Below are 115343 nucleotides of genomic sequence, written 5' to 3' on the forward strand. Positions count from 1 at the left end.
TATAAGAGACAGATATTCATTCCATCTGTAGTCCGGATAGCCGCCACCCCCTTGGGATAACGTCGATCTCAACACCTCGTTCATTTAAACGCTCTGGCGACGCCCGTAGACTTCGCTCCTATGAATACATCAGGTGATCGACTCCGCATCCTCCTTCGGGAGTGCCATCTCACAGCGACTGACTTTGCCGCCAACCGCAAAATCACGCCGCAACACGTCAATAACTGGTTCAAGCGCGGCGTGCCCATGGCACGAATTGACGAGGTGGCTGAGCTGCTGACCGTCAACGCTCGCTGGTTGCGCACCGGCGACGGCCCCAAACACCCCAACGACCGCGCCAATGAGACCACCAGCGCTGATACCCGCGTCATGATTCATCAGGCAAGAAACGTGTCGCGTGGAGATGTGGAAATCCAGATCTTCATGGAGATCGAATCCACCCATGGCATCGGCAAAACCGTGCTCGCCGAAGCCCCCGGCCAGAAAATCCGCCTGCCCCTGCAAGTCCTGCAGAACATGGGCATCGACCCTAAAAACTGCATGTGCGTTGCCATGGTCGGCAACAGCATGGCCGACAAAATCCAGGACGGCTCGATCCTCGGCGTCGACCGCGAACTGACCCAGGTCATCGACGGCGAAATCTACGCCCTCGAACACGGCGGCATCCTGCGCGTGCGCTACCTCTACCGCCTCCCCAATGGGGGCCTGCGCCTGCGCAGCCACAACGACGCCGAATACCCGGACGAGCTGTTCAGTGCAGAAGACATAGACCGGGAGAAAATACACATCCTGGGCTGGATATTCTGGTGGTCGACACTCAATAGCCGACGCAATGCCATGCTGCTGTTGTGAGAGGGCTCGGCGCTGGAAGGTATTCGGGCTGGGCATCGCCAGGGAATTTCAGTATTCTGTGCGCCATCCAGAGCACCTGGCGCTTTTAAGCGGTGGGGTGTTTGAACGGGGCATGTGATCCGTTTGCCCTGTTGTCTATTCGCGCTTCTTCAGGAGCGCATCTGTTGAAGGCGATTGCGGTTTATCAAAAATAGACCGGAACCGCCTACGAGAAGCCGGCCACAAGCCGGCTTTTTAATGTCTACTGCTTTCTTCCTGCGGCCGGACAGTGGATATCATTTGCTTTAGAAGCTTCCAGCCAGATCAGCCGCTGGCAGTACTTTGTTGGTTGTCCGATGGCCCCAACCGCCTCCGCCGCGCCACCAATGCCCGGCGCAGGGAAACATCCGCGTACTCCATAAACAGCGTTGCCAATCGATTCAGCGCTGCCTCTTCCTCTTCACCGCCCACGATTGAATCAAAGCCGAGCGCACGCTTGTTCTGTTCGGGCAGTTCTTCCCAGCTGGTCATGAGATAGGCGTACATGGCGCTGACGACTTGCCGTTGGGTCAGGGCGCCAGGTAATGACGTAGATGGGCCAACACCCTGCCAAGGCTTTAGCGCACGGCATCGCGGGCACAGATTTCGCGTGAGCGACGGGCCGAAGTAACGGTGCTTAAGACTCAGCAACCGCGCTTTTCTGACTTTCATACGGCCTCCTTGAACGTGTACGTGCATCCTTGAGACAAGTATCTTAATCGAAAAACCTATTTTGGGATAATCCCAAATCAGGTTTATTTAGGTAGCCGAACTATTCAGACGGCGCGCCTACGTGAAAACCATCCATAACGTTCGCTACCAGGCGTTGCTTGATCTTTTGCTGGAAGCCCGCAATGCAGCCGGTATGACGCAAAAAGAATTAGCCGTCAGACTCGGGCGACCGCAGTCATTTGTCTCGAAGACAGAGAATGCCGAGCGCAGGCTCGATGTCATTGAGTTCATGGATGTCTGTCGAGGGATCGGGACTGACCCATATGCGCTGCTCAGGAAACTGGATGACCGGTTCTGTAACGCCTGACGTGTTTTCTGTAACGGCCCCGATCAATCTTCAAACCCGATACGACTCCGCATGCCCTACTTTCCTCAGCGTGCGCCAGTACGAACGAATGCGCTTGGCAAGCGCCGGCGAGGTGCTGAACAGTACGATGGTCGCAAAGGACACCCACCAGCCGGGACGCAGGCAGGTCAGCAGGTATTGATTGAGCCAGATGCGCGCTATTCTCAGTCTGTAGCGCCTTGTATCGAGACGCTGCAACTGCTCTATATCAGAGGCTTTGTAGAGCGTCTTCAAGACGTGGCGGCTTGTCAAAAAGCGCTCGGGAAAATCGACACCAGCTTCATGATGGTTCAGCACCCTGAAGTTGCACCTCAAGACGTTATCCCACAGTTTCAGATTGCTCAGCCCCACCTGGCAGGGCCGTGCGAGCCGGGCGTCAATGCCGCTCCTGCGCATGACGCCAAGCATAAGTGCCTGCTCTGCCACCATGCGAGCGGACGTATAGCCGATGAAGTTTCCAAACGGGTTGCGAGACGGCCTTTTGTTGAAAAGCGCGTCCCTTTCGAACAACGGTTGATCCCACATGGCGAGCATGGCTTCGCGGGTGCCGAATTGAACAAGGTCCGATATGTGGAACAACATCGGTAACCGCTCAGGATCACGAATATAAAGTGTAGTGGTAGTGATGGGCGTGTCGAACAGCTGTGTTTCGCCTGGCTCGGTATCATCAGATCGACCTATGACAGCCAGTGCAGCGCTGGTCAGGTTGTGATCGGCGCGCATTTTCAGGACATAGGGCCTTGAAGCGCTCTGAATACCGCATAACGTTGATCGCAGCATGCGATTGATGTTGATCTGATTACCGGCGTCGTCGACAAAGGTGCCCGGATCATCCGACAGGATGAGCTGATCCGCCTCAACCGCAGATATATCTTCATGACGCCAGGTCGAAACGATGATTTCGGCATGTGGCAGGTGCGTTCGGATCGATGTGATGCAGGCGAAGATATTCCGTTTGGAACTCAGGTTGCGGCACAGAGGGCCCTGAATAACCACGCTGATTTTTCTGGAATCAACGACCACAAGATGAGGCATGTTGTTAACCTTGTAATGAGAAGCGCCTGCTACTGACGGCCAGTGGCAGATCAGTCAGTGGGATCTCGCAACACGCCGAAAGACGCGCAGAACAACATGCCTTACTCGACGTAATACGCCGGCCAGCAATGGAATACTCGTCAGCACCCTCTCAAGACGAATAACCATGAACAGCCTGCCGATCTGAACAGAACGGGCTGAGGCTGTTGTGCTTGCCGGCAAATTGTTGAACGACGCATTGAAGGCTCGCGAATAAATACCCAGATACATGGCGGGCACCCTGATCACCAGGTTTCGCTTTCGAAGCCTGACGCTCAAATAGTTGTAGCGAGCAATTTTCCGGATGAAGTCCATACAGGTGGTCGAGTCATGCTGGCCAAAATCAATCAGTACCCAGTCGCTTTCGACTTTATCCATGTGCTGGGCAATTCTGTGCGCCGCAATACCGCTCAGACCATTGTCGTGAAGAAAATCATCCAGGCTGAACAGAGCGTGTTCAGTCGATGACTCGCTGACGGGTAGTTCGTTCAGGTTGTAGCGGTCATCAATCACGAGTATGGGAACGGTCTTTCTGGGCTCGTGGCGAATGCGCGCCAGCTGACAGATCAACTGATGGCAGGCGGTGCCGGGGCTCGAATGAGAAACGACGAATACCTTCACTTCGCCCCCTTGCTGCAGGACATGAAGGGAGTCGAATTGTAGATGGCCCTTACCGCAGCCCACAGGCTTTCAAAATAGAAACTTTTCCCGTTATTCCGATAGGCGCGAACAGCTGAAATCAAAATGCCAGGGAGCGACAGAAGGTTGTGGTGAAAGTAATCATCCTGCTGGCGAAAAAACCAGGTCTGCGTACCGCGTTGACGCAACATATTGCGCACTTCGCAGCTCTCGGTGATCAGTGTGCGTTTGGCCAGCACAGGCTCTGTGAGGAAGCGATTGACCAAAAACTCCTTACGCATACACGGTAGCTGGTCAAGCAGCACAAGCCTCTCGAAGTCGCCGATAAACTCTCTGACCGTCTCACTGTCGTTTTTGAACGCGGACTGCTGCACCACGGTATCGATCAGTTCGACCCAGGCTCGAACAGACAGGTGATGAAGACCGGTTGGAATAACCACCGCAGACGGGTTGGCCAGGTATTTGTCAGCGAATTGCCGCAATCTGGCCAGTGCAGTATCGGCAGACAGATTCAAAAGAGGTTTCTTTTCCAGCAGAGACACATAACAAGCCCCGGATATCTCAAGACATCCGTTAACTGATTCGACGGGAGCCTTGCCGCCCAGTAGTGCCCGGGAAGTCACTGACTGAGTGATACCGAATGGGTTGATGCGGTTTGGAATGCCCGCCCTGGAAGCTCGTAGTGCATGCTCTATGTCTTCGTATTCGACCCAGTGGAGAGACTCGTCCAGAGGACAGGCATTCCACACGTCCCTGCGGCAAATATAGAGGCTGCCTGTCGGGTAACTGGCGTCGTTGTTGTAGCGCATCGGGCTGGCGTAACAGAATCCGGTCAGGTCTACGTCCGGGAATACTGACGGCGCAATGGACAGAGCCTTACCGTTGGTGCGATGCAGCCCTTGAAGTCCCTGAGCAACCTCTGCCATGGCCATGCCGTAATCGGAATAGCGGCGCGGGTGCATACTGATTCGATTATCGAAGAACATGCTTTGCAATGTCATCAACGGATAGCGCGGGCCAAAGCGGCGGACAACTTCCCCGAAGTGTTTTGGCAAAAAGACACGGTCATGCAGGATCACCAGATTGCTGTGTCTGGCCTCCAGAGCGAGGCGATTTTTCTTTTTGCCTATCTGCACGGGCGGAGCAGTAATGTCCTCCCCCACGATACGGACCTTGTCGAAATAGGCGAAGTTACTTCCCGGGGTACCGCACAGCAGTATTTCCTTGTGCGGGATGTCAATTTCCAGAATGCGCTTCACGGCGGCATTGAGAACGGTAGCGTCGCCTGGACCGACGGGAATGCCGAAGGTCCAGCTATCGAGATCGTCGTTCAACTCCGCCGTCAGCCTGGATACTTTCGTGTAAGTGACGGAGTTGGCCGAACGCGCAATGACCTTGAGCGATCCCGTAAAATATTCACGATCCAGATAGCAATCGATAGGCGTGTCTTCGATAACCGTGATTTTTTCGCCAACATTCAGAAAGTGGGCACCGTCCCATAGCAACAGAGGGGCCAGCGGTGAATCGCTCTGGACGCCATAAAAACAGTAGCCACCCGCCCCATACATGCACAATGGACGCTGTGCGGCATGCAGTTTCCTGATCACCCGTTCAGGCTTGCGGAACGGATGCGCTCGGAATGAGATGAGGCTGGAACACTCATGGGACAACATTAGCCCCAACGGGAGGCTGCGCAGACTGCTCGTCGATAGGTAACCAAGAGAAGGATGGTGCTGGAGAAGGGTGGTTTTCATCAGACGACGTACTTGTCGGCAAGCGCGCCCGGCACCTTCACCACAACAGTGGTCGCATCGGTAAGCGCTTCGAACGCCGTGATATCGCCCGGCTCCAGAATGATGATGTCACCTGCATTCCAGATCTGATCCCGCATGTTGACGGATCCGGAGATGAGTACGGTTATCTCGGTGGCAACCTTGTGGTAATGGGCAACTTCCCTATCGCCCGCCTTGTAAGTCTTGACCCCGACCTCACAGGAACCGGTCTTGAACGCAGCAGGTTCGAAGTCACCCACGAACCAGCCTTTGACCATATCTTCCAGCCGTGCCGTTTTCATCGAACGTCTCCTGCTTCGAAAGCGTGAAGCTGGCTATTGGTTTTCAGCGGTCGGTACTGGCCCGGTTCGATCCGGTAGGCACCAATTTTTTTCTGTAACAGCACCAGTTCATTGAGGGCCGGCGCTATGTAGAAGTTGTCATTGACCCTGGCATCCTTGCGAATCATCTCTTTCGCCGCGGCTACGAACAGCGAGCCGGATCTGAACCAGTACACGCCGGCAATCGCATGGGGGCTGATCGGGTTTTTCTCGGCAGCTTCAATGACGCGTCGGTCGCTATCCAGACGCACGAATGAATAACGAGGGTGCAGTGAGCTGAAGATAACGACTCCGGCATCTTCATCGTTTTCCCGAAACGAACGCACCACCTCCCGCAACTCTATATCCACAAAATCACTGACACTGAGAATCAACAGCTCATCATCGTTATCGATTTGTCCGCTCGCCAGTAGCGCTGTGCAGGCGGCGCCCCGGGTGATGTTGTGAACAGGCAGAACGCTTGCCGAAGGGTGCATCTGCTGGAGCATGTTACGGAGATGCAACCGGGTGACATCGTTGCTCGAGAATGTGCAGATCATCCTGCGCGGCTCAAGCGCGGCACAGTTGTCTATCAGCGTATGAATCAGAGGCTTGCCGTTGCACTCGCGCAGGTATTCCGGGTACTCGCCATCGTCGGGCGACGTCTCCCCTTTCTTGCCTGCCAGGAGAATGATGTTCAATGCGCTCACAGGCCAGCCACCTTGTCGAAGTTGATCGATTGGACCTTGCCAAGGATGTTATGGAGGTTTACCTCACAGGTTTCAGCCACGACCAGAACATGGGCCCCGGAGTCTCTGGCAGCCTTGATGCCATTCTCGTTATCTTCGACGATCAGGCATTCTTCGGGCTCAAGACCCAGTTGCATGATGGCCTTGGTGTAAATATCGGGGGCTGGCTTGGCATGCCTGACATCTTCGTTGGAGAGCTGCAGATCGAGGTATTGCCCCAGGTCTGCCCTATTCATCATGACCTCCACGGTGTTGCGAATGGAGTTGGATGCAACCGCCAGCTTGTAACCCAGTGCTTTCAGCGATGACAACGCGTACTGATGCACAAACGTCGGTTTGCACTGGGCGTAGACAATCTCCATGGTGTACTGCTGCTTCATCTGATTTATGAACGCGTGCAACGCCACCGGCAGGTCGCGCTCGATACTCAGCATGTCAAGCTTGCGCGAGGTGGGCAGGCCGTCGTAGGCAGTGAGGTGTTCATGACGACTGATGTTGTAACCGAACAGGCTGAGGGCTTTGTTCAGTGCATCGTAATGCCATTCCTTGGCTTCGATGAGGACGCCGTCCATATCGAAAATCACTGGCTTGATCATGATTGCCTCACTTGAAGAAAGTGGCTGCGTCTTCGGGAATATCAGTGCACAGCGTCAAACTGTCCTGCAGCCTGAAGTCGAGCAATTGCTGCCAAAGTCTGCGGTGGTCACGCCCGTGCAACTCGGGTGACACCACACAAACCTGCTTGCCCTGCGACAGAAGATCGCCAATGACCTGATTGGAGAACCACTCCCCCTCGAAACCGTCAACCCAGATGCCTGCTGCCTGTTCAATCCAGGCTGGCGACGGTTCAACTTCACTGAGACGGGTGTAAGTGATGACGTTCGCGTGGAGGTAACTGCGCATGTCCGGTACGGCCATGTCGAAGGCAAACCAGTTGGTATGGCCGTATCGGGCGAAGGTTCTAACAAGCGCCTGGGCCATGCCATCGGCCTTGATGTTGACGGCCAGCGGCAGGTTGCGACCCGCCATGATGTCGAGCAGACCATCAAGCGTCAGCTCACCGCCAACCGGCATGTCGTGAGAAATAACCAGTTGACCTGCCACATCACGAACGTCGGTTTCCGTGCCGAAACCGAGGTCGAATGAACGATGAAATGCCTGGGGTAAATTGCGCTCGGGCTTTTGCAGCCAATAGCCGCGGTGGCTGATGATCTGCATCTCAGGCCTCTCTTCCCAAGGCTGCCTGCCTGCTGAGCGGCAACGACAGGAACCGGTCAAGGTCCGCCGGTATACCCAGCCCGTACATGCCGTGACCCTCTGCACCGATACTGTAATGAATGACCTTCGCACCCTGCCCGATGAGTTCGTTGTAAGCCGGTGCAATATAGAACTCGCCATTGACGCGAAGATCTTTCATGACCATCGCCTCGATGGACGAGATCAACCGGCCTGCGCTGCGAAAGTTGTAGATGCCGACAGTCGCTTCATCGGAGATAACCTGCTTTTCCACCACTTGATTGATAACGCCTTCTGCACTGAAGCCCACAAATGACCACTTTGGATCGCTGGCTTTCATCGTCATGATCAAGCCTTCTGCGTCATGCTCGTTCATTGCCTGCAGGTAGGCGTTGATGTCCGCGTCGACATACTGATCACTGTTGGCAATCATCACTTGCTGGTTATCGTCGAGCAGATGCCGTGCGGCATACACGGAGCACGCAGCACCACCTGTCAGCCCATCAAGCTCGACAATGTCGCAGCCAGGCGCCCAGGTGGAGAGTTTTTCCCTGAGGTCATAGTGGGCGACCTGTTGCGCCTGGCAGATAAAGATAAACCTGTGCGGGCAATGCGGCGTCAGGTTGTCGATCACGATCTTGATCATCGGCACCCCATGCACGGGGATCAACGGCTTTGGGTCGGTGTAACCCGCCACTGCAAAACGGCTCCCGGCCCCGGCCATCGGAACGATAATTTGCAGCATGGAAATACCTTTATGAGTGGGTGATTGCAAAGTGGGCAGGACGCTTGACGTTACAGTGCAATGAATCAGTAATAACCGTGCTCAGTCATCCGGCCGTGCTCAAGCATCAGATAACGCTGGCAAAACTCCTTGCCCTCTTCTACTGCGTGAGTAACAAGAATCAAGGCCATGCCGTCATCCTGCATCGTGCGGATTCGTTCGTGGCACTTGTGTTTGAACGCCTCGTCTCCTACGGCAAGTACCTCGTCCGCCAGCAAGACCTGTGGTTCAACGTGAACCGCTACTGAAAACCCCAACCTCATGTACATACCCGATGAGTAGTTCTTCACCGGTATGTCGATGAAATCCCCCAGGTCGGAAAAGTCGACGATGTCGTTGAAGCGCGAACGCACTTCCTTGTTACTCAGCCCGAACAGGCTGGCATTGAGATAGATGTTTTCCTCCCCCGTCAGCTCAGGGTGGAAACCCACCCCGATTTCGATCAGAGGAGCCACACGCCCTACGGTGGTGAGGCGTCCGCTGGTGGGAACAAGAATGCGCGAAACCAGCTGCAACAGCGTGCTTTTGCCTGAGCCGTTATGCCCCACCAGTGCGAGCGAATCGCCTTTGTGCAAGCTGAACGATACGTCGCTGACCGCCGTGAATGTTTCTGCACGCTCACGGTATTGAGCGTCAAACAACCCCAGAAACTTCTTCTTCAAGCCGCCCCTGTTGTGGCGAAGAACAAACTGCTTGGTAAGGTTTTCGGCCTTGATGACAACACGGCTCATAAATACTCCACCACGTTGTCCACTTTCCTGAACAGGGCGAGCCCGGCAAACAGCGAGGCAGCCCCCATTGACACGCAAAGCAGCAGATCACGGGTGTCTGGAACGACACCGGCATGCAGGATGCTGCTGAAGCTATTGAAATACAGCGCGATAGGGTTATAGGCCGCTATGCTGGCGACACCTTCGGGCAGCGAAGAGGTGACCCACACTATTGGCGTCAACCAGAACAGTAAAGGCAGAAACACGTCGATGAAATGTTTGGCATCCCTTACCGTCACCTGGATGACACTGAGTGCCAGACCGACACCCATGATCAATGCCATGAACGCGATCAGGACAATTGGATAAAACAACAACGCGCGTGAAAATACGCCGCCGAGCATGGCAAATAACGCGGCATACACAAGCATGCAGCCTGCCCAGAAAACAATAATCGCAAGTGCTCCGGAAATGGGCAGCAACAGACGGGGAAAGCGCAACTTCCGAATAAGGTTCCCGTTATTGATGAGCCACTCGCCACTTTGTGAAACGATTTGCGCAAGAAGCATCCAGTGGACGATGCCTGTCACCAGATGAAGCGCAAAGCGGTCCTGACTGCTGGGAAGAATGTAGGTGAAAACCGTGTAATAGGTAAGCGTTACAACCAGGGGATTTCCCAATGACCATACGAAGCCCAGCGTCGCCCCCATGTAACGGATTTTTATTTCCTTGGAGACCAGATTGATGATCAGGTCACGCCACTTCATAACGCCTGGACTGCAAGACGACGGCATACGATATCCAGCTATTAACAGGTAAACCAGAGAGAACGACTTTGACAATCAAGTTTATAAATGGATAACCTTGAGGCCCGCGCTGTGGGCACATGTTCTCTTCTTTTACCGACCTACAGCTATAGGACGACGCCTTAGTTGATGTGGGAATATTCCACAAGCTACCAGCGGCAACCTGATTCCTCTTCGCTGCCCCGCTATGCCTGCTCAGAATCGCAAGGCACTTCCATCTGCTCACGTTGATCTATAACGTCAAGGGTCATTCGCAATGCGATCGACCCGGCGATCAATCTTGAACAAGCGAGGCTCCTCATGACCCAGACCACTTACACTCCACCGAAGGTATGGCAGCAGGACACACAGGCGGGTGGTACGTTCGCCAGCATCAACCGGCCCGTCGCCGGTCCCACGCATGACAAGGTGCTGCCCGTCGGCAAGCACCCGCTGCAGCTTTACTCACTGGCCACCCCCAACGGGGTGAAAGTCACGATCATGCTGGAAGAGCTGCTGGCGCTGGGGCACAGCGGGGCGGAATACGATGCCTGGCTGATCCGCATTTCCGAGGGCGAGCAGTTCTCCAGCGGTTTTGTCGATATCAATCCCAATTCCAAGATCCCCGCGCTGCTGGACCGAAGCCACGAGACACCTGTCCGGGTATTCGAGTCTGGTTCGATCCTGCTGTACCTGGCGGAGAAGTTTTCCAGTTTCCTGCCCGCCGACCTGGCAGGCCGCACTGAAACGCTGAACTGGTTGTTCTGGCAGATGGGTGCTGCGCCTTATCTGGGCGGCGGGTTCGGGCACTTCTATGCCTATGCGCCGGAGAAACTCGAATAACCCCATCAACCGGTTCGCGATGGAGGCCAAGCGTCAACTCGATGTGCTGGACCGTCGCCTTGCAGAACACCGCTATCTGGCCGGCGACACCTACACGATTGCCGATATTGCCGTGTGGTCATGGTATGGCGCACTGGTGCGCAACAAGGTGTATTCGGCAGCCGAATTTCTCTCGGTACACGAATACCCGAACCTGATTCGCTGGACAGAAGAAATCGCCGCACGCCCTGCCGTTATCAAAGGCCAGAAGGTTAATCGCACCTGGGGCGAAGAGTCGGATCAGGTTCCGGAACGGCATGATGCGTCCGACCTGGATAAATAAGGCGCAAGTCAAGACCTGCGCAAACAGAAACCTGATGCTACAAAACCATAGAAGATTCTGGATCGGACAGGCCTGATCCGGACGTAAAGTAGCCGTCCTCAGCCACTGCCCAAGGACGCACTCTTATGAGCCGGACAACTGCCCTTCCAGCCTTTCGCTCGCAACCGACCGCCGGATTGCAACGCCGTGGAGTACTTTCGGCATGAGTACTCCCAGCGCGCCGCATACGTCTGTAACTGATCGCTTCGACGAAGTGCTCGCAATGATCAAGGGCGCTCGACAGCAAGCCGCCCAGGCGGTCAATACGCAGCTGATCGAGCTTTACTGGCAAGTAGGCGCTTACATCAGCCGCAAGATTGAAAACGCCGAGTGGGGTGACGCGGTGGTCAACCAGCTTGCTGAACACCTGGCCACAACCCAGCCAGGGCTACGCGGGTTTACGCGCAGCAACCTGTTTCGCATGCGTCAGTTCTATGAGATTTATCGCGCCGAAGAGAAAGTCGCACCACTGGCGCGACAATTATCCTGGTCCCATAACCTGATCATTTTCAGCCAGAGCAAACGGCCCGAAGAGCGCGAGTTCTACTTGAAAATGGCGACTCAGGAAAGGTGGTCAAAACGCGAGCTGGAACGCCAATTCAAAAACGCCCTGTTCGAACGCGTTGTCACCCAGCCCGCCAAAGCCTCGGCGATGCTCAAGGAAACCCGACCGGACGCACTGGATGTGTTCCGTGATGCTTACATGGTGGAATTTCTGGAGCTGCCGTAGGGGCACGCAGAAGCGGATCTGCATGGCGGCTTGCTGCAACGTCTGAAGGATTTTCTGATCGAACTGGGTCGCGACTTCTGCTTTGTCGGCTCAGAGTACGCGCTGCAGGTCGGCGGACAGGATTTTGCGCTGGATCTGCTGTTTTTCCATCTTGGCCTCAACTGCCTTGTTGCCATTGAACTCAAGGTCGGCCGCTTTCAGCCGGAATACCTCGGCAAACTGGACTTCTATCTGGAAGCCCTGGACCGGAATGTACGCAAGCCCCATGAGAACCCCGCCATCGGCGTTTTATTCTGCGCCAGCAAAAACGATGAAGTGGTCGAGTACGCCCTGAACCGCTCGCTTTCACCCGCATTGATTGCCGAATACCAGACCCGACTGCCGGACAGGCAGTTATTGCAAGCGAAACTGCATGAGTTCTACGCGAGCGCCGCCCTGAACGAACAGTGATACCTGTCAGACGCACAGATGCATTACGCTTGCAGGCACCTGAACGGCAGCCTGAATACCCTTCACTTCCCGGAGCCTCCAATGCCGCAAGACAAAGACCCTCGCGCCCACACTGCCCTGTCGCAACGCGGCCGGAGCGCCAGCAGCGGGCCGGGGCTTGCGGTCAATCCGCCGATCGTGCGTCTCAGCACGGTGCTGTTCGACAGCCTTGAGAGCTTGCGACAAGCGGAAATTCGTACCGCAGGACCAGAGCGCTCGCTGACCTACGGCGCGAATGGCAACCCGACGGCGTTTGCCTTGCAGGACCTGATATCGGAGCTTGAAGCCGCGCACGGCACCTGCCTCTACCCGACCGGGCTGGCGGCAGTGGCGCAGATGTTCCAATCGTTTCTGCGCCCGGGCGATCATGTGCTGATAACCGAGTCGGTCTACGGTCCCGTTCGGCGTCTGGCAAGAACGATGCTTTCGGCCTTCGATATCCAGTTTGATTTCTATGCGGCCGACGGCAGCAATGTGCAATCGCTGATCAAGGCCAATACACGGATGATCTATGCCGAAGTCCCGGGCTCACTGACGTTCGACATGTGTGACCTGCCAGCTCTGTCACGGATATGCAGGGCCAGAAATCTGCTACTGGCTGTGGATAACTCATGGGGCTCGGGGGTGCTGTACAAGCCGTTGGAACTGGGCGCGGACATTTCGCTGATGGCCCTGACCAAATACGTGGCCGGGCATTCCGACGTCATGATGGGCAGCGTCAGCACCACTGAGGCGCACTGGAAAACCCTCAGTAGCATGAACACCGCGGTGGGTAATACCGTCAGCCCCGACGATGCTTACCTGGTGCTGCGCGGTGCCCGCAGCCTGGCAGCGCGCATGGCCATGCATGAGCGCCACGCAATGCAGGTCGCGCGATGGTTGCAGGACCAGCCTCAGGTAGCCCGTGTGCTGTATCCCGCATTACCGGACGATCCCGGGCACGCTATCTGGAAGCGCGATTTCCACGGCTGCAACGGTTTGCTCAGCTTCGAGTTCAAAACGCTTGACCGGCAGGTGTCGGACCGTTTTACAGGCGCCTTGAAACTGTTCGGGATCGGTTACTCCTGGGGCGGTTTCGAAAGCCTGATCACTGAGGTCGAGCAGTATGGTCCTGACAAGGGCGTTGGCCCGATGCTGCGGCTGCAGATTGGCCTGGAAAGCCCGAAAGATCTGATCGCTGACCTGCAGAACGGGTTTGCGGCAGGCTGACCGCGACGGTCGCTCACAGAGCGTGGGTCTGTCGCCGTAATTTGCCCAGACGCCCTCGCTCTGCTAGTGTCGCGCGGTTTAACCTCTACCGGAAATGCCCCCATGGCCCGCAAGAAAGCTGCACTGGATTTCGAACAGTCACTCGCTGATCTGCAAGCGCTGGTAGAGCGGCTGGAGAACGGCGAGTTGTCTCTGGAAGACTCCCTGACCGCCTTCGAGCAAGGCGTGCGCCTGACCCGCGACTGCCAGAGCGCCCTCACCCAGGCCGAACAGAAGGTCCAGGTACTGCTGGAGCGCGATGGCGAACTGAGCGAAGAGCCGTTCGACGATGCGGAACTTCCCGAATGATCGCGAGCTATCAAGCGCAAAGCCAGACCCGCGTCAACGCAGCACTCGAAGAACTGTTTCAGGCACCGGGTCCTGAACTGAACCGCCTTTACGAGGCCATGCGCTACAGCGTGATGAATGGCGGCAAGCGTGTGCGCCCTTTGCTGGCGTACGCGGCATGCGAAGCGCTCGGCGGCGTGGCCGAGGATGCCAACGGTGCCGCTTGCGCCGTTGAACTGATCCATGCCTATTCGCTGGTACACGACGATTTGCCGGCAATGGACGATGACGATTTGCGTCGCGGCCAGCCGACCACGCACAAGGCTTTTGATGAAGCCTGTGCCATCCTCGCAGGCGACGGCCTGCAAAGCCTTGCATTCACCGCGCTGCTCGCGCCACACCTGACGTCACGCGATGCCGAAACGCGTCTGCAGATGGTCGGCACCCTTGCGGCCGCTGCCGGACCGGCAGGAATGGTCGGCGGGCAGGCCATCGACCTGGGCTCAGTGGGGCTGAAGCTCGATCAGGCCGCGCTGGAGTATATGCACCGGCACAAGACCGGCGCGTTGATCGAAGCCAGCGTCCGGCTTGGCGCGCTGGCCAGCGGTCAGGCCGATCAGGTACGCCTCGACGCCCTGCAAGTCTATGCCCGCGCGATCGGTCTGGCCTTTCAGGTTCAGGACGACATTCTCGATGTCGAAAGCGATACTGCAACGCTCGGCAAGCGCCAGGGTGCCGACATCGCTCGTGACAAGCCGACCTACCCGGCGCTGCTGGGCCTGGAAACCGCCAAGAGCTACGCACTGGAGCTGCGCGATCAGGCGCTGCATGCACTGAGCCCTTTCGATGCCGCCGCTGAGCCATTGCGCGAGCTGGCACGCTACATCGTCGAACGCCGTCACTGATCATCGTCAGGCAGAACCCGAAACCGGCTGAATCAACCACTGTTCATCGGGTCTCAGTCATTAAGCGTGTCAGTCGACGGGTCATCCGCCGACTCACTTCATGGGCAGCGTGCGATGCATAAGGTAAACTGCCGCCTCTTTTACTTATAACGATTCGCCTGATGCCCACGACGTTCAAAGAGATTCCCCGCGAGCGCCCGGTCACGCCGCTGCTTGACCGAGCCGATACCCCGCACGGCCTGCGCCGTCTGGGCGAAGCCGAGCTGGAAACCCTGGCCGATGAACTGCGCCTGGAGCTGCTGTATTCCGTTGGCCAGACCGGAGGGCATTTTGGTGCCGGCCTCGGGGTCATCGAGCTGACCATCGCGCTGCATTACGTTTTCGACACCCCGGACGACCGTCTGGTGTGGGACGTGGGTCATCAAGCCTATCCGCACAAGATCCTCACTGGCCGTCGCGCGCGCATGTCCACCCTGCGCCAGAAGGACGGAGTCGCTGCCTTTCCGCGGCGCAGCGAGAGCGAGTACGACACCTTTGGCGTAGGCCACTCCAGCACCTCGATCAGCGCCGCGCTGGGCATGGCGATTGCTTCGCGCCTGCAAGGCAGCGAGCGCAAGTCCATTGCCGTGATCGGCGACGGCGCACTGACTGCCGGCATGGCCTTCGAAGCGCTGAACCATGCGCCGGAAGTGGCGGCCAACATGCTGGTGATTCTCAACGACAACGACATGTCGATCTCGCGCAATGTCGGCGGGCTGTCGAATTATCTGGCCAAGATTCTTTCCAGCCGCACCTACAGCAGCATGCGCGAAGGCAGCAAAAAAGTGCTGTCGCGCTTGCCGGGCGCATGGGAGATCGCACGCCGAACCGAAGAATATGCCAAAGGCATGCTGGTCCCCGGCACGCTCTTCGAAGAGCTGGGCTGGAACTACATCGGCCCTATCGACGGCCACGATCTGCCGACCCTGATCGCCACATTGCGCAACATGCGTGATCTGAAGGGCCCGCAGTTTCTGCACGTCGTGACCAAGAAAGGTAAAGGTTTTGCGCCAGCCGAAGTCGATCCGATCGGTTATCACGCGATTACCAAGCTTGAGCCGCTGAATGCGCCTGTCGCCCAGAAGAAGATCAGCGCGCCGAAGTATTCCGGGGTGTTCGGTCAGTGGATCTGCGACATGGCCGAGGCTGACTCACGACTGGTGGGCATTACGCCGGCGATGAAGGAAGGCTCGGACCTTGTGGCGTTCAGCGAGCGTTTCCCGCAGCGTTACTTTGATGTTGCCATTGCCGAACAACACGCCGTCACACTCGCAGCCGGCATGGCGTGCGAAGGCAGCAAGCCCGTCGTGGCGATCTACTCGACCTTCCTGCAGCGCGGTTACGATCAACTGGTGCATGACGTTGCGGTACAGAACCTCGATGTACTGTTTGCCATTGACCGCGCCGGGCTTGTGGGTGAAGACGGCCCGACTCACGCGGGCAGCTTCGACCTGTCCTACCTGCGCTGCATCCCCGGCATGCTGGTCATGACGCCGAGCGACGAAAACGAACTGCGCAAGCTGCTCAGCACCGGCTACCTGCACACCGGACCTGCGGCAGTGCGCTACCCGCGCGGCACCGGCCCGAACGCAGTGATCGAGGCCAATCTTGACCCGGTGGAAATCGGCAAGGGCGTTGTGCGTCGGCAAGGTCAGGGCGTTGCGATACTGGTATTTGGCGTACAGCTGAGCGAGGCGCTGGTGGTGGCCGAGAAGCTGGATGCGACGGTAATCGACATGCGTTTCGTCAAGCCTCTGGACGAGGCTCTGGTAAGCGAGTTGCTGGTCACGTTGGAAGAAAACGCAGTGATGGGCGGTGCGGGTGCTGCAGTCAGCGAATTCCTGGCACGCGCCAATATCCTCAAGTCGGTATTGCACCTGGGCCTGCCGGATGTCTACGTCGAGCATGCCAAGCCTGCGCAGATGCTGGCCGAGTGCGGGCTGAATGCCGCAGGGATTGAAGCGGCGATCAATGAGCGGCTGGCGTTGATTGGCTGAATGATCCAGGTTCCTCACGCGCCAGGCGTGAGGAACGATCACCCCGACCCCGCGAGCAGCAATCCTGATAACATGCTGCGCACTTCGACACTGCCGCGATGCCAGCCGATGCCCCATGTGACCCGCTCCGCCTCCACGCCTGAATTGACCTCGGTGTTCGCTGCCTTGCAGCAGCATTTCATGCAGGTCGTCGTTCCTCTCTGGCAGGGCCCCGGCTGGAACACACAATTGGCATTGCCTTACGAAGCGCTCGACGCAAACGATCAGCCGCTGCCGCCGCAACGCTACCGCGCGATGGCCTGTGCGCGTCAGCTGTTTCTGTTTTCCAGCCTCATCGAGAGTGCCGAAGTACCGAATGCGCGGACTCGGGCCAGCGAGTTGTTTCGCTCGTTACAACAGCATTTCCACGATGCCGAGCATGGCGGTTGGTTCTACAGCATCGATCCGCAGGGCAGACCTCTGGATCGCCGCAAGGACCTTTACACCCACGCTTTCATTATTTTTGCCTGCGCACATTACTGGGCGAAGGTACAGGACCCGCTGGGAGAATCCGTGCTCAATGCGGCGCTCAACGTTGTGGCAGAGCGCTTTGCCGATGATGACGGGCTGTATGAAGCGCAACTCGATGAAGACTGGTCGACGCTGGGCACTGGCCCGCTCCAGAACCCCTTGATGCATCTGGCGGAGGCCTTTCTGGCTACGCTGTCAGTGCGTGCCGACCCTGCAACGCAGTCAGCGCTGGACGCACTGCTTATCCACATGCAGCGCCGTTTTGTCGACACTGCCACGGGGGTAATGCTCGAGAAACCGTTGGGCACTGTGGATAACTGGTACGAGCCAGGTCATCAGTTCGAGTGGTTCTTCCTGCTGCAATCGCCGCCGGAGCTGCACGGGCGCGAGCTGCACGACTCAATGACCCGCGCATTTACCCACGCTCAGACGCAGGGTGTCGATCCTCAGAGTGGGGCGGTAACTGCGGCGCTGACGCTTGATGGCACAGTGCGCGACGCTACCCAGCGCATCTGGGCTCAGGCGGAATATCTGCGGGCCATGGCCTTGCGGCCGGAATGCGAGACGGGTTTGACGGAGCAACTGTCAGCCTTTGCGCAGCGCTTCCTGCATGCCACGGGCTGGAACGAATGCGTGGAGCCCGATGGCACTGTCAGCCGCAGCGACATGCCTTCGACTACGCCTTACCACCTGGCAACCTGTTACACAGGACTGGCCGATTTTGTCGAAAATCGCTTCGTCAGCGCATTCCCGCCGCCTGCACCTGCAGACAGCTGATCGGGCCGCACTCGCGCGGCCGATCAACCACTCAATCAACCGCGGTTACGATCAATCGCAAACCCGGCCCAGGTCTGGCTGACAGGCATCAGTTCCAGACTGTTGATGTTGACGTGCGCCGGGGTGTTCATGATCCAGAAGATCGTGTCGGCAATGTCCTGAGGCTGGATCGGCTCGGCACCCGCGTAAGTAGCGTCGTACTTGGCCTGATCGCCCCCGAACCGCACCAGCGAGAACTCGCTTTCGCACAGCCCCGGTTCCAGGTTGGTGACACGCACGCCAGTGCCGATCAGGTCGTTGCGCAGGTTCAGCGAAAACTGCCCGACAAACGCCTTGGTGCCGCCGTAGACGTTGCCACCCGGATAAGGATAGTTACCGGCCACCGAACCCAGATTGACGATGCTTGCACCGCGACCATGGGCAATCAGGCGTGGCAGTAGCAGGCGCGTGGTGTAGACCAGGCCTTTGACGTTGGTGTCGATCATGGTGTCCCAGTCATCCAGATCGCACTTGGGTGCAGGATCGATGCCCAGCGCCAGACCGGCGTTGTTGATCAGTCCGCGAATGGTGGCAAACTCTTCAGGCAAATCTGCAATGGCGCTCTCCATCGCCTTGCGGTCACGCACGTCCAGCACCAGCGTATGCACCTTGGCCTGCTTCGACAGTTCGGCGCTCAAGGCATCCAGTCGGTCCTTGCGACGACCGGTCAATACCAGCGACCAGCCTGCTTCGGCAAAACGGCGGGCACAGGCCTCACCAAAACCGGAAGTAGCGCCCGTGATGAATACAGTGGAAGTCATTTCGTTCTCCTGACATGGCGCAAAAACAGCCGCGCCTGTTAATAAGTTCTGGCGAGGGCAGCAGAATGCCCGTCAGCGGGACTTCGATGCAACAAGCCCGTGTCTTTGTACAAAAAACAACCAACCTGAGCCAGGCCATACAGCACGGGCCTCGCAGGCAGTTTTGCCCACCTTATCCACAGTCAGGCACACAGTCTCTGGGGGCAAGTCATTACGCTGCAGGTCCCGTGGTTCGAGGCCTCCAGCGGGTCTGGAGAAGTTTTTCGCTTGACTTTGCCCAGCGCCACTATGAAGCCATGTAGCGTCAGAAAACCGTGATGACCTGTAGCCCACACGTAGTAACGTCTGGATCACTATTTCCAAGGCTTGTTAACAGACTTATCCACAGCCTTTGCAACTCAAATACCTGTATGAACGACCAGCCTGAATGCTGTTGACAAATACCCCTGAGAGTTGGTCAAAAACCTTTGTACAAAATTTAACCACACCGCTACAGACCTTATGCATAAAGGGCTACAGACAAATACTCCCAAGTTATTAACAGCCGGTTCCACAGTAAACCTGAACAAGTCAAAACGGTGACAAAACAACCGTTTGCAGCGGTTTTATGTCGCATGCAGAGGGTTCGTCAAAATTGTTTTCCACAATTGCAAAAAGCGACGCCCCGGATGCAAGAGCATTCGGGGCGCACGTTAACAACGGCAGGGTTTTGACGAAATCAGTGCCCGCCCAGGTAAGCGTTCCTGACCTCTTCATTTACAAGCAATTCCTTGCCTGTGCCAGACAGTCGGATCTCGCCATTGACCATCACATAGGCGCGATCAGACAGCTTCAGCGCATGGTTGGCGTTCTGCTCGACCAGAAAGATTGTCATGCCAGTCGCTGCCAGTTCCCGCAGGGTCGAGAAGATCTGTTTGACGATGATCGGTGCCAGCCCCAGGCTTGGCTCATCAAGCAACAACAGCTTTGGACGGCTCATCAGCGCTCGGGCGATAGCGAGCATTTGCTGCTCGCCACCCGACATGGTCATGGCGCGCTGATTGCGGCGTTCCTTGAGCCTGGGGAACAGTTCGAACATGCGCTGCATGTCTTCGGCCGAATGTTTGTCGCCGATAGGGATGGTGCCCATCATCAGGTTTTCTTCGACCGACATGTCGGGAAACACCCGCCGCCCTTCCGGCGACTGCGCAATGCCGTTGGAGGCGATGTAATGCGAGGACTTGTGGGTGATGTCAGTGCCCTGATAGATGATCTGCCCGCTGGCGGCGCGCGGCTGGCCGAAGATCGACATCAACAGCGTGGACTTGCCCGCGCCGTTGGAGCCGATCAGGCTGACTGTTTCGCCCTCGTTTATGTGCAGCGAGACCTTCTTCAAAGCCTGAATCGGCCCGTAAAACACATCGATCTCTTTCAGTTCGAGGATCGGCTTGCTCATACCAGCTCCTCTTCATCAGCGCCCAAATACGCAGCGATCACTTTCGGATCGTTGCGGATCTGTTCCGGCCCGCCTGCGGCAATTACATTGCCGTGGTCGAGCACCACAATATCGTCGGAAATCCCCATGACCATGCCCATATCGTGCTCGATCAGCACAATGGTCATGTCGTGCTCATCGCGCAGCAAGCGAATCATGCCGCTGAGCGCCTCGGTTTCCTGCGGGTTGAGACCGGCAGCCGGTTCATCCAGGCAGATCACCTGCGGACGCGTGCACATGGCCCGGGCGATTTCCAGACGACGTTGCTGCCCGTAGGACAGCTCGCCCGCCAGACGATTGGCGCAGTCCACCAGGTCCACGACTTCGAGCCAGTAGAAGGCCGTGTTCAGCGCGTCTTCCTCTGCCTTGCGATAGCCTTTGGTGTTGAGAATCCCGCTGATCAGACTGCGGTTGACCCACATGTGCTGAGCAACCAGCAGGTTTTCGACCACGGACATTTCCTTGAACAGACGAATGTTCTGAAACGTGCGCGCCAGCCCTGCCCTGTTGACCAGATGGGTACCGCCGAACATCTTGTAGTAAACCCGGCTGAAGAAGCTTTTCGGCGAAACGAAGTCGGTCGCCTTGAACGGCTCGCCCAGCAGCCTGATCACATTGGTGGTCTTGTCGCGGGTGTGCAGTTCGATGCGTCCGCCTGTGGCCTTGTAGAAGCCGGTCAGGCAGTTGAACACGGTGGTCTTGCCCGCGCCATTGGGGCCGATCAGGGCGAAAATCGAGTTACGGCGGACCTTGAGACTGACGTCGCTGAGAGCCTTGATGCCGCCGAAGTGCATCATCAGGTGCTCGACGGAAAGAATCACTTCATTGCTCATCGCGCACCTCCTTCTGCCACCAGTGCACCCTTGCGCGGCGTCACGCCGGTGCGGCTGATGCGGATCAGACCGCGTGGGCGCCAGATCATCATCAACACCATCAGGATGCCGAACAACAACACTCGGTACTCGGAAAAACTGCGCAACAGCTCAGGCGCAACGGTCAGCACAAATGCGGCGATTACCACACCAACGGTCGACCCCATGCCGCCCAGCACCACAATCGCCAGAATCAGCGCCGACTCGAAAAAGGTAAACGAAGTCGGGTTGACGAAGCCTTGATAGCTGGCAAAAAACACACCGGCCAGCCCCGCTGTCGAAGCGCCGATGGTAAACGCCGACAGCTTGACCAGCACATGATTGAGCCCCATTGAGCGGCAGGCAATCTCGTCCTCGCGCAGGGCTTCCCAGGCACGTCCTATGGGCATACGGGTCAGGCGATGCTTGATGAACAACACGGCCAGCACGACGAGAAACAGAACGGTGTAGATGAACAGGAATTTCAGGTCCGGGTTGTAATCGAAACCGAAATATTCATGGATCGGAACGCCACCGTCCTTGGCGCGACGCCCGAACTCCAGGCCGAAGAACGTCGGCGACGGCACAGGCACGCCATTCGGACCGCCTGTAAACGACAGCCAGTTATTGAGCACCAGACGAATGATCTCACCAAAACCCAGCGTCACGATGGCCAGATAGTCGCCGTGCATGCGCAACACCGGAAAACCCAGAATACATCCGGCAAGTGCTGCGGCAATTGCCGCCAGCGGCAGCGCCGACCAGAAGCCCAGCCCGAGATACTGATAGCCGAGTGCCAGACCGTAGGCCCCGATGGCGTAAAACGCCACATAGCCAAGATCGAGCAGGCCAGCCAGGCCAACCACGATGTTCAGGCCCAGGCCCAACAATACGTAGATGAGCCCGAGGATGACCACGGTCAGGATGTACTTGTTGGCGAAGATCGGGAACACAATGGCAATCACGATCAGTATCGGAATGATCCAGTACAGGCTGGATTTATGATCGGGCTTGAGTACATGCACGCCCGAGTCGGAGCTTTCAAAGCTCTGGGAAACACGTATGCCTCTGGGCGTTTGCAGGAACAGGCTGAGCAGAAAACGCCCGACCATGACCACGGCCACTAGCCAGGCGACGCGAGTCGGCTGCAGGTTGAAGCTGTAGCCGTCGAGCACGATACCGACGATGGGACCGAACACGATCAGGGCAAGCAGCCCTGCGACCACGGCATCGATCAGGCTTTTCTTGATTTCGACAGGTTTGGGGACAGGAGCAGCAACAGGAACGGACATACTTATACCTTCGCCACAAGTGGGCGACCCAGCAGGCCTTGGGGACGGAAGATCAGGATCAGCACCAACAGGCCAAAACTGAACACGTCTTTGTAATCGGAATTGATCAGCCCGGAGAACTGCGACTCGGCAACCCCCAGGATCAAACCGCCCAACATGGCGCCCGGCAACGAGCCGATCCCGCCCAGCACGGCGGCAGTGAATGCCTTGATGCCGATAATGAATCCGGCATAGAAGTCGAACGTGCCGTAGTTCATGGTGATCAGTACACCGGCCAGCGCAGCCATCGCAGCACCGATGATGAACACGTAGGAAATAACCCGATCAGTGTTGATACCGAGGATCGACGCCATCTTGCGGTCCTGCTGCGTGGCGCGGCACATACGGCCCAGCTTGGTGTATTTGATGATGTAGGTCAGCACGCCCATGCCGACAAAAGCGGCGATGAGGATGAAGATTTTGGTGTAGGTGATCTGCACGAAGCCGCTACCGATTTCAAAGCGCCACGCGCCTTCGAGCAGCGTGGGCACGCCCTGCTGGCGAGCGCCCTGGCTGATCTGTGCGTAGTTCTGCAGGATCAGGGAAATACCGATAGCGCTGATCAACGGTGCCAGCCGGGTCGAGTTGCGCAACGGCTTGTAAGCCACACGTTCGATAACAAACCCGTACACGCCCGTCACCACAATGGTGAAAATCAGCGTGCCGAGAATCAGGAATGGAAACGACTCCAGTCCAAAGAAAGACAGAACCGCGAGACCGATGGCGGCCAGGTAGGCGGAAATCATGTACACGTCGCCGTGGGCGAAGTTGATCATGCCGATGATGCCGTAGACCATCGTATAGCCGATGGCGATAAGGCCATAGACGGACCCGAGGGTGAGTCCGTTGACCATTTGTTGCAGGAAGATTCCATCCATCACGCACGCTCACACTGAAAGGCAGCTCGGCACCCTGCCGATCACACCCTCGTGAGGCGCGACCGTCAGGTCCGAAAACAATAAAAGAGATGCGGGCTCGCTCATGGGCGAGCCCATCACCGGGTCAACACCTGGAAGGCAGGGCTGACAGGGCCTGTCTCACTTCTGTTTTTCGAGCTGCTTGTATTTGCCGGCGGCGTCCCACTGGTAGACCACGTAATCGGAGACTTTCAGGTCGCCTTTGCTATCCCAGGCCTTTTCACCCATGACGGTCTTGACCGGGTTGGCCTTGAGCCACTCGGCAGCCTTGTCGCCCTTGTTGGATTTGGCACCGTTGAAACCGGCAGCCAGGGCCTGTATGGAAGCGTAGGCGTAGAGGGTATAGCCTTCAGGCTCATAACCGGACTTGCGGAACTCGTCCACAACCGCCTTGCTGTCCGGCAGAACGCGCGGATCGGCCCCGAAGGTCATGTAGACGCCGTCAACGTACTGCGCACCACCGGCAGTGGTGACCAGTTCGTCAGTCACGATGCCGTCATCGGACATGAACCGGACATCCTTGAGGCCCTGCTCACGCATCTGACGTACAAGTGGGCCGGCTTCCGGGTGCAGGCCGCCGAAGTAAACGACGTCAGCACCGGTCGAACGGATCTTCGTCACCAGGGCGCTGAAGTCTTTTTCGCCACGGGTCAGCCCCTCTTCAAGCACTGGCTTCACGCCACGCGCGGTCAACTGCTTGGTGGTAGCGTCAGCCAGGCCCTTGCCGTAAGTGTCCTTGTCGTTGATGACCGCGACTTTCTTGCCCTTGAGCACATCGACGATGTAATCACCGGCAACCACGCCTTGCTGATCGTCACGGCCGCACATGCGGAACATTTCCTTCAGGCCACGCTCGGTCACTGTCGGGTTGGTCGAACCTGGCGTGATGGCAATCACGCCGGCATCGCTGTAAACCTCTGAAGCCGGGATGGTCGAAGACGAACAGAAGTGGCCGACCACACCGATCACCTTGTCGTTATCGACCAGACGGTTGGCCACCGCGACGGCCTGCTTTGGCTCACAGGCATCATCGCCGGCAACCAGTACGATTTTTTCCCCGTTGACACCACCCGCCTTGTTGATCGCGTCAGCCGCAGCCTGGGCACCTTTCATGTATTGCTGGCCAAACGATGCGTTTGCGCCGGTCATGGGGCCTGCGACACCGATTTTCACGTCCGCCTGTGCAAACGAAGACACGCCCAATGCAGTTGCCACTGCGATTGCCAGAAAGCCTTTCCTGTAAAACGTATGCGACATGAGTGGTGCTCCTGAGGATATTTTTTTAATTGGCAGTGCGATTACATGTTTGGACCGATACGCGTTTGCTTAGAGCAAGGCGCGTGCCATCACTTTTTCTTTCCTGAGAATGCCGTGTTTTTCTTGCCATTCAAGGACCTGACCCCCTACGCACAGGCCGTACTACCGCTTGACACACAGAAGGTGCAACCCACCTTCGAAAAAGCGCAACCCGGATGGCCGGATGTCGCAACCGCGCCATGAGCCATTGGGCAACCCGCCTGTAACAACTCACGTCACCGAATTGCACACGCCCGGTGCGCGAACGCTACGAGACGCACCATTTAAGGCTCGCGGATTCAACGGCAGTTGCCGAAGTCGACGCAAGATTCTGCAACGCGCACCCCGCGAGGGTAGTAATAACCTCCCTGCCTACACCCGACAAATGACGTTTAAGCGAGATATCATTCCGATTATTCATAACGCCCAGTACCCTAGCGCCGCAAACAGAGAAGCCATCATGCTGAACAAACGTCATCTGCCTTCGATCGCAGCCTTGCAATGCTTTGAGGCGGTACCCGGCATTTGAGCTTCACCCGCGCAGCAGAAGAACTCAACCTGACTCAGAGCGCCGTCAGCAAACAGGTGGCGCAGCTCGAAGAACTGGTGCAGCACTTGTTGTTTCAGCGGGTCCGCCGTCGCCTGCAACTGACACCAGCCGGTGCACTGTACCTGGCCGAAGTGCGCAAGATTCTGACCCAGATAGAGATGTCCACCCACTTCCTGCGCTCCTATGGCGGAGAAACCGAAGTGCTGCGGGTATCCACGCCTTCGACGTTCGGTGCCCGCTGGCTGGTACCGCGTCTGAAGGGGTGGCGTTTGCGTCACCCGCATATTCACCTCGACCTGATCAACGAACAGGAGTCCGACGATCTGATCAAAGGCCGGTGTGACGTGTCGTTCTATTTCGGCCAGGCTGCCATCCCCGGTGCCGAAAGCGTGAAGCTGTTTGGCGAGGAACTGGTGGCGGTGTGCTCACCTGAAAGCCTCCCGGATACGCCGCTCACTGACCCGACTCAACTGAGCGAACTGGTCCTGCTGCAGAACGCATTCCGCCCCGAGGCATGGCACGAATGGTTCGAAAGTCAGGGCTATCACACCGACCACAGCTATCACGGGCCGCGCTTTGAAACGTTCTATATGTGCATCCGCGCTGCCCAGGTCGGTTGCGGCGTCGCACTGTTGCCACGCTTTCTGGTGGAGGAGGAACTGGCCGAGGGCAAGCTGGCGATTGCATGGGATTACGCATTGCCCAGCACTAACAGTGCCTATTACCTGTCCTATCCGGAACACACTGCCGACGTGCCTAAAATCCGGGTTTTTCTGCAGTGGATGCTGGAACAGTTGGATCAACCGGCACGTTAAGGGCGACAATGTACACCCATCCGGCCGTGAGCCTTCCGCGATGAAAGACAGGAAATCACGCGCCCACCGTTATCCGGCTGCTCTGGAGACCCCCATTTGATAAACGAGAGCGCCTTCTCCGATCGCATCGTGCAAAGTCTGCTCGATACCGACTTCTACAAGCTGACCATGATGCAGGCGGTACTGCACAACTACCCCAACGTGGATGTTGAATGGGAGTTTCGCTGCCGCAACGGGGAGGATCTTCGCCCCTACCTGGACGAGATCAGGCACCAGATCGAGCTGTTGTGCGAACTCTCCCTGAGCCCCGAGCATCTGGCTTTTCTGGAGCGCATCACATTCCTCAAACCAGATTTTCTAAGGTTTCTGGGGCTGTTCCGCTTCAACACCCGCTATGTGAAAACCAGCATCGAAAACGATGAGCTGTGCATTCGCCTGCACGGTCCCTGGCTGCATGTCATTCTGTTCGAAGTACCGTTGCTGGCGATCGTCAGCGAGGTGCGCAACCGGCATCGTTATCCGGACACCCTGCTCATCCAGGCGCGCGACCGCCTGTACGACAAGTTCGAATGGCTGACCACCCACGCCACGGCCGATGAACTGGCCGAACTGAAAGTGGCGGACTTCGGGACCCGCAGACGGTTTTCCTATCGGGTGCAGGAAGAAGTGCTTGGCGTGCTCAAGCAAGACTTTCCAGGCCAGTTCGTTGGCACCAGCAATGTGCATCTGGCGCGCCAGCTTGACCTGAAACCATTGGGCACAATGGCTCACGAGTGGATCATGGCCCATCAGCAACTGGGGCCGCGGTTGATCGACAGCCAGATTGCCGCGCTCGATTGCTGGGTCCGCGAGTACCGTGGTCTGCTGGGCATCGCCCTGACAGACTGCATTACCACTGACGCATTTCTGAATGACTTCGATCTGTACTTCGCGAAACTGTTCGACGGTCTGCGTCATGATTCGGGCGACCCGGTGAAGTGGGCCGAAAAATGCATCTCGCATTACCAGAAGCTCGGTATTGATCCGATGAGCAAGACGCTGGTGTTTTCCGACGGGCTGAACCTGCCGAAGGCACTCGATATCTTTCGGGCGCTGCGCGGACGCATCAATGTGAGCTTCGGCATCGGCACCAATCTGACCGCCGACATACCCGGCATCGCGCCCATGAACATGGTGCTGAAAATGACAGCATGTGCCGGCCAGGCCGTGGCGAAGATTTCCGACGAACCCGGCAAGACGCAGTGCAAGGACCCCAATTTTGTCGCCTACATGCGGCATGTGTTCAAGGTGCCGGATTTGCCGAGCCCAGAAAAACCAGCTTGAATTGTCCTATTTACGAGGAGTGAATCATGCACGCCGTACAGCGCCAGATTGCTGAACAGCTCAAGGTCCAGCCACCTTTCGCGGACCAGAACGCGCTGCAGGCCGAGGTTGCCCGCCGCGTCAACTTCATCAAGGAGTGCCTGCTGAACGCACGGCTCAAAACACTGGTGCTCGGCATCAGTGGCGGTGTCGATTCGCTGACTGCCGGCCTGCTTGCGCAGCGCGCGGTCAAGGAACTGCGTGCAAGCACGGGTGACGATAGCTATCGCTTCATCGCGGTGCGACTGCCTTATGTGGTCCAGGCTGATGAGCACGAAGCGCAGGCCTCTGTCGACTTCATCGAGCCGGACGAGCGTCATACCATCAACATTGGCTCCAGTGTCAAGGCGCTGGCCGCGGAAGTGAAGGCGTTCGACGGGCTACCGGCCAGCTCGGTGGATTTCGTGCTCGGCAACACCAAGGCGCGCATGCGCATGGTCGCCCAGTACACGGTGGCCGGGGCCTACCACGGGCTGGTCATCGGCACCGACCACGCTGCCGAAGCGGTCATGGGTTTCTTCACCAAGTTTGGTGACGGCGCATGCGATCTGGCACCGTTGAGCGGCCTGGTGAAAAATCAGGTACGCGCCATCGCCCGCCATTTCGGCGCACCGGAATCACTGGTCGAGAAAGTGCCGACGGCGGACCTGGAAGACCTCTCCCCCGGCAAACCGGACGAAGCCTCGCACGGCGTGACCTACGCCGAGATCGATGCCTTCCTGCATGGCGAACCGGTACGCGAAGAGGCGTTCCGGATCATTTGCGAAACCTACGCCAAGACCCAGCACAAACGCGAATTGCCTTATGCGCCTTGAGTAGCACGAGACCCCGTTCGACCTCAGGTGGAGCGGGGTTTCTGTGGGAGCGGGCCGGGCGACGCTTCGCTTGTCCGCGAAAAGGACATTCGCGGACGATTGCCACCCCCGCCAAAGCCTTCGCGGACAAGTCCGCTCCCACCCAATCATTCGGTTTCTTCAGCATCACAGCGTCTTCGTCATGCCGATCATACGCACCAGTGGCACGAGACTCCGCCCGACCTCAGCTAGAGACGAATTTCTGTAGAAAACGAGGCTTCTGTGGGAGCGGACTTGTCCGCGAAGGGGGCGTACATTCGCGGAAGGTCTGTCGCCCCTGCCAAAGCCTTCGCGGACAAGTCCGCTCCCACCGTATCATTCGGTTCCTTCAGCATCTCAGTGTCTTCGTCATGCCGATCATTCGCACCAGTCTTCGTAGGAGCTGCCGTTACTTGAGGGTCACAGCGCCTTTCATCATGCTGATATGGCCGGGGAAGGTGCAGAAGAACTGGTATTCCTGTGCAGGGTCCAGTTTCGACACATCAAACGTCACCGCGTCCTTCTCGCCAGCGCCGATGATTTTAGTGTGGGCAATGACGCGAGTGTCGTCCGGCTTCAAATAGTCCTTGTCGATACCCGCTGCCATGCCGTCAGTGACGATTGACTGGGTATCAGACTTCTTGCTCAGTACCCAGTTATGACCCATGACATTCTTGGGCAGGCTGCCGGAGTGAGTCAGGTTGACAGTGAATTCCTTGCAGCTTTTGTCGATCTCAATGGCTTTGGTGTCGTACATCATTTGATCGGTCGAATCGACGGTAGCCGAGCACTCGGCGGCCAGCAACTGACCACTGGCCAACGACAACAGCGAAATCGCTACAAGCTTGCGAATCATTTGAATCTCCAGGGCAGGAACTTGATTAACGTAAAAACTGACGTAGAAGAGAGTGCCCGATCGGGGCCGGGGTTCCAAGGACGTGCGTCAAATGGCCTCTCGGACGCTTGCGATAAAGCGCCCTCTTGAAGAACGATTCACCCCGACAGGTAATTAGCCGCTGACCGGCATCACCGTCACCCTAACGTCCGGATCATGCGCACCACCGCCCAGAATCACACCACGCAAAGGCGACACGTCGGAGAAGTCACGCCCCCAGGCCAGGCTGACGTGCTCCAGCGCAGGCTGCACATTGTTGGTCGGGTCGAAATCGACCCAGCCAGAGGCCGGACAGAACACCGATACCCAGGCATGCGAGGCATCGGCACCGATCAGCCGGGGTTGGCCGGGAGGTGGCTGGGTCAGCAGATAGCCACTTACGTAGCGCGCCGCGAGGCCGCGAGAGCGCAGGCACGCCAGCATCAAATGAGCAAAGTCCTGACAGACACCCCGGCGCCGTTCCAGCACTTCCACCAGCGGCGTGGCAACCTGAGTCGCTTCGTCATCAAAGGTGAATTCGTCAAAAATCTTTTCCATCAGCGCCTGCACACACAGCAACAAAGGGCGTCCCGGTGGGAAACATTGCTGTGAGAACTCAACGAACGAGCGCTTCAAATGCACGTAGGGGGATTCGAAGCGATAGCGGCAGGCTTCCAGAATATCTTCGGTCATCGGTTTGGCGCTGTAGGTCAGCGCACTGCGAGTCACCTCCCACTCCGGCGACAGATTGAAATCCAGAAACGGCCGCTCCAGTACTTCGACACGCAACCGTGCATTGACCTGCAACTCGTCGTGCGGGCGCTCGAACGCCAGTCGGGTCAGCGGGTTGCCGAACACATCCAGCTCATCACGGCGCGTAGTGGGTTCCGGAAAAATCTCCAGTGCCTGCTCGGTACAACGCTGCCACGGGCTGCTGCGCGGCCACAGGTGCGCCAGTTGCTGGGCCAGCGAGACCGGGCTGTCGTACTTGTAATGCGTGTCATGAAAAATCTGGTAGAAGGCGCTCATCAGACAGATACCGTACGTTGGCTGACGTCATCGACGTGGGCAAAATGGCGCAGCGCCAAGCGGTCGGATGCCTGGCCACTGCTGTCGCCAATGCGCTGCAGCAGATCGGCCAGCCCGTCGAGTACCGCGTCGATACTGCTCTGGCCGAACAGCGGGTTCTCCAGACTGCCCAGATCGAATGCGGCAAGGCGCTGAGCCAGCACCGCCAGGCTGCTGTCGCGCGGCGCATCGAACTCGTCGTTCAGGCGGCGCAGCGAGCGTTGCACCAGCTTGAGCTGAAACAACACCGCATGCGGGTTTTGCTCGTCGAGCAGCAACAGGTCCAGCACTGGAATCAAGTGCGGCACCGCCATGTACCGCGAACGATAGGTGATGCTGCTGTTGCCCAGCTCCAGCAACCACTCCAGCCCGGCTTTTTCCGAGACTGCCGAGCCGCGCAGAAACGCCGCCAGGCTGGTGCTGAGAAACTTCAGTCGTTCGATACGCCGACCGACCATCAGGAAGCTCCAGCCTTCGTCGCGGGTCATGTCGTCCAGTGCAAAACCGGAAAGCGCTGCCAAGGACATCACCAGACGGTTAAGGAAATCCAGCAGTTCGCCAAAATCCGGTTCTTCGGTTTCCAGACTCAAAGCCTCGCGCTGCAATTCGACCAGCGCCTGCCAGTTCTCTCTCGACAACTTGCCGCGTACCTGTGAGGCAGCCCACTGCAAACGCTGCAGGTTGGCGCGCAGGCTGAACGGCCACTCGTCTCCCAGCAGCGCGACAAGCAGGCGATCCTTCAACTCTTCGCCCTCCTGCGCCTCAGGCAGCATGCCCAGGCTCTCGGCCAGGGCGACGGCTGCCTGCAACGCGAGGGGATCGTCATCATCGACGTAGCGCGTCAACATAATGCGCAGCAACCGCGCACTGTCATCGCAACGTTCGCAGTAACGCCCGAACCAGAACAGGTTCTCCACCACCCGCGACGGCAGATAAGGATCACGACGAATCAGATCGTAAACGCCCAGCGTGCGCTGCCCCTTCCAGGGCTCGCCGAGGTGCGAGCGCTCGCCCAGCACCCAGGTGTCCTTGCTCGCCCCGCCGCGCTGCATCGAGACTACGTCGGCATCGGCCTCGGCGGCCACACGGGTCAGACCGCCCGGCAGCACGCGATAACCGTCGAGGCTGGCCACTGCATATACGCGCATGCCGATGGCCCGCGGCTGCAAACCTGCGCCATCGGCCTGCAACACCGGGGCATGGGACAATTGCGCCAGCTCCTGAGCGACGTAGGCATAGGGCCGCGACTGCATGCGCTGGGCAAGCGCGTCGCGTTGCGCCTCAGTCAAATCACGACCGAACACGGGAGCGAAGTGCTGCGAGGGGAACGCAGGTTTGATCAACAGATCAGGCAGTTTCTCCAGCGCCTGAGCGAGCACCGGCGGCTCTCCGCACCACCAGGTCGCAACCGATGGCAGAATCAGATCCTCACCGAACAGGTACTGACTGATTTTCGGCAGGAAGCCAAGCAGCCCCGGAGACTCCAGAACACCACTGCCCAGCGCGTTGGCGACCAGCACATTGCCCCGGCGTACCGCCTCCAGCAGCCCCGGCACACCGAGCGCAGAATCGGTGCGCAATTCCAGAGGATCACAAAAGTCATCGTCCAGACGGCGCATGATGGCGTGGACCCGACGCAGACCGCTGAGGGTTTTCAGGTAGACAGTGGCATCGCGCACGGTCAGATCGCCACCCTCCACCAGCGGGTAACCCAGTTGCCGCGCCAGGTACAAGTGCTCGAAGTAACTTTCGTTGAAACGCCCCGGCGTCAGCAGGACCACCAGAGGTGCCTCATTGCTGGTTGGCGCCTGACGGACGAGCGTCTGCTGCAAGGCGTCGAAGAAACCCGACAGATGCCGGACTTGCAGGTCGCGATAGGTTTCAGGCAGCGCTCGCGCAACGCTTTGGCGGTTTTCCAGCGCATAACCGGCTCCCGAAGGTGCCTGGGTACGGTCAGCCGTGACCCACCAGCGTCCGTCCGGGGTACGCGCCAGATCGACGGCGTACATGTGCAGGAACGTCCCTTCAGGGGGCTTTACACCCTGACACGGCCAGAGAAAGTTGTTATGGCCAAATACCAGCTCGGCAGGCAACAAACCGTTGGCGATCAGCGTCTGCGGGCCGTAAAGGTCCGCAAGCACCGCATTGAGCAGTCGTGCACGCTGGGCAATCCCTGCCGCCACGTGTTGCCACTCATCCGCAGCGATGATGTGCGGCAACAGGTCCAGCTCCCATGGGCGATCAGCGCCCTTGGGGTCGGCATAAACGTTATAGGTGACACCGTTTTCCTGAATCTGCCGGGTCAGCAAGGCCTGGCGCTGGATCAGTTGCGCGGCAGTGCTGCGCTGCATGTGCTCGTACAGGCGGCGCCAGTGCGGGCGAACAGCGCCATCGGCGTCGAGCATTTCGTGGTAAGTACCCTCGGACAGCGGGTAATGGTCAAGCAGGTCGGGCATGGAAGGCTCGGCAGGCAACGTAAGGACTTCAGATTAGTGCAGTCAGATGTCACGTCCGTGTGCATCTGACGCACAGAGCCACTGTTTTTCTAATGCAGACGCATATCCAGCGTCATCGGCAGCTCGTCGTTAATGTTGAGCGCCGGAACATCGAGTTTGCCGGGGGTGTGACCGATCCGGAAGAAACGTGACAGGCGACGGCTTTCCGCTTCGTTGGCGTTGACCGGCAAGGTTTCATAATTGCGGCCGCCCGGGTGGGCGACATGATACTCGCAGCCGCCCAGCGAGCGGTGCATCCAGGTGTCGAGCAAATCGAAAACCAGCGGCGCATGCACGCCGATGGTCGGTTGCAGGCAATTGGCCGGTTGCCATGCGCGATAACGCACGCCCGCGACGAACTCGCCGACCCGCCCGGTTGGCTGCAAAGGCACCGCGACACCGTTGCAGGTCAATACGTAACGCTGCGGTGGCAGCCCGGTGAGGTGTACCTGCAAACGCTCCAGCGACGAATCGACGTAACGCACGGCACCGCCAGCCGAGCCCTCTTCGCCCAACACATGCCAAGGCTCCAGGGCCTGACGCAGTTCCAGTTCGATACCGTTGACGGCGTAATCCCCCACTTTCGGGAAGCGGAACTCCAGGTGCGCGGAAAACCAGTCGGCCTGCACCGGATAGCCTGCCGCATTGAGGTCGGCAACCACGTCGGCAAAGTCCTGCTCGATGAAGTGCGGCAGCATGAATCGGTCGTGTAATTGTGTGCCCCAGCGCGCCAGTCTGGCCGGCGCATAAGGCTCACGCCAGAAGCGCGCCACCAGCGCTCGCAGCAACAACTGCTGCGCCAGGCTCATGCGGGCATGCGGCGGCATCTCGAAGGCACGCAGCTCCAGCAGCCCCAAACGCCCGGTCGCGCCATCAGGCGAGTACAGCTTGTCGATACAGAACTCGGCACGGTGAGTATTGCCGGTCACGTCGATCAGCAGGTTACGCAACAGACGGTCCACCACCCACGGCGCAACCTCCTCGCCTGGCTCCGGCATCTGCGCAAAAGCGATTTCCATTTCGTAAAGCGAGTCGTTGCGCGCTTCATCAATGCGGGGTGCCTGCGAGGTCGGACCGATGAACAGACCGGAAAACAGGTACGACAGCGACGGATGGTTGTGCCAATAGCTGATCAGGCTGCGCAGCAGGTCCGGGCGACGCAAAAACGGCGAATCCGCCGGTGTCGCACCGCCCAGCACAAAATGGTTACCGCCACCGGTGCCGGTGTGACGCCCGTCGATCATGAACTTCTCGGTAGTCAGGCGCGTGAGACGCGCCTGCTCATAAAGAAACTCGGTGCGCTCAACCAGCTCGTCCCAACTGGCGGAGGGCTGCACATTGACCTCGATCACGCCCGGATCAGGCGTGATGCGGAAGTTGCACAGACGCGGATCGCTCGGCGGCTCGTAGCCTTCCAGCAGAACCGGGCATTGCAGCTCTTCGGCAGTCGCTTCGATCACAGCCACCAACTCAAGGTATTCCTCAAGCTTCTGCAAAGGCGGCATGAACAGGTACAGCCGACCTTCGCGTGCTTCCGCACACAACGCTGTGCGGGTCAGCCAGTCGGCCGACTCATCGATCTTCGGTGAGCGCTCTGCATCCTTTTCTGTGGACTTGAGCGCCGAGGTCAGCGAGTCGCTGTCGGCCAGTTCGGGAAAGTCCTGGTTATGGTCGGTCGGATGAATGAACGGGTACTCCGCCGCCTTGACCCAAGGCTGCGACGCCAGCGGCAATCGATAGCCCAGCGCAGAATCCCCCGGCACCAGACGGCAATGCTCGTCACGCAGGTACCAGCGGCCACTCTGCCAGCTGTCACCGTCCGCGTTGCGAGCCAGCGGCAGGACTTGACCGATCATCTTGTCCAGCCCTTGGGCAAAGACCTTGCGCAGACGCGCACGCTCGAGCTCGTCGCCCAGTCGAGAGTCTTCGGCCGTGACGTTGACCGGCAATGCGCCTTCACGCCACAGGTAATAGAAGTTGTCTTCGTAGGCCGGAAAAACGAAACGGGCCGGCAGTTTCAGGCGCTCGGCAACGCTGGCCAGAAAACGCCCGGCCAGCTCGCCGGTAGCGCCATAGTCCCGTGTTTCATCGGCGATAAGCCCATTGTTGCGCCAGACCGGCTGGCCGTCCTTGCGCCAGAAGCAGTTCAGCGACCAGCGCGGCAACTGCTCGCCCGGATACCACTTGCCCTGGCCGAAATGCACAATCCCCAGCGGCGCGTAATGGGCACGCATGCGCTGAAACAGCTCGGCAGAGAGCTCGCGCTTGCGAGGCCCCAGCGCGGCCGTATTCCACTCGGGACCGTCACGATCATCAATGGACACAAATGTCGGCTCGCCGCCCATGGTCAGGCGCACATCGTCACGCAACAGATCGGCGTCGATCTGCCGTCCAAGAGACTGAATGCTCTGCCATTGCTCTTCGGTGTAGGGCTTGGTGACACGCGGAGCCTCCCAGATGCGCTCGACCGACATTTCATGGCTGAAATCGGTTTCGCACGGCTCGACCAGGCCGCTGATCGGCGCTGCGGATGACGGCTCCGGGCTGCACGCCAGCGGGATATGCCCTTCACCTGCGAACAGGCCGGAAGTCGCATCCAGCCCGACCCAGCCTGCGCCCGGCAGATAGACCTCACACCAGGCGTGCAGGTCGGTAAAGTCGACGTCAGTGCCCGATGGCCCGTCCAGCGCCTCGACGTCAGCCTTGAGCTGGATGAGATAGCCGGATACAAATCGTGCCGCCATGCCCAGATGGCGCAACAGCTGCACCAGCAGCCACGCCGAGTCTCGGCACGAGCCCGAGGCGTTCTCCAGGGTGAACTCGGGGGTCTGCACGCCCGGCTCCATGCGGATCAGGTAAGCGACGTCCTGACTCAGGCGCTGATTGAGGCCCACCAGAAAGTCGATAGCGGGGATCGGCTCGCGACTGATGCTGTTCAAATACGCCTGAAATCTGGGCGTCAGCGGCAGTTTTTCCAAATACGGTGCCAACTCGCGCTGCTCTTCGCTGGCATAGGTAAACGGGATGTTCTCGGCGTACGGCTCCAGGAAAAAGTCGAATGGGTTGAACACCGCCATCTCGGCGACCAGGTCGACCTCGACGCGAAACTCGCTGGTCTTTTCCGGAAAGACCAGACGCGCCAGATAATTGCCTTGAGGATCCTGCTGCCAGTTGATGAAGTGGTTTTCGGGCAGGACTTTCAGCGCGTACGACAGCACGCGTGTGCGGCTGTGAGCGGCCGGGCGCAGGCGTACGATCTGAGGACCCAGTTCGACCGCGCGTTCGTAGCGATAATGCGTGACATGGTGCAAGGCAATATGAATCGACACGGCGTGCCTCCTGCGAGCCTGAACGGTAATTGAGCCGCGCAAGACTTATGCCATCCGGTCAAAGTCATGCGCCAACGACATTGGCCTTGCACGCCCCGCAAGGCGCAGCACCAAAATCGTGCCAGCCTGAGCTGACGGTGCAAGGGTTGCACGTTAATAAGGCAGACAGTGTGGCAGAGGGATCGAATGGGGGGTGAAGAATTGTGAGCGCCGTGGGTACGTGACATTGATAGACAGAGCTGCATGGCGCAAGTGGTGTGGCGCGGAGCGTCACGAACGGCATCCCCACGCTGGATGGAGCGTGAGGAGCGATAACCTCAACTATCGTGGCCATCCGGGAGCGTGAGGGACGATAACCTCAACTATCGTGACTATCGTGCCCACGCTCCGCGTGGGCACGCCGCTCTGGACGCTCTGCGTCGCCTCTCTACGAGCAGGCGGCGCTAAGCGCCGAGCGTCAGCGTGGCACCACTGGCTTGCGCTTGGGCGGTTTGGTGCCCTTGCCTTTGGCTGCATCCATGCGCTCCTTGGCGGCCTGCTTGTTGCGCGCCATTGCGGCAGCCTTGGCCTCTTCGCGCTTGTCCCACGGCTTGCTGCCATCACTGCCACGTGGCGGCAGGCCGGTGTGCTGGGTCTGGATCAACGTGGTCTTGGCGTTTTTCGCAACCTTGTGGCTGCCCGCTGGCGTCGAGTTCTTGCGGCGCGCGCTTTGATAGCTGTCGGTCGCCGGCTGATGCAACGGGATCAGTTGATCCTTGCCCGACCCGATCAGATCGGCACGGCCCATACGCTCCAGCGCCTCGCGCAGCATCGGCCAGCCTTTCGGATCGTGATAACGCAGGAATGCCTTGTGCAAACGACGCTGCGCTTCGCTCTTCACAATGGTGACCCCGTCGCTCTTGTAGGTAACCTTGCGTAACGGGTTCTTGCCCGAATGGTACATGGCCGTGGCAGTGGCCATCGGCGACGGGTAGAAGGCCTGCACCTGATCGGCGCGGAAACCGTTGCCCTTGAGCCACAATGCCAGGTTCATCATGTCTTCATCGGTAGTACCCGGATGGGCGGCGATGAAGTAAGGAATCAGGTACTGCTCCTTGCCGGCTTCCTTGGTGTACTTCTCGAACATGCGCTTGAACTTGTCATAGCTGCCAATGCCCGGCTTCATCATCTGGTTGAGCGGACCTTCCTCGGTGTGTTCCGGGGCGATCTTCAGGTAACCACCCACATGGTGGGTGACCAGTTCCTTGACGTATTCCGGCGACTCGACAGCAAGGTCGTAGCGCAGGCCGGAGGCGATCAGGATTTTCTTCACGCCCGGCAATGCACGGGCGTTGCGATACAGCTGGATCAGCGACGAGTGATCGGTATTCAGGTTCGGACAGATGCCCGGGAATACGCAAGACGGCTTGCGGCAGGCAGACTCGATCTCCGGGCTTTTGCAGGCGATGCGATACATGTTCGCGGTCGGCCCGCCCAGGTCGGAAATAACCCCGGTAAAGCCCGGCACCTTGTCGCGGATCTCTTCGATTTCGCGAATGATCGACTCTTCGGAGCGGTTCTGAATGATCCGCCCCTCATGCTCGGTGATCGAGCAGAAGGTGCAGCCACCAAAGCAGCCACGCATGATGTTTACCGAGAAACGAATCATGTCGTAGGCAGGGATCTTTTCCTTGCCGTACGCAGGATGCGGAACGCGCGCGTAAGGCATGCCAAACACGTAGTCCATTTCTTCAGTGGTCATCGGAATGGGCGGCGGGTTGAACCAGACGTCCACGTCGCCATGCTTCTGTACCAATGCGCGAGCGTTGCCCGGGTTGGTTTCCAGGTGCAACACGCGGTTGGCGTGGGCGTACAGCACGGCGTCGTTACGAACCTTTTCCACCGATGGCAGGCGGATGACCGTCTTGTCACGGGTCATGCGCGGGCTGGCAAGAATCTGCACCACCTTGGCTTCGTTGGGGTCCTCGACGTTGCCTTTTTCCTGCTCGATGGCGCAGGCCTGCGTGTCCTGGGTATTGACGTATGGGTTGATGATCTTGTCGACCTTGCCCGGACGGTCAATGCGCGTGGAATCGACTTCGTACCAGCCCTGCGGCGTGTCACGACGAATGAACGCGGTGCCACGTACATCGGTGATGTCTTCGATCTTGTGACCATAGGACAGACGCTGGGCGACTTCGACAATCGCACGCTCGGCGTTGCCGTACAGCAGAATGTCGGCGCAAGCGTCGATCAGGATCGAGTTACGAACCTTGTCCTGCCAGTAGTCATAGTGCGCAATACGGCGCAGCGAAGCCTCGATGCCGCCGAGCACGATAGGCACGTGCTTGTAAGCTTCCTTGCAACGCTGGCTATAGACCAGACTGGCGCGATCCGGGCGTTTGCCAGCCATGCCGCCAGGGGTATAGGCGTCATCGGAGCGAATTTTCTTGTCTGCGGTGTAGCGGTTGATCATCGAATCCATGTTGCCGGCAGCGACACCGAAGAACAGGTTCGGCTCGCCGAGCTTCATGAAGTCGTCTTTGGACTGCCAGTTGGGCTGCGCAATGATCCCGACGCGAAAGCCCTGGGACTCGAGCAGACGACCGATGATCGCCATGCCGAAAGACGGGTGATCCACGTACGCATCACCGGTGACAATGATGATGTCGCAGGAATCCCAGCCAAGCAGATCCATCTCTTCCCGGCTCATGGGCAGGAAAGGTGCCGGCCCGAAACATTCGGCCCAGTACTTGGGATAGTCAAATAACGGCTTGGCTGCTTGCATGTTCAGGACCTACGTTTGCACGTTGGAAAAATCGCGGGCGCGGAATATAGCACATTTTTTGATCAAGTCCGACGGCAATGGTCGGATTTGACAGACCTGGACGGGGATCAATCGTCGTCGAAGTTGTAACTGCCCGGTGCCAGATTCTCGAAACGTGTGTATTTGCCGATGAATGCCAGGCGCGTGGTGCCGATGGGCCCGTTACGCTGCTTGCCGATGATGATCTCGGCGATACCCTTGTGCTCGGTTTCCGGGTGGTACACCTCATCCCGGTAAACGAACATGATCACGTCGGCATCCTGCTCGATCGCTCCGGATTCCCGCAGGTCGGAGTTGATCGGACGCTTGTTCGGCCGCTGCTCCAGCGAGCGGTTGAGCTGCGACAGGGCAATGACCGGGCAATTGAACTCTTTGGCCAGCGCCTTGAGCGAGCGCGAAATCTCGGAAATCTCGTTGGTCCGGTTGTCACCGCTCGAACCGGGAATCTGCATCAACTGCAGGTAGTCGATCATGATCATGGCAATGTCGCCATGCTCACGCACGATCCGCCGCGTCCGCGCACGCATTTCGGACGGGCTGATACCGGCCGTGTCGTCGATGAACAGTTTGCGGTCATTGAGCAGATTGACTGCCGATGTCAAACGCGGCCAGTCATCGTCATCAAGCTGGCCGGCCCGCACCTTGGTCTGGTCGATGCGACCCAGCGAGGACAACATACGCATGATCAGCGATTCGCCTGGCATCTCCAGCGAGTAGACCAGTACCACCTTGTCACTGCGCAGCACTGCGTTTTCAACCAGGTTCATGGCGAAGGTGGTCTTGCCCATCGACGGACGTCCGGCAACGATGATCAGGTCGGCGGGCTGCATGCCGCTGGTTTTTTCATCGAGATCGGTATACCCGGTCGACAGACCGGTAATGGCGTTATCACTGTTGAACAGGGTATCGATACGGTCGATTGCCTTGGTCAGCAGATCGTTGACGCTGACCGGGCCGCCCGTTTTGGGGCGCGCTTCGGCGATCTGGAATATCTGCCGCTCAGCCTCGTCAAGAATTTCTTCGGCGGTCCGGCCTTCCGGGTTGAACGCACTGTCGGCGATTTCGGTACTGATGCCGATCAACTGCCGCAATGTGGCCCGCGCACGGACGATCTGCGCGTAGGCTTTGATGTTGGCGACAGAGGGCGTGTTTTTCGCCAGCTCGCTGAGATAGCCCAGGCCACCCACTTGCGAGGTCTGCCCTTCCTTATCCAGTTGTTCAGCCAGCGTCACGACGTCAATCGGGCTGTTCTGATCGGCCAGCCGGGCAATGGCGCGGAATATCAGGCGGTGGTCATGTCGATAGAAATCACCATCGGAAACTTGATCAAGCACCCGCTCCCAAGCGTTATTGTCCAGCATCAAACCACCGAGTACGGCCTGCTCGGCCTCGATGGAATGCGGCGGCACCTTCAGGGCAGCGGTTTGCAGATCGTATTGTTCGGGGGTGGAAATATCGTTCATGGCCACTTCAATTCGAGGTTTGCAGAATGGGGATGGCACAAAGACAAAGGGCACGACCTGTGAACAGGATCGTGCCCGATGTTAATCCTCTGACGGCAATGCCGCCAGACGATTACGTATTGCTTAAGCAGCCACTACGACAACGCGTACGGTCGCTTCTACGTCGCTGTGCAGGTGCACGGCTACGTCGAATTCGCCAACGTTGCGGATAGTGCCGTTCGGCAGACGAACTTCGCTTTTTGCAACTTCAACGCCGGAGGCGGTCAGTGCATCAGCGATGTCGTGAGTACCGATCGAACCGAACAGCTTGCCTTCGTCACCAGCAGTGGCAGTGATAGTCACTTCCAGCTCAGCCAGTTGGGCAGCGCGAGTTTCGGCAGATGCTTTCTTGTCTGCAGCCAGTTTTTCCAGCTCGGCACGACGCTCTTCAAACGCAGCCACGTTGGCAGCGGTTGCAGCGGTTGCTTTGCCGTAAGGCAGCAGGTAGTTACGACCGTAACCGGCCTTAACGTTTACTTTGTCGCCCAGGTTGCCCAGGTTGGCGACTTTTTCCAGAAGGATCAGTTGCATGTGGAAATCCTCTTAACTTTTAACCTTCACCGTTCGCAGAGCCATTGCCGGGATCTTTCGAACTCCGGCGACCGCGAAAATCAATCAGGCTGTCGACAATGGCAATTACCACGAGCAACGGATAGATCAGTTGCATGAACACCAGCAGCGTGATGTACATCCCTACCAGCCAGAATCTGGACAGACGCTTTTCAGCGACCAGTCCGTGAATCAGGGCCAGGCCCGCAAAGACCAGCGGCACGCTGCACAGCGGTGTAAGCATTGCTATCTGCGGACCGAAATTCGGTCCCACCAGCATGCACACCACCAGCACCAACGCAGGCACCAGGGGAAGTTTCACGGCGCGAAACTCACGCCCAAAACCACCAGGGTTGCACAACATTGCTTGCCAGTACCGCCCCAGAATCAGGCACAGCACACTGACGATCTGCAGCACAGCCGCTATCAGGCCATTCAGGACGGGTGCAATCAGTGCTCCCAGGCGCGCTCGCTCTTCTACGTTCAACTGCTCGTAGAGCCCGGCCAGCATTGTCGGCAGATGTTTCTGCAATTCCTGCGACATTGCTTCCAGAGGTTCGCGAAAAACCGTGCCCAGAATGACTGCGTACACCACACCCAACGCCACGCTGACCAGCAGCACACGGACCCAGGACTCGCTGGCACGCAAAACCATTGCCAAACCCAGCGAACCGGCCAGCACCATGGCTGTACGAGGTTCGCCGAAATACCACCAGACCAAAGCCGGCAGCAGAGCCCAGGACAGGACACCAACGGCATCACTGAACCCGCGTCGCAGGAGCACAAGGCACCCCGCGGCAGCACTTAACCAGAACAACAGCGGCAATGCCGCACATCCAGCCACTACAAGAGTGGCCTGCATACGGCCGCGCATGATGAATTCAGCCAGGGCACGCATGCTTCTATCCTTTGTTACGTTTTGTCGACTACCTGGTCTCAGCGGCCGTGGCTGTCGGTGTAGGCCAGCAGGGCCAGGAAGCGGGCACGCTTGATAGCGGTGGCCAGCTGACGCTGATAACGTGCTTTTGTACCAGTGATACGGCTTGGAACGATTTTGCCGGTCTCGGATACGTAGGCTTTCAGAGTGTTGAGATCTTTGTAATCGATCTCTTTGACGTCTTCAGCGGTGAAGCGGCAGAATTTACGACGACGGAAGAAACGTGCCATGTAATTGGCTCCTCAAAAGGTCCGTGGATTACTCGTCAGCGTTATCGCTAACGTCGCTGTTGTCGCCGTCATCGCCATCGGCGCTGTCGGAGTGCTCAGGACGGTCGCGACGCTCACGGCGCTCACTGCGGTTCTCTTCAGCCTTGAGCATCTCGGACTGGCCGGTTACGGCTTCGTCGCGACGGATGACCAGGTTACGGATCACAGCATCGTTGTAACGGAAGTTGTCTTCCAGCTCGGCCAGAGCCTTGCCAGTGCACTCAACGTTCAGCATCACGTAGTGAGCCTTGTGAACATTGTTGATTGCGTAAGCCAGTTGACGACGGCCCCAATCTTCCAGACGGTGGATTTTGCCGCCGTCTTCTTCGATCAGCTTGGTGTAACGCTCTACCATGCCGCCGACTTGCTCGCTTTGATCCGGGTGGACCAAAAAGATAATTTCGTAATGACGCATGAATGCTCCTTACGGGTTGTAGCCTGCCGCTCAGAAGCGGTCAGACAAGGAGTGAATGACACTGTTGGTCTTGCTCAGGGACAGGCACATGCGCGCCTGCCGTGACAGCAAGGGGCGCAAGTGTAGAGAAGGCAGCTGCAAGCTGCAAGCTGCAAGTGAAAAGCTGCAAGCAAAAGCAAGCAGCTTGAGGCTTGTGGCTTGCAGCTAAACCGCTTAGGGCTTCCGCTTCGCGGAGCGCTGACGCAGCGCTTCAAACAGACACACGCCGGTCGCGACCGACACGTTCAGACTGCTGACACTGCCCGCCATCGGCAGGCGCACCAGATAATCACAATGCTCACGGGTCAGGCGACGCATACCCTTGCCTTCCGCCCCCATGATAATGATGGTCGGCCCGGTCAGATCCTGCTGATACAGCTCGACCTCGGCCTCGCCCGCAGTACCCACCACCCACAACCCGCGCTGCTGGAGTTTTTCCAGCGTACGCGCCAGGTTAGTCACTGCCACAAGCGGAATGACCTCGGCGGCACCGCAGGCGACCTTCCGCACGGCTGGCGTCAAGGTTGCGGATTTGTCCTTGGGCACGATGACCGCCAGCGCACCTGCCGCATCAGCGGTACGCAGGCAAGCGCCGAGGTTGTGTGGATCGGTCACGCCGTCGAGCACCAGCAACAGCGGCGAGCCTTCGCTGCGGTCCAGCAGCTCGTCGAGCATTGCTTCGCCCCAGACCTGACTCGGGCTGACATCGGCAACCACACCCTGATGCACGCCTTCGACCCAGGCATCCATTTCACGTCGCTCTGCCTGACCGATGGTGACGCGATTTTCGGCTGCCAGTGCGACCAGGGTCTGGACACGAGGATCGTTACGACCCTCGGCCAGCCAGATATGCTTGACGCGCTTGGGGTGATGACGAAGTAACGCTTCTACAGCGTGAACGCCGTAGATCTTTTCCAGCTGACTCATGACTTGGCCTTGGGTTTACGAGCGCCACTGCTTTTCGCAGCTGGCGCGGAGCCCGTTTTTGACGAGCCTTTGCGGTGTTTGCTGGCCGGTTTGCCCGATGAAGGCGCAGAGCCCGACCTGTCAGACTTTCCCGACGACGCCTTGCTACCACCCTTCGCGTCTGCCAGAAGTGCTTTTTTCAGCTCGCGGCTTTTACGCACTTCTGCGTTTTTCGCCGCCGCATCGCTCGGCCGGTAGGCTTCGGTGCTGCTTTCCTTGGCAGAAGCGTTGCGACGACCGGACCTGGCCGGTGCCTTCTCTTTTTCAGCCGTGGCTGCCGCGGCAGGAGGCGCAGTGTCATGACCACGACGCTTGCGACCAACCGGAGTAGCAGCCGCTGCGGTTTCGGAAATCTCGAAATCGATCTTGCGCTCATCCAGGTCGACACGCATGACGCGCACTTCAACAGTGTCGCCGAGACGGAAGTTACGTCCGGTACGCTCGCCGGCAAGGCGATGATGCAAGGGGTCGAAGTGGTAGTAATCGCCTGGCAGAGCCGTTACGTGGACGAGACCTTCGACATAGATATCGGTCAGCTCGACGAACAGGCCAAAGCCGGTTACAGCGGTGATCACACCCGGGAACGACTCACCGACGCGATCCTTCATGTACTCGCACTTGAGCCAGTTGACCACGTCACGCGTGGCTTCGTCGGCACGGCGCTCGCTCATCGAGCATTGTTCGCCCAACTGGTCGAGCAGCGCATCGTCGTACGGGTAAATGCGCGCTTTCGGGATCGTCGCCGCACCGGCACGGCGAACGTGCGGCGTATCCTGCCTGGAGCGAATGACACTGCGAATCGCGCGATGGGTCAGCAGGTCTGGATAGCGACGGATAGGCGACGTGAAGTGCGTGTACGCTTCGTAATTCAGACCGAAGTGGCCGTTGTTGTCCGAACTGTAGACAGCCTGACTCAACGAACGCAGCATCACGGTCTGGATCAGGTGGTAATCCGGGCGGTCACGAACGGTTTCCAGCAGCGCCTGATAATCCTTGGGCGTAGGACCCTCCTTGCCCTTGTGCAGGGTCAGACCCAGCTCACCGAGGAATGCGCGGAGTTTTTCCAGGCGCTCTGGCGGCGGACCGTCGTGGACGCGATACAGCGCAGGGATTTCGTGCTTTTTCAGGAATTGTGCGGTGGCCACGTTGGCAGCCAGCATGCATTCTTCGATCAGCTTGTGAGCATCGTTGCGAGTGGTCGGACGGATTTCGGCAATCTTGCGCTCGGAACCGAAGATGATCCGGGTTTCCTGAGTTTCGAAATCGATAGCACCGCGCACATGACGTGCGCCCAGCAACACCTTGTACATGGCGTAAAGCTGCTTGAGGTGCGGAACCACGTCGCCATACTCACCGCGAAGGCTTTTGGCTTCGGCGGTTTTCGGCTGCTCAAGGATCGTGCTGACCTTGTTGTAGGTCAGGCGAGCGTGGGAATGGATGATGCCTTCATAGAACACGTAGTCAGTCATCTCGCCGGTCTTGGAGATGGTCATCTCGCACACCATGGCCAGGCGATCGACATGCGGGTTCAGCGAGCAGAGGCCGTTGGACAACTGTTCAGGCAGCATGGGCACGACACGCTCGGGGAAGTACACCGAGTTGCCGCGCACCTGGGATTCTGCATCCAGCGCGGAACCGATTTTCACATAGCTCGATACGTCGGCAATCGCCACGTAGAGCTTCCAGCCACCGGAGAACAGGCGCAGCTTGCCCGGTTTGGCTTCGCAGTAAACCGCATCGTCGAAGTCGCGAGCGTCTTCGCCATCGATGGTCACGAAAGGCAGGTGGCGCAGGTCTACGCGGTTTTCCTTGTCCTTCTCTTCGACTTCCGGCTTGAGCTTCGCGGCCTCTTTGAGTACGGCCTCGGGCCACACGTGCGGAATGTCGTAGGTACGCAGCGCGACATCGATTTCCATGCCAGGCGCCATGTAGTTGCCGACCACTTCGACCACATCACCTTGAGGCTGGAAGCGCGGGGTTGGCCAGTGGGTGATTTTCACCTCGACGAACTGACCGATCTTCGCACTGTTGTTGCGACCCGGCGTCACCAACACTTCCTGCTGGATTTTCGGGTTATCCGGCACAACGAAGCCGATGCCGCTTTCTTCAAAGTAGCGACCCACAATGCTTTCGTGAGCCCGCGAGATCACTTCGACAATCACGCCTTCGCGACGGCCGCGGCGGTCAAGGCCGGAAACACGCGCCAGCGCGCGGTCACCGTCGAACACCAGACGCATCTGCGCCGGGCTCATGAACAGGTCATCGGAGCCGTCATCGGGAACCAGAAAGCCGAAGCCGTCGCGATGACCGGAAATGCGACCCAGGATCAGGTCAAGCTTGTCTACCGGTGCATAAGTGCCACGACGGGTGTAGATCAACTGGGCGTCGCGCTCCATCGCCCGGAGGCGACGGCGCAGGGCCTCGAATTGATCCTCGGTGGTCAGACCGAATTCTTCGACCAGTTGCTCGCGATTTGCCGGCGAACCGCGCTCGGCAAGGTGCTGCAAGATCAGCTCGCGGCTTGGAATAGGGTTTTCGTATTTTTCCGCTTCACGAGCGGCCTCGGGATCGAGGGACTGCCAATCGGCCATTAGATAGTTTTCACCTTGTATATATAGGGGTTAGTTTGGCATAGACCTCATGAAACGGGAAATTTCACGCTCAAACCGCTCGACAAAAAGCCTGCCAAACCGCGCTGAAGCACCCGAACCACGCCGTCCGCGATTTTTTTCGAGTTTTTTTCACGGCCGGGCTTTACAGCCTAAAAAGCGCTCCGTATAGTGCGCGCCATCGACAGGTTGATCCGTGTCGATACTGCCCAGATGGTGAAATTGGTAGACACGCCAGCTTCAGGTGCTGGTGACCGCAAGGTCGTGGAAGTTCGAGTCTTCTTCTGGGCACCAATTCAGGCAACAGACTACAACAGTCTCAAGCCTCACAAGAACCCGCGAAAGCGGGTTTTTGCATTTTCGGGTTTTGATTATTAAATCAAAACAGGGGTTTACAGCGTAAAACGATCGCCGTATAGTGCGCCCCATCAACGGCGTACACGCTGCTGATGCTGCCCAGATGGTGAAATTGGTAGACACGCCAGCTTCAGGTGCTGGTGACCGCAAGGTCGTGGAAGTTCGAGTCTTCTTCTGGGCACCAATTCAAAAAAACCGAGCCAGTGGCTCGGTTTTTTTTCGACTTGTATCTACATGTCGACTCAGCAAACATGCCTTAGCAGACAGATTCAGCTTATGGTTTCATGCCGAAGCCATACAGGATGGCTGAGTCTGGGCTAACCATAATACTATTATCAAGCTCAGGGTTATCAGGGTTAAACAGCCTTCTATGCTCCTGAACCCCTGGCCTGGACCACTTGTCACGCGCCCAGACCGAGTGACTCCGTTTCTCCCCCGCAGGTGTGTCTGGAAAATCGACAAACAACTTTCCACCGGCTTCAAGACGGAGCCTGCGCCAGGTAGCCAGATTCACTATTAAAAGCCCTCTGTCGCGGGCAATTTTCTCACATTGTGAATAGGTACCGTAAGTCAAGTACTCCAGCGTGGTGATACCCTGAACAGTCACCGTCACAACGACAGTCTGCCCAGCGGAATCTCTCACCTGAACAAATACCGATCCGTTCTTCCTGGCCATCAAAAGCCCTTTCCCATCGACGTCGACGACAGATGCATCTCCCGACTCAAAAGTATAAGGACCTGTGCCACCACTTATAACCAGTAGCTTACTTGAACCAGGCGGCACCGTCGCAGTACTTCCTGGTTTCGGATATGCTGCAGTCAAGGAGACTTCTGATGACTCAACGCTCAATGCGTTAACTTTCGGTTTTATAACCACGTTCAGCACGGGAAAGTCTTCAGCATAGGTATCATCAAAGTCTCCATCGAGCGTAGCTTTTGCAAACACCCGTAACGGGCTGCCCTCCGCCAGTTCATCGAACTCGGCACGATCGACAGTTATCTCCAGATCCTTCTGCGCCTCGACGTCAGTCAACCGATTGGCCGTCCAAACGTTAATCTCCAGGAAACTGCCATCCTTGGCAACACCCTCCAGACGCAACCACACTCGTTGATCCGCCGCAATGAACGGCCACTTCTTGAGCTTCACCACGATATCGGCTTTTACCGCGACCAGATCCAGAATCCCTTCGGGCGCTTGCTCGATTACCGGTGCAGACAAATCGTCCAGACCAAGCTTTTCAATCTCGACAACAGTGACTTCAGACTCTATAGGCGCGGCCAATCCTTTGCGCGTGACATTATAATAGACCCAGACCTCCGCACCCGTATTCGCGCCAATTGCCGAGGCCGGAACATCGAACTCCAACACTTGGTTCACGCTGCTCACATTCTGCGTTGCAATATCCGGCGTTCCAGCTCCATACGTCCCGCTCCAGAAGAGTCGAACCGTATCGCCAACAGCAATAGACGGGTAAGCCCGAATGACGACTTTTGCACCAGTTCGCGCGACCATAGGATCGAGCACCGAAGCCACAGTGGCCGGAACATCTGGAGCAGGAAGCAAAAGGGCAGCCAACTGAGGTCCTACCGAAAACGACGTTTCTTGAGACCTGAACTTCCGGAGTGTGCCATCCGCCCCCTGACGCTCGATGACGTAATAAGCAGTGGCCTTCTTGTTGAGCGCAGTATTGACGGTCGCAGCAGGGATGTTAAATACCAGGTCACGATCGACATTGGCAGCATCAACGGCCTGAGGGACCGACACGTACGGGTCGCCCCCTTCGGCCAACTGCCAATACGCGGTAACACTGTCGCCCTCCTGAGTCTCTGTAAAAGGTACGGTAAGCGTTGTTCCGGCGCTGGCTAAAGACGCATCCATATTGCCATTCTTAACCCCTCCCACAATGGCGCCCTCCAACACTCTGGAATCAGCAGCTTCCCGCTCTTGCTGATTACCGACAAAAAATTTGTATTCGGGAGAGTTAAAGCCAATGCTCCTGCCGTCCGGCAGGGTACGCTCGAGCCGGTAATAAACCGTGACGAACTTGCCTCGATAGGAGTTGATGGTGTCCTCGAGATACACGTCAATTAGCAGTTCTTTATCGACGTTCAGCTCAGTGACGGTCAGTGTCTCTTTAAACTTATTCTGTCGTGAAGAATCACTCCAGACCATGGTGACCTTGTCGTTGACCAGCGTCCCCTGAAAAGGTATACGTACATAGACATAATCAATAAATGTATCCGGGTCAAGGTACCCATCAACGCCCTTAATATAAGGCGCCAAGCCGGCAAGGCGCGCCCCCACATAGAGGCTGCTCTTGAGTGAGTTGTACCAGATGCCGTCTCTGTAAACCTGATAGTAGATATCTACGGAGCCATTCAGCAACGGCCTGATATCCCCGTCGGTCCAGATAAATTTCAGGGGCCTATGAGCAAGATTGCCAGAACTGACAGGGCGCTCTTCATCGATAACGTTAATAGCTTTCTGGTTGGCGTCGACACCCGCCTTGACCAGCCTGACTGCATCGCGATCTTTCATATCCGGGTAGTCAAGACTGACGGTTACATACTTGACGGTTCCTTTGGCACTAATCTTATTTATATCAATCGTATTATCTTTAGCATCAATCACTTCCGGAGCCGGCAGGTAAAGGCCGCGAACCTCGAAGGATAAAATACCCGATGTACGAACTTTCCCAGACGTCGGCGTGACGACATAATGAAGAGTTGCTGTTTGACCTGCAAGCTTCTTTAAATACGCTGACGGCACCACAAGAATACGGTTATCACCACCCGCCACATCCTTTACGTGGAAGCCCTGACTCCAACTGACCGACGAACCAGCGGGACCATTGAAATGAAGCTCAACGTATTCACCTACCGCAAAATTCAGATAATTGATATTCAGAACCGACCACAATCCAACGCTGAGGCCTTGCCCTGCCAGGTAGGACATATCTGATAACGACGGGGGTGATGATGGCTTGGCAGGATAGCCTAACTGAACATAATCAACGTTTTTGGCGGCGTCATACTTCTTGAACCCACCGACAATCACGGGCGCATAGAGAAACTCCCATATAGCAGCCATATTAATTCCATCCTTAGAAATAAGTTTAAATATCAAACTGTGTTTTTTCAGCACAGCGCAGAAAGCTTATTCATCCTCATAAGCTTTACTCACGGTAGTCGACCTGTTGGAACTGCATAACTATCAGACGTAACAGGTAGACAGTCGATAAAAAATAGGCCACAAGGTCTTAGACACACTGAAACTGACGCCGTTGAATCAATGCACGAAGACGCCTTTCATCAGTAAGTTTAAATATCACCCTGCGTATTTTGTAGGCACTGGCATTAGCCAGAACTTTTTCACAAATATGTTCGCCGTCTCAAGCCCTGAATTGCCCAAGGCTCGCCTTCAATTGCGCCGCCAGACCGTTCAGCACCTTGCCACTGGCCGTCGTCTCGACCACCGCCTTCGCGGCACGCTCAGCCTGAGCGTGGATAACCTCTACCCGACCACGTACCGCCTGGGCTCCTTCAGCCTGATGAACCGCCGCCTTGGTCGCCAGCCCGATGGCCGCGTGCACCTGCTCGACAGATGCCTGCACCGTCTGCTGGCGCTTGGCACTTTCACGTAACACTTCAAGCCCTTCTTTGGCCTGGCGACCAGCAATATCAATGGCCGCGACCGCCTCTTTCGCACCACGCTGCAAGGCGACGATATGTTCCTGGATATCGCCGGTCGAACTCTGCGTCTTACTGGCCAGAGCGCGGACCTCGTCAGCAACCACTGCAAAGCCACGACCCGTTTCACCAGCCCGCGCGGCCTCGATGGCCGCGTTGAGTGCCAGTAGATTGGTTTGTTCGGCAATACTTTGAATAACCTCCAGCACAACCTCGATCTGCTGGCTTTGCAACGCAAGACGTTCGATCACCTGCGCACCGGTATCCACCTGTCCGGCCAGCGCCTCAATCAGCCCGCCGACCTGACTGGACGTGCGGGTATTTTCATCAGTCGCCTGCTTGATATCGTTGACCTGACGCAAAGCCGCCTGCATCGCCTGGCTTTCCGACTGCGCCTCATCGGCCATATGCTCCAGCGCCTTCAGGCTGGCAGCCACTTCATCACGCTGCAAGGCGGCTGCGGCGTCGGCACCCGCGTTGCGTTGACTCATCGCGCCGATCTCGACACCGGTCAGTTGCGCGACCTCTCCCGCTTCACGCACGATGGGTTGCAGCTTGTCGATGAAGCGATTGACCGCCGCCGACATGTCGCCAATCTCGTCGTTACTGTCCAGTTTGACGCGTTTGGTCAGGTCGCCCTCACCCGCCGCAAGATCATTCAGTGCCGCGATCAGCAGGTGCAGCTTGCTGACTACCCGACGCCCCAGCACCACCGCCAGCAACAGCAATACGCCCAACCCCACCAGCGCCAGCCCCATACCGATTCGCCAGCGCAAGATTTCGGCGGCTTCCTGAACAGCGACACGCGTATTGCCGGTCATCGCCGTACCCGCCGCCTGAGCCGATTGCAGGCGCGTGCGCAAGGCAGTAGAGCTGTCTTTGGAAGCACTGGCCAGACTGTCGGAAACCAACTGCTCACCACTGATGATCAGGGCGGCGAAACGCTTGTCCAGCGCCGCCAGATTCTCCTCGACCGTGGCCGTGGAGACCCCCATGCGCACCTTGCCGATCTCGACACCATTAGGGCTGATGGATGCCTCGACGTAATACACCGAAGGATCGTTTTTTGCGGCATTGAGGATCTTGTCCATCGCCCGTTCGCCTTCACCCTTCGCCAACAGCGCCTTGACCAGCGGATTGTCGCGATTCATGTACCGCGTAAGGTGCTCGCCGGCCGCATCGTCGTAGACCACAAACAAAACATTAGGATTGCGCTGGGCACGTCGGGCAAATTCAGAAAGGGTTGGCGTGTCGTTATCCCACATGGCTCGCGGAGCAACTGCAGCGAGCAATTCGGCCATGTCGGTCGCAGACTCCCGAAGGTCCTTTTCCAGCGTGGCGCGCAACTGGGCCTGCTCATCCTTCAAACGCGCAGAGAGTCCGACACTCAAGCGCTGACGGGTACTGGTCGAAAGAGAGTCGAGGCTCGACGTCACTTCGCTACTCGCCAGCTCCAGCTCGGAAGAAAGATGTTGCGAATCTACCCCAAGACGGCTGGCAAGATCAGCTTCAAGCGCCGTGACCGTGCTCCGGGTAAGGGCAACTGCCACCAGGACCTGCACCAAAAGGGCAATGCCCAGCGCAATGAAGACGGGACGCAGCAAACGGCTTTGCAAAAGAGACAAGACAGCAGACACAGGAGAATCCCTCCACCCTCAGCGCCGTTAAAATGATGGCACTTTTCTGTCATCTTTGTAGCAAGTGCCGTGCCGTGACACAAGTCTCACTTTTCAGGGTGGGCCGCGCCAATCATCGAAAGCAAAAAGGGCCGCAATGCGGCCCTTTTGGTAACACTCGGCGATGGATCAGCCGAACGGATGACGCAGTACGATAGTCTCGTTGCGGTCAGGACCGGTCGAAATGATATCGATAGGCGCACCTACCAGCTCTTCGACGCGCTTGATGTATGCGCGCGCGGCTGCAGGCAGCTCTTCGAGAGTCTTGGCACCCAGCGTGGATTCGTTCCAGCCTGGCATCTGCTCGTAAACCGGGCGCAGGCCCAGATAACTGTCGGCGTCGGTAGGTGCATCAATGACAGCGCCGTCTTCGTTTTCGTAGCCGACGCAGATATTGATGGTCTCAAGGCCGTCGAGCACATCCAGCTTGGTCAGGCACAGGCCCGAGATGCTGTTGATTTCAATGGCGCGACGCAGGATGACGGCATCGAACCAGCCGCAACGACGCGCACGACCGGTAGTGGCACCGAACTCGTGACCGCGCTTGGCCAGAAACGCACCGACATCATCGAACAGCTCGGTCGGGAACGGGCCCGAACCCACGCGCGTGGTGTAGGCCTTGGTGATGCCCAGGATGTAATCCAGGTACATCGGACCAAAACCGGAACCGGTGGCAATGCCGCCCGCCGTGGTGTTGGAGCTGGTGACGTACGGATACGTACCGTGGTCGATGTCCAGCAGCGAACCCTGTGCACCCTCGAACATGATGTCCTTGCCGTCGCGGCGCATTTCATGCAGCGCAGCGGTGACATCGAGCATCAGGGGCTTGAGCAGATCGGCGTATTCCATGCACTCGTCGAGTGTCTTCTGGAAGTCGATGGCAGGCTCTTTGTAATAATTGACCAGCACGAAGTTGTGGTAGTCGAGCAGCTCGCCCAGCTTGGCGGCGAAACGCTCGCGATGGAACAGGTCGCCGATGCGCAGACCGCGACGTGCAACCTTGTCTTCGTATGCCGGGCCGATACCACGGCCGGTGGTGCCGATCTTGAACTCGCCGCGGGCTTTTTCACGCGCCTGGTCCAGCGCAACGTGGTACGAAAGAATCAGCGGGCAGGACGGGCTGATGCGCAGGCGCTCACGCACCGGAATGCCTTTCTCTTCCAGTTTGATGATTTCGCGCAGGAGCGCATCGGGAGCAACCACCACACCATTACCGATCAGGCACTGCACGCCTTCGCGCAGCACACCGGATGGAATCAGGTGCAATACGGTTTTCTCACCATCGATCACCAGCGTGTGACCAGCATTGTGGCCACCCTGATAGCGAACTACGGCGGTAGCATGTTCGGTCAGCAGATCGACGATCTTGCCTTTGCCCTCATCACCCCATTGAGTGCCCAGGACTACGACATTCTTACCCATAACACTTGTCCTCATTCACGCAAACTTGGTGCCGGCGGCGGCCGGCAGGAATACTCAAGAAGCCAGCGGCATTACCTGCCAGTGCTCGCCATGCTGAATCAATTGCCGGTCACAGTCGGCTTCACGCGCGGCGCTCGCCTGCTGCCCAGGCAACGCCTGAACCACACGCTGACCTTCGCTGCGCAACTGGCAAACCTGCTGCCAGAGTGCCGCATCCGTACTGTCCGGCATCCAGATGCCACCAGACGGTAAGACGATTTCTGCCTGCCCCAGCGTTACCAGGGTTTTCAGGTCAGTGGAAAAGCCGGTTGCCGGACGGGCACGACCGAAGTCGGCACCGATGTCATCGTAACGACCACCCTGAGCGATTGACTGGCCCACACCCGGTACGAAGACCGCAAACACCACACCGGTGTGATAGTGGTAGCCACGCAGCTCGCCAAGATCGAAATACAACGGCAACTGCGGGAAACGCGCAGCCAGACGCTCGGCGATTGCCAGCAGGTCATCCAGCGCAGCCAGCACTGGCGCAGGCGCGCCAGCCAGACGATCACGCGCGGCATTGAGTACCTCGCGCCCACCGCACAGATCGACCAGCGCGCGCAGCATCGAGGCCAGCTCCTGCGGCAGGTCCGCGGTCAGGGCAACCACTTCGTCAATGGCCTTGCGCTGCAGCGCATCGAACAACTGCTGCTCGACTTCGCCGGACAGGCCGGCTGCACGCGCCAGACCACGATAGATACCGACATGCCCGAGGTCCATGTGTACATCCGGCACATCGGCCAGTTGCAGCATGGCCAGCATCAGACTGATGACTTCGACATCACTGCTCGGGCTTGCATCACCGTACAGCTCGGCACCCAGCTGAATCGGGCTGCGCGAAGAAGACAGTGCACGCGGCTGGGCATGCAGAACGCTGCCTGCATAGCACAGACGGCTAGGGCCTTCACGCTTGAGTGTGTGGGCATCGATGCGAGCAACCTGAGGCGTGATGTCGGCACGAAAGCCCATCTGCCGGCCTGATTGCGGGTCGATCACCTTGAAGGTGCGCAGATCCAGATCCGAACCTGCGCCCGTCAGCAAGGATTCGAGATATTCGATATGCGGGGTGACGACGAACTCATAGCCCCAGCTCTGAAACAGATCCAACACCTGACGGCGCGCTACTTCAATGCGCGCCGCTTCCGGTGGCAGTACTTCTTCGATGCCATCTGGTAGCAGCCAGCGGTCGACCGTTGCCATTACGCCATTCCCCTGTGATCCAGGCGGCCAGCCTACAGGCCAGCCTTGAGTGAAGCAGAAAGTGGTGCGCTGTATGACGGGCACGACAAATGCCCGAGACAGGCCTTGCAGACCACTTTCCTCGAAAAATCTTGCCGCGTTCTGATTCAGATACGGCCAATCAATCGTGCAGACGCAAAAAAGCCGGGAATTTCCCGGCTGCCGCATGATACACACGTTTCACCGTACGTTCACCCCACCGGGCGGTTTTGCCGCCCGGCGGGTGATTAATTACGGCTTGGCTTTTTCCAGATAGCGAAAGAACTCGCTGTTCGGATCAAGCACCATCACGTCGCTCTTGTTCGCAAAGCTTTCGCGGTAGGCACGCAGGCTGCGATAAAACGCGTAGAACTCCTGGTCCTGACCGTAAGCCTTGGAGTAGATCGCGGCAGCCTGGGCATCACCATCACCACGCGCTTCTTCCGACTCGCGATAGGCTTCTGCCAGCAACACACGACGCTGACGATCGGCGTCGGCACGGATGCCTTCAGCCAGTTCGTTACCCTTGGCGCGGTGTTCGCGCGCTTCACGCTCACGCTCGGTGCTCATACGCTCGAAAACGCTGCGATTCACTTCCTTCGGCAGGTCGATGGCCTTGACCCGGACATCGACGACTTCGATGCCCAGCTCTTTCTCGGCCATGCGGTTGAGGGAACCGGTGATATCAGCCATCAGCGCATCTCGCTCACCCGACACGACTTCGTGCAGGGTGCGCTTGCCGAACTGGTCACGCAGGCCAGACTCCAGACGGCGCGACAGACGCTCGTCGGCAATCTGCTTCAGGCCGGAAGTCGCGGTGTAGAAACGCTCCGCATCCTTCACACGCCATTTGGCATAGGCATCGACCATGACCGCTTTCTTTTCCAGTGTAAGGAAGCGCTGGGTCGGTGCATCGAGGGTCAGCAAACGACCGTCGAACTTGCGCACCTGGTTCACGTAGGGAACCTTCACATGCAGACCCGGCTGAACATCGGCCTGAACCACACGACCGAATTGCAGCAGCACTGCACGCTCGGTCTGGGACACGATGTAGAAGCTGTTCCAGGCGATGACCGCCAGTACCACGCCGACAATAAGGGTGATCAGTGATTTGTTACTCATCAGCGAGTCTCCCTGGTGCGTACTTCGCCACGCTGCTGAGCTTCAGTTGCCCGGGCGGCAGCGGCAGCATCGGTAGCGGACTGCGATGGCGTACCTGCATTGGAGCCGTTGGCGTTACTGCTGCGGCTGCTTTCGATCATCTTGTCGAGCGGCAGATAAAGCAGGTTGTTCTGCCCTTTTTCGCCAGTCACAAGAACCTTGCTGGTGTTGCTGAAGACTTCCTGCATGGTGTCCAGATACAGACGCTGGCGGGTGACTTCAGGAGCCTTGCGGTATTCGGCGACCAGTTTGGTAAAGCGATCAGCCTCACCCTTGGCACGCGAAACCACTTCATCGCGGTAGCCGTTGGCATCTTCGAGGATGCGCTGGGCCTGACCGCGGGCTTCCGGAATCACGCCATTGGCGTAGCTCTCAGCCTGGTTGCGCGCACGCTGCTCGTCCTCACGCGCCCGGATCACGTCATCGAACGCTTCCTGCACCTCACGCGGCGCAGCAGCGCTCTGCACGTTGACCTGAGTGACGGTGATGCCGGTGCGGTAGGTGTCGAGGAAACGTTGCAGACGCTCCTTGATTTCGCTGGCCATCAGTTCACGACCCTCAGTCAGGACCTGGTCCATGGCCGTGGAACCCACGACATGGCGCAGCGCACTTTCAGTAGCGTGCTGCAGGCTGATTTCAGGCTGGTCGACGTTCAGGACGAAATCCTGCAGGTTGCTGATCTTGTACTGCACGGTCAGCGGCACTTCGACGATATTCTCGTCTTCGGTGAGCATCTGGCCCTGCTTGCTGTAGGCACGCTCGCGCGTCACGTTTTCCATGTACTTGCGGTCGAACGGCGGGAAGTAGATGTTGAGACCCGGCCCCACGGTTTCATGGTACTGACCGAAACGCAGTACAACCGCCTGCTCCTGCTCGTCAACGACATAGATAGCGCTGTAAAGCCAGAAAGCGATAAGCACGACAAGGCCAATGCCGAGCAGGCCAAAGCCGCCGCCCTTGCCAGAGCCGCCCCCGCTGCCACTGCCGCTGCCATCGCTGCCGCGTTTGTTACCGCCGCCGAACAACCCCTTCAGGCTTTCCTGCAGCTTACGGAAGGCCTCGTCGAGATCAGGTGGTCCCTTGCGGTCGCCGCCACGGCGTTTGCCACCCCAGGGATCTTGATTATTCGAGTTGCCACCCGGCTCATTCCAAGCCATAGCGCTCTCCATCTGATAAAGCAAAGACGCGCCCGCGGCGCGCCGACCAATGCTACAGAATGCTCGCGAAAGCCGTACAACGGCTTTCTCGTGCTTTTATTGCAAAGTGTGTTGCTCGATGAACTCCAGCGGCTGCAATCCTTCGCGACTCACCAGACGATTGAGTTCAACGCGCGGCAGCCGCACTGCCAGCACACTGGCACCGTCTTCGTCATGCGTTTCGCTCTGCACCGCACCCAGTTCGAAAAACTGGGCGCGCAGCCGGGCAAGACTCTGAGGCAAAAGCAGCGTACCTACAAACAGATCGTCGCCGAGCAGTTCGGCAATAGCCTGCTTGAGCAGATCCAGCCCTCGACCATCATGGGCAGACACCCAGACACGCTGCGGCTTGCCATCGGCATCGCGCTGTATCTGAGGCTCCACGCCTTCAAGCAGATCGAGTTTGTTATAGACCTCGAGGATCGGCAAGCCCTCGGCCCCGATCTCGCCGAGCACAGCCATGACCTGCTCGATCTGCGACATGCGGTCGGGCTCGTGGGAGTCGATCACATGCAGCAGTAAATCGGAGTTGCTCGATTCTTCAAGCGTCGCGCGAAAGGCTTCTACCAGTTTATGTGGCAGATGGCGAATGAAGCCCACGGTATCAGCCAGCACGATAGGCCCCAGGTCATCGAGCTGCAGACGACGCAAGGTCGGATCGAGCGTGGCAAACAACTGGTCCGCCGCGAACACATCCGAATCGGTTACCGAGTTGAACAGGGTCGACTTGCCGGCGTTGGTGTAGCCCACCAGTGAAACTGAAGGAATATCGGCGCGACGACGCCCACGACGTGCCTGATCCCGCTGGCTGCGAACCTTCTCCAGCCGCCCCTTGATCTGCCGCAGGCGAACCCGCAGAAGACGACGGTCGGTTTCGAGCTGGGTTTCACCCGGACCGCGCAGGCCGATACCACCTTTTTGTCGCTCAAGGTGAGTCCAGCCACGGACCAGGCGCGTGCTCATGTGCTCAAGCTGGGCCAGTTCGACCTGCAGCTTGCCTTCGTGAGTACGCGCTCGCTGCGCAAATATATCGAGGATAAGCCCCGTACGATCAAGCACACGACACTCGAAAACGCGTTCGAGGTTACGTTCCTGACTGGGCGTGAGGGTGTGATTGAAGATGACAAGATCAGCCTGTTCGGCTTTGACCTGGTCGCGAAGCTCCTCGACCTTGCCAGAGCCAATCAGGTATTTGGCCGATGGCCGATGACGCGGCACGTTGATAAACGCAACGGTATCGGCACCGGCCGATATGGCCAGCTCCTGAAACTCCTGCGGATCTTCGCGCGCCTCAGGGTCCTGACCATCCAGATGAACGAGAATTGCACGTTCACCACCACTGTGGCGCTCAAAGAACAAGGCAGACTCCTATCAGGCGTTACCTGGCTCGGCGTCTGCGCCGTCAGCGTCGGTAGCGCTGGGAAGGCGGATCGGACGAACCGGTACGACGGTGGAAATGGCGTGTTTGTAAACCATCTGGCTGACAGTATTTTTCAGCAAAATGACGAACTGGTCGAAAGACTCGATCGTGCCCTGCAGCTTGATACCGTTGACCAGGTAGATCGAAACCCCGACCTTCTCTTTTCGCAAGGTATTCAAGTAAGGGTCTTGTAGCGAATGCCCTTTTGACATGTGCCGCACTCCTTTAAGGATCAATAAATAATAAATCGAATTCGATTGGCTTACCGGCCACCCCCCAAGGATAGACGGCTATTGCAGGGACTCAGCTCAATATGGAGACCGATCCCAGGTATTTCAAGGCGCGCGGCAGATTGTCGCTGGCCAGACTGTCAAGCCAGTGCAAATCCTCCCAGCTTCGTAGCCAGGTGAACTGCCGTTTGGCCAACTGGCGCGTTGCAATAATGCCGCGCTCCTGCATTTCGTCCCGCGTCAGCTTTCCATCCAGGTGATCCCAGACCTGGCGATAACCGACGGCTCTTATCGAGGGCAACCCGGAATGCAGGTCACCTCTTGAGCGCAATGCCAGTACCTCGTCCAGAAACCCCTGATCCAGCATTTGCTCAAAACGTAGCGCGATGCGTTGGTGCAGCACCTTGCGATCAGCCGGAGCAATGGCAAGGTTCGCGACAGTATAGGGCAATTGCTGACGCCCTGATGCGGCCGCTTGAGTACTTTGCGCAGTTTGTTGCTCGCGATGTGCCGTCATGCTCATTCCACTCACGCGATACACCTCAAGCGCCCTGATCAATCGTTGTGGATCGTTGGGGTGAATACGTGCCGCCGAAACGGGATCGACCACCGCCAGTTGATCGTGCAATGACTGCCAGCCAAAGGCCTGCGCATCAGCTTCAAGCTGCGCCCTGACCTGCGCATCGGCAGCCGGCATATCCGCCAGCCCGTCCAATAGAGCCTTGAAATACAACATAGTGCCGCCGACCAGCAAAGGAATATTTCCACGGGCTGTGATTTCCGCCATGGCGGTCAGCGCGTCACTGCGAAAATCGGCTGCGGAGTAGCTTTGCGCGGGGTCGAGAATGTCGATCAGACGGTGCGGAAATTCAGCCAGCTGCGCTTTCGAGGGCTTGGCGGTGCCGATGTCCATGCCGCGATAAACCAGCGCCGAGTCGACGCTGATCAGTTCGCACGGCAGCACTTTGGTCAGTGCCATGGCAAGGTCGGTCTTGCCTGCGGCAGTAGGCCCCATGAGGAAAATGGCCGGAGGTAAAGCGTTCATTCATTGACCGCGCAGGAATAATTTATCCAGGTCATTGAGACCCATCTGGGTCCAGGTAGGACGTCCGTGGTTGCATTGACCGCTGCGCTCGGTGTTTTCCATGTCACGCAGCAGGCCGTTCATTTCCGGAATGGCCAGACGTCGATTGGCTCGGATCGCACCATGGCAGGCCATGGTGCCGAGCAATTCGTTCATGTGCGCCTGCACCCGGTCGCTGGTGCCATATTCCATGAGATCCGCCAGCACATCGCTGACCAGCCGATTGGCCTCGGCCTGCTTGAGCAGCGCAGGGATCTGTCGGATCGCCAGGGTTTCCGGACCGAGCCGCTGAAGCTCGAAGCCCAGGCGCTGGAACGTAGTGATGTGTTCTTCGGCGCAGTCGGCTTCGCGCTGGCTGACCGCGAGGGATTCGGGCACCAGTAATGGCTGACCACTCAGGCCTTCATTGGCCATCGCTATTTTCAGGCGCTCATACATGATTCGCTCGTGGGCAGCGTGCATATCCACCAGCACCAGCCCATGAGCGTTTTCAGCGAGAATGTAGATGCCTTTGAGCTGCGCCAGCGCATACCCAAGCGGCGGAATATCGCCGGGCGACTCCGGCAGCGATGAAGGCGCAGCGGTGGGCAGCGGCGCGAAAAACTCCCGGTAGGCACTTTGCGCTTCGGCTACAGGCACGCCGGAGGTAGGCCGTGGCGAATATTGATACTGATAGCCGCTACCGGCACTGCTGCCGGCAGGGCGGGAAAAAGGCTCGCTCTGCGGCTGCTCCAGCACATTATTGGCCAGACGCATTTCGCCCTGCGGCCCGAACTCGCCCGCCTCAGGCCCGGTTGGTCGAGGCTCGGCAACAACCGGCACGCTGCCACCCAGCTGGTTTTCCGGGCGTACATCACCCAATGCACGGTGCAGGGTGCCATAAAGGAAGTCATGCACCATGCGTCCGTCGCGGAAGCGCACTTCGTGCTTGGTCGGGTGGACATTGACGTCTACAGCGGCCGGATCGACCTCGAAAAACAGCACGAACGTCGGGTGACGGCCGTTGAACAGCACATCGCGATAAGCCTGACGCACCGCATGGGCAACCAGTTTGTCGCGCACGGCACGGCCGTTTACAAAGAAATACTGCAGGTCGGCCTGGCTGCGCGAAAATGTCGGCAATCCCACCCAGCCCCACAGATGCAGGCCATTACGCTCAATCTCGATGGGCAGTGCCTGCTCCAGAAAGCCCGGCCCGCAGATCGCCGAAACACGCCGCGCTCGGGCGGTGTCGTCATGCGCTTCATGCAGGCTCAGCACAGTCTTGCCGTTGTGGCGCAAATGGAAGGCCACGTCGAAACGTGCCAGCGCCATGCGCTTGATGACTTCCTGCAGGTGATCGAATTCGGTCTTCTCGGCCTTGAGAAACTTCCGCCGGGCGGGCGTATTGAAGAACAGGTCGCGAACTTCCACCGACGTGCCCACCGGATGCGCTGCTGGCTGGACACGCGGTGCCATGTCACGGCCTTCGGTTTCAACCTGCCACGCCTGATCGGCGTCGCGGGTACGCGAAGTCAGCGTAAGGCGCGCCACGGAGCTGATCGAAGCCAGCGCTTCGCCGCGAAAGCCCAGGCTCATGACGCGCTCTAGGTCTTCCAGGTCGCGAATCTTGCTGGTGGCATGTCGCGCCAGCGCCAGTGGCAGGTCATCCGAAGATATGCCGCCGCCATCGTCACGGACCTTCAACAACTTGATACCGGCCTGCTCGACATCGACATCAATACGCCGCGCACCGGAATCAAGACTGTTTTCCAACAGTTCCTTGATAACCGAAGCCGGGCGTTCGACAACCTCGCCCGCCGCGATCTGGTTGGCCAGTCGCGGGCTGAGCAATTCGATGCGCGCAGCGTTCAGAACAGTCTGAGCGTTATCGGCTTCGCTGCCGTCGAGCAGAAGATCGTTCATTGCTGGGTCGCTACCTCGGAACTCGGAATGCGCAGATCCTGGCCAATCTTCAATTCATCGGTTTTCAGATTGTTGGCGCTGCGCAGCGTAGCGATGTTCATGTCATAGCGCGCCGCAAGCATGGCCAGGGTTTCACCGGAACGGACCACGTGATTGCGCGGCCCCTGAGCCAGCTTGCCGTTATCACGCAGCCAGGCGATATAAGTACCCTGCGGCGGGTTCTGCTGGAAGAACTGCTTGACCCCGGAGTTGATCGAACGCGCCAACGCCTGTTGGTGCGACGCAGAGCTCAGCTTGTTGGCTTCGTTGGCATTGGAGATAAAGCCGGTCTCCACCAGAATCGACGGAATATCCGGCGACTTGAGCACCATGAAACCTGCCTGCTCGACGCGTGACTTGTGCAGCGAAGTGACGCGGCCGATGTTGCTCAACACCTTCTGGCCGACGTTCAGGCTCGAAGACAGCGAAGCGGTCATGGACAGGTCCAGCAATACCCCGGCGAGCATGCGGTCCTTGTCATCAAGGCTTACCGCGCCGGCACCACCGATCAGGTCGGAGCGGTTTTCGCTGTCCGCCAGCCAGCGTGCCGTTTCGGAGGTCGCGCCACGATCGGACAAGGCGAACACCGACGCACCAAACGCCGCAGTGGACGGCGCGGCATCGGCGTGAATGGACACAAACAGGTCGGCCCCCTTGGAACGGGCGATCTCGGTACGTTTGCGCAGCGGAATGAAGTAGTCGCCGGTCCGCGTCAATTCGGCGCGATAGCCTTTCTCAGCGTTGACCTGGCGCTGCAGTTCCTTGGCAATCGACAGCACCACGTTTTTCTCTTTCTGGCCGGCACCGCCCGACGCTCCCGGGTCTTCGCCGCCGTGTCCGGCATCGATCACCACGATAATGTCACGTTTGCCATTGGGCACCGGAGTCAGCTTGATTTCAGGCTTGGCCGGACTGACCGGAACAGCGGGCGCAGTATTGGCGGCGGTATCCGGAATCACCGGTGTCGGGTTTGCGTCAGCGGCGTTATCGAACAGGTCGACCACCAGACGATTGCCGTACTGCTGATTCGGCGCAAGCGTGAAACTTTTGGGTGTCACCGCCTTTTTCAGATCGATGACCACGCGCAGATCAGTCGGCGTGCGCTGAGCAGAGCGCATGCTGCTGATCGGTGTATTGGCTGTCGACACATTCAGCGGACCACCGAGTGTCGCGCCGTTGATATCGATTACCAGACGATCAGGCGAAGTCAGGGTGAACACACTGTGCTGGACAGGCCCGGACAGGTCGAATACCAGACGCGTGTTGTCCGGTGCTCGCCATAAGCGGACACTTCGTACTTGCGTAGCGGCAACCGCCTCGACAGCCAGGGCCATCAGCAGCAGACCAACTACAGTAACCAGCGCGCGCATGCGCATACCTAACCCCATATCTATTTGAATTCCAAAGCCAAAGTGGCACACCAGCGTTCGCCGCGCGAGCCCAGCGGGCTCAATATCACGGACCGGCCTTCTCCGTGCGGCCCAATGGTAATGGTCAGGTCAGGCTTTGGCAAAAAGCCTGCACCACGCTGGGGCCATTCAATCAGACAAAGCGCATCGCCGTCGAAGTAATCGCGCCCCCCCATGTACTCGAGTTCTTCAGGGTCGACCAGCCGATACAGGTCGAAGTGGAACACCCGTATTGCACCGATTTCGTATGGCTCGACCAGTGTGAAAGTAGGACTCTTGACGGCCCCCGCATGCCCGAAACCGCGAATCATTCCCCGCGAAAGCGTGGTTTTTCCAGCACCCAGATCGCCGTCGAGAAAGATGACACCCTGCCCTTCGGTAACCGCAGCCAGGCGTGCACCAAAACTCATCATGGCTTCTTCGCCAACCACGTGCAGCGTTAAATCAGACACGGTTGCAGCTCCTCCAGTAACTGACGAATGGCAGGAATAATATCGCTGGCGGCCAGCCCGCGACCGTATTCGCCGATTTTCTGACCTGCACTTGCGTGCAACCACACTGCCAGACAAGCCGCATCGAAGGGCGTCAGATGCTGTGCCAGAAGCGCACCGATCAACCCGGCCAGCACGTCGCCCAGCCCCGCTGTGGCCATGGCCGGATGGCCACGATCGCACAACGCCAGGCGCCCTTGCGCGTCGGCAATCAGGCTGCCGGAGCCCTTGAGCACGCAAACCGTGTCGAACTTGCGCGCCAGCGCCCGTGCGGCGGCGGGACGGTCTGCCTGAACTTCCTTGATGTCTATGCCCAGCAGGCGCGCTGCCTCGCCCGGGTGCGGGGTAATGACACACCCCTTGGGCAGGCTCACCAGCCCGGCGGCCAACATATTCAGCGCATCGGCATCCCACACCTGTGGCCGGTCGGCATCGGAGGCAGCCGACAGCAAGCTGCGCCCCCAGGCGGCCTGCCCCAACCCCGGACCGACCACCAGCACGCTGGCCGGCTCGATCAATGCCATCAACTGGTTTGCCGAACGAATGCCCGCGCTCATGATTTCCGGCATGCGGGTCAGGGCGGCCGGCACATGCTCGGCTCGGGTCGCCAGCGTCAGCATGCCAGCACCGCTACGCAGGGCGCTTTCAGCGCTGAGCAAAGCCGCACCGCCAAACCCGTGATCGCCTCCGATGACCAGTACACGACCGAACATGCCTTTATGAGCGGTACGTGGACGCGGTGCCAGCGTCGGCAAGTTGAGCGGACCGAGGCGCTTTGCGCTGACCGGCACCTGCGCAACCAGCGCCGGATCCGCCCGCAAGTCATCGAACACAAGCTCGCCCACCAGATCGGCCGCATTGCCGGTCAACAATCCCAGCTTGAGACCGATGAAAGTAACCGTCACGTCGGCACGCACCGCCACGCCCAGAGTCTGGCCGGTATCTGCGCTCAAGCCCGAAGGAATGTCCACGGCAGCAACCGGCAGACTGCTGGCATTGATCGCGTTGATGGCCGAAAGATAGGGTTCACGCACATTGCCATTGAGCCCGGTGCCGAGCAAGGCATCCAGCACTACACCGGCCAACGGCTGGTCGGCCCACGCCTGGGTGTCGATGCCGGAAGCTGCCGCATGCGCCGAAGCGGCATCCCCCGTCAATGCAGCCGGATCGCCGACGGCCAGCACCCTGACCTGCCAGCCTGCCTTGTGCGCCAGTGCTGCCACCAGATACCCGTCGCCGGCGTTGTTGCCGCGGCCGGTCAGTACAGTCAGCTCGTTCGCTTCAGGCCAGCGCCGGAGGATCGTTCGCCACAGCGCCTGTGCAGCGCGCAGCATCAATTCCAGGCCTGGCGTACCGGCCGCAATCAGCCGTGCGTCGAGGTCGCGGACCTGCGCAGCGCTGTACAGCGCGTCGGGTAAATAAGGTTTAGTGTCGAACATGCGTCTATGGGCTCCGATGTCTGGCAGAATTATACGCACCTTGGCCCCGGTTTCTCTCTGCGCATGTCCGCTATTACTGCTGTACTCCCCACCTCCGACGATCTTGCCGCCCTTGCCCTGTCAATCAAGGCGTGGGGGCGTGAGCTGGGCTTTCAGGAGGTAGGGATAAGCGGTCTGGACCTTGCAGAGCACGAGCAGCACCTGCAACGCTGGCTCGAAGCAGGCTATCACGGGGAAATGGACTATATGGCAGCCCACGGCAGCAAACGTTCCCACCCGGATGAGCTGGTGCCGGGAACACTGCGCGTTGTGTCGCTGCGCATGGACTATCTACCGGGCGACACCAAGATGGCCGAACGCCTGACAGAGCCCGAAAAGGCCTACGTTTCACGCTATGCCCTGGGCCGCGACTATCACAAGCTGATCCGCAAGCGTCTGCAGCAACTGGCCGAGCGCATTCAACAGGCCATCGGCCCCTTTGGTTTTCGGGCGTTTGTGGACAGCGCGCCCGTGCTGGAAAAGGCCATCGCCGAGCAGGCCGGGCTGGGCTGGATCGGCAAGAATACGCTGGTCCTCAACCGCAAGGCCGGCAGCTTCTTCTTTCTTGGCGAGCTGTTTGTCGATATCCCGTTGCCGGTCGATGCCCCTCATGCGACGGAACATTGCGGGCGCTGTACGGCCTGTCTGGACATCTGCCCGACGGCCGCGTTTGTCGGTCCTTATGTCCTGGATGCGCGGCGTTGCATTTCCTACCTGACCATCGAGCTGAAAACGGCGATTCCTGAAGAACTGCGCCCATTGATCGGCAACCGGGTGTTCGGCTGTGACGACTGCCAGATCGTCTGTCCGTGGAACCGTTTTGCCCGACCAACCGAGCAAAGCGATTTCCAGCCGCGCCATAACCTGGACAACGCCGGGCTGGCCGAGCTGTTTCTGTGGGATGAAGAAAAGTTTCTCGGCAGCACCGAAGGCTCGCCACTGCGCCGGGCGGGTTATGAGCGCTGGCTGCGCAACCTTGCCGTCGGCCTCGGTAACGCGCCCTCCACCATCCCGGTGATCGAAGCCCTGCAAACCCGCCGCGACTATCCCTCGGAACTGGTCAGGGAACATGTGGAATGGGCGCTGCGCAGGCATGGCGTGGCACCGCTTTAAACAGGCAGCGCGGCCCAGACTTGTGACGCGGAGCGTCACCAAAGGCACTCCCGCGCTGGAGCGTGGGGAACCATAATTTACCGTGCCTACGCTCTGCGCCCTCCTCAGGGCTCGTCTTTATAGATGAACTTGGGCATTTCCCAATGGAAACGAATCGCCAGCAGGCGCAGCAGCAAGCCGCCGAACAGGGTGATCAGCACCGCCTGCTCGTTCGGTAGCTGCAGGTACTGGCACAGCAGAAAACACCACGCGGCCAGAAAAGACACACTGGCGTACAGCTCGCGGCGAAAGATCAGCGGGATGTCGTTGCAAAAAATATCGCGCAGGATGCCACCGAAGACTCCGGTGATGACGCCACACACTGACGCGATCACCAGACCATGCCCTGCTTCCAGCGCAGTCATGCAGCCAATCAGGGTGAAGGCCACCAGCCCCAGCGCGTCCAGTACCAGAAACAGTGAGCGCAGATGGCGCATCAGTGGTGCGATAAAAATCGTCACCAGCGCCGCCACGCTGGTCAGTATCAGATACTCCGGGTGCTTGACCCAGGTCAGCGGATAATGCCCGATCAGCACGTCACGCACCGAACCACCACCCAGCGCCGTGACGCAGGCGATCAACACCACACCGAACCAGTCCATCCCTCGACGACCGGCAGACAGTGCGCCTGTCATGGCTTCGGCAGTGATGGCGATCAGATAAAGCATCAGCAACATGGGGGCGACTCTGCGACAAGGGCGCGCAGTCTAACCAGCGGCCCTGCGCACTGAAAGAGTGCAGCGAAGATTATTCACTGCACGCGCATGCCCTGATCAAGGCTTGATGAAATGCTCACGGTAGAAACGCAGTTCGGCGATCGACTCGCGGATGTCATCCAGCGCCAGATGCGTACTGCCTTTCTTGAATTTCAGCTCGGGGGACCAGCGCGCAGCCAGCTCCTTGAGGGTCGAGACATCCAGATTCCGGTAGTGGAAGTAGTTTTCCAGGGTCGGCATATGGCGATACAGGAAGCGGCGATCCTGACAAATGCTGTTGCCGCAGATCGGCGAACTGCGCTCGGGAACCCACAGTTTGATGAACTCAAGGGTCTGCGCCTCGGCGTCGGCCATGTTGACGGTGCTTTCGCGGACTCGCTGCGTCAGGCCCGAACCACCGTGCTGGCGAGTGTTCCACTCGTCCATGGCGGCCAGTGTCTCATCGCTCTGATGCACGGCAATCACCGGGCCTTCGGCCAGGGTGTTCAGCTCACTGTCGGTGATGATCGTGGCCATTTCGATAATGACATCGGTATCAGGGTCCAGACCGGTCATTTCCAGATCGATCCAGATCAGGTTCTGCTTGTTCTGCATGTGTCGACTCCTCAGCGTAGGCGCGCAGTTTAGCTCACCCTGCCGTGCTAGACTCCTGCCGATCAATCGTACTGCCTAATTCATCGGTTACATCACATCGGAACACCCATGGCCAAACGCCAACTCAATCGTCGTCAGAACTGGCGCATCGAAAAAATTCAGGGCGAGCGTGCTGCCCGCGCAGCAAAACGCGAGTCCGCTACGCTTGAAACGCTCGAAGGCGGCGATCTCGGCCCCGAGCAGACCGGCCTGGTGATTGCTCACTTCGGTGTGCAAGTCGAGGTCGAGGCTCAGGAAGGCGACGCGAGCGGTCAGGTATTTCGCTGCCATTTGCGCGCCAATCTACCTGCGCTGGTCACCGGCGATCGCGTCGTATGGCGCGCCGGCAATCAGGGCATCGGCGTCATTGTCGCGCAACTGCCTCGCACCACCGAGCTGCGCCGCCCGGACTCCCGTGGCCAGCTCAAACCTGTGGCAGCCAACGTCGATTTGATCGTGATCGTGTTCGCCCCCATGCCCGAGCCGCATGCCAACCTCATCGACCGTTATCTGGTTGCGGCCGAGCATGCAGGGATTCGTCCGCTGCTATTGCTCAACAAGGCCGACCTGATCGACGAGCAGAATGCCCCCGCGCTTAACGCGCTGCTGGCGGTCTATCGCACGCTGGGTTACCCGGTGCTGGAAGTGTCGGCGCATCATGGTGACGGCATGCAGACTCTGCAAAGCCAGCTTGACGGCCACATCAGCGTGTTCGTTGGCCAGTCCGGCGTCGGCAAGTCTTCGCTGGTCAACAGCCTGCTGCCGGAGACGGACACACGCGTCGGTCCGCTGTCCGAAGTCTCGGGTCAGGGCACACACACCACGACCACCGCGCGCCTGTTCCACTTTCCGCGTGGCGGCGATCTGATCGATTCCCCGGGCATCCGTGAATTCGGCCTGGGGCATGTCAGCCGTGCAGACGTGGAAGCCGGTTTCATCGAGTTCAACGACCTGCTCGGTACATGTCGCTTTCGTGACTGCAAGCATGACCGCGAACCGGGCTGCGCTCTGCTCAAGGGGCTTGAAGACGGCCGTGTGCAGCAGCAGCGCATGAACAGCTATCGCTCGATCATTGCCAGCCTGCCGCAAGACAGCTATTGAACACTGAAACGCCATATACAAAAACGCCGCGATGATCGCGGCGTTTTTGCATGGCGTACGGCTTAGTTCTGGGCCGGCTCGACGCGCAGCTTGCCCTCATCAAAGATGTTCAGCTTTTGACGTATCTCGTGAGGCTGGGCGTACGCCTGCGGATCGACCGGGGCAGCAGTCGAAGCCCCTGGAGCAGCGGGAGCAGCGGGAGCAGCAGGCGCAGACTTGGCTGGCGGCGCGGCGCCGGAGTTCTGGTCGCCCTCGATACGCTGCTGAGCCTTTTTGGTCAGGACCACGATATCGATGCGGCGGTTGACCGGATTGGTCGGGTTCTCGTGATCATAAAGAGCCGACGAGGCATACCCCACCACCCTGGCCACCTGAGAATCCGGATAAGTACCGGCGACCAGCGCACGACGGGCAGCGTTTGCGCGGTTGGCCGACAGTTCCCAGTTACCGAACCCGCCGTTGCCTACAAAAGGTGTCGCGTCGGTATGACCACTGATGCTGATCTTGTTCGGCACACTTTTGATGGTGTCAGCCATCGCCAGCAGGATGTCTTCGAAATAGGGTTTCAGCCGCGCACTGCCCGAGTCGAACATCGGCCGGTTGTCGGCGTCCATGATCTGGATGCGCAAGCCGTCCTGGGTGATCTCGAACAGAATCTGGTCCTTGAATTTCTGCAGTTGCGGGTTTTCCTCGACCTTGTTCTGCAACTCCTGCAGGAGCATCTCCAGACGTTCCTGCTCCACCGATTCGGCCTTGGTCTCCGAGGTTTCTGCCTCGATCGGCACGGTGTCAGGTGAAGGAGTGGTCTTGACCTCAGGGTTCAGTGTCTGATTTGGCGACATCTCCGGCGAACCGCCCAGATCGATGACATAAGGCGACCCGCTGTCAGAAAAGCCCACCGGGTCCTTGAAGTAACCGGCCACCGCGAGCAACTGTTCCGGCGTCGCGGACGACATCAGCCACAGCACCAGAAAGAACGCCATCATTGCCGTTGCGAAGTCGGCAAATGCGATTTTCCAGGCACCGCCGTGATGTCCGCCACCAAAGCGCTTTACGCGCTTGATGATAATCGGCTGATTATTTTCCATGACTTAGCGACCGCGAACCGCTTGTTCCAGCTCGCTGAAGCTGGGGCGATGCAGCGGGTAGAGAACCTTGCGGCCAAATTCGACGGCCAGCGAGGGCGGCATGCCGGACGCCGAAGCCACCAGAGACGCCTTGATGCTCTCGTAGACGTTCATTTCTTCCTTGGCATCATGCGCAAGGCAGGTGGCCAGAGGACCGAAAAAGCCGTACGCCGCAAGAATACCGAAGAATGTACCGACCAGCGCAGCACCTACGTGCATACCGATCGCAGCCTTGTCGCCCGACCCCAGCGACGCCATGGTCACGACGATACCCAGAACCGCTGCCACGATACCGAAGCCAGGCATGCCGTCGGCGATACCGGTAATGGCGTGGGAGGGATGCTCGAGCTCTTCTTTCATGCTCAGCAGTTCCATGTCGAACAGGCCTTCCAGCTCATGCGGGGCCATGTTGCCGGACGACATGATGCGCAGGTAGTCGCAGATGTACGCAGTCATGCGCTCATCTTTCAGGACACCGGGGTATTTGGCGAAGATCGGGCTGGAAGCGGCGTCTTCGATATCCCCTTCGATCGCCATCATGCCTTCACGACGGCTCTTGTTGAGGATTTCGTACACCAGCCCCAGGACTTCAAGGTAATAGGCATGTGTGAAGCGCGTACCGAACATCTTCAGCGACTTCTTGAACACGTGCATGGTCATGTAGCCAGGGTTGGCCTGGAGGAACGCGCCCAGCGCAGCACCGCCGATAATCAAGACCTCGTAGGGCTGGAACAGCGCCATGATCTTGCCATGGGACAGCACATATCCGCCGAGGACGCTCGCGATAACGACAATGATGCCGATAATTTTAGCCATAGGAGAAAATACTTTACTGAGTCGGGTTCAGGGACAGTCCGGAAGTTCTTGAATCTCTTCTTCTCCTTATCGGCCTAACTGGGCCAGACTATAGCCGGTTCTTGTGAAAAACCCATTTATCCTCCTTCATAAAAGGAGGAAAATGGCCTCAGCGCCCCGCACGCTGGCGGTCTCCCAGCTCAGATAATCAGCCGCACAGGCCCTCGAATGCCGACAGCACACGCAGCACATCACCTCGTTCCGAAGACGCTGGATGCCTGGGTCAAACTGCTTGACGGCATCGCGTTGCCGGTCCCTGCCGTCAATCACGGCCATGTTCGTGCGGCACTGAACGACAGTCGCCGTTCACTGCGTGAAATCGCTGAAATGATGCAGGAAAGTCCTGCGCTGGTACTGAGTGTGATGCGCGAGGCCAATCACCACACCCATGGCCTGACCGAGCAGGCCGAGAGCCTTGAGATTGCCATCAACCGCCTGGGCCTGGCGCGCACCGAAACCCTGCTGGGTCGCTTGCCGGCCAAGCCGCCCGAGGACATTCCGGCAGCCTACCGCCAGCTGATTCTGGTCAGCCAGCATGCCACGCAACAGGCCAACGGCCTGTTTGCCAGCCGCCTGGCGCGACTCTGGCAAGACATTCATATGGGCAGTCTGCTGTTCCTTTCGCCACTCTGGCCGATGGCGCTGGCCTACCCGAAACTGCTCGAAGAGCTGGAATTGCGGGTTATCCACAAGGGCCATTCCAGCCTTGCTGTCGAAAAGGAGCTGTTCGGCGTCAATCTGCTGGAACTGTGTCTGGCGCTCGCCGAGTTCTGGCGTCTGCCGATCTGGGTCACTCGCGGCTATAAACTGCTGATCAACGAGCGACGCGATCTGGCCAAAGTGCTGCGCATCGCCCGGGAAGAACACACCCCGTTGCAGCAGCAACAACTCATGGATGCCGACCCCAACCTGCGACGCTGGCTGAACCAGCCAGCCAATACCGTGTTGCTCGGCAATGGCCTGGCACTGGCGGCGCAGCATGCCTGGAACAGCCCGCACTGCCTGCGCTGGGAGCGGCTGACCAGTCTGTACCTGCAACAGTCGGTCAGCGAAGTACAGCAACAGGCGCATCAGAATGCCGCCAGCAGCGCACGCATTCATGCGGAAAAAGACCTCTGGCACCCGGCCGAATCACTGATCTGGCCCTGGGATGCACGCCGCGTAAGACGCGATAACGAACCTGCGCCACCCCCATCGGCCGACGCCCTGCAACTGTGGCGCAAGCAGTGCGCCGAGTTGCTGCAGGAGCCCAGCCCGTTTATCAACGCCATGCACTTGACCACCGCAGCTCGCGACGTATTCATGTCGTGCGGCATGGAGCGGGTCATGCTGCTGATGCTCGACAAGACCGCGACCGTGCTGCGCGTCAATCAGGTCGCCGGGCTGCCACCGGAAACCGCCGCCCTGCAACTGTTCATCAAGGAGAGCACCGTGCTGCAACGCCTGCTGACACAGCCCACGCAATTGCGCATGACGCCCGCCAACAGCGCGCAGTTTGCCGCACTGCTGCCCGCGCCGCTGAAAACCCTGTTCAACGGCCAGCACTGGTTGATTCGCTCGCTGAGCAACAACGGCAAAGTCATGCTGCTGGTGGTCGCCGACCAGGGCGGCGGGGCCTTGTCGGAAATTTCCGTCCAGGCATTCGGAAAAACCGCGCAATGTATTGAACGGGCACTTGGCATCTTTAGTCATCGCAAAGCGTAAGGCCTGGCGTACAATTCGCCTCTTTTCTTTCATCGGAGGCTGCAAATGTCCGCATTCACTGGCTTGTCGCTGGTCATCGAACCCAACGATCTGCTTGAGCGTCTAGACGCCCCGGAACTGATCCTCGTGGACCTGACCAGCAGCGCTCGCTACGAAGCCGGGCACATTCGCGGCGCCCGCTTTGTCGATCCGAAACGCACGCAACTGGGCAAGCCCCCTGCGCCCGGCCTGCTGCCCGACACAGCCGATCTGGAGCAATTGTTCGGCGAGCTGGGCCACAACCCCGATGCCGTCTATGTCGTCTACGATGACGAAGGCGGCGGCTGGGCGGGTCGTTTCATCTGGTTGCTGGATGTCATCGGTCACACACACTATCACTACCTGGACGGCGGTCTGCTGGCCTGGGAGGCGCAATCCCTGCCGCTGAGCAGTGACGCAGCGCCCATTGCAGGCGGCCCGGTCGCGCTGACTCTGCACGACGAACCTACCGCCACGCGTGAATACCTGCAAAGCCGTCTGGGCGCTGCCGACCTGGCGATCTGGGACGCTCGTGGGCCGACCGAGTATTCGGGCGAAAAAATAGTGGCGGCCAAGGGCGGACACATCCCCGGCGCAGTCAACTTTGAATGGACGGCGGGTATGGACAAGGCGCGCAACCTGCGCATTCGTCAGGACATGCCGGAGATTCTTCGCGAGCTGGGCATTACGCCTGACAAGGAAGTCATCACCCATTGCCAGACTCACCACCGCTCGGGCTTCACTTATCTGGTGGCAAAAGCACTGGGCTATCCACGGGTCAAAGCTTATGCCGGTTCGTGGGGCGAGTGGGGCAATCATCCGGACACACCGGTGGAAGGCCCAAAAGCGGCCTCCGCCCCCGCTGAACCGGCTGCAGTCATCGAGCCCGCAGCACCTGTCCAGCCAGCCGAAATCATCGAAACTGCCCGTCCTGCCGAGCCAGGCCGGACCTCTCAGAAACATTCAGGACACTCATCTTCAGGACCTTCAATGAAAGACCGTCTGTTCATCCTCAGTCAGTACCTGCTGCCGCACCACCTGCTGTCCCGACTGGCAGGCTGCGTTGCCGAATGCCGCGTACGCTGGTTCAAAAATGCCTTTACCGCATGGTTCGCTCGTCGTTATCAGGTGGACATGTCGCAGGCACTGGTCGAAGACCTGACGTCCTACGAGCATTTCAACGCGTTTTTCACCCGTGCGCTGAAAGCCGACGCCCGTCCGCTGGACACGACACCGGGTGCAATTCTTTCGCCAGCCGACGGCGCCATCAGCCAGTTGGGCTCGATTGACCACGGCCGGATCTTCCAGGCCAAGGGTCACAGCTTCAGCGTGCTTGAACTGCTGGGCGGCGATCCCAAGCTGTCGGCACCCTTCATGGGTGGCGAGTTCGCCACGGTCTACCTGTCGCCGAAGGACTATCACCGTGTGCATATGCCGCTGGCCGGCACGCTGCGCGAAATGGTCTACGTGCCGGGACGCATCTTTTCGGTCAATCAGACCACCGCTGAAAACGTGCCCGAGCTGTTCGCCCGCAACGAGCGAGTGGTCTGCCTGTTCGACACCGAGCGCGGGCCTATGGCCGTGGTACTGGTCGGCGCAATGATCGTGGCATCGGTTGAAACGGTATGGGCAGGGCTGGTCACGCCGCCCAAGCGTGAACTGAAAACTTTCAGCTACGATGAGGCGGCACGCGCACCGATTCATCTGGAAAAAGGTGCCGAGATGGGCCGCTTCAAACTGGGTTCTACCGCCATTGTGCTGTTTGGGCCAAATCAGGTGAAGTGGGCCGAGCAACTGACTGCTGGCTCCAAGGTCCAGATGGGTCAGGCACTGGCAGTTCCGACGCAGGCATGATCATGTTCTGAACTCACGCAGCATGAGCGCTCGATAAATCGGTGGCGCTCTTGCAGCGTGTACCGAACGGTACTGGCCTCAGGCCATATTTACTGCGTCGTGATGCCGATACTGGTAAAGTCGCCTGATCGGTGCTGTAGGATACTTCGCACTTTCATGGGCGCATGCTCGATACATCGCCAGTGCGCGGTGGCGTCAGCCCCCATTTAAAGCTACCGTCCGGGCCTGTGAGCTGTTGGAGTTTGCCTGTCACATGAGTAATTTTAGCCTCCCTCTGCTGTTGCGTGCCCCCACGCCAGCACAGTCGAGCCTGACATTCTGTGAAGCCAACCCTCGCGATCTCAAACGCTGGATTTCCAGGCTGCCCAAGGCAAACCTCGGAGAAATGGCGCGCCAGCTCTATCAGGGGCTGACCGAGCTGAACCAACTGATCACCCCGAGCGAAAACCGCCTGCAACTGCTTGAATTGCTACGGCCCGAGGTGTACTTCGTCTGCAAGCACCTCGAACGTCATTTTCTCAATCAGGCCATTGTGCTGGACGAGCGGCCACGCAAGGTCGCCAATCTCTGCCAGGCCCTGCAAAACCATCTGGCAACCGGTTACAAACAAATCATTCAGCAGGTAGCGGCACGCTACACCAAAGATCAGGCCGGGCTCTTCAGTACCGCACTGCAACGAGCACTGCACGGGCTCAACGGACCACTGATCCGTGCCAACCAGCTCTACTGTCCGGTTCAGGAAGGCCTGTGGCTTGAGCTGCACCAGATCTACCAGATTGCCCGTCAGTACCAACTGCACAACACACCGGTCGATGAGCCGCTGGCTCATCACACCAAGGCGTTGAGCGTGGAACAAACGTATGTGATCGCGCTGCTGATGGGCTGTTCGCGCTGCAATCAGATGCGCCAGTTGAACATCGGCAAACTGGCCGATGCGCTTGAGGCCTGGAGCCCGCTGGTCAGGCTGCAATCGCCTGCCGGTGAGCACAGCCTGTTTGCTCTGGACCCGACTGCCGACAAACCGCCGCTGTATAGCACCCTGTTCAGCGACGAACAGTCATCACGGCTGCTGGGCATCAACACCCACTCGCTGGCGGAGGCGATCAATCAGTATCTGGCTCTGCCGGATGACCAGCGCAGCCCTTCCAGGCTGCTGATCCCGACCGGTATAAATACCGACCTGCTGCAACATCTGGCCGCCGCCTGGGGCGATGTGGCCGAGCGGACCTTTCAACGCACCGCAGGTCAGGGCACGCTGAAGCTGTGCATCGGCATGAGCGCGCTGCATTTTTATGTAGCCGGGCAGAAGTCGTTCAGCGAACTCCTGCAATTGAACAGCGCGAGCAGTGCGGCGAGCTTTTCGCTGAAGATCGCCAACGATGACGAGGACGACCCTTGGGCGTCGGCCTTCGACACGCAGCGCGGCAAGTCTTCATCCGTCCTGCTGCCTTACGAAGAAATCGAGTACCCGAAGAACGATGGCGATAACGACTCGCTTTCCAACGGTCAGCATACGTTTCCGACCTTTGACCTGAATATTGTCAACCACAGTCCGGGCGGCTACTGCCTGGCGTGGCAGAAGGAAGTGCCTCAGCAGTTACAGGCTGGCGAACTGGTGGGGATTCAGGACGACTCGGGCCAGGGCTGGAGCATTGCGATTGTGCGCTGGGTCCGGCAAGTGCGTAGCGGCGGCACACAGATGGGCATCGAACTGATCGCCCCTTTTGCCCAGCCATGCGGCATGCAACTGATCCGCGAACAACAGAATAGCCAGTACCTGCGTACCCTGATGCTCCCGGAAGTACGCGCCATGGAGAAGCCGCCGACCGTGCTCGCACCGCGCCTGCCCTTTCAGGAAGGCAACAAGGTAATGATCAACGTCGGGGGCGAAGAGCGCCGCGCCTCGCTGAGCAACCGGCGCATCAGCAGCGCCAGTTACAATCAGTTCGAGTACCAGATATACGACGCCCCGAAAGCGGCCGAAAGCGAAAAAGCGAAGCCGGGACAGGAATTCGACTCGCTCTGGGGCACGCTGTAGCCGTCGACACCCCAGGCGAGATTACGACGGCAGAGCCTCAGCGCTTTGCTTCGCGATCGCGAAAGCCCAGCAGGTACAGAACGCCATCCAGCCCCAGTGTCGAGATTGCCTGTCTGGCCGACTGTTTGACCAACGGCTTGGCGCGGAAGGCGACACCCAGGCCCGCAATTGCCAGCATTGGCAGGTCATTGGCACCGTCGCCGACCGCAATGGTCTGCTCCAGACTCAAGCCTTCCTTGTGCGCCAGCTCACGCAGTAGATCCGCCTTGCGCTGCGCATTGACGATGGGCTCGACGGCCACACCGGTGACTTTGCCATCGACCACTTCCAGCTCGTTGGCGAACACGTAATCAATGCCCAGCTTTGCCTGCAACTGCTTGGCGAAGTAAGTGAAGCCACCCGAAAGAATCGCCGTTTTGTAACCCAGGCGCTTGAGTTCGGAGAAGAGTGTTTCCGCGCCTTCGGTCAACCGCAGTGAGGCACCGATTTCATCCAGTACGCTGACGTCCAGGCCCTTGAGCAGTGCAAGGCGCTCCTTGAAACTTTCGCTGAAATCCAGCTCGCCGCGCATTGCACGCTCGGTGATCTCGGAAACCTGCTCGCCAACGCCCGCAGCCTTGGCCAGCTCATCGATCACTTCGGCCTCGATGAGCGTCGAGTCCATGTCGAACACGGCCAGACGCCTATTGCGCCTGAACAGCGAATCCTGCTGGAACGCGATATCAACGTTCAACTCCTGCGCGACAGCAAGGAATTCGGCCTGCATGGCTTTCGGATCGGCAGGCTCGCCGCGCACACTGAACTCGATGCAGCCCTTGCCTTTATCGGCAGGAGTGTCGAGCGGCATGCGCCCGGACAGACGATCGATCTGGTCGATGTTCAGGCCGTACCTGGCGGTAATGGCGCTGACGCACTGCAACTGCTCAGCCGTGACCTTGCGTGTCAGCAGCGTGACGATATGACGGGCCTTGCCCTGGCCTTCGACCCAGTGCTGATAATCGGTTTCGGACACTGCCGTGAAACGGACCTGCTGATCCAGCTTGTAGGCGGTAAACAGGATTTCCTTGAGCACGGAAGAACCCTGCACGGTATCCGGAATCTCGACCAGTATGCCGAACGACAGGGTGTCGTGGATCACCGCCTGACCAATATCGAGAATGTTCACGCCACCCTGGGCGAGGACGCCGGTGATGGCCGCAGTGAGACCGGGACGGTCGACACCAGTGATGTTAATCAGGACGATTTCGCGCAAGGCGCACCCCCGCAGTGGAAAAAAACCGCATTCTAACCACATTCAGTGACCACCGGGCACAGGCAGCGCTTTGCCGCCACTGGGTCGCTCGTTATACTGCGCGACAACTTCACCGAAAGAGCCGTGCTCTGTGAACCGGCCCACGCCCGTTAAAACCGATAATTTCTTCCTGCTCATCTTTCGTGCCCTGCGTCATCGCCGTGTACCGATCGCTTTGCGCATTGCCAGCCATAACGTGATCCTGGTCGCTTTGGCTTTGGTGATCTATGCCGGTGTCATGGGCCTGCAATTCAAGCAGGCCATGCATGAACAGGCTGATGCGCTGGGGCAGGCCCTGACGACCCAGACCGCCACCTCGGCCACCGAACTGTTGGTGTCAAACGACATCCTCAGTCTCAACGTGCTGCTGGGCAATCTGGTCAAGAATCCGCTGGTAGCGCATGCGGCTATCTACAGCGTGGATAACCGCATCCTCGCGGAAGCCGGCCAGCGCCCGAAAAACGGGCTTCTGGGTGAAGCGCAGGGCCTGTATGAAATCAAGATCACGTTCCAGGACGTGATGGCGGGTCATCTGCGCATCAGCCTCGACATGTCTCAATTCCAGCAGCCGATGACCATCAGCCTGCAGAGCATGGGCATTCTGGCAGGTATTCTGCTGGCGCTTGCTCTGGCCTTGAGCCTGCGCCTCGGTCGCCATATATCCACGCCCCTGATGCAGATGCGCATCTGGCTGCGGGACATCGACCCCTACACACCCGCCACCGACCGTCAGGATGAAATCGGCGATCTGGCCCGGCAACTGCGCACCTCGTTCGCGCCGCCGGTTCCGGAGCCGGAACCGCTGCCCGAACCCGAGTATGACGGCGATGAGGACGACGGTGACGATCCTTATCTGGAACCGGACGAAAAGCCTGCACCACCGGTCCAGGCACGCAGCAGCGAACCGAAACCGCGCCTGCCGGCACCGCCAGTCCAGCGCCGCATTGTTGCCGAAGAGGATGAAGACGACGACGAAGATCCGTTTGCGGATCTGCGTGACAGCTCGAACAGCACTCCGGCCACCCGCCCGGTTGCTGCGCCGGTAGCGCCGGTCGAGCCGCACAACAGCGCAGTGCTGGCTGTGCAGTTGGGCGCGCAGGACCAACTGCGCCGTCTGCCGCGTGCACGACTGACCGAATTGCTGCAACGCTATCGCGATTGCCTTGATCAGGCGGCTTCGCTGTACGAAAGCGAGCTGCATACCCTGAACGACGGCAGCACCCTGATGCTGTTTCACAGCCACGAAAGCGGTGATGATTACCTGACCAACGCAATCTGCTGCGGTGAGCTGCTGCGCGCGTTGAGCCATGCCCTGCAGATCGAGGTCGCCGACAGCGGCATCACCTTGCAACTGCAACTGGGCCTGACGCTGGGTGAAGGTCTGAGTGGTCTGAGCCAGATCGATCTGCTGCTGACTGAAACGGCGCAGGATGCCTTGGCGTTGTCTCAACACAGCCGCAACCTGTTGCTGGTCGAACGCCGGATCAACGACGACCCTTTGATCCGCCAGCGCGCTCGCATCCGCCCTATCGCCAGCCCTGAGGGAGCCTGCTGTGTAGAACGCCTGATGGAACCCTACCCGTCGATGCTTGAACGCCAGCTGGCGCGCATGCACGAATCCAACAAGGCCTGATTCTCTCCTCCGTTCACTCTTGAAGTGAGACCCTCGTGCCCATGCCCTGCGTGGGCATGCCGTTCTCGACGCTCTGCGCCCGATCCTGATCAACCTCGCCCGGCGCAAGCAGTCCGCAAGATCATCATCGTGCCCATGCTCCAGCGTGGGCATGCCGTTCTGGACGCTCTGCGTCCTAACCTGACTGTGCAGCGCGTCAGGAACGCCGAGGTGTGAGAACCACAGATGACCGCCCAACAAAAAGCCCGCCATCGCTGCGGGCTCTTTGCATTTGCACCTTTAGAAGCGAAACACTTCAAGATCGGTACGTATGGGCGACGCCATCGGGATTCTTGGTTTGTCAGGCTCTTTGGCCTTGGCGACCGGGGGCTTTTTCGGCTCTTCGATCGGCTGCCAGGAAATCGGCTTGATCGCAGTGCTGACCTGATCGGCCAGACGCTGCAGCAGCATGCCCTGCGCCTTTACCTGATCGGCAGAGCTGCCGGAATGGATCTGTTCAAGATGGACCAGTCGGCTGTCACGAACATGGCCCTTGCGGTCCAGAAGACGCCACTGCGCATCCAGAACGGCAGGCTGTCTGGCACCGGAGTCCAGGCGGGTGATCGACAGTACGACCTGAACGTCCGGTGTGAAATTGGCAACCGCAGGTGCCATTACGACGCGCTGACTGTCCAGCTTCCAGGCCAGCTGACGCAAAAGCAACTGGTCGATATCCGAAGACAGATTGCCCGCCCAGCGCCCGTCCGGCGAAGCGGTCAAGGTGCCATCGGGCTGGCGTTGCAGCAGGGTTTCGCGTTGCAGATAGTCGGCCACCGAAACAGGACCCAGCAATACTGCCAGACCACTACTCTGTTTCGGCTGACCAGGCTCACCGCTATCGAGCTGATAAAGCGCAGTCGGCTGGCGCACACTGCAACCAGCCAGACCCAGAACGCCAGTCATCAGCAAGATCAGGGGAAGGCGTAGAAAATTCATCATCCCATCCAGGTGGCCGCCCCGGGGCAGGCCACAGTATAAGTACTTTCAAGACCCATGCAGGCACTGAGCCACGCATGCACCCCAAGACCCCATATCATCCGTGAATATGCATCATGACTCCAGCGATTATGCATCGTACTTCATGGCAAAACGAAGAACGCTGGTGCCAGATCAATGTTTTCAGCTATTTTCCACCAATAATGCGTCGACGCGCTGGAAGCCCCTCGGGAGTTTATTACCACGTCGGCCACGCTCCCCCTTGTAATGTTCGAGGTCTTCAGGTTTGAGCGACAGCGTTCGTTTGCCCGCCTGAAGTACCAGCGTAGCGCCTTGGGCGATTACGGCCAGATCGGTTACGTACTCTTCACGACTGGCTACCCGTTCGCCCGGGATCCCGATGATCTTGTTACCCTTGCCTTTGCCCAACTGCGGCAAATCGCTGATTTTGAACACCAGCAGGCGGCCTTCGGTGGTCACCGCAGCCAGCCAGTTCTGCTCACGATCGGGCACGGGTCGAGGCAGGATGACTTTTGCCCCGCTCGGCAAACTCAGCAGCGCCTTGCCCGCCTTGTTCTTGGCCTGCAGGTCTTCACCTTTGACGACAAATCCATAACCGGCATCCGAAGCGATCACGTACAACGCGTCGTCTTCGGGCAGTAATACGCACTCGAATGTCGCGCCGGGTGGCGGTTGCAGCTTGCCGGTCAATGGTTCGCCCTGGCCCCGTGCAGACGGCAGGGTATGCGCGGCCACCGAGTAGCTGCGCCCGGTCGAGTCGATAAACACGGCGTACTGATTGGAACGACCGATGGACGAGGTCTTGAAACCATCCCCCGCCTTGTAGGAAAGCCCGGTGGCATCGATGTCGTGGCCCTTGGCGCAACGCACCCAGCCTTTTTCCGAAAGGACCACAGTCACCGGCTCGGTGGGCATCAATTCGTTTTCAGACAGCGCTTTGGCTTCGGCGCGGGCAACGATAGGTGAACGACGGTCGTCGCCATAGGTTTCAGCATCGGCGATCAGTTCGGCACGGACCAGCTTGCGCAGTTTGGACTCGCTGCCGAGCAGTGCCAGAAGCCTGGCCTGCTCTTTGCGCAAGGCATCCTGCTCGCTGCGCAGCTTCATCTCTTCCAGGCGCGCCAACTGACGCAGACGGGTGTCGAGAATGTAATCCGCCTGGATCTCCGACAGATCGAAGCGCGCGATCAGCTCCGCCTTGGGGTGTTCGGCGGTACGAATGATGTGGATCACTTCGTCCAGGTTCAGGTAAGCCGTGAGCAAACCGTCCAACAGGTGCAGACGGTGCTCGACCTTGTCGAGGCGGAATTGCAAACGACGGCGCACTGTCCCGATGCGGAACGTCAGCCATTCGCCGAGCAGCGTCTTTAGGTTCTTGAGCTGCGGCTTGCCATCCAGACCGATGATGTTGATGTTGACCCGGTAGCTGGATTCAAGCTCGGTGGTCGCAAACAAGTGCTGCATAAGCTCGTCCAGCTCAACCCGGTTGGAACGCGGGATGATGACGATACGGCAAGGGTTTTCGTGGTCGGATTCGTCACGCAGATCGGCAACCATCGGCAGCTTCTTGGCCTGCATCTGCGCGGCAATCTGCTCCAGCACCTTGGCCCCGGAGACCTGATGCGGCAGCGCCGTGACGACGATATCACCGTCCTCGATGCGGTACACCGCCCGCATCCGCACCGAACCACGTCCGGTCTCATAGATTTTCAGCAGGTCGGCACGCGGCGTGATGATTTCCGCTTCGGTCGGGTAGTCCGGACCAAGAATATGCTCGCACAACTCCGGGACCGTGGCCTTGGGGTCATCCAGCAAATGGACGCAGGCACTGGCCACTTCGCGCAGATTGTGCGGCGGGACGTCGGTGGCCATGCCGACTGCAATGCCGGTGGTGCCATTGAGCAGAATGTTCGGCAAACGCGCAGGCAGCACCGCAGGCTCATCCAGCGTGCCGTCAAAGTTCGGCACCCAGTCGGCCGTACCCTGTCCCAACTCGCTGAGCAGAACCTCGGAATAGCGCGACAGGCGCGCTTCGGTGTAGCGCATGGCAGCAAAGGACTTGGGATCGTCCGGCGCACCCCAGTTACCCTGCCCGTCCACCAGCGTGTAGCGGTAACTGAACGGCTGGGCCATCAGCACCATCGCTTCGTAGCAGGCCGAATCGCCGTGCGGATGGAACTTGCCGAGCACGTCACCGACGGTACGCGCCGACTTCTTGTGCTTGGCGTCGGCCCCCAGGCCCAGCTCGCTCATCGCATAGATGATGCGTCGCTGAACAGGCTTCAGGCCGTCACCGATGTGCGGCAAGGCACGGTCCATGATCACGTACATGGAGTAATTGAGGTAGGCCTGTTCGGTGAAGTCAGCCAATGATCGGCGTTCTACACCATCCAGGCTGAGGTCAAGGGAGTCGCTCATGCGGGCCTCATCATTTCGTTGACTGGCGCAGCAGCAAATTGCCGCCACGCTGTGTGAATTCGAGTTGTTTCATTGCGCTCATACCGAGCAGCACCTGCTCACCGTCCAGACCGGGTGCCACCAGAGCACGCACATTGGTCAGGACGATATCGCCCAGTTGCAAGCGGTCAAGCGTGGTCCGAAAACCCTGGCTGTTGCCGTTGGCCGTACTGACCGTGACCGGAAAGCCGCGCTTGAGCCCCAGGCGGTCAGCCATATCACCGGGCACCGCCACATCGGTCGCCCCGGTGTCGATCATCAACTCCACTGTGCGGCCGTTGATCTGGCCGGTCGTGACGAAGTGCCCCTGACGATTGCCTGCCAGCTGCACCTCTATATAGCCGTCACCGTGTTGCGAGGTGACCACGGCGTTGGGGTTCTGCTGCCGGTCTTCCCAGTCGCCGAAAAAGCGCGTCGCGAGAAACAGACCGGCCGCCCAGGCCACGATCATCAGCACCTTGCCAGCGCGTTTGCCGGGCTGCACGTCACTCACTGCCCGGCACTCCAGCCCGCCTCAGGTGCAGCGAAGCGCCAGACAATCGGGCGCTTCTCACCGTCGGCACGCACACCGAAGTTATTATCGATGCCGATCCACGCACCCTTCTCGTCGACCACCAGTGCCTCGGTCAGGCCGTAGGGTTGATCGTAACGACGCGACGGCACCATCGCCTCTTTGGCGAAAGACCAGCAACGCTCGACCTGTCCGGTTTCGAGATCACGCCGACAGATGCGGTACACCGCACGTTCCAGCGTGAACAGCTTGCCGTTGTACAACGACACATCGGAAAAATCCGTCGACACCTTTTTGCTGCCCTGCTCCGGCGGCAACGCGTCCAGACCCGATTCGGACAGCAGCACGCAGTTTTGCCCGCAGGTCCACTGCTCCTTGTCGCGTTGCACCACCAGCAAGCCGCGCTTCTCGCGCTCGGCCGCCAGCCAGAGACGGTCGCCCGCAGGACTGACGGCAATCCCTTCGAAAATCGCATTGAAACGCTGCAACATGCCCTGAGCCTGCGCCTGTTCCACCAGCTCCTTCGGCAAATCCAGCCAGAACGGTTTACCGCTGACCGGCACCTTGAGTACCGTGCCATAGGCTTCGCTGACCAGATAGCGATTGCCGGCTGCGTCACAGCTCACACCCTCGAAATCCAGGCTACCGCCGCGTATCAGCGCGGAAAGCCCGGCCATGAAACGCAACTTCAACGGCAGATAGCTGTGTGGCGCAGGTGAATCGATGTGGTATGGCAGGGCCTTCCAGGTGTTTTGCGACACATCGAGGCTGTACAGCACATTGTCGTCACGGTCGGAAACTGTCCACAGCTGGCCGTTGCACATGGCAAGACCTGACAGATTGCCGCCGGCCATATCGTCTACCGGATGCTCGGATTGCAGTTTCAGGGCCTCAAGCGGCGCGGCGAAAACCGGCGCGGCAATCAGCATCAGGGCGGCGAGCCAGGCTCGTGTCAAGTCAGAACCTCGGCAAGATTACCCTTCGATTCAAGCCAGGACTTGCGGTCACCTGCACGCTTCTTCGCCAGCAGCATGTCCATCATTTCCGAAGTGGCCGCGAAATCATCCAGCGTGAGCTGGACCAGACGCCGCGTGTTCGGGTCCATGGTGGTTTCGCGCAACTGCGGCGGGTTCATTTCGCCCAGACCCTTGAATCGGGTGACTTGCGGTTTGCCACGTTTCTTTTCAGCCACCAGCCGGTCAAGAATTCCATCGCGCTCGCTTTCGTCCAGCGCGTAGTAGATTTCCTTGCCCAGGTCGATCCGGTACAGCGGCGGCATGGCCACATAGACATGCCCGGCGTCGACCAACGGACGGAAATGCTGGACGAACAATGCGCACAGCAACGTAGCGATGTGCAGACCATCCGAGTCCGCGTCCGCGAGGATGCAGATCTTGCCGTAACGCAACTGGCCGATATCGGCTGCGCCCGGATCGACGCCGATGGCAACGGCGATATTGTGCACTTCCTGGCTGGCAAGCACTTCACCGCCGTCCACTTCCCAGGTATTCAGAATCTTGCCGCGCAACGGCAGGATGGCCTGAAACTCCTTGTCCCGCGCCTGCTTGGCAGAACCACCGGCGGAGTCGCCCTCGACCAGAAACAGCTCCGAGCGCGCCGGGTCCTGCCCGGCACAGTCGGCCAGCTTGCCCGGCAACGCGGGCCCCTGAGTGATGCGCTTGCGTTCGACTTTCTTGCTGGCCTTGAGACGACGACCGGCGTTGTTGATCGCCAGATCGGCCAGTTGCAGGCCCAGTTCAGAGTGGGTGTTGAGCCACAGGCTGAAAGCGTCCTTGACCACACCGGAGACAAACGCTGCCGCTTCGCGGGACGACAGGCGCTCTTTGGTCTGACCGGAGAACTGCGGTTCCTGCATTTTCATCGACAGGACGAAGGCAATTCGCTCCCAGACGTCTTCCGGTGCAAGCTTGACGCCACGCGGCAACAGATTGCGGAACTCGCAGAACTCGCGCATCGCATCCAGCAAGCCTTGGCGCAAGCCGTTCACATGGGTGCCGCCCTGCGCCGTCGGAATCAGGTTGACGTAGCTTTCCTGAACGCTGTCACCTCCCTCGGGCAACCACAGCAGCGCCCAATCGACCGCTTCCTTGTTACCGGCAAAGCTGCCGCAGAACGGCTCGTCCGGCAGTCGCAGAAAATCGGTAACCGAATCCTGCAGATAGGAGCGCAGGCCGTCCTCGTAATGCCACTCGACTTTTTCGCCTGAGGACTTGTCCTCAAAGCTGACCAACAGTCCCGGACACAGAACCGCTTTGGCCTTGAGCACATGTTTGAGACGGCTGACAGAAAACTTGGGGCTATCGAAATACTTCGGGTCGGGCGCGAAATACACGCTGGTACCGGTATTGCGCTTGCCAACGGTGCCAATGACCGCCAGCTCGGTGGCCTTGTAGCCGTCCGCGAAAGTCATTTCGTATTCGTTGCCATCGCGTTTTACCCGCACCCGAACCTGGGTGGAAAGCGCGTTGACGACGGAAATCCCTACGCCGTGCAGGCCGCCGGAGAACTGATAGTTCTTGTTGGAGAACTTGCCCCCCGCGTGCAGCTTGGTGAGGATCAGCTCGACGCCGGACACGCCTTCTTCCGGGTGGATGTCCACCGGCATGCCGCGGCCATCGTCGGATACTTCAAGCGAATTATCGGCATGAAGGATGACCTGTACCGAGCGTGCATGCCCGGCCAGGGCTTCATCGACGCTGTTGTCGATGACTTCCTGAGCCAGGTGGTTGGGCCGCGAAGTGTCGGTGTACATGCCCGGACGTTTGCGAACCGGATCGAGGCCCGAGAGGACTTCGATGGCGTCTGCGTTATAAGAGCTAGCGCTGGGATTGGCCATGGGTTCTCGTTATCAATCTTTCATGGAATTTCGGGGGTTTCAATGTTCTTGCTTTCATATGACCGGGCATCGATCACCTACAGCGCCGACAGGTCGATCTTCTGCAACAGATCGGGGGCAAATCCGGCAAACCCCAGCAACGCCGGCAAATGCCCGGCAAAGCCCTGAAAACTGTGGTCGCCGCCCGCCTGAATACGCAAGGCACAGGCCCGGTAAAACTGCTCGGCGCGACGGTAATCAAGGGTCTCGTCACCGGTCTGCAACCACACCTGAAACTGCTGAGGGTCCTGGGGCGCGGGAACCTCAAGCTCGGCCAGCGCCTGAATATGGTCTTCGGTCAGTTGCCATTGCTCGCCGGTGTACAGGTTCTGCTGCACGCCGAGAAAACCGTCGAACAGCTGATGCGGATTGACTGCCGGATTGATCAGCACTGCCTTGAGGCCATGCCGCTGCGCCAAATGAGTCGCATAGTAGCCGCCGAGGGAGCTGCCGACCAGTAAAGGCCGCCCCAGCGCCTTTATAGCGGCTTCAAGCTGGACCATGGCCTGGCGCGGATGGTGATGCAGTTCAGGTACTTGCAGACGATCGGCCAGACCCAGCGAATTCATCAGCGCAATCAACTGACAGGCTTTTCTCGACAGCGCCGAGCTATTCAAGCCGTGGATGTATAGCAATGAAGGTGTGTCGCTCGTCACGCTGTCGCTCCCGGGTGCAAGGCAAAGCCGTGTAGTTTACAGGGACTTTCGCTACAACACCTCACTGGAAACGTGTCCGCCTGCTGATTCAATAGCCAGTGCCGCCGTAATCGACCTCGAATTCCATGCCGACCACTCTGGAAACAGCGGTTTCCAGCCGTCCATCGTCATGCAATCGCAGCCAGCGGTAGCCCGGTGCCGATGTGTCTACCTTGAAATCAACACTGCCCGGCGCGAACTGAATACAGGTAGACGGCGAAGCCAGCAGGCGCACGCCGTTACGCGTCTGGTCGAACGCCTGATGCACATGCCCCCAGAGCACGGCCTTTACCTGTGGAAATCGATCGAGCACGGCAAATAGCGCATCGGCATTGCGCAGACCGATCGGTGCCATCCATTCACAGCCGACGGCCACCGGGTGGTGATGCAGGCAAACCAGATGATGCCGGTCCGGCGCTTCGCCAAGCGACTGCTCCAGCAACTGCAATTGCCCGGCAGCCAGAAAACCCGGTACAGAGCCCGGCACTGCCGAATCCAGCAACGTCACCCGCCACTGGCCAATGTCGACCACAGGGTCGAGCAGCCCATTGTGCTGCGCAACCTGCTCCATCTGCGGCAGTTCGTCGTGATTACCGGCGAACCAGCGCGCAGGCGCATCAATCCGCGCGCTTATCCGACGAAACGCTTCGTAAGACTCGACACTGCCGTCCTGCGAGATATCGCCACTGGCGACCACAAGATCGATGTGCGGCTGCTCGGCCAACACCCGATCAACGACTTTTTCCAGACTGTCCCGCGTGCTCATGCCCAACAACGCCCCGTCCGCCTCGGCGAACAGGTGGCTGTCGGATATCTGCACCAGCAAAACTGACGATGAAGGGGCTGCGCTCGGCAAGACCGTCTCCCAGAGAGGATTCAGCGCGATTATGTGATCTGGCAGCGAGCGGGTAAACCGGGAATGCAGGTGTGGGTGATGACTGGTTCACATTTGCTGATGCGCCCGGACCCTGAGCACCACGAAAACGACAAGGCCTGCCGATGCCATGCCTGCCAGTCCAGCCCAAAGAACATATTCCAGGATTAGCCCATAGGGCATGTCCGGCCAGACATACCCCGCCAGGACGATCGTTGCAATCACACTCAGAACCATTCCCGAGAGGCCGGCAACATGAATGGAGCACGGCAGGAGCCTCAGCGACAGGACACCGATGATTCCACCCGCAGTCACTGCATATGCAGAGTGCTCCACACGCAGCCTGTTGCCGAGCGACACGGATAAACCAGCGTAGAGAAAAAGACTGAAAAGCCCTCCGGCGATACACGCCATGGAAGTCGAACGACATTCAGAGTTCACGCGGGTTACCTGCAAATGAATACAGGCCGACTATAAGTCATGACGTGGCACATTCAGAGCAGCTGAAATATTTTCAGAAACCGCCTACACGACCGACGCATGATGACTGTCGGCCAAAGCCATTTCCTGCGCTCATGCATATAAAGAAGAAGCGATACGACCACTGAGGCGCGCTTAACGCACCGCCTCGAACTCATGCCCACACGCCAGGCAATGGCTCAGCCATTCGCCCAGAAACAGATTGAGCTGAGCCTTTTCGTCTGGCTGGTGCATATCGGCATTGGGGTATGGATAGATGCCGCGAAAGCGCCGCGCATGTTCGGCGCCGATGACTTCGGCCATGCGCGCATCGTGATAGACCTGCACTTCGAGTACGGGCACCGGCAACCAAGGCAGGCTGTGTTCCTGGCGGACTTGCAAGGTGGTGGTGTAAGGGCAGTCGAGCAAGACTTCAACGGCCAGTACACCCAGCATCTGGTCACCTTGGGTCACGGCGACGCGGCGTGAGCGCTGGTCGTTGCGCATGTCGGGCAGCAGGCGCATAAGGCGCGCGTAGTTGGCCTCACACGCAGCCTGCAGTCCGGCAAGATCGACACGATAGCGCTCGCGCAATAGATTCACGACCATAAACCCCTTATCTCTGCACGATTCAACGCCAGCCATTGCAAGGCGATGATCGTCGATGCGTTCTTGATTGTTCCGTCTTTCATCGCCTGCAGGGCGTCATCGAACGACCAGACCGTTACCCGGATGTCTTCGCCTTCAGACTCGAGACCGTGCAAGCCGCCCGCCCCATCACTGCTGCAACGCCCCAGAAACAGGTGAACGAACTCATCGCTGCCACCGGGCGAAGGGAAATATTTAGTGATTGGCCATAATGCCTCGAACGTCAGTCCAGCTTCCTCTTCTGCCTCGCGATGAGCAACTTCTTCCGGCTGTTCGTCCTTGTCAATGAGGCCTGCGACCAGTTCGATCAACCAGGGGTTGCTGGTTTTTTTCATGGCACCTACGCGAAACTGCTCGATGAGCACGACTTCGTCACGTTTTGCATCATAAGGCAGCACGCAGACGGCATCGTGACGAACGAAAAGCTCGCGGCTGATTTCCTTGCTCATGCCGCCCGCGAACAGCTCGTGGCGCACGTGCAGCTTGTCCAGTTTGTAGAAGCCCTTGAAGCAGTTTTCACGCTTTATGGTTTCAAAAGCGCTTGGTGCAGATCGTGTGGTCTGGGTCATGGGTTTCTCACTTGCTGCCGTTTTTGACATCGGGCCATCCTAACGCGCATCGGCAGTCAGATGCAGCCCCCTTGAACATGCAGGGTAGACGGCCGGGACTTAAAACAATTCTAATCTGCCATGATCGAACCGAAGACGTTGTTTACAGTCAAACCAGCCTGCATACGTACAACGCAACCGCCTTTACTGACACTGCCAAGGATCAACATGTCGTTACTGAGGATCACTTCACTGGCTTGCCTGGCCCTGTTGCTCGGCGCCTGCCAAAGCCTCTTCACGCCCAACATGCGCACACCGCTGCAAGTCCAGCGCGATGCTTCCGAGCTGATCAAGCCGGGCTGCACCACGGCCGACTGCCCGCTGGTGAATATCGATACCGTGCATTTTCCCGATGAGCCGCGACTGGACGCCATCGTTCAGAAGACCTTGCTGCAACTGACCGTTGCCGACAGCAGCGCTTCGCCTCCTGCGTCGATCAAAGCCTACCAGGAGCAGTTTCTCAGTCAGGCTCAGGGTCGCAACAGCAGCTATCTGCAGGCCAAGGTACGCGAGCAGCATGACGGTATCGTAGTGGTCGAACTGTCCAGCTATCTGGATACCGGCGGAGCACACGGCAACCCCGGCCGGGCGTTCATCAACTATTCGCGCCAGCAGCAGAAAGTCCTGACCCTTGCCGACATGATCATTCCGGGCAAGGAGAGCGAGTTCTGGCAGAAGGCCCAACTGGCCCACCAGGGCTGGCTGGTCTCGACCAAGATGAATGAAGACAGCGAGTTCATGAAGACCTGGCCGTTCAAGCGCACGCCACACATCGCACTGACCTACGGCGCAGTGATCCTCAAGTATTCGGTGGACACCATTGCACCGTATTCGATGGGCCACATCGAGCTGAAGATCCCCTACCCTCAGCTCAATGGCATCCTCAAGCCGGAGCTGTTCCCCGGCCGCGGCTGATTGCTGCACCGCCGATTAACAGCTGCAATACGCCAGCGACGATGAGCGCTGGCAGTGTTGCACCGATGTCCGGATAAAAACCCGCCAACAGATGATAGGTGCTGAGCCCGCCCAGCCACGCCAGCAGACTCATCCAGCGCAATCCGCTCTCTACGACCTGGCCACTGCGGCGACGCAGAAGGAAATGGTCGACCAGCACCACGCCGAACAGCGGCGCAAACACCGAGCCGATCAGCAACAGGAAGTTCTGGTATTGCGCCAACGGTGCCAGACAGGCGATCAGGGTGCAAATCACGCCGATGATCAGCGCCAGGTGCTCGACCTTGATACGTGACAGTAACACGCTGGATACAGCGGCCGAGTGAATATCGGCGAACGCGTTTTCCGTCTCGTCCAGCAGGATCAGCAGCAGCGGGATACCCAGGCCCGCGCCGGCCAATGCCAGCAGCAAGGCGTTGACTTCGCCGCTCGGGGCGAACGCCAGCGTGTAGGCGACGCCGAGGCTCATCAGCCAGAAGTTACCGATGAAAAAGCCTGCCGCAGTGCCGCCGAACACCCGTTTTGCGCGTTGGCCGAAACGCGAGTAATCGGCAATCAACGGCAGCCAGGACAGGGGCATGGCGATGGCAATGTCGAACCCTGAGGCGAACGGCAGCGAACCGTCACCGGATGTTGCCCACAGCGCTGGCAGATCAGCCTTGGCCAGCAGGTTCCAGGTCAGCCATGAACAAGCGGCCAGCAGTATCCAGATGCCCCATTTGCGCAAGAACCGGCGCACGAAGGTCAAGGGCCCGCTGACCGCCAGCAGCGTGGCCAGCGCACCGAAAAACAGGGTCCACAGCAGCGGATGTGCCCACAGACTGCCCTCTGCAAACGCCTTGGCCCCCAGCAGGCTGGCAGCATCACGCATGACGATAATCTCGAACGAGCCCCAACCGATCAGTTGCAGCAAGTTCAATACGGCAGGCAGCGACGCGCCCTTGCTGCCCAGACTGAGCTTGAGCGCGGCCATGGATGATAAGCCGGTGTCGCTGCCGATCACGCCGACACTGGCGAGCAGCAAAACACCCACCAACGTGCCCAGAAAAATTGCCAGCATCGAGCCGGACATCCCCAGACCCGGCGCCAACAAGGCCCCGGTCTGCAATACCATCAGGCCGATACCAAGGGAAAACCACAGGGAAAACAGGTCCCGCCCACCGAATACCCGCTGACTGGCGGGGACAGGAGTGTCGGGAGAATAGGTGCCGGGTGTGTTCACAGGGATGTCTCGTGTAAAAAAATTAGAAACCGAGTGCAATCGCACTGCCCCATCTGAACCGGACGCGAAGCGAGCCTCTGCCCGCAGCGCGCAGGAGCGAACCGTCGCCCGGTTCGCTGCCACGGCCTTCGGCCAGGATCAAAAGCAGAACGGCGTATAACGACGGGCTACTGCTCTCTACACCTTCTTGTACAACTGGCTGCCTTCCTGCTTGAAGCGCTCGGCCTGTTCGGCCAGGCCTTTGGCGACGTCAACGTCTACCGCCTCGATCCGTTGATTGGCCGCGTACTCACGTACTTCCTGGGTAATTTTCATCGAGCAGAATTTCGGCCCGCACATGGAACAGAAATGCGCGACCTTGGCCGAATCCTTGGGCAGGGTTTCGTCGTGATACGAACGGGCGGTATCCGGGTCCAGGCCAAGGTTGAACTGGTCTTCCCAGCGAAACTCGAAACGCGCTTTGCTCAGGGCGTTGTCGCGGATCTGCGCGCCCGGATGGCCCTTGGCAAGGTCCGCCGCGTGGGCGGCAATCTTGTAGGTGATGATCCCGGTCTTCACGTCATCCTTGTTCGGCAGCCCCAGGTGTTCTTTAGGCGTGACGTAACACAGCATGGCGCAGCCGAACCAGCCGATCATGGCCGCGCCGATGCCCGAGGTGATGTGGTCGTAACCCGGCGCGATGTCAGTGGTCAGCGGACCCAGGGTGTAGAACGGCGCTTCGTCGCAGCATTCCAGCTGCTTGTCCATGTTCTCCTTGATCAACTGCATCGGCACATGGCCGGGGCCTTCGATCATGGTCTGCACATCATGCTTCCAGGCGATTTTGGTCAGTTCGCCAAGCGTTTCCAGCTCACCGAACTGCGCCGCATCGTTGGCGTCGGCAATCGAGCCCGGACGCAAGCCATCGCCCAGCGAGAAGCTGACGTCGTAGGCCTTCATGATTTCGCAGATGTCTTCGAAATGGGTGTAAAGGAAGTTTTCCTTGTGGTGCGCCAAGCACCATTTGGCCATGATCGAACCGCCACGGCTGACGATGCCGGTGACACGCTTGGCGGTCAGTGGCACGTAACGCAGCAACACACCGGCGTGGATGGTGAAGTAATCGACGCCCTGCTCGGCCTGCTCGATCAGCGTGTCACGGAACAGCTCCCAGGTCAGGTCTTCGGCTGCACCACCGACCTTTTCCAGCGCCTGATAGATCGGCACCGTACCGATCGGCACCGGCGAATTGCGAATGATCCACTCACGGGTTTCGTGAATGTGCTTGCCGGTGGACAAGTCCATGACCGTGTCCGAACCCCAGCGGATACCCCAGGTCAGCTTGGCAACTTCCTCTTCGATGGAAGAACCCAGTGCGCTGTTGCCGATGTTGCCGTTGATTTTCACCAGGAAGTTGCGGCCAATGATCATCGGCTCAAGTTCGACATGGTTGATGTTGGCCGGGATGATGGCTCGGCCACGGGCGATTTCCTCGCGCACGAACTCGGCGGTGATTTCCTTCGGGATGCTCGCACCGAAGCTGTGCCCGGTATGTTGCTGGGTCAGCAGGCCGGCGGCACGCGCTTCCTGAAGCTTCATGTTTTCGCGGATGGCGACGTACTCCATCTCGGCGGTGATGATGCCCTGACGCGCATAGTGCATCTGGCTGACATTGGCCCCGGCCCTGGCGCGGCGCGGGTTGCGCACATGAGCAAAACGCAGCGCAGTCAGTTCGGCATCGCTCAGGCGTTGCTGGCCGAAACTGGAACTCAGGCCGGGCAGGCGCTCGGTGTCGTTGCGCGAGTCGATCCATGGCGAGCGGACATCGGCCAGGCCTTTACGCACGTCGATGATCACATTGGGGTCGGTGTACGGGCCGGACGTGTCATAGACCGTGACCGGCGCATTGATTTCGCCGCCAAAGTCAGTCGGGGTGACATCCAGAGTGATTTCGCGCATTGGCACGCGGATGTCCGGGCGCGAGCCCTGAACGTAGATTTTCTGCGAACGGGTAAACGGCTGTACCGATCCGGAATCGACCTGTGCCGACTCGCTCAAATGGGCTGCGTTTTTTGCTTTTATACTCATCACGGCTCTCCAGACATCCAGTTGCGGATTTATTGTCGGAGTGACCTGACGTGACGGACGGGTGCACCAGTGCTGGTGCTGAGTCTCGAAAGAGGGCGAAACTGTTCATTTTTTGAACAATCGACCCCAGACGACACTCAAGAGGACTCGCCGGGAGACGAGAAATCTTGTTCCCTACGCAGGCGCTAACCTGATCAGGTTCAACGGGATCCGGTTTAACCGATCTCAGCCTCATAGCAAGGCACCCCGACAAGAACGCGATCAGTCTATGCCGGGGCGCGGTCGCAACGCCAGCCTATTTGCACAGGGCTCGATAAATGGCGCAAATCACCGATTGTTGCTGAAAGCGTCTGGCTCTAAACTCGCTAGCCCGGTAGCTACTTGTACTGCGACTACTTTCTTCATGAACAGGGAATGCCTCATGCTGCGCAAACTTTCGTTGGTTGTGGCCGTTTCGTTTGCGTCCAGCGGACTGACATGGGCAGCCGATATGCCACTGCCGACCCAGACGGGTCTGTTGAGCGTGTACCAGCAGGCGGTGGACAACAACGCTGATCTCGCGGCATCCCGCGCCGATTACGATGCCCGCAAGGAAGCCGTACCCCAGGCCCGGGCCGGTTTGCTGCCGAACATCTCGGGCAGCGCGCAGAGCAACAATACCCGCACCAGCATTGACCAGCCCAGAGCCGTGGCCACCCGCAGCGGCAATGTTTATCAGGCTACCCTGAGCCAGCCGATCTTTCGCGCCGACCGCTGGTTCCAGTTGCAGGCCGCCGAAGCGAGCAACGAACAGGCGGCACTGGAGCTGTCGGCTACCGAACAGAACCTGATCCTGCAATCGGCACAGAGCTATTTCAGCGTACTGCGCGCGCAAGACAATCTGGCCTCGACCAAGGCCGAGGAAGCAGCGTTCAAACGCCAGCTCGATCAGGCCAACGAGCGCTTTGATGTGGGCCTTTCGGACAAGACCGATGTGCTGCAGGCTCAGGCCAGTTATGACACCTCAAGGGCCAGCCGGATCCTCGCCAAGCGCCAGGTGGACGATGCGTTTCAGGCTCTGGTGACGCTGACCAATCGTGAATACAACTCCATCGAAGGCATCGTGCACACCTTGCCTGTGCTTGCGCCGACACCCAATGATGCCAAAGCCTGGGTCGATACCGCCGCACAACAGAACCTGAACCTGCTGGCCAGTAACTATGCCGTCAACGCAGCCGAAGAAACCCTGCGTCAACGCAAGGCCGGGCATGCTCCGACACTCGACGCCGTGGCGACTTATCAGCGCGGCGACAACGATGCACTGGGTTTCAGCAACCCCAACTACACCGGCCGCAATTATGGCGGCGATGTCGAGCAGCGCAGCATTGGCGTCCAGCTGAATATCCCGATCTACAGCGGTGGCCTGACCAGCTCACAGGTACGCGAGGCCTATGCGCGCCTGAGCCAGAGCGAACAACGCCGTGAAAGCCTGCGCCGTCAGGTGGTGGAAAACACCCGCAACCTGCATCGCGCGGTGAATACCGATGTGGAGCAGGTCCAGGCCCGCAAGCAGTCGATCATCTCCAACCAGAGCGCGCTGGAAGCCACCGAAATCGGTTATCAGGTCGGTACCCGCAACATCGTCGACGTGCTGGATGCGCAGCGCCAGCTGTACGCCTCGGTGCGTGATTACAACAATACGCGTTACGACTACATCATCGACAACCTGCGCCTCAAGCAGGCAGCAGGCACCCTGAACCCGGGCGATCTGCAGGACCTGTCGCGCTACCTGAAAGCCGACTACAACCCGGACAAGGACTTTCTGCCGCCGGACCTGGCGACTGCCGCGCAGAAGAACTTCGAACGACCTGCAAAGCGCTGAGATCGCTGGCCGCTCTGGATGCTCTGCGCCCGACTTCAAGTCATGCAGCGCGACGCGGAGCGTCACCCAAGGCATTCCCACGGGCATTCCCACGCTGGAGCGTGAGGAACGACAGGTGTCTGGACGAGCGTGAAAAAAGCCAGGTGTCTGAAAAACCACTATCGTGCGACGCTCTGCGTCGCTAATGCCGTTCTGGACGCTCTGCGTCCTCCCCGACTCAGCGACAGCCCATCAACCGTCCGATCCCGTCGAGCAGGCGTTGCAGCGCGCCCTGATTAGCCTTCATCACCGCAAGCCCTGCATCGGCCATGTTGCGCGCCTGCTGCGGCTGGTCGAAAAGACCTTGCACGGCGGTGGCCAGCGATGTTGCATCGCTCACCTCTTGCAGCGCACCAGCCTTGCGCAACATCGTGGCAATCTCAAGGAAGTTGAACAGGTGCGGGCCGCTGAGCACCGGCCTGGCCAGTGCCGCAGGCTCCAGCAAGTTGTGTCCGCCGTTGGGCACCAGGCTGCCGCCCACGAAAGCGATATCCGCCAGGGCATAGAGAAACAGCAGCTCGCCCATGGTATCGCCCATCAGTACGGAAACGTCCGCCGTGACCGCCTGCATGGATGAACGCCTGACCGTCGTAAAACCCTGTTGCTGACACAGCGCATGCACGCTATCGAACCGCTCGGGATGACGCGGCACCAGAATCAGCAGCGCATCGGGATGATGCTTCAGTAACGTGCGATGCGCCGACAGTACGCTTTCGTCCTCGCCCGCATGGGTGCTGGCGGCGATCCAGACCGGACGTTGCGTGGTCTGCCATTGCTCCCGTAAATGCGCGGCACGCTCCAGCAGTTGCGGATCGATGCTCAGGTCGAACTTGATCGAGCCGGTCACCGACACGCACTCGGGACGCGCGCCCAGATCACGGAAGCGCTGTGCCTCGGCTTCGGTCTGCACCGCAAACCACGCCATTTCCGCCAGCATCGGCCGGGTCAGCCTGGCAAAGCGGGCATAGCCACGCGCCGAACGCTCCGACAGCCGCGCATTGGCGAGCACCACGGGGATTGCGCGCAAGGCGCACTGGTGAATATGGTTGGGCCACAACTCGGTTTCCATGATGATGCCCAGCCGTGGTTGCACATGATCGAGAAAACGGCTGGCAGCCCACGGCAGGTCATACGGCAGGTAGCAATGCTGAATGCGCGGCTCGTCGGCGAACAGCGCCCTGATTCGTTCCGAACCTGTTGGCGTCATGCAAGTCACAGTGATCGGCAGTCGGGGATATTGCATCAGCAGCGCACGAATCATCGGCGCAGCCGCGATGCTTTCGCCCACGGACACCGCATGCACCCAGATACCGCCACGCTGCATGGCAGGCATCCCCCTGGCGAAGCGCTCGCCGATGCGCTGGCGATACGCCGGGGCCTTGCGCGCACGCAACCACAGGCGCAGGGCAACCAGCGGCAGGCCGAGATGAAACAGTACGGTGTAAAGAGTTCTATTCATGGGCGCGGAGTTTATCAGCCCGCCATCACAAGTCGCTAGAATGCGCAGCCCGACGAAAAGGAATGCACCATGAACGCTTATTACCTGCTGGCTATTGCCGTCTGCGCGGAAGTCATCGCCACTACCTCCATGAAGGCCGTCAAGGGATTCAGCACGCCTCTGCCGCTGTTACTGCTGATCACCGGCTATGCGATTGCGTTCTGGATGCTGATTCTGGTCATGCGCACGATCCCGGTCGGCATCACTTACGCCATCTGGTCAGGCATGGGCATCGTCATGGTCAGCATCGCGGCGTTCTTTATCTACGGCCAGAAACTCGACCTGCCTGCGCTGTTGGGCATGGGCATGATCGTGGCGGGCGTGGCGGTCATTCAGCTGTTCTCGAAAACCGCCGGGCATTGAAAACCTGATCCTTTATAATGTTCGTACTTTTTGCTCACTGAGGTGCTCATGCCATCGGTTATTTCCACTGACGTGCTGATTGTCGGGGCTGGCGTCGCCGGTCTATGGCTCAATGCCCGGTTGCGTCGTCAAGGGTTCTCGACAGTGCTGGTAGAAAGCGCCAGCCTGGGTGGCGGGCAAAGCCTCAAGTCGCAGGGGATTATCCACGGCGGTGCCAAGTACGCGCTGCATGGTGCGCTGTCCGGTGCCTCCGAGGCCATTGCCGACATGCCGCGGCGCTGGCGTGAAGCACTCGATGGCAAAGGCGAGCTGGACCTGTCCGGTGTGCGCCTGCTGTCCGAGGCCCATTATCTGTGGTCGCCGGGCACTATCGCCGGCAACCTGACCAGCTTCTTCGCCAGCAAGGCGGTGCGCGGGCGCGTGGATCAGGTCAAGGGCGAGCAACTGCCGCCCGCACTGCAACACCCTAAATTCAAGGGCAAGGTCTATCGACTCGCCGAGCTGGTGGTCGATGTGCCGAGCCTGATCGGGCGACTTGCCGAGCTGGCCGGTGACAGCCTGCTGGCCGGGCAGAAGATCGAGCCGCTCCACGAGAACGATGAACTGGTCGGTCTGCGTGTCGACGGGCGCGATATTCATGCGCAGCGTATCGTCCTCAGTGCCGGTGGCGGCAATGCCGATTTGCTGAACGCACTTGGCGTGTCGCAACCGCAGATGCAGCGCCGCCCCTTGCACATGGTGCTGGTCAAGGGGCCGACGTTGAAACCGCTGTTTGCCCACTGCCTGGGTGGCGGTCCCAAACCACGCATCACGGTGACCACTCATCCTGCGGCCGACGGTCAGTGGGTGTGGTACCTGGGCGGCGATCTTGCCGAGGCCGAGGGCGTGGCGCGCGAACCGGATGCGCAGATTGCCGTCGCCCGCAAGGAGCTTGAAGCCCTGCTGCCGTGGGTCGACCTGAGTCAGGCGCGATGGGCGACCCTGCGCGTGGACCGCGCCGAACCTGCCCAGTCGGGCCTTGTACGGCCAGACAACGCCTTCCTCGACAGTCAGCGCCGCCTGATGGTCGGCTGGCCGACCAAGCTGGCGCTGGCCCCGGACTTCGCGGACCGGGTACTGTCGCAGTTGTCCAGAGACGGCATCCACCCGACGCCGCAATCACCGCTGAGCGATGTGCCAAGGCCGCCGATGGCCCTACCTGTCTGGGATGAACTGCTGCCATGAGCCTGAAAACCCTGCACGACCTGCATCGCCCGCTTGGCAGCAGTGGCCTGAGCGTATCGCCGCTGGGCCTGGGCACTGTCAAACTGGGGCGCGACCAAGGCGTCAAATACCCCAGCGGCTTCAAGATTCCCGATGACCAGCAGGCGCAGATGCTGCTCAGGATGGCCCGCGACATGGGCATCAACCTCATCGACACTGCCCCCGCCTACGGCACCAGCGAAGAACGCCTTGGCCCGTTGCTGCGTGGCCAGCGCCAGGACTGGGTGATTGTCAGCAAGGTGGGGGAAGAGTTCCGTGATGGCCAGTCGAGCCATGACTTCAGTGCCGAACACACACGTAGATCGGTAGAACGCAGCTTGAAACGTCTTGAAACTGACTTTCTCGATCTGGTTCTGGTGCATTCGGACGGCAACGATCTGGCGATTCTCAATGAGGCCGATGTGTATCGGACGCTTGCCGACCTCAAGCGCGAAGGCAAGATCCGTGGCTTCGGATTTTCCGGCAAGACGGTCGAGGGCGGCCTGCTGGCACTGCGCGACGGAGACTGCGCGATGGTGACCTACAACCTCAACGAGCAAGGTGAAAAACCGGTGCTGGATTATGCGGCGGCCCACGGCAAAGGCATCCTGGTGAAGAAGGCGCTGGCCAGTGGTCATGTCTGCCTGACGCCGGGCATGGACCCGGTGCAGGCCAGTTTCCAGCTACTGTTTGAACATCCGGCGGTTGCCAGTGCTATTGTCGGCACCATCAACCCGTTGCACCTGGCACACAACGTTGCAACTGCCGCTGCCGTGATTTGCCGTCAGCCTGATTGAGGCGGCCGACCCCAACGCAAGAAGGAGCCGTTATGCCGCGAACACTGATCCGCAAGAACCCCAGCAACTTCAAGACTCTGCCGCTGTTTGTCGAGGCCACTCCGGAAAGCCTGAGCTACCAGAGCGTGGGCATGCCGATGAACTTCGCGCAGACCTTGCAGCGGCGGCGCAAGATCGACGTACCGGACACTGAACGCTTTTCCACCGAACTGGCCAATCTCGGGGTGTCCGTCAGACTCACCGTCAGCTGGCAGAATCGCGATTACTGGGTACTGGTACGCCAGCGTCGTCAGGACCGCGGCGACGTCGTGCTCAAGCTGATCTCGGGTTATGTGCCGGCCCACGAACTGACGCTGCCGCTGCACACCGCCATTCAGGAAGTGGCCGAAGAGTGCCTGATCGAAACGCCTCAGGGCTGGCTGAGCGGCTTGTTCAAGGAGACCTGGCTGCCTGCCCCCTATGCCGCCGCGCTGCATTATCGCGAGGCCATGCCCTTTCGCCTGAGCCCGCTGTCCGGCGCAGCCAGGCCAGTACGAACCGGCAGCCTGACACTGCTGGAGCGCCCAAGGGCCTATGTGCACTTACCCACTGCGTCGTTGCAGCTGATTTACGACATGCGTCTGGAAATCCCCAAGGAAGCGCGTCCGGTCAGCCTCTTCCATGTCGACGAAGCATTGGAAAACGATCAACTGGTCGCCCGCCTCAACCGCAGCAAGCCCGATCTGTACCTGATGCCGCTGGACAACGGGGCGCCGCTGCCGGAGCTTTACACGCTCAAACGCGACAAGCTCATCCCGGCCGGCACCCGAGGGCTCTATCTGGCCGAAAGTTTTGCCGCGCAGGATGGCTGGGTCGTACGGGAGGAGCGGATTCGCTGGAAAGACTGGCTGCGTCAGCAGGGCATGGCCCCGCCACCGAAGAAATCAGGGCTGAAACGTCTGACCGGCAAGGCTCGGCAGTTGCTGCAAGCGATTAGCCATAAGCTTTAAGCCGCAAGCCGCAAGCCGCAAGCCGCAAGCCGCAAGCGAGCTTGAGGCTTGCGGCCCGCCCAGGCATTACTGCGCTCGGATCTTCTCGACAATGGCTGTGGTCGAGCTGTTTTCCACCAGTCCCAACACACGTACCTCGCCATCATACGCCTGGACAATATCGGCACCGACCACCTGGTCGACGCCGTAATCGCCGCCCTTGACCAGCACATCAGGCTTGACGTGGGTCAGCAGGTTTTCGGGGGTGCCTTCAGGGAAGCTGATGACCCAATCCACTGCGCCCAGACCCGCCAGAACCGCCATGCGTCGGTCTACGCTGTTGATAGGCCGCCCCGGCCCCTTCAGACGGCTGACCGACGCGTCATCGTTGACCGCAACGATCAAACGATCCCCCAGTGCGCGCGCCTGCTCCAGGTAGGTCACATGACCGGCATGAAGGATGTCGAAACAGCCGTTGGTGAAAACGATTTTTTCCTTGTGCGCACGCGCATCGTCGACCGCCAGCATCAATTGCTCAAGGCCCAGCACACCGCGCTCGGAGCCTTCTTCGCGCTGAATGGCCCGACGCAGTTCCGGCGCGCTGATGGCCGCCGTACCCAGCTTGCCGACCACGATGCCGGCTGCCAGGTTGGCCAAGGCCACTGCGTGCGGCAGTTTTTCGCCGGCAGCAATCGCTGCTGCCAGGGTGGAAATGACCGTATCGCCGGCACCGGTCACATCGAATACTTCGCGAGCACGAGCGGGCAGATGCAGTGCCTGCTGATCAGGACGCAGCAGCGTCATGCCATGCTCGCCACGGGTCACCAGCAAAGCGCCCAGGTCCAGCTCCTGCATCAACTCTGCACCTTTGGTGACCAGATGCGCTTCGTCTTCACAATGCCCGACGATGGCTTCGAATTCACTGAGGTTCGGCGTAATAAGGCTGGCACCGCGATAAATCGCGAAGTCCTTGCCCTTGGGGTCGGCAAGTACAGGAATACCGCGCTTGCGAGCCGCCTGAATCAGTGCCTGATGGTTCTTCAGCGCGCCTTTGCCGTAATCGGACAGGACCAGCACCTTGATGCCATCGAGCAGGCTATAGACCTCTGCGCTCAACGCCAGTGGGTCGGTCTTGAACGGTTCTTCGAAGTCGATACGCAGCAATTGCTGGTGGCGACTCATGACACGCAACTTGACGATGGTCGGCTGGTCGGCGATGCGCTGAAAGCGGGCCATTACCCCGGCAGCCTTCAGGCTGTTGGACAGGCTTTCTGCTGCCTCATCGTCGCCTGTCACGCCTACCAGCGATGCGGGGGCACCCAGGGCTGCGATGTTCAAGGCAACGTTGGCTGCGCCACCAGGGCGATCCTCGATCTGATCGACCTTGACCACAGGCACTGGCGCTTCAGGGGAAATACGCGAGGTACCACCATGCCAGTATCTGTCCAGCATGACATCACCCACCACCAGGACAGTGGCCTGATCAAAGCGCGGCATGGATAGCTTCATGGAACAACCCGTACTAAAAAAATGGACAGGGGCGGAATCTTAGCACAGGGGGTTCTACCCGACAGGCTGCCGAATCACGCCACCGAAAGGCAGGCGGACCCGCAGGGGCCCGCCGGTGAAAAGCGAAGTCAGACGGCGCCGACCGGGGCCGGCTCGTCCAGTCCCATGGCGTGCAGGCGCGAGTAGTAGCCGTTCTGCGCCAGCAGCTCTGCGTGCGTGCCACGCTCGACGATCTGTCCGGCGTCCATGACCAGAATCAGATCGGCCTTTTCGATGGTCGACAGGCGGTGGGCAATGACCAGCGTAGTGCGACCCTTCATGACGTGATCCAGCGCCGCCTGGATATGGCGTTCAGACTCGGTGTCCAGCGCCGACGTGGCTTCGTCGAGAATCAGCAGTGGTGCGTTCTTGAGCAGTGCGCGAGCAATCGCCAGACGCTGGCGCTGACCACCGGACAGCAATACGCCATTTTCGCCCACCTGAGTATCGAACCCCTGCGGCAACTGGTCGATGAACTCTTTGGCGTAGGCATCGGCGGCGGCGGCTTCGATGTCGGCACGTGGTGCACCCGCCAGGTCGCCATAGGCAATATTATTGGCGATCGTGTCGTTGAACAGCGTGACGTTCTGATTGACCTGAGCGATGTGCCTGCGCAGATTGCGCAATCGGTAGTCGTTGATTTCAACGCCGTCGAGCAGGATGTTGCCCAGCTCATGCCCGTAGAAACGCGGAATCAGGTTGGCCAGGGTCGACTTGCCGCTGCCGGAGCGCCCAACCAGCGCAATCATCTGCCCGGGCGCTGCGCTGAAGCTGATGTCGTTCAACACCTGACGCTCGGTCTGCGGGTAGAAGAAGCTGAGGTTCTTCACCTCAAGATGGCCGCTTACGCGATCACGCTCGATCGTACCGGTGTCGACCTCTTCCTCGACGTCCAGTTGCTCGAAGATGCTTTCGGCACCGGCAACGCCCTTCTGGATCGTCGAACTGACTTCCGACAGCTGACGAATCGGCTTGGGCAACAGGCCGGCGGCAGTGATGTAAGCCACCAGATCGCCCGCCGTCGCGTCGCCGCGCAGGAACAGCACCAGAAACATCAGCACAGCCATGGCGCTGTAGATCACCAGTTGCAGCATCGGCGTATAGATTGCGCCGGTCTTGGTCATGCGCAGTTGCTTGCGCGTGTTGCTGTCACTGGCCTGAGCGAAACGGTTCTGCTCGTACGACTCGCCGCCGAAGCTGCGTACAACGCGATAACCCTGAATGGTTTCCGAAGCAACGTGCGTGACGTCGCCCATCGCAACCTGAATCTTCTTGCTCTGCTTGCGGAATTTCTTGCTGGCGCTGCCGACCATGACGGCGATCAGCGGCAGGATGGCAAGCATCACCAGGGTCAGTTTCCAGTTCATCATCAACAGATAGACAAACAGGAACACCACGGTCAGACCTTCGCGGATCACCACCTTGATGGCATCGGTGGCGGCACCGGTAACCATTGTGACGTTGAAAGTGATGCGCGAGATCAGGTGGCCGGAATTGGTCGTATCGAAGTAGCGATTGGGCAAAACCAGCAATTTGTTGAACAGCTCTACCCGCAGGTCGTGGACCAGCCCGAGAGAAACCTTGGCCAGGAAGTAGTTACCCAGGAAGGAACCAAGCCCCTGCCATGCGGCGATCAGGACGATCAGCAGCGGCACTGCCTGCAACAGTTGCAGCTCCCGCAGATACGGAACATTGGGGAACAGCACGGCTTCGGGATTGGTCAGGCCATCGACGAAGTATTTCAGAATGCCGGCAAGCATCGGCTGAGTCGAGGCGAAGATCACGAAACCAATGATGCTGAGCAGGAAGATGCCCACATACGGACGCACATAAGACAACAGACGGAAATAGATTTTCACGCTGGAAGTCGAGGACGATTCGGAGGTTGTCATGAGAATCCGTCGTATCAAAAAGAGGCCGAATTGTATCACAGCGGTTTTCGCGGCTGCCTGCTGCGGTAACATAGGCGGCCCGTCCATTCCCACGGGGCTCTGATCGCTGCCTGAAGCCTGAGAATCCGGCTTCTGTATGACCACTAGTGGCCCTTGGGGCGTAAAAACCGGAGTATCGATGCAAGCGCTTGACCACGCCCATTACCTTGAACTGGTTCAAGGTGCCGAAGTGCTTGAAGCCGACGGCACGGGCGACAAAGTACTACGTCTGCGTGACGGCTCCATGCTGAAATTGTTTCGACGCAAACGCCTTGTCAGCTCGGCAGCCTGGTATCCCTATGCCCGGCGCTTCGCAGACAATTGTGTGACGCTGGCCAATCGGGCCATCCCCTGCCCGCATGTGCGCAGTGTCTGCCGCATCGCCGAGATCGAGCGCGACGCCGTGCATTATGATCCGCTGGCCGGCTACACCCTGCGTCAGCTGCTGGGCAGTGCGCTGGCCGACGATAAGCTGCGCAGGCAACTGGGAAGCTTCATCGCCGGGCTGCACGAAAAGGGCATCTACTTTCGCTCGGCCCATCTTGGCAACGTGATCCTCACGCCGGAAGGCAGTCTCGGCCTGATTGACATTGCCGACATGAAAACCTATCGCCGCGCACTGCGCAAAAGCCTTCGCCTGCGCAATTTCAAACACATGCTGCGCTATCAGGAAGATCGTCAATGGCTGCTGGATAACGGCAATCCGGCCTTCCTGGACGGCTATATGAGCGCCCAGACCCTTTGCGACACCGCTGAACTGGCTAAGGCTGTTCAATAACCTGCCCCATGAAAATGGCCGCTTCGGGAGCGGCCATTTTGTTGATGCTACTGCTGTTGCCTGAGCCGATGCATCTGCACCACTCGCCCCAGTACCATCGTTGCCGGTAGCAGCACCAGCACCCAGAGCTCATCCGGGTTACCGACCAGCTGGCCGCCGTCGAAGTTGAGCATCACCAGCGCGCAGGCCAGGTAAAGCCCCCACGCATCACCGTTGCGCAAGGCGTTCCACAGCGTCATTGCCATGACCACCAGAAACATCACCAGTGAAGCCGCGCCCGTGTACAACCCCAACGACACGAAAATGTTGTGCGGGTGCTGGATAGGTATCCCCCCGGTCAGGGTCCGCGTGGTGTAGAAGTCGACACCACAGCCCAGCATCCAGCCGCAGCGTTGCCACTCGCCGGTCATGATTTCAAACAGTTCGATGCGGTAAGAGTCACCTCTGAGCATCAGTAGAGCGACCCACTGCTCGTCCTTCACGATCCAGAAGCCTATCGCCGCTGCAACACCTGCCACCAGCAAGGCTACCAGCGTGCGCAACGGGAAGCGGTAAAGCGAATACGCTGTGCAAGCGGCAAACAGAAAGGCCGCCCCCACCAGCGCGGTGCGCGTCTGAACGATAAAGGCTGTTATCACCAGGGTGACGAGGATGGCGCAGACCGCTTCGATCCAGCGTCGCTCTCTCGCCCACAGCGGTAACGCCAGCGCAAGGCTGCAAACCAGCCACGCGCTGGAGTAGATCACGTTCTCCATTCGTGCCGGGAGAATTGCCACTCGCTGACCGAACTCGAACTTCCCGGTCACCCAGGCGTAGATACTGCTCAGCAGGATGTACAGGCAGACAGCCCAGAACATGCCGCGCACGAACACGCCGCGCCGAAAGAAGCCATTGTCGGTGATCCCGGCGACAATAAAGACAAACAGGCTGACGTAGACAATGTGCTTGTAATACTGGAATTCCTGCGCCTGCAGCGCCGGCACCAGAAAGCACGCCATGAAGACCACCCAGACAATGCCCAGCGGCTTTGCAAACACGCCAGCGCCACGGTACTTGATCAAAAAGAACAGGCCAGGCAAAGCCGAGAATGCATAAAACAGATTGTTGGTGATCTTGGCTGACGGGTTGAGGATAAAGCTCAGCAGAAACACAACAATCGCGGCGGTGAAATACGTCTGTACCTTGCTGCCGGGTATTCTGATTTGGTTAACTGACATTATTGAGCAACCAGCCTGTGACTAGACCCGCGAGCACAGCGATGATCAGCTTGACGCGATCCCGACGCTTGCGACGCTGTTTATCGAGCCGTTCCTGCGGCACCACCACATGCTCACCGAACCCGGTGTGCAACACGGCATCATTTTCCAGAATCAGAGCGTAGCGGTTTTGCGAAGCGAATAATTGTGAAAGCTTCTTCTCGCCGCCATGTTCGGCATAAGGCGCATGTTGCTGATAATCAGCCAGACGGCGCAGCCCGGGATTGAAAGAAAACCCCTGCCACTCGGGCTTGTGCGAACCCAGTTTGTAAAAAGGGATACCTTCGACCAGTTCACGCTCGTTCAGATAGACATAAGGGCTGTGAATACGCAGATCATGATTGTAGCTGCGCAACCAGACCTGCAATGCCTGAGGATCGTGCTTCAGCAGCGTCATCGACTCCTCGATGAAATGCGGGCGGTAGAAGTCCCAGTCATCCTCGCAATGGAAGACCCAGGCCGTTTCGATCAACGAGTAAGCCGCATCGACAGAACGCATCTGCCCCAGCTTGGGGTTGTTGATGAGGAAGCGGGTATGCGGACGCCAGTGTTCGGGAATGCAGGCCTGGACCTGGGCATCGCCCGAGTCTTCGGTAATCAGCACGTGGCGTATGGGCGCAGTGTTGAAACGGTCGAACGTTTCAAGGGTGCGCTTCAACAAGTCGAATCGACCGCAACTGGTGACGACCAGCGTGATGTCGCTGTTTTCGCTGAATACCATCATTCGTTCCCAATCATTGAATATTCATAAGCCATTACCATCCCAAACGTGACCGCAGGCGGTCGACCCAGGTCGCCGTCGGCATGCTGCGCAGTGGCGAATGCATGGCGTCGACGATGGCTTTCCCAAGGGCATGGAATGTAAAGCGTTCCTCGACCAAAGTCTGCCCATTACGGGATATTTCAGTGGCCAGCAGGGTGTTTTCGCGCAATTTCGCCAACTTTTCACGAAGCTCGGGAATGTCGCGGTAGAGCACGATGTTGTGCATGTCGACGAAACCCAGCGCGCGGTTTTCTTCAGCGCCCTGATCGAAGGCCAGCAACACGCAGCCGCAGGCCATGGCCTCAAAATTCTTGATCATGTATTCGCCCATGCCGACATCGGCACTGACGAAAAAGCGAATGCGGTTCAGGGTGTCGCAATACTCCTCACCGGATTTGGTCCGCGTCACGAGCAGATTCTCCACCTGACCCAGTTCGTCCAGCAATGCCTTGCGGCCGCTGTACGCGACGCTGTTGGTACTGCCCACAAAGGCCAGTTCGATATCGCGCTCGCGCGCCTGCAACTGCAACAGGCTCTGGTCATAGCCCTTGGGCACGAACACTGCGTCGAAACCTTCCTGACGCAGACGCTCGCTGACCATGAACCCCGAACAGATCACCCGCGCCCAGGGCAGCTTGCGATAGTGCGCGCTGAACTTGCCGGTGTATTTGCAAGGAATGTAGTTCTGGTAGGCATCGTGCTCGAGGATAACCAGATTGGGGATCGTGCGAATGAATCCGACCTGGCGCACTTCCTGTTTGAAGCGCAGGAAAAACACGATCCGGTCATAGCGGCTGACATCCACCTCGCGGCGGAAGTAGCCGCGCAGATTACGTTGCTCGCCGGAGCTCAGCCAGCGCACCTCGCACTCGCAATGTGCCGCAATGCCGTCGTAGAGACGGTCCAGAATCGCACGCTGCTCTTTCTGGACCAGAAGTAGAACTTTCATGGTTTTCCTTGCAGTACTGCGCCTGCTGAATCAGAGGTCACGGCTGTACCAGAACAACTCGTGTCGTCGCACAGCTTTGCGGAAGAATTCGTTTTCGCCCTCGGCTGGCCAGCGGCGACCGGCCAGAAGGCGCTGCAATGCGCGGCGTACGCGGCGCTTGAACGGCATCGGAGGCAGCAGGTCATGCATCATGCCCAGTGCCATTGCCTTGTCTCGCTGGGCGGCAACCGATAATTGCAGGCTGTACGGCACCAGTGGCAGGCTGGCATCGAAAACGGGTGGCAGACTGATGCCGCTGTAGGCATCGCCCATTGGCCAGCGATCGTTGTCATGCAGGTGATTGGCGTAACCGAGCACTACGTCAGGCTGCCATTCGAGCCCAACCAGCGCCTCACGCACGGCGGCCTGGGCACAGATATGATCGGGATGAGGATCAATGGCCGGGTGCGGCATGACCACAACCTGCGGCCTGGCCTTGAGGATCAAGGTGCGCAGGTCGGCGAGCAGATTGTTCCAGGTCGGCTGGCCATCATCGCCCGGCAGGGGCAGCGTATTGAACTGACGGAACAAGCAGGTATCGCTCAGATCCGCCTCACGCGAGCCGACCGGCGTATCCGGCGCAGCCTGCATGGCGGGCAGTTGCAGGCAGAAATAGCCCAGTTGCACACAGTGCGACTCAGGCACACCGCCCCAACGGGCGACGGCAATACTGTCCCAGGCGCGCAAACGGCCTTTCATGCGCGCAGCCTCGGCGCGCTCCATGCCCATCTGCCGATAATGTTCGGCCTCGATCTCACCGGCGGTCAGCGTGACAATCCACGCCTCCCCGGCCTGACTGTAAAGCCCGAAAGCGGCCAGCTCGGCATCGTCTGCATGCGGTGCGATGACCATGACGCGCTGCTGTCTTGCATCCGGCTGGCGAAACAGCCAGAGCCTTGGCGTACCGGCAAGACGACAGCGACGCCCGCGCAGTTGCAGCACACCCGCAGCAAGCGGCCCGCCGAGCCCGCTCAGGTTCAGATAACGCACCCCGCAGACACCGCGTTCGAACGCCTGCCGGTCGCTCAAGTCCTGCCCTTGCAGGTCGACGACCGGATCGAGAAAGCGCCCGAGCCAGGTGCTTTTGACCGTCAACGCCAGTATCAAGGTTTCATCGCCACTCAGTTGCACAGCGGGGTCCATCAACAACGTGCCGCCGTCCAGCCGGACGCCTGGCACTTCGCTGTCGGCCGGAAAGCTGTACTGATAGTCGTCAGCCGGCGAATAGAACAGATGATCGGCAAACCAGGCCTCATGAGCGACCCATGCACACACGGCCAGCACCGGGGCCAGCCACCAGGCCACCAGCATGCCGATAACGATCAACAGCAACAGCCCGCCCAGCAACGCCAGCCGTTTGTTACGGCGATGGCGCTTGAGCAATTGCTGCTTGCGACTCAAATCTGGAACACCGGAACGGGGTTGCACCATCGGTCCTTGTACTCACGGTCGGCACGACCAAAGGAAAAACGCAGTGATTTGCCCAGAGCACGGGCATCTTCCCAGGCAGACTGGGTGTTGACGAAGCTCAGCACACTGCCGGGACTGAAATCCCGTGTCTCGGGATCAACGCCGCCGTTGACATACTCTACGCTGACCCACTGTGGTGCCTCGACGCGATACACCAGTTGAATGGCAATGGGCGCATCGTTGAGAAACACCACCGAGCCGACCAGCAGATCGCGCAGCAACTCGATGACCTCGGCCTTGTGTCGGGCACCGGTGGCTTCGAAGCCCCAGCGACGCTGAAACAGATCGCAATACATGCTCGCCAGCTCGGCGCTGCTGAACTCGCTGACAGGTCTCAGCGTACCGCCAGCCTCTTCCAGCAAACGAAGCTCGCGGCGCTGGTTGTAACGGAATTTCTTCGACAGTTCTTCCGGCGTGCGCGCCATTGCCAACGATTCAGCCTGCGGCCTGAACGTGCTGATACGGCCCTCGTTGAGCGAAGACACATAGCGAGCCCGATGGCGGACCGGCACCTGTATGCCGTCGGCGACGGGCAGAATCAGCTCGGCATTCCCCAGATCGAACAGGCCTTTCTTGCCGTGACGCTTGAGTTCGTCCTTGGACAGCGCCAGCGAGCGTCCCCAAGTGGCGATCGCTGCCTTCACTTCGCCGCCCTGCTCCCAGGCCAGATAACGCACGGCGATGCCGGAAAACGCCGACAGCCGCGCAACAACCAGCGGGTGAGTGGCTACGCTGCCACCTAACCGTTGCCATGCCTGGGCGTAGGCAGCCGCATCGATCTGCACCCAGCCACGCTCGCGCCAGCCTTTGAATCGATTGAGCATCAGGCCCCCGCTGTCAGGCTGGAGACGTGTGGCAAGCGCCAGAATACATCGCGTACGGCATGATCGGAAAAGCGTTCGCGCAAGCGCAGCAGCATGCGTTCGGCGCAGTCCTGACGCTGCTCGGCGTCAAGCCCGGCCATATGCACCAAGCCGTGGGCAAGGCTATGGACATCGCCCAGCGGGAACAGCAGACCAACGTCTTCGACCACTTCCTTCGCGCCACCGCAGGACGTTGCGACCAGTGGTACACCGGCCACCATCGCTTCCAGCAAGACCATGCCGAAAGGCTCGTGGTCCGAGCTCAAGGCAAACACGTCGAATGCCTTGAAGTAGCGACGCGCGTCAGGAACCTGCCCGAGAAACAGCACCTGCGGGCCGATGCCCAGTTCCAGCGCCAGCGCCTTGAGGTTTTCTTCCAGGCGGCCCTTGCCGAGAATCACCAACTGGCTGTTTTCGGGGAGATTGGGCAAAGCCTCGGCGAAACCGCGCAACAGCGTGGCCTGATCCTTGTCGGGATGCAGACGCCCGACATTGGCAACGATCCATGCTGACGCGGACAGGCCCAGCTCTGCGCGGGCATCTTCAGCGGAGAACTGACTGCCTTGCAGTTGCTCGACATCAATCCGGTTATACAGGGTCTGAATGCGCTCAGCCGGCCACTTGGGCAGGCTGTTGCGCATATCATCGCGAACCGCGTCGGACACGCCGAGCAGGCTCAGGCGTTTGCGAAACAGGTTGGCGAACAGCTTGCGGCTGCGCCGCCGATAATCACCGAACGCATGATGCACGCCGATGACCGGCAGCTTCGTCGCCAGCAATGCGATGTACACCGGCTTGAAGCGGTGCGCAATACAGAAACTGAACGAACGCGTTGCGGCAATCTTGCGCAGGTCACGGATGGCCCCCAGCTTCAGGCCGCGAATGGCACTGGAGCTGTACTCCATGAACAGTACGTCGTCCGAGCCACAGTCAGCGACGACATCCGGGTCGGCTGCACCGGTCAGGAACACCGTCGTCACCCGATAGCCCTTGCCGGCGAACAGGCTGGCGTATTGCCGTGCGCAGTCCAGAAACGGCCCGTCATAGCCGTGGCAGAACTGCAGCACGTGACGTTCAGCCGAGCGTGTCATAAGCCTCGACGCCCTCTTTGACCACCAGGATGTCTTCCATGATCAGGTACTCGAGGTCCGAGCCGAAGAACATGTTCAGCGCATCGGTCGGCGAACAGATCATCGGTTCGCCACGGCGGTTGAGCGAGGTGTTCAGTGACACACCGTTACCGGTCAGGTTCTCCAGCGCCTTCATCATGTCGTAATAGCGCGGGTTGTATTCGCGCTTGAGCACCTGAGCGCGGGAAGTACCGTCTTCATGGACGACTTCCGGAACGCGGGTCTTCCATTCTTCAGCCACTTCGAAGGTGAAGGTCATGAACGGTGCCGGATGGTCGATCTTGATCATCTGAGGCGCTACGGTGTCGAGCATCGAGGGGCAGAAAGGCCTCCAGCGCTCGCGGAACTTGATCTGATGGTTGATACGGTCGGCCACGCCGGTCACGCTCGGGCAACCGATGATCGAACGGCCGCCCAGGGCGCGCGGACCGAACTCCATGCGCCCCTGGAACCAGGCAACGGGGTTGCCCTTGACCATGATTTCGGCAATCCGCTCCGGCGTGTTGTCGATCTGACGCCAGACCGGCTTGCTCGGGTGGCGTGCACAGGCCGCGATTACGTCCTCGTTGCTGTACGACGGGCCGAGGTAAACGTGCTCCATCTTCTCTACCGGCACACCGCGAGCGTGGGACACATAGGCCGCAGCACCCACTGCCGTACCGGCGTCACCGGACGCAGGCTGCACGAACAGTTCCTTGACTTCCGGACGGGCGATGATGCGCTGGTTGAGCTTGACGTTCAGCGCACAGCCCCCGGCGAAGGCGATCTTGCCGGTTTCCTTGAGGATGTCACCCAGGTAGTGGTCCATCATCTGCAACGCGAGCTTTTCGAACAGCGCCTGCATGCTCGCGGCATAGTGAATGTAGGGTTCGTCAGCCACGTCACCGACGCGTTTCGGGCCGAGCCATTCGATCAGCTTCGGCGAGAAGTAGAAGCCCTTGCCATTCTCTTTATAGCGACGCAGACCGATGACGTTGGCCAATTCGGTATTGATGACCAGTTCGCCATTCTCGAACGTTGCCAGACGCGAAAAATCGTACTTGCTGGCATCGCCGTACGGTGCCATGCCCATGACCTTGAATTCGCCGTCGAGCATCTCGAAACCGAGAAACTCGGTAATCGCCCCGTACAGACCGCCCAGCGAGTCAGGGTCGAAGAACTCCTTGATCTTGTGGATCTTGCCGTTTTCGCCGTAGCCGAAGAAGGTCGTGGCGTATTCACCCTTGCCGTCGATGCCCATGATCGCGGTTTTCTCGGTGAAACCCGAGCAGTGATACGCGCTCGAAGCGTGGGCCAGATGGTGCTCGACCGGCTCGATCTTGATCTTTTTCGGATCGAAGCCCAGTTGTTCGAGGCACCAGACAATCTTGTTGCGATAACGCTTGTAACGGCGATTGCCCATCAACAGCGCATCGAGGGCGCGATCCGGTGCGTACCAGTAACGCTTGGCGTAATGCCAGCGGGCCTTGCCGAACAAGCTGATCGGGGCGAACGGAATCGCGACCACATCGACGTCCGAAGGCTTGATGCCTGCCTGTTCCAGACAGAACTTCGCCGACTCGTAGGGCATGCGGTTCTTTGCGTGTTTATCACGAACGAAGCGCTCTTCTTCGGCTGCTGCGATCAGCTTGCCGTCGATATAGAGCGCTGCGGAAGGATCATGGCTAAGGGCGCCGGACAGGCCAAGGATCGTCAATGCCACTAGGGTCTAGCCTCTTTAGTCTGCATGCAGGCGCATAGCGCCCGGGAAAAGGTGTGCCCCCGCACAGCGGGCTGAGGGCAGCTAAAGGGCGGGATTATAACGTAATGACCAAGGATTGGCTCGACGCGCTGAAATGTCGCTGGGAGGTGCCCGCCAGACGGTGTAGGAAATGTCTCTTTCCCAGCATCAATAACTATCTACGACTCGCCACCCATTGCTTCTGATTAATTGAGGCCCATCGTCGCTGGCCCGAAGGTCGGCGTTCAAACCTCAGCGCCCGAAGCGCGCAATGGAAAGCCTGTCATGACACAAACACTGCCCCCTTTAGCCCTCGCCCCCCAGACTCTGACGCCTGTACCGCTGAAGCCCGCCGATACCTGGCCCGCCGCAGCCGATGCGCTGAACAGGCTCGACGAACTGCGTACCCTTCTGGCCGCCGAACTGGAAGCACTGCCCGGCCCTGAAGATGCCTTGCTGACGGCTATCGACGGCTCTGAAGTTTCCGAGCGTGAACTGGAAATCTTCAGCCTGCTGCAACAGATCGATAACTACTGGACGGACCCCGGCGAGTCCGGCGAAAGCCGTCGTGACCGCCTTGTTCCTGCCTTGCAACGCGCCTTGCGTGATGAAGCCTGCGTCAGGATTCACGAGCGCGATCTGGAAAGTGGCTATCTTGCCTGCCTGCCGGACTCGTCCGGCCCGGCGCTCACTTACTCGTCGCTGCAGGTGCAACTGCACGATGACGAACAGGTAGAGATGGCGGGTGTGCTGGCAATATCACAGGACCTGGGACGTACGCTGCTGATGCTGCCGGGGCTCGGCATAATGGGCTTCGACACGCAGGCCGTAATGATTGCGACACTGGCGCGCTGGCTCAGCACGCCAACGCTTCGGGGGGCATTGCTGAATAACCTGGAGAAGCGTTACCAGGACCGGCTGACCGGGATAATTCAGGACGCCGACCTGTACCTCGAACCGTTCACGACTGCCGATGTGCAGTTGCAACCGGTTACGACAACCCCCTTCGTCCATGCTTTCGACAGGCTGCTGAACAAGCAGCGCAATGACGCCCGTTACGCCTGCGAACGAGCGGACGTGGCAGACCGGCAGAAACGCCAGTTGCTGATTCAGGAAGCTATCGGCATGCCCGGCCTGTTCGGCCCGGCCGCCATGCTTGAACTGCGGGAACTGACCAACAGACAACGCCAGTACCATCGAGAGCTGCCGGACTGGATGAAGATCGCCAGCGAAGACGACTTGCAGACTTATGCCGGGCACCTGCGGCGCTACGATGCCGCACATGCTGCGATGCTCAGCGTACTGGGCAGCGCCGCTTCACCGGAGCAGTTCGCCGAAACGCAATTACGCAGAAGGCTTGCCGACGACCTGGGCCATGATATGGACCCGCGCGCGTTGACCATCGATACACGTCGCACGCTGCCGTCGACGAGCGAGACCTACCGCGTGACATGCTCGCTGGTCGAGCTGGCGCTCTATGGCCTGCACCCCGACGACGAGATCGCAGGCTCGGACTTCCTCGACCATACCGTCATTACCTTTGCTGGCAAACCGCTGGACGCTGTCTACTCAGACTTGACCCCGGTCTACCTTGCCGGACTGATTGACGAGCTCGATCTGCGCGCAAGGTTTGGCGAGTTTCAACGCAAGGCCTACCAGAAAGAGCACAACCGGCAAATGCTGCGCGCACTAGCGCGAACCCGGCTGACAGCGCTGAGCTGGGCCGCGAAGATGCAGGGGCATATCCAGCGCGATGATTTCGCCACTGTCGCAGCGCTGACGAGCCCGACGACGGCTGCCCCTGCCCCCACCTTGCGCGTGCAACAGATCAAACTGAATGACCGCCACGTAATGGCCAGATTGCTGGTGTTTCGCAAACAGAACGCCCAAGGCCAGACGCAACGTTTGATCATGGCCGCCACCGATGCACCCGGGCAACAGTCTTTCAAAGCCTTCGACACTGAAACCCAGTTGCTGCACGAGGTGGTCGGCTGGACCGCATCGCCTTCCATGTGCACCTACCTGCTGGATCAGGTGGAAGTGGATGCACGCCCCGCACTGGCAGAGCAACTGGAGGCCCTGGCACTCAAACCCCAGCCGCCGAAAAACTTCATCCAGTTCATCGATCACGCGGATTGCGACTCGGCCCTGCACAGCTTCACCGAGGAACAGACCCGCGTGTTGCTTTCCAGGCAGGCCAGCCATACTCCGGACTGGTATGTGCGTGCCAGCCGCGCGCAGCGTCGGGAACTGCTGGCCCTTGAGCAAGCCGCTGGCGGAGCTCTCGACAACTATCAGGCTCAGCCAAACGCGCACGCTCAGCCGTTCAAGGACTACGTCCATCAACGCGCCAGCCAGCAGATCGCCAGATTACTGAATGTACCGGCAGGCTCGGTAGACCCGGACCTGATCGTGATCACCAGTGAACGCGAAACTCTGACCTATACCGAGATGCTGCTCAACGGCTACAACGACAGCATCGACCCTGTCCGCGCCTCCGCGCAAACCCA

At 59.1% G+C, this 115343-nt stretch carries 92 protein-coding genes, 2 tRNA genes, 4 pseudogenes and 1 riboswitch (1 of these 99 running past the window's edge); of the genes and pseudogenes, 29 read left to right on the plus strand and 69 right to left on the minus strand.

Going from position 1 to position 115343, the window contains the following annotated elements; genetic code table 11:
• The first annotated feature begins 120 nt into the window (after window positions 1-120).
• A complete protein-coding gene (locus tag ALO80_RS20110) occupies window positions 121-852 on the plus strand; it encodes a LexA family transcriptional regulator (protein ID WP_054984740.1) in 732 nt (243 codons plus the stop codon).
• A 303-nt stretch (window positions 853-1155) separates the two neighbouring features.
• Here ALO80_RS20110 and ALO80_RS32100 read toward each other — a convergent pair whose 3' ends face one another.
• On the minus strand, window positions 1156-1542 hold the full coding sequence (locus tag ALO80_RS32100) for a hypothetical protein (RefSeq protein WP_235812503.1): 387 nt from the start codon (window positions 1540-1542) through the stop codon (window positions 1156-1158).
• A gap of 121 nt (window positions 1543-1663) precedes the next feature.
• Here ALO80_RS32100 and ALO80_RS20120 point away from each other — a divergent pair, with 121 nt between their 5' ends.
• Window positions 1664-1909, plus strand: a complete 246-nt coding sequence (locus tag ALO80_RS20120) for a helix-turn-helix domain-containing protein (protein WP_055010280.1) — start codon at window positions 1664-1666, stop codon at window positions 1907-1909.
• 30 nt (window positions 1910-1939) lie between these two features.
• Here ALO80_RS20120 and ALO80_RS20125 read toward each other — a convergent pair whose 3' ends face one another.
• From ALO80_RS20125 to ALO80_RS20170, 10 genes are all read right to left on the minus strand, one after another.
• Window positions 1940-2983 (minus strand): WavE lipopolysaccharide synthesis family protein, encoded by a 1044-nt coding sequence (locus ALO80_RS20125; RefSeq protein ID WP_055010281.1) that lies wholly within the window; start codon window positions 2981-2983, stop codon window positions 1940-1942.
• A gap of 54 nt (window positions 2984-3037) precedes the next feature.
• Window positions 3038-3643, minus strand: coding sequence for a hypothetical protein (locus ALO80_RS20130; RefSeq protein ID WP_055010282.1), 606 nt, complete (start codon window positions 3641-3643; stop codon window positions 3038-3040).
• Window positions 3640-5415 (minus strand): hypothetical protein, encoded by a 1776-nt coding sequence (locus ALO80_RS20135; RefSeq protein ID WP_055010283.1) that lies wholly within the window; start codon window positions 5413-5415, stop codon window positions 3640-3642. Before ALO80_RS20135 ends, ALO80_RS20130 begins: the two co-directional genes overlap by 4 nt.
• Window positions 5415-5735: a hypothetical protein gene (locus ALO80_RS20140; RefSeq protein ID WP_055010284.1), complete on the minus strand. Its 321-nt coding sequence runs from the start codon at window positions 5733-5735 to the stop codon at window positions 5415-5417. Before ALO80_RS20140 ends, ALO80_RS20135 begins: the two co-directional genes overlap by 1 nt.
• Complete coding sequence (locus ALO80_RS20145) at window positions 5732-6463, minus strand: glycosyltransferase family 2 protein (RefSeq protein ID WP_055010285.1); 732 nt, start codon at window positions 6461-6463, stop codon at window positions 5732-5734. Before ALO80_RS20145 ends, ALO80_RS20140 begins: the two co-directional genes overlap by 4 nt.
• The gene (locus tag ALO80_RS20150) at window positions 6460-7098 is read right to left on the minus strand and encodes an HAD family hydrolase (RefSeq protein ID WP_055010286.1); all 639 of its coding nucleotides are present in this window, start codon (window positions 7096-7098) and stop codon (window positions 6460-6462) included. Before ALO80_RS20150 ends, ALO80_RS20145 begins: the two co-directional genes overlap by 4 nt.
• Window positions 7099-7105: 7 nt before the next feature.
• Window positions 7106-7720 carry a PI-PLC domain-containing protein gene (locus ALO80_RS20155; RefSeq protein ID WP_055010287.1) on the minus strand — a complete coding sequence of 205 codons (615 nt, stop codon included), beginning with the start codon at window positions 7718-7720 and terminating at the stop codon, window positions 7106-7108.
• Between the two features lies 1 nt (window position 7721).
• The gene (locus ALO80_RS20160; protein WP_055010288.1) at window positions 7722-8483 is read right to left on the minus strand and encodes a glycosyltransferase family 2 protein; all 762 of its coding nucleotides are present in this window, start codon (window positions 8481-8483) and stop codon (window positions 7722-7724) included.
• Between the two features lie 65 nt (window positions 8484-8548).
• Window positions 8549-9253: an ABC transporter ATP-binding protein gene (locus ALO80_RS20165; RefSeq protein WP_055010289.1), complete on the minus strand. Its 705-nt coding sequence runs from the start codon at window positions 9251-9253 to the stop codon at window positions 8549-8551.
• The gene (locus tag ALO80_RS20170) at window positions 9250-10026 is read right to left on the minus strand and encodes an ABC transporter permease (RefSeq protein ID WP_055010290.1); all 777 of its coding nucleotides are present in this window, start codon (window positions 10024-10026) and stop codon (window positions 9250-9252) included. Before ALO80_RS20170 ends, ALO80_RS20165 begins: the two co-directional genes overlap by 4 nt.
• Window positions 10027-10338: 312 nt before the next feature.
• On the opposite strand from ALO80_RS20170, the pseudogene yghU reads away from it, so the two are divergent.
• The 7 genes and pseudogenes from yghU to ALO80_RS20205 all read left to right on the plus strand — a co-directional run bounded on the left by yghU (window position 10339) and on the right by ALO80_RS20205 (window position 18204).
• Window positions 10339-11182 (plus strand): annotated as a pseudogene (yghU, locus tag ALO80_RS20175) (glutathione-dependent disulfide-bond oxidoreductase).
• Between the two features lie 202 nt (window positions 11183-11384).
• Window positions 11385-12401: pseudogene (locus ALO80_RS20180) on the plus strand (PDDEXK nuclease domain-containing protein).
• 81 nt (window positions 12402-12482) lie between these two features.
• Window positions 12483-13649 carry a cystathionine beta-lyase gene (gene metC, locus ALO80_RS20185; RefSeq protein ID WP_055010291.1) on the plus strand — a complete coding sequence of 389 codons (1167 nt, stop codon included), beginning with the start codon at window positions 12483-12485 and terminating at the stop codon, window positions 13647-13649.
• Between the two features lie 102 nt (window positions 13650-13751).
• Window positions 13752-13997 (plus strand): exodeoxyribonuclease VII small subunit, encoded by a 246-nt coding sequence (locus ALO80_RS20190; protein WP_002551852.1) that lies wholly within the window; start codon window positions 13752-13754, stop codon window positions 13995-13997.
• On the plus strand, window positions 13994-14881 hold the full coding sequence (locus ALO80_RS20195) for a polyprenyl synthetase family protein (protein ID WP_054986039.1): 888 nt from the start codon (window positions 13994-13996) through the stop codon (window positions 14879-14881). The genes ALO80_RS20190 and ALO80_RS20195 overlap by 4 nt, the downstream gene beginning before the upstream one ends.
• A gap of 161 nt (window positions 14882-15042) precedes the next feature.
• Complete coding sequence (dxs, locus tag ALO80_RS20200; RefSeq protein ID WP_055010292.1) at window positions 15043-16917, plus strand: 1-deoxy-D-xylulose-5-phosphate synthase; 1875 nt, start codon at window positions 15043-15045, stop codon at window positions 16915-16917.
• A gap of 72 nt (window positions 16918-16989) precedes the next feature.
• Window positions 16990-18204 (plus strand): AGE family epimerase/isomerase, encoded by a 1215-nt coding sequence (locus ALO80_RS20205; protein ID WP_055010385.1) that lies wholly within the window; start codon window positions 16990-16992, stop codon window positions 18202-18204.
• A gap of 35 nt (window positions 18205-18239) precedes the next feature.
• Here the strand turns inward: ALO80_RS20205 and ALO80_RS20210 are convergent, their stop codons facing one another.
• The 6 genes from ALO80_RS20210 to ALO80_RS20235 all read right to left on the minus strand — a co-directional run bounded on the left by ALO80_RS20210 (window position 18240) and on the right by ALO80_RS20235 (window position 24834).
• Window positions 18240-19004, minus strand: coding sequence for an SDR family oxidoreductase (locus ALO80_RS20210; RefSeq protein ID WP_054986041.1), 765 nt, complete (start codon window positions 19002-19004; stop codon window positions 18240-18242).
• A gap of 718 nt (window positions 19005-19722) precedes the next feature.
• The gene (locus ALO80_RS20215; protein ID WP_055010293.1) at window positions 19723-20439 is read right to left on the minus strand and encodes an ABC transporter ATP-binding protein; all 717 of its coding nucleotides are present in this window, start codon (window positions 20437-20439) and stop codon (window positions 19723-19725) included.
• Complete coding sequence (locus ALO80_RS20220) at window positions 20436-21311, minus strand: ABC transporter ATP-binding protein (RefSeq protein WP_004654666.1); 876 nt, start codon at window positions 21309-21311, stop codon at window positions 20436-20438. The genes ALO80_RS20215 and ALO80_RS20220 overlap by 4 nt, the downstream gene beginning before the upstream one ends.
• On the minus strand, window positions 21308-22621 hold the full coding sequence (livM, locus tag ALO80_RS20225) for a high-affinity branched-chain amino acid ABC transporter permease LivM (RefSeq protein ID WP_055010294.1): 1314 nt from the start codon (window positions 22619-22621) through the stop codon (window positions 21308-21310). Before livM ends, ALO80_RS20220 begins: the two co-directional genes overlap by 4 nt.
• 2 nt (window positions 22622-22623) lie before the next feature.
• On the minus strand, window positions 22624-23538 hold the full coding sequence (locus tag ALO80_RS20230; protein WP_054986043.1) for an ABC transporter permease subunit: 915 nt from the start codon (window positions 23536-23538) through the stop codon (window positions 22624-22626).
• A gap of 159 nt (window positions 23539-23697) precedes the next feature.
• Entirely contained in the window at window positions 23698-24834 is a 1137-nt protein-coding gene (locus ALO80_RS20235) for a branched-chain amino acid ABC transporter substrate-binding protein (protein WP_055010295.1), read from the minus strand.
• 499 nt (window positions 24835-25333) lie between these two features.
• Between ALO80_RS20235 and ALO80_RS20240 the strand changes: the two are divergent.
• The 3 genes and pseudogenes from ALO80_RS20240 to nadE all read left to right on the plus strand — a co-directional run bounded on the left by ALO80_RS20240 (window position 25334) and on the right by nadE (window position 28415).
• Window positions 25334-26238, plus strand: a pseudogene (locus ALO80_RS20240) (LysR substrate-binding domain-containing protein).
• A 99-nt stretch (window positions 26239-26337) separates the two neighbouring features.
• A complete protein-coding gene (gene pncB / locus ALO80_RS20245) occupies window positions 26338-27561 on the plus strand; it encodes a nicotinate phosphoribosyltransferase (protein ID WP_054986062.1) in 1224 nt (407 codons plus the stop codon).
• Between the two features lie 26 nt (window positions 27562-27587).
• A complete protein-coding gene (gene nadE, locus ALO80_RS20250) occupies window positions 27588-28415 on the plus strand; it encodes an ammonia-dependent NAD(+) synthetase (protein WP_055010296.1) in 828 nt (275 codons plus the stop codon).
• 427 nt (window positions 28416-28842) lie between these two features.
• Here the strand turns inward: nadE and azu are convergent, their stop codons facing one another.
• From azu to rnr, 12 genes are all read right to left on the minus strand, one after another.
• Complete coding sequence (gene azu, locus ALO80_RS20255; protein ID WP_055010297.1) at window positions 28843-29289, minus strand: azurin; 447 nt, start codon at window positions 29287-29289, stop codon at window positions 28843-28845.
• Window positions 29290-29442: 153 nt separating this feature from the next.
• Window positions 29443-30336 carry a transglutaminase family protein gene (locus ALO80_RS20260; RefSeq protein ID WP_054986048.1) on the minus strand — a complete coding sequence of 298 codons (894 nt, stop codon included), beginning with the start codon at window positions 30334-30336 and terminating at the stop codon, window positions 29443-29445.
• Complete coding sequence (locus tag ALO80_RS20265) at window positions 30336-32831, minus strand: circularly permuted type 2 ATP-grasp protein (RefSeq protein WP_055010298.1); 2496 nt, start codon at window positions 32829-32831, stop codon at window positions 30336-30338. Before ALO80_RS20265 ends, ALO80_RS20260 begins: the two co-directional genes overlap by 1 nt.
• 89 nt (window positions 32832-32920) lie before the next feature.
• Window positions 32921-36199 carry a transglutaminase family protein gene (locus ALO80_RS20270; protein ID WP_055010299.1) on the minus strand — a complete coding sequence of 1093 codons (3279 nt, stop codon included), beginning with the start codon at window positions 36197-36199 and terminating at the stop codon, window positions 32921-32923.
• Between the two features lie 457 nt (window positions 36200-36656).
• Window positions 36657-38966, minus strand: coding sequence for a YgiQ family radical SAM protein (locus ALO80_RS20275; RefSeq protein WP_055010300.1), 2310 nt, complete (start codon window positions 38964-38966; stop codon window positions 36657-36659).
• A 107-nt stretch (window positions 38967-39073) separates the two neighbouring features.
• Entirely contained in the window at window positions 39074-40468 is a 1395-nt protein-coding gene (gene dnaB / locus ALO80_RS20280; protein WP_002551832.1) for a replicative DNA helicase, read from the minus strand.
• 123 nt (window positions 40469-40591) lie between these two features.
• Window positions 40592-41038: a 50S ribosomal protein L9 gene (gene rplI / locus ALO80_RS20285; protein WP_003317208.1), complete on the minus strand. Its 447-nt coding sequence runs from the start codon at window positions 41036-41038 to the stop codon at window positions 40592-40594.
• Window positions 41039-41057: 19 nt separating this feature from the next.
• Complete coding sequence (locus tag ALO80_RS20290) at window positions 41058-41954, minus strand: YybS family protein (RefSeq protein ID WP_055010301.1); 897 nt, start codon at window positions 41952-41954, stop codon at window positions 41058-41060.
• A gap of 38 nt (window positions 41955-41992) precedes the next feature.
• Complete coding sequence (gene rpsR, locus ALO80_RS20295) at window positions 41993-42223, minus strand: 30S ribosomal protein S18 (protein WP_002551829.1); 231 nt, start codon at window positions 42221-42223, stop codon at window positions 41993-41995.
• A 28-nt stretch (window positions 42224-42251) separates the two neighbouring features.
• Window positions 42252-42677: a 30S ribosomal protein S6 gene (rpsF, locus tag ALO80_RS20300; protein WP_002551828.1), complete on the minus strand. Its 426-nt coding sequence runs from the start codon at window positions 42675-42677 to the stop codon at window positions 42252-42254.
• Between the two features lie 213 nt (window positions 42678-42890).
• A complete protein-coding gene (rlmB, locus tag ALO80_RS20305; RefSeq protein ID WP_055010302.1) occupies window positions 42891-43643 on the minus strand; it encodes a 23S rRNA (guanosine(2251)-2'-O)-methyltransferase RlmB in 753 nt (250 codons plus the stop codon).
• The gene (rnr, locus tag ALO80_RS20310; RefSeq protein ID WP_055010303.1) at window positions 43640-46273 is read right to left on the minus strand and encodes a ribonuclease R; all 2634 of its coding nucleotides are present in this window, start codon (window positions 46271-46273) and stop codon (window positions 43640-43642) included. Before rnr ends, rlmB begins: the two co-directional genes overlap by 4 nt.
• Before the next feature lie 225 nt (window positions 46274-46498).
• Here rnr and ALO80_RS20315 point away from each other — a divergent pair.
• Window positions 46499-46585 (plus strand) — tRNA-Leu (locus ALO80_RS20315).
• A gap of 160 nt (window positions 46586-46745) precedes the next feature.
• Window positions 46746-46832, plus strand: a tRNA-Leu gene (locus tag ALO80_RS20320).
• 90 nt (window positions 46833-46922) lie between these two features.
• On the opposite strand, the gene ALO80_RS20325 is transcribed toward ALO80_RS20320, so the two are convergent.
• From ALO80_RS20325 to ALO80_RS20385, 13 genes are all read right to left on the minus strand, one after another.
• The gene (locus tag ALO80_RS20325) at window positions 46923-49739 is read right to left on the minus strand and encodes a hypothetical protein (RefSeq protein ID WP_055010304.1); all 2817 of its coding nucleotides are present in this window, start codon (window positions 49737-49739) and stop codon (window positions 46923-46925) included.
• A 301-nt stretch (window positions 49740-50040) separates the two neighbouring features.
• On the minus strand, window positions 50041-51975 hold the full coding sequence (locus ALO80_RS20330) for a methyl-accepting chemotaxis protein (protein WP_055010305.1): 1935 nt from the start codon (window positions 51973-51975) through the stop codon (window positions 50041-50043).
• 168 nt (window positions 51976-52143) lie between these two features.
• The gene (locus ALO80_RS20335; protein WP_055010306.1) at window positions 52144-53436 is read right to left on the minus strand and encodes an adenylosuccinate synthase; all 1293 of its coding nucleotides are present in this window, start codon (window positions 53434-53436) and stop codon (window positions 52144-52146) included.
• A gap of 54 nt (window positions 53437-53490) precedes the next feature.
• Window positions 53491-54678 (minus strand): ATP phosphoribosyltransferase regulatory subunit, encoded by a 1188-nt coding sequence (locus ALO80_RS20340; RefSeq protein WP_054986056.1) that lies wholly within the window; start codon window positions 54676-54678, stop codon window positions 53491-53493.
• A 270-nt stretch (window positions 54679-54948) separates the two neighbouring features.
• Complete coding sequence (hflC, locus tag ALO80_RS20345) at window positions 54949-55818, minus strand: protease modulator HflC (protein ID WP_002551822.1); 870 nt, start codon at window positions 55816-55818, stop codon at window positions 54949-54951.
• On the minus strand, window positions 55818-57014 hold the full coding sequence (hflK, locus tag ALO80_RS20350; RefSeq protein ID WP_054986057.1) for an FtsH protease activity modulator HflK: 1197 nt from the start codon (window positions 57012-57014) through the stop codon (window positions 55818-55820). Before hflK ends, hflC begins: the two co-directional genes overlap by 1 nt.
• A gap of 96 nt (window positions 57015-57110) precedes the next feature.
• Window positions 57111-58412, minus strand: coding sequence for a ribosome rescue GTPase HflX (gene hflX / locus ALO80_RS20355; RefSeq protein WP_054986058.1), 1302 nt, complete (start codon window positions 58410-58412; stop codon window positions 57111-57113).
• Window positions 58413-58424: 12 nt separating this feature from the next.
• Complete coding sequence (gene hfq / locus ALO80_RS20360) at window positions 58425-58685, minus strand: RNA chaperone Hfq (protein ID WP_002551819.1); 261 nt, start codon at window positions 58683-58685, stop codon at window positions 58425-58427.
• Between the two features lie 91 nt (window positions 58686-58776).
• Window positions 58777-59748: a tRNA (adenosine(37)-N6)-dimethylallyltransferase MiaA gene (gene miaA / locus ALO80_RS20365; protein ID WP_055010307.1), complete on the minus strand. Its 972-nt coding sequence runs from the start codon at window positions 59746-59748 to the stop codon at window positions 58777-58779.
• A complete protein-coding gene (mutL, locus tag ALO80_RS20370) occupies window positions 59749-61692 on the minus strand; it encodes a DNA mismatch repair endonuclease MutL (protein WP_055005463.1) in 1944 nt (647 codons plus the stop codon).
• On the minus strand, window positions 61689-63107 hold the full coding sequence (locus ALO80_RS20375; RefSeq protein ID WP_055010308.1) for an N-acetylmuramoyl-L-alanine amidase: 1419 nt from the start codon (window positions 63105-63107) through the stop codon (window positions 61689-61691). The genes mutL and ALO80_RS20375 overlap by 4 nt, the downstream gene beginning before the upstream one ends.
• A 14-nt stretch (window positions 63108-63121) precedes the next feature.
• The gene (gene tsaE / locus ALO80_RS20380; RefSeq protein ID WP_375232962.1) at window positions 63122-63550 is read right to left on the minus strand and encodes a tRNA (adenosine(37)-N6)-threonylcarbamoyltransferase complex ATPase subunit type 1 TsaE; all 429 of its coding nucleotides are present in this window, start codon (window positions 63548-63550) and stop codon (window positions 63122-63124) included.
• Window positions 63551-63579: 29 nt separating this feature from the next.
• Window positions 63580-65070 (minus strand): bifunctional ADP-dependent NAD(P)H-hydrate dehydratase/NAD(P)H-hydrate epimerase, encoded by a 1491-nt coding sequence (locus tag ALO80_RS20385; RefSeq protein ID WP_055010309.1) that lies wholly within the window; start codon window positions 65068-65070, stop codon window positions 63580-63582.
• 63 nt (window positions 65071-65133) lie between these two features.
• Between ALO80_RS20385 and queG the strand changes: the two genes are divergently transcribed.
• Complete coding sequence (queG, locus tag ALO80_RS20390) at window positions 65134-66222, plus strand: tRNA epoxyqueuosine(34) reductase QueG (RefSeq protein WP_054988372.1); 1089 nt, start codon at window positions 65134-65136, stop codon at window positions 66220-66222.
• Between the two features lie 104 nt (window positions 66223-66326).
• Here queG and ALO80_RS20395 read toward each other — a convergent pair whose 3' ends face one another.
• Both ALO80_RS20395 and orn read right to left on the minus strand, forming a co-directional pair.
• Window positions 66327-66938, minus strand: a complete 612-nt coding sequence (locus ALO80_RS20395) for a trimeric intracellular cation channel family protein (protein WP_055010310.1) — start codon at window positions 66936-66938, stop codon at window positions 66327-66329.
• 96 nt (window positions 66939-67034) lie between these two features.
• A complete protein-coding gene (gene orn, locus ALO80_RS20400; protein WP_055005459.1) occupies window positions 67035-67571 on the minus strand; it encodes an oligoribonuclease in 537 nt (178 codons plus the stop codon).
• A gap of 108 nt (window positions 67572-67679) precedes the next feature.
• On the opposite strand from orn, the gene rsgA reads away from it, so the two are divergent.
• Window positions 67680-68711 carry a small ribosomal subunit biogenesis GTPase RsgA gene (gene rsgA / locus ALO80_RS20405; RefSeq protein ID WP_055010311.1) on the plus strand — a complete coding sequence of 344 codons (1032 nt, stop codon included), beginning with the start codon at window positions 67680-67682 and terminating at the stop codon, window positions 68709-68711.
• Between the two features lie 62 nt (window positions 68712-68773).
• On the opposite strand, the gene motB is transcribed toward rsgA, so the two are convergent.
• Together motB and motA are read right to left on the minus strand one after the other, a co-directional pair.
• Window positions 68774-69799 (minus strand): flagellar motor protein MotB, encoded by a 1026-nt coding sequence (motB, locus tag ALO80_RS20410; protein WP_055010312.1) that lies wholly within the window; start codon window positions 69797-69799, stop codon window positions 68774-68776.
• Window positions 69800-69802: 3 nt separating this feature from the next.
• A complete protein-coding gene (gene motA / locus ALO80_RS20415; protein ID WP_054986141.1) occupies window positions 69803-70654 on the minus strand; it encodes a flagellar motor stator protein MotA in 852 nt (283 codons plus the stop codon).
• Window positions 70655-70861: 207 nt separating this feature from the next.
• Between motA and ALO80_RS20420 the strand changes: the two genes are divergently transcribed.
• From ALO80_RS20420 to ALO80_RS20430, 4 genes and pseudogenes are all read left to right on the plus strand, one after another.
• Window positions 70862-72397: an HDOD domain-containing protein gene (locus tag ALO80_RS20420; RefSeq protein ID WP_054986140.1), complete on the plus strand. Its 1536-nt coding sequence runs from the start codon at window positions 70862-70864 to the stop codon at window positions 72395-72397.
• Window positions 72398-72442: 45 nt separating this feature from the next.
• Window positions 72443-73252 (plus strand): annotated as a pseudogene (locus ALO80_RS32105) (rhodanese-like domain-containing protein); the annotation flags it as partial.
• Between the two features lie 153 nt (window positions 73253-73405).
• Complete coding sequence (gene asd, locus ALO80_RS32110) at window positions 73406-74269, plus strand: archaetidylserine decarboxylase (protein WP_055010386.1); 864 nt, start codon at window positions 73406-73408, stop codon at window positions 74267-74269.
• Window positions 74270-74522: 253 nt separating this feature from the next.
• Complete coding sequence (locus ALO80_RS20430; RefSeq protein ID WP_055010313.1) at window positions 74523-76307, plus strand: hypothetical protein; 1785 nt, start codon at window positions 74523-74525, stop codon at window positions 76305-76307.
• A gap of 37 nt (window positions 76308-76344) precedes the next feature.
• Here ALO80_RS20430 and serB read toward each other — a convergent pair whose 3' ends face one another.
• Complete coding sequence (gene serB / locus ALO80_RS20435) at window positions 76345-77559, minus strand: phosphoserine phosphatase SerB (RefSeq protein ID WP_055010314.1); 1215 nt, start codon at window positions 77557-77559, stop codon at window positions 76345-76347.
• Window positions 77560-77689: 130 nt separating this feature from the next.
• On the opposite strand from serB, the gene ALO80_RS20440 reads away from it, so the two are divergent.
• Window positions 77690-79231, plus strand: coding sequence for a HAMP domain-containing protein (locus ALO80_RS20440; protein ID WP_054986137.1), 1542 nt, complete (start codon window positions 77690-77692; stop codon window positions 79229-79231).
• Window positions 79232-79510: 279 nt separating this feature from the next.
• Here the strand turns inward: ALO80_RS20440 and ALO80_RS20445 are convergent, their stop codons facing one another.
• The 10 genes from ALO80_RS20445 to ALO80_RS20490 all read right to left on the minus strand — a co-directional run bounded on the left by ALO80_RS20445 (window position 79511) and on the right by ALO80_RS20490 (window position 89336).
• Entirely contained in the window at window positions 79511-80206 is a 696-nt protein-coding gene (locus ALO80_RS20445; RefSeq protein ID WP_055010315.1) for a PqiC family protein, read from the minus strand.
• A 183-nt stretch (window positions 80207-80389) separates the two neighbouring features.
• Window positions 80390-82645 carry a DNA topoisomerase IV subunit A gene (gene parC / locus ALO80_RS20450; RefSeq protein ID WP_055010316.1) on the minus strand — a complete coding sequence of 752 codons (2256 nt, stop codon included), beginning with the start codon at window positions 82643-82645 and terminating at the stop codon, window positions 80390-80392.
• 10 nt (window positions 82646-82655) lie between these two features.
• A complete protein-coding gene (locus tag ALO80_RS20455) occupies window positions 82656-83135 on the minus strand; it encodes a retropepsin-like aspartic protease family protein (protein ID WP_162491442.1) in 480 nt (159 codons plus the stop codon).
• 38 nt (window positions 83136-83173) lie between these two features.
• On the minus strand, window positions 83174-84151 hold the full coding sequence (locus tag ALO80_RS20460) for an esterase-like activity of phytase family protein (protein ID WP_055010318.1): 978 nt from the start codon (window positions 84149-84151) through the stop codon (window positions 83174-83176).
• Window positions 84148-86052, minus strand: coding sequence for a DNA topoisomerase IV subunit B (gene parE, locus ALO80_RS20465; RefSeq protein WP_054986132.1), 1905 nt, complete (start codon window positions 86050-86052; stop codon window positions 84148-84150). The genes ALO80_RS20460 and parE overlap by 4 nt, the downstream gene beginning before the upstream one ends.
• A gap of 77 nt (window positions 86053-86129) precedes the next feature.
• Window positions 86130-86747 carry a YqiA/YcfP family alpha/beta fold hydrolase gene (locus ALO80_RS20470; RefSeq protein ID WP_054986131.1) on the minus strand — a complete coding sequence of 206 codons (618 nt, stop codon included), beginning with the start codon at window positions 86745-86747 and terminating at the stop codon, window positions 86130-86132.
• 88 nt (window positions 86748-86835) lie between these two features.
• On the minus strand, window positions 86836-87642 hold the full coding sequence (cpdA, locus tag ALO80_RS20475; protein ID WP_083493350.1) for a 3',5'-cyclic-AMP phosphodiesterase: 807 nt from the start codon (window positions 87640-87642) through the stop codon (window positions 86836-86838).
• An 87-nt stretch (window positions 87643-87729) separates the two neighbouring features.
• The gene (locus ALO80_RS20480) at window positions 87730-88074 is read right to left on the minus strand and encodes a hypothetical protein (RefSeq protein ID WP_054986129.1); all 345 of its coding nucleotides are present in this window, start codon (window positions 88072-88074) and stop codon (window positions 87730-87732) included.
• Between the two features lie 201 nt (window positions 88075-88275).
• Window positions 88276-88728 carry a DUF1249 domain-containing protein gene (locus tag ALO80_RS20485; RefSeq protein WP_054986128.1) on the minus strand — a complete coding sequence of 151 codons (453 nt, stop codon included), beginning with the start codon at window positions 88726-88728 and terminating at the stop codon, window positions 88276-88278.
• Window positions 88719-89336 carry an NUDIX domain-containing protein gene (locus ALO80_RS20490; RefSeq protein ID WP_054986127.1) on the minus strand — a complete coding sequence of 206 codons (618 nt, stop codon included), beginning with the start codon at window positions 89334-89336 and terminating at the stop codon, window positions 88719-88721. The genes ALO80_RS20485 and ALO80_RS20490 overlap by 10 nt, the downstream gene beginning before the upstream one ends.
• Window positions 89337-89543: 207 nt before the next feature.
• Between ALO80_RS20490 and ALO80_RS20495 the strand changes: the two genes are divergently transcribed.
• On the plus strand, window positions 89544-90290 hold the full coding sequence (locus ALO80_RS20495; protein ID WP_004654549.1) for an RsiV family protein: 747 nt from the start codon (window positions 89544-89546) through the stop codon (window positions 90288-90290).
• Here ALO80_RS20495 and cytX read toward each other — a convergent pair.
• Both cytX and thiC read right to left on the minus strand, forming a co-directional pair.
• Window positions 90259-91551, minus strand: a complete 1293-nt coding sequence (cytX, locus tag ALO80_RS20500; protein ID WP_055010320.1) for a putative hydroxymethylpyrimidine transporter CytX — start codon at window positions 91549-91551, stop codon at window positions 90259-90261. The two genes, ALO80_RS20495 and cytX, sit on opposite strands and share 32 nt — an antisense overlap.
• Window positions 91552-91728: 177 nt before the next feature.
• Window positions 91729-93618 (minus strand): phosphomethylpyrimidine synthase ThiC, encoded by a 1890-nt coding sequence (gene thiC, locus ALO80_RS20505; protein ID WP_054986125.1) that lies wholly within the window; start codon window positions 93616-93618, stop codon window positions 91729-91731.
• A gap of 154 nt (window positions 93619-93772) precedes the next feature.
• Window positions 93773-93877, minus strand: a riboswitch (TPP riboswitch).
• 162 nt (window positions 93878-94039) lie between these two features.
• On the opposite strand from thiC, the gene ALO80_RS20510 reads away from it, so the two are divergent.
• Complete coding sequence (locus tag ALO80_RS20510; RefSeq protein WP_054986124.1) at window positions 94040-95479, plus strand: TolC family outer membrane protein; 1440 nt, start codon at window positions 94040-94042, stop codon at window positions 95477-95479.
• A gap of 217 nt (window positions 95480-95696) precedes the next feature.
• On the opposite strand, the gene waaA is transcribed toward ALO80_RS20510, so the two are convergent.
• On the minus strand, window positions 95697-96977 hold the full coding sequence (waaA, locus tag ALO80_RS20515; RefSeq protein ID WP_055010321.1) for a lipid IV(A) 3-deoxy-D-manno-octulosonic acid transferase: 1281 nt from the start codon (window positions 96975-96977) through the stop codon (window positions 95697-95699).
• Window positions 96978-97046: 69 nt separating this feature from the next.
• On the opposite strand from waaA, the gene ALO80_RS20520 reads away from it, so the two are divergent.
• From ALO80_RS20520 to ALO80_RS20535, 4 genes are read left to right on the plus strand one after another with little or no spacing between them, the layout of a single operon-like run.
• Complete coding sequence (locus ALO80_RS20520) at window positions 97047-97379, plus strand: SMR family transporter (RefSeq protein ID WP_002551789.1); 333 nt, start codon at window positions 97047-97049, stop codon at window positions 97377-97379.
• Between the two features lie 48 nt (window positions 97380-97427).
• Window positions 97428-98603 (plus strand): NAD(P)/FAD-dependent oxidoreductase, encoded by a 1176-nt coding sequence (locus tag ALO80_RS20525; RefSeq protein ID WP_055010322.1) that lies wholly within the window; start codon window positions 97428-97430, stop codon window positions 98601-98603.
• Window positions 98600-99418 carry an aldo/keto reductase gene (locus tag ALO80_RS20530; RefSeq protein ID WP_055010323.1) on the plus strand — a complete coding sequence of 273 codons (819 nt, stop codon included), beginning with the start codon at window positions 98600-98602 and terminating at the stop codon, window positions 99416-99418. Before ALO80_RS20525 ends, ALO80_RS20530 begins: the two co-directional genes overlap by 4 nt.
• Window positions 99419-99450: 32 nt before the next feature.
• On the plus strand, window positions 99451-100407 hold the full coding sequence (locus ALO80_RS20535) for a hypothetical protein (protein WP_054986120.1): 957 nt from the start codon (window positions 99451-99453) through the stop codon (window positions 100405-100407).
• 66 nt (window positions 100408-100473) lie between these two features.
• Here ALO80_RS20535 and hldE read toward each other — a convergent pair whose 3' ends face one another.
• Both hldE and msbA read right to left on the minus strand, forming a co-directional pair.
• Window positions 100474-101895, minus strand: a complete 1422-nt coding sequence (gene hldE, locus ALO80_RS20540; RefSeq protein ID WP_054986119.1) for a bifunctional D-glycero-beta-D-manno-heptose-7-phosphate kinase/D-glycero-beta-D-manno-heptose 1-phosphate adenylyltransferase HldE — start codon at window positions 101893-101895, stop codon at window positions 100474-100476.
• Window positions 101896-102023: 128 nt separating this feature from the next.
• Window positions 102024-103826, minus strand: a complete 1803-nt coding sequence (gene msbA / locus ALO80_RS20545; RefSeq protein WP_054986148.1) for a lipid A export permease/ATP-binding protein MsbA — start codon at window positions 103824-103826, stop codon at window positions 102024-102026.
• Between the two features lie 178 nt (window positions 103827-104004).
• On the opposite strand from msbA, the gene ALO80_RS20550 reads away from it, so the two are divergent.
• Window positions 104005-104643 (plus strand): BUD32 family EKC/KEOPS complex subunit, encoded by a 639-nt coding sequence (locus ALO80_RS20550; RefSeq protein WP_055010324.1) that lies wholly within the window; start codon window positions 104005-104007, stop codon window positions 104641-104643.
• Between the two features lie 47 nt (window positions 104644-104690).
• On the opposite strand, the gene ALO80_RS20555 is transcribed toward ALO80_RS20550, so the two are convergent.
• The 7 genes from ALO80_RS20555 to ALO80_RS20585 are packed head-to-tail and all read right to left on the minus strand — an operon-like array spanning window position 104691 to window position 112815.
• Window positions 104691-105860 (minus strand): hypothetical protein, encoded by a 1170-nt coding sequence (locus ALO80_RS20555; RefSeq protein WP_055010325.1) that lies wholly within the window; start codon window positions 105858-105860, stop codon window positions 104691-104693.
• Window positions 105850-106623, minus strand: coding sequence for a hypothetical protein (locus ALO80_RS20560; protein ID WP_055010326.1), 774 nt, complete (start codon window positions 106621-106623; stop codon window positions 105850-105852). The genes ALO80_RS20555 and ALO80_RS20560 overlap by 11 nt, the downstream gene beginning before the upstream one ends.
• 31 nt (window positions 106624-106654) lie before the next feature.
• Window positions 106655-107611, minus strand: coding sequence for a glycosyltransferase family protein (locus ALO80_RS20565; RefSeq protein WP_055005447.1), 957 nt, complete (start codon window positions 107609-107611; stop codon window positions 106655-106657).
• 30 nt (window positions 107612-107641) lie between these two features.
• A complete protein-coding gene (locus ALO80_RS20570) occupies window positions 107642-109051 on the minus strand; it encodes a PIG-L deacetylase family protein (protein WP_055010327.1) in 1410 nt (469 codons plus the stop codon).
• Window positions 109048-109944 carry an antimicrobial resistance protein Mig-14 gene (locus ALO80_RS20575; protein WP_055010328.1) on the minus strand — a complete coding sequence of 299 codons (897 nt, stop codon included), beginning with the start codon at window positions 109942-109944 and terminating at the stop codon, window positions 109048-109050. Before ALO80_RS20575 ends, ALO80_RS20570 begins: the two co-directional genes overlap by 4 nt.
• On the minus strand, window positions 109944-111074 hold the full coding sequence (locus tag ALO80_RS20580; protein WP_055010329.1) for a glycosyltransferase: 1131 nt from the start codon (window positions 111072-111074) through the stop codon (window positions 109944-109946). The genes ALO80_RS20575 and ALO80_RS20580 overlap by 1 nt, the downstream gene beginning before the upstream one ends.
• Complete coding sequence (locus ALO80_RS20585; protein WP_003422365.1) at window positions 111058-112815, minus strand: carbamoyltransferase family protein; 1758 nt, start codon at window positions 112813-112815, stop codon at window positions 111058-111060. Before ALO80_RS20585 ends, ALO80_RS20580 begins: the two co-directional genes overlap by 17 nt.
• A 303-nt stretch (window positions 112816-113118) precedes the next feature.
• On the opposite strand from ALO80_RS20585, the gene ALO80_RS20590 reads away from it, so the two are divergent.
• Window positions 113119-115343: the 5' end (the start) of a membrane-targeted effector domain-containing toxin gene (locus ALO80_RS20590; protein WP_055010330.1), read on the plus strand. Its footprint extends 3901 nt past the window's final position; only the first 2225 of its 6126 coding nucleotides appear in the window; it begins with the start codon at window positions 113119-113121; its stop codon lies off the right edge, out of view.

This window comes from Pseudomonas caricapapayae, assembly GCF_001400735.1.
Lineage (GTDB): Bacteria > Pseudomonadota > Gammaproteobacteria > Pseudomonadales > Pseudomonadaceae > Aquipseudomonas > Aquipseudomonas caricapapayae.

What these genes read in the sequence shown, in the direction of transcription:
- ALO80_RS20220 (WP_004654666.1), bottom strand. Translation starts at nt 21,311, where the DNA reads ATGAGCAATGAAGTGATTCTTTCCGTCGAGCACCTGATGATGCACTTC.
- ALO80_RS20125 (WP_055010281.1), bottom strand. Translation starts at nt 2,983, where the DNA reads ATGCCTCATCTTGTGGTCGTTGATTCCAGAAAAATCAGCGTGGTTATT.
- motB (WP_055010312.1), bottom strand. Translation starts at nt 69,799, where the DNA reads ATGGAAAATAATCAGCCGATTATCATCAAGCGCGTAAAGCGCTTTGGT.
- waaA (WP_055010321.1), bottom strand. Translation starts at nt 96,977, where the DNA reads ATGAATAGAACTCTTTACACCGTACTGTTTCATCTCGGCCTGCCGCTG.
- ALO80_RS20490 (WP_054986127.1), bottom strand. Translation starts at nt 89,336, where the DNA reads ATGACCCAGACCACACGATCTGCACCAAGCGCTTTTGAAACCATAAAG.
- livM (WP_055010294.1), bottom strand. Translation starts at nt 22,621, where the DNA reads ATGTCCGTTCCTGTTGCTGCTCCTGTCCCCAAACCTGTCGAAATCAAG.
- mutL (WP_055005463.1), bottom strand. Translation starts at nt 61,692, where the DNA reads ATGAACGATCTTCTGCTCGACGGCAGCGAAGCCGATAACGCTCAGACT.
- msbA (WP_054986148.1), bottom strand. Translation starts at nt 103,826, where the DNA reads ATGACAACCTCCGAATCGTCCTCGACTTCCAGCGTGAAAATCTATTTC.
- dnaB (WP_002551832.1), bottom strand. Translation starts at nt 40,468, where the DNA reads ATGAACGATATTTCCACCCCCGAACAATACGATCTGCAAACCGCTGCC.
- rpsR (WP_002551829.1), bottom strand. Translation starts at nt 42,223, where the DNA reads ATGGCACGTTTCTTCCGTCGTCGTAAATTCTGCCGCTTCACCGCTGAA.
- miaA (WP_055010307.1), bottom strand. Translation starts at nt 59,748, where the DNA reads ATGAACGCTTTACCTCCGGCCATTTTCCTCATGGGGCCTACTGCCGCA.
- ALO80_RS20290 (WP_055010301.1), bottom strand. Translation starts at nt 41,954, where the DNA reads ATGCGTGCCCTGGCTGAATTCATCATGCGCGGCCGTATGCAGGCCACT.
- metC (WP_055010291.1), top strand. Translation starts at nt 12,483, where the DNA reads ATGCCGCAAGACAAAGACCCTCGCGCCCACACTGCCCTGTCGCAACGC.
- ALO80_RS20530 (WP_055010323.1), top strand. Translation starts at nt 98,600, where the DNA reads ATGAGCCTGAAAACCCTGCACGACCTGCATCGCCCGCTTGGCAGCAGT.
- ALO80_RS20110 (WP_054984740.1), top strand. Translation starts at nt 121, where the DNA reads ATGAATACATCAGGTGATCGACTCCGCATCCTCCTTCGGGAGTGCCAT.
- ALO80_RS20160 (WP_055010288.1), bottom strand. Translation starts at nt 8,483, where the DNA reads ATGCTGCAAATTATCGTTCCGATGGCCGGGGCCGGGAGCCGTTTTGCA.
- ALO80_RS20135 (WP_055010283.1), bottom strand. Translation starts at nt 5,415, where the DNA reads ATGAAAACCACCCTTCTCCAGCACCATCCTTCTCTTGGTTACCTATCG.
- ALO80_RS20565 (WP_055005447.1), bottom strand. Translation starts at nt 107,611, where the DNA reads ATGAAAGTTCTACTTCTGGTCCAGAAAGAGCAGCGTGCGATTCTGGAC.
- rlmB (WP_055010302.1), bottom strand. Translation starts at nt 43,643, where the DNA reads ATGAGTCAGCTGGAAAAGATCTACGGCGTTCACGCTGTAGAAGCGTTA.
- ALO80_RS20560 (WP_055010326.1), bottom strand. Translation starts at nt 106,623, where the DNA reads ATGATGGTATTCAGCGAAAACAGCGACATCACGCTGGTCGTCACCAGT.
- parC (WP_055010316.1), bottom strand. Translation starts at nt 82,645, where the DNA reads ATGAGCGACTCCCTTGACCTCAGCCTGGATGGTGTAGAACGCCGATCA.
- ALO80_RS20260 (WP_054986048.1), bottom strand. Translation starts at nt 30,336, where the DNA reads ATGAGCGCCTTCTACCAGATTTTTCATGACACGCATTACAAGTACGAC.
- ALO80_RS32100 (WP_235812503.1), bottom strand. Translation starts at nt 1,542, where the DNA reads ATGAAAGTCAGAAAAGCGCGGTTGCTGAGTCTTAAGCACCGTTACTTC.
- ALO80_RS20340 (WP_054986056.1), bottom strand. Translation starts at nt 54,678, where the DNA reads ATGGCAACGGTCGACCGCTGGCTGCTACCAGATGGCATCGAAGAAGTA.
- ALO80_RS20140 (WP_055010284.1), bottom strand. Translation starts at nt 5,735, where the DNA reads ATGAAAACGGCACGGCTGGAAGATATGGTCAAAGGCTGGTTCGTGGGT.
- ALO80_RS20455 (WP_162491442.1), bottom strand. Translation starts at nt 83,135, where the DNA reads ATGATCGTGGCCTGGGCGGCCGGTCTGTTTCTCGCGACGCGCTTTTTC.
- ALO80_RS20275 (WP_055010300.1), bottom strand. Translation starts at nt 38,966, where the DNA reads ATGCAAGCAGCCAAGCCGTTATTTGACTATCCCAAGTACTGGGCCGAA.
- ALO80_RS20375 (WP_055010308.1), bottom strand. Translation starts at nt 63,107, where the DNA reads ATGCGCATGCGCGCGCTGGTTACTGTAGTTGGTCTGCTGCTGATGGCC.
- ALO80_RS20335 (WP_055010306.1), bottom strand. Translation starts at nt 53,436, where the DNA reads ATGGGTAAGAATGTCGTAGTCCTGGGCACTCAATGGGGTGATGAGGGC.
- hflK (WP_054986057.1), bottom strand. Translation starts at nt 57,014, where the DNA reads ATGGCTTGGAATGAGCCGGGTGGCAACTCGAATAATCAAGATCCCTGG.
- nadE (WP_055010296.1), top strand. Translation starts at nt 27,588, where the DNA reads ATGCACGCCGTACAGCGCCAGATTGCTGAACAGCTCAAGGTCCAGCCA.
- ALO80_RS20195 (WP_054986039.1), top strand. Translation starts at nt 13,994, where the DNA reads ATGATCGCGAGCTATCAAGCGCAAAGCCAGACCCGCGTCAACGCAGCA.
- ALO80_RS20150 (WP_055010286.1), bottom strand. Translation starts at nt 7,098, where the DNA reads ATGATCAAGCCAGTGATTTTCGATATGGACGGCGTCCTCATCGAAGCC.
- tsaE (WP_375232962.1), bottom strand. Translation starts at nt 63,550, where the DNA reads ATGAGTTTTGGTGCACGCCTGGCTGCGGTTACCGAAGGGCAGGGTGTC.
- ALO80_RS20480 (WP_054986129.1), bottom strand. Translation starts at nt 88,074, where the DNA reads ATGGCGTGTATCGCCGGAGGGCTTTTCAGTCTTTTTCTCTACGCTGGT.
- ALO80_RS20230 (WP_054986043.1), bottom strand. Translation starts at nt 23,538, where the DNA reads ATGGATGGAATCTTCCTGCAACAAATGGTCAACGGACTCACCCTCGGG.
- ALO80_RS20325 (WP_055010304.1), bottom strand. Translation starts at nt 49,739, where the DNA reads ATGGCTGCTATATGGGAGTTTCTCTATGCGCCCGTGATTGTCGGTGGG.
- ALO80_RS20580 (WP_055010329.1), bottom strand. Translation starts at nt 111,074, where the DNA reads ATGACACGCTCGGCTGAACGTCACGTGCTGCAGTTCTGCCACGGCTAT.
- ALO80_RS20525 (WP_055010322.1), top strand. Translation starts at nt 97,428, where the DNA reads ATGCCATCGGTTATTTCCACTGACGTGCTGATTGTCGGGGCTGGCGTC.
- ALO80_RS20430 (WP_055010313.1), top strand. Translation starts at nt 74,523, where the DNA reads ATGAGTAATTTTAGCCTCCCTCTGCTGTTGCGTGCCCCCACGCCAGCA.
- queG (WP_054988372.1), top strand. Translation starts at nt 65,134, where the DNA reads ATGTCCGCTATTACTGCTGTACTCCCCACCTCCGACGATCTTGCCGCC.
- ALO80_RS20215 (WP_055010293.1), bottom strand. Translation starts at nt 20,439, where the DNA reads ATGAGCAAGCCGATCCTCGAACTGAAAGAGATCGATGTGTTTTACGGG.
- rnr (WP_055010303.1), bottom strand. Translation starts at nt 46,273, where the DNA reads ATGGCCGATTGGCAGTCCCTCGATCCCGAGGCCGCTCGTGAAGCGGAA.
- ALO80_RS20510 (WP_054986124.1), top strand. Translation starts at nt 94,040, where the DNA reads ATGCTGCGCAAACTTTCGTTGGTTGTGGCCGTTTCGTTTGCGTCCAGC.
- thiC (WP_054986125.1), bottom strand. Translation starts at nt 93,618, where the DNA reads ATGAGTATAAAAGCAAAAAACGCAGCCCATTTGAGCGAGTCGGCACAG.
- dxs (WP_055010292.1), top strand. Translation starts at nt 15,043, where the DNA reads ATGCCCACGACGTTCAAAGAGATTCCCCGCGAGCGCCCGGTCACGCCG.
- ALO80_RS20170 (WP_055010290.1), bottom strand. Translation starts at nt 10,026, where the DNA reads ATGCCGTCGTCTTGCAGTCCAGGCGTTATGAAGTGGCGTGACCTGATC.
- ALO80_RS20155 (WP_055010287.1), bottom strand. Translation starts at nt 7,720, where the DNA reads ATGCAGATCATCAGCCACCGCGGCTATTGGCTGCAAAAGCCCGAGCGC.
- ALO80_RS20165 (WP_055010289.1), bottom strand. Translation starts at nt 9,253, where the DNA reads ATGAGCCGTGTTGTCATCAAGGCCGAAAACCTTACCAAGCAGTTTGTT.
- ALO80_RS20485 (WP_054986128.1), bottom strand. Translation starts at nt 88,728, where the DNA reads ATGGTCGTGAATCTATTGCGCGAGCGCTATCGTGTCGATCTTGCCGGA.
- ALO80_RS20265 (WP_055010298.1), bottom strand. Translation starts at nt 32,831, where the DNA reads ATGCCCGACCTGCTTGACCATTACCCGCTGTCCGAGGGTACTTACCAC.
- rpsF (WP_002551828.1), bottom strand. Translation starts at nt 42,677, where the DNA reads ATGCGTCATTACGAAATTATCTTTTTGGTCCACCCGGATCAAAGCGAG.
- ALO80_RS20445 (WP_055010315.1), bottom strand. Translation starts at nt 80,206, where the DNA reads ATGAATTTTCTACGCCTTCCCCTGATCTTGCTGATGACTGGCGTTCTG.
- ALO80_RS20420 (WP_054986140.1), top strand. Translation starts at nt 70,862, where the DNA reads ATGCCGACAGCACACGCAGCACATCACCTCGTTCCGAAGACGCTGGAT.
- asd (WP_055010386.1), top strand. Translation starts at nt 73,406, where the DNA reads ATGAAAGACCGTCTGTTCATCCTCAGTCAGTACCTGCTGCCGCACCAC.
- motA (WP_054986141.1), bottom strand. Translation starts at nt 70,654, where the DNA reads ATGGCTAAAATTATCGGCATCATTGTCGTTATCGCGAGCGTCCTCGGC.
- ALO80_RS20555 (WP_055010325.1), bottom strand. Translation starts at nt 105,860, where the DNA reads ATGTCAGTTAACCAAATCAGAATACCCGGCAGCAAGGTACAGACGTAT.
- ALO80_RS20550 (WP_055010324.1), top strand. Translation starts at nt 104,005, where the DNA reads ATGCAAGCGCTTGACCACGCCCATTACCTTGAACTGGTTCAAGGTGCC.
- azu (WP_055010297.1), bottom strand. Translation starts at nt 29,289, where the DNA reads ATGATTCGCAAGCTTGTAGCGATTTCGCTGTTGTCGTTGGCCAGTGGT.
- ALO80_RS20535 (WP_054986120.1), top strand. Translation starts at nt 99,451, where the DNA reads ATGCCGCGAACACTGATCCGCAAGAACCCCAGCAACTTCAAGACTCTG.
- hldE (WP_054986119.1), bottom strand. Translation starts at nt 101,895, where the DNA reads ATGAAGCTATCCATGCCGCGCTTTGATCAGGCCACTGTCCTGGTGGTG.
- ALO80_RS20190 (WP_002551852.1), top strand. Translation starts at nt 13,752, where the DNA reads ATGGCCCGCAAGAAAGCTGCACTGGATTTCGAACAGTCACTCGCTGAT.
- ALO80_RS20385 (WP_055010309.1), bottom strand. Translation starts at nt 65,070, where the DNA reads ATGTTCGACACTAAACCTTATTTACCCGACGCGCTGTACAGCGCTGCG.
- rplI (WP_003317208.1), bottom strand. Translation starts at nt 41,038, where the DNA reads ATGCAACTGATCCTTCTGGAAAAAGTCGCCAACCTGGGCAACCTGGGC.
- ALO80_RS20495 (WP_004654549.1), top strand. Translation starts at nt 89,544, where the DNA reads ATGTCGTTACTGAGGATCACTTCACTGGCTTGCCTGGCCCTGTTGCTC.
- hfq (WP_002551819.1), bottom strand. Translation starts at nt 58,685, where the DNA reads ATGTCAAAAGGGCATTCGCTACAAGACCCTTACTTGAATACCTTGCGA.
- parE (WP_054986132.1), bottom strand. Translation starts at nt 86,052, where the DNA reads ATGGCCAATCCCAGCGCTAGCTCTTATAACGCAGACGCCATCGAAGTC.
- hflC (WP_002551822.1), bottom strand. Translation starts at nt 55,818, where the DNA reads ATGAGTAACAAATCACTGATCACCCTTATTGTCGGCGTGGTACTGGCG.
- ALO80_RS20205 (WP_055010385.1), top strand. Translation starts at nt 16,990, where the DNA reads ATGCTGCGCACTTCGACACTGCCGCGATGCCAGCCGATGCCCCATGTG.
- ALO80_RS20395 (WP_055010310.1), bottom strand. Translation starts at nt 66,938, where the DNA reads ATGTTGCTGATGCTTTATCTGATCGCCATCACTGCCGAAGCCATGACA.
- ALO80_RS20210 (WP_054986041.1), bottom strand. Translation starts at nt 19,004, where the DNA reads ATGACTTCCACTGTATTCATCACGGGCGCTACTTCCGGTTTTGGTGAG.
- rsgA (WP_055010311.1), top strand. Translation starts at nt 67,680, where the DNA reads ATGGCCAAACGCCAACTCAATCGTCGTCAGAACTGGCGCATCGAAAAA.
- ALO80_RS20575 (WP_055010328.1), bottom strand. Translation starts at nt 109,944, where the DNA reads ATGCTCAATCGATTCAAAGGCTGGCGCGAGCGTGGCTGGGTGCAGATC.
- ALO80_RS20235 (WP_055010295.1), bottom strand. Translation starts at nt 24,834, where the DNA reads ATGTCGCATACGTTTTACAGGAAAGGCTTTCTGGCAATCGCAGTGGCA.
- ALO80_RS20520 (WP_002551789.1), top strand. Translation starts at nt 97,047, where the DNA reads ATGAACGCTTATTACCTGCTGGCTATTGCCGTCTGCGCGGAAGTCATC.
- orn (WP_055005459.1), bottom strand. Translation starts at nt 67,571, where the DNA reads ATGCAGAACAAGCAGAACCTGATCTGGATCGATCTGGAAATGACCGGT.